99 protein-coding genes and 6 pseudogenes (1 of these 105 cut by a window edge) are annotated in these 107,214 nt (G+C 68.2%); 51 read left to right on the top strand and 54 right to left on the bottom strand.

The features are described 5' to 3' along the window. The 7 genes from ACFPMG_RS22255 to ACFPMG_RS22225 all read right to left on the bottom strand — a co-directional run. Positions 1-491 (bottom strand): calcium-binding protein (locus tag ACFPMG_RS22255; RefSeq protein ID WP_376997378.1); only part of this gene is annotated, 491 nt, incomplete at its 3' end. Positions 492-858: 367 nt separating this feature from the next. Further along, positions 859-1,206: a hypothetical protein gene (locus ACFPMG_RS35435; protein WP_465252034.1), complete on the bottom strand. Its 348-nt coding sequence runs from the start codon at positions 1,204-1,206 to the stop codon at positions 859-861. Beyond that, positions 1,203-2,174, bottom strand: coding sequence for an LLM class oxidoreductase (locus tag ACFPMG_RS22245; protein WP_376997377.1), 972 nt, complete (start codon positions 2,172-2,174; stop codon positions 1,203-1,205). Before ACFPMG_RS22245 ends, ACFPMG_RS35435 begins: the two co-directional genes overlap by 4 nt. A gap of 276 nt (positions 2,175-2,450) precedes the next feature. Further along, positions 2,451-3,989 (bottom strand): DegQ family serine endoprotease, encoded by a 1,539-nt coding sequence (locus ACFPMG_RS22240; protein ID WP_376997376.1) that lies wholly within the window; start codon positions 3,987-3,989, stop codon positions 2,451-2,453. Between the two features lie 39 nt (positions 3,990-4,028). After that, positions 4,029-4,163: a hypothetical protein gene (locus ACFPMG_RS22235; RefSeq protein ID WP_376997375.1), complete on the bottom strand. Its 135-nt coding sequence runs from the start codon at positions 4,161-4,163 to the stop codon at positions 4,029-4,031. Between the two features lie 143 nt (positions 4,164-4,306). Further along, positions 4,307-4,828: a DsbA family protein gene (locus ACFPMG_RS22230; protein WP_040133933.1), complete on the bottom strand. Its 522-nt coding sequence runs from the start codon at positions 4,826-4,828 to the stop codon at positions 4,307-4,309. A 66-nt stretch (positions 4,829-4,894) separates the two neighbouring features. Continuing rightward, complete coding sequence (locus ACFPMG_RS22225) at positions 4,895-5,362, bottom strand: redoxin domain-containing protein (protein ID WP_200476240.1); 468 nt, start codon at positions 5,360-5,362, stop codon at positions 4,895-4,897. A gap of 419 nt (positions 5,363-5,781) precedes the next feature. Between ACFPMG_RS22225 and ACFPMG_RS22220 the strand changes: the two genes are divergently transcribed. Then, complete coding sequence (locus tag ACFPMG_RS22220; RefSeq protein ID WP_417281712.1) at positions 5,782-6,729, top strand: DnaJ C-terminal domain-containing protein; 948 nt, start codon at positions 5,782-5,784, stop codon at positions 6,727-6,729. Beyond that, on the top strand, positions 6,729-7,094 hold the full coding sequence (locus tag ACFPMG_RS22215) for a hypothetical protein (RefSeq protein ID WP_376997374.1): 366 nt from the start codon (positions 6,729-6,731) through the stop codon (positions 7,092-7,094). The genes ACFPMG_RS22220 and ACFPMG_RS22215 overlap by 1 nt, the downstream gene beginning before the upstream one ends. Before the next feature lie 598 nt (positions 7,095-7,692). On the opposite strand, the gene trxC is transcribed toward ACFPMG_RS22215, so the two are convergent. Continuing rightward, on the bottom strand, positions 7,693-8,145 hold the full coding sequence (gene trxC / locus ACFPMG_RS22210) for a thioredoxin TrxC (protein ID WP_376997373.1): 453 nt from the start codon (positions 8,143-8,145) through the stop codon (positions 7,693-7,695). A 144-nt stretch (positions 8,146-8,289) separates the two neighbouring features. Between trxC and ACFPMG_RS22205 the strand changes: the two genes are divergently transcribed. Beyond that, complete coding sequence (locus ACFPMG_RS22205; protein ID WP_376997372.1) at positions 8,290-8,997, top strand: TMEM175 family protein; 708 nt, start codon at positions 8,290-8,292, stop codon at positions 8,995-8,997. A 50-nt stretch (positions 8,998-9,047) separates the two neighbouring features. Here the strand turns inward: ACFPMG_RS22205 and ACFPMG_RS22200 are convergent, their stop codons facing one another. Continuing rightward, positions 9,048-9,731: a helix-turn-helix domain-containing protein gene (locus tag ACFPMG_RS22200; RefSeq protein ID WP_376997371.1), complete on the bottom strand. Its 684-nt coding sequence runs from the start codon at positions 9,729-9,731 to the stop codon at positions 9,048-9,050. Positions 9,732-9,877: 146 nt separating this feature from the next. Then, a complete protein-coding gene (locus ACFPMG_RS22195; RefSeq protein ID WP_376997370.1) occupies positions 9,878-13,501 on the bottom strand; it encodes a response regulator in 3,624 nt (1,207 codons plus the stop codon). A 729-nt stretch (positions 13,502-14,230) separates the two neighbouring features. Here ACFPMG_RS22195 and ACFPMG_RS22190 point away from each other — a divergent pair. The 4 genes from ACFPMG_RS22190 to ACFPMG_RS22175 are packed head-to-tail and all read left to right on the top strand — an operon-like array spanning position 14,231 to position 15,920. Next, complete coding sequence (locus ACFPMG_RS22190; protein WP_376997368.1) at positions 14,231-14,875, top strand: YbhB/YbcL family Raf kinase inhibitor-like protein; 645 nt, start codon at positions 14,231-14,233, stop codon at positions 14,873-14,875. A gap of 54 nt (positions 14,876-14,929) precedes the next feature. After that, positions 14,930-15,475 (top strand): DUF2267 domain-containing protein, encoded by a 546-nt coding sequence (locus tag ACFPMG_RS22185; RefSeq protein WP_376997366.1) that lies wholly within the window; start codon positions 14,930-14,932, stop codon positions 15,473-15,475. A gap of 17 nt (positions 15,476-15,492) precedes the next feature. Continuing rightward, entirely contained in the window at positions 15,493-15,696 is a 204-nt protein-coding gene (locus ACFPMG_RS22180; protein WP_103041335.1) for a ComEA family DNA-binding protein, read from the top strand. A gap of 41 nt (positions 15,697-15,737) precedes the next feature. Further along, positions 15,738-15,920, top strand: a complete 183-nt coding sequence (locus ACFPMG_RS22175; RefSeq protein ID WP_014197791.1) for a hypothetical protein — start codon at positions 15,738-15,740, stop codon at positions 15,918-15,920. 225 nt (positions 15,921-16,145) lie between these two features. Here ACFPMG_RS22175 and ACFPMG_RS22170 read toward each other — a convergent pair. After that, positions 16,146-16,343, bottom strand: a pseudogene (locus tag ACFPMG_RS22170) (IS3 family transposase); the annotation flags it as partial. A 549-nt stretch (positions 16,344-16,892) separates the two neighbouring features. Between ACFPMG_RS22170 and ACFPMG_RS22165 the strand changes: the two are divergent. The 6 genes and pseudogenes from ACFPMG_RS22165 (at position 16,893) to ACFPMG_RS22140 (ending at position 23,288) form a co-directional block, all read left to right on the top strand. Continuing rightward, positions 16,893-19,208: a hybrid sensor histidine kinase/response regulator gene (locus ACFPMG_RS22165; RefSeq protein WP_376997365.1), complete on the top strand. Its 2,316-nt coding sequence runs from the start codon at positions 16,893-16,895 to the stop codon at positions 19,206-19,208. Positions 19,209-19,288: 80 nt separating this feature from the next. Continuing rightward, positions 19,289-19,363, top strand: coding sequence for a Mu transposase domain-containing protein (locus ACFPMG_RS22160; protein ID WP_376997481.1), 75 nt, complete (start codon positions 19,289-19,291; stop codon positions 19,361-19,363). Positions 19,364-19,520: 157 nt separating this feature from the next. After that, a pseudogene (locus ACFPMG_RS22155) lies at positions 19,521-19,691 on the top strand (transposase); the annotation flags it as partial. A 633-nt stretch (positions 19,692-20,324) separates the two neighbouring features. Continuing rightward, positions 20,325-20,516, top strand: coding sequence for a LysR family transcriptional regulator (locus ACFPMG_RS22150; RefSeq protein ID WP_376997364.1), 192 nt, complete (start codon positions 20,325-20,327; stop codon positions 20,514-20,516). Between the two features lie 482 nt (positions 20,517-20,998). Continuing rightward, entirely contained in the window at positions 20,999-22,225 is a 1,227-nt protein-coding gene (locus ACFPMG_RS22145) for a LysR family transcriptional regulator (RefSeq protein WP_376997362.1), read from the top strand. Positions 22,226-22,367: 142 nt separating this feature from the next. Next, complete coding sequence (locus ACFPMG_RS22140) at positions 22,368-23,288, top strand: NAD(P)-dependent oxidoreductase (protein WP_376997360.1); 921 nt, start codon at positions 22,368-22,370, stop codon at positions 23,286-23,288. A 13-nt stretch (positions 23,289-23,301) separates the two neighbouring features. On the opposite strand, the gene ACFPMG_RS22135 is transcribed toward ACFPMG_RS22140, so the two are convergent. Then, positions 23,302-24,219: a helix-turn-helix domain-containing protein gene (locus ACFPMG_RS22135; RefSeq protein ID WP_376997359.1), complete on the bottom strand. Its 918-nt coding sequence runs from the start codon at positions 24,217-24,219 to the stop codon at positions 23,302-23,304. A gap of 183 nt (positions 24,220-24,402) precedes the next feature. Here ACFPMG_RS22135 and ACFPMG_RS22130 point away from each other — a divergent pair, with 183 nt between their 5' ends. From ACFPMG_RS22130 to ACFPMG_RS22120, 3 genes are all read left to right on the top strand, one after another. Then, the gene (locus ACFPMG_RS22130) at positions 24,403-25,566 is read left to right on the top strand and encodes a cytochrome P450 (RefSeq protein WP_376997358.1); all 1,164 of its coding nucleotides are present in this window, start codon (positions 24,403-24,405) and stop codon (positions 25,564-25,566) included. A gap of 97 nt (positions 25,567-25,663) precedes the next feature. Next, positions 25,664-25,987: a 2Fe-2S iron-sulfur cluster-binding protein gene (locus ACFPMG_RS22125; protein WP_376997357.1), complete on the top strand. Its 324-nt coding sequence runs from the start codon at positions 25,664-25,666 to the stop codon at positions 25,985-25,987. A 29-nt stretch (positions 25,988-26,016) separates the two neighbouring features. After that, positions 26,017-27,237 carry an NAD(P)/FAD-dependent oxidoreductase gene (locus ACFPMG_RS22120; RefSeq protein WP_376997355.1) on the top strand — a complete coding sequence of 407 codons (1,221 nt, stop codon included), beginning with the start codon at positions 26,017-26,019 and terminating at the stop codon, positions 27,235-27,237. 118 nt (positions 27,238-27,355) lie between these two features. Here ACFPMG_RS22120 and ACFPMG_RS22115 read toward each other — a convergent pair whose 3' ends face one another. From ACFPMG_RS22115 to ACFPMG_RS22090, 6 genes are read right to left on the bottom strand one after another with little or no spacing between them, the layout of a single operon-like run. After that, positions 27,356-28,198, bottom strand: a complete 843-nt coding sequence (locus ACFPMG_RS22115; RefSeq protein ID WP_035681315.1) for a class III extradiol dioxygenase family protein — start codon at positions 28,196-28,198, stop codon at positions 27,356-27,358. 4 nt (positions 28,199-28,202) lie between these two features. After that, positions 28,203-28,550: a protocatechuate 4,5-dioxygenase subunit alpha gene (locus ACFPMG_RS22110; protein ID WP_376997354.1), complete on the bottom strand. Its 348-nt coding sequence runs from the start codon at positions 28,548-28,550 to the stop codon at positions 28,203-28,205. A gap of 41 nt (positions 28,551-28,591) precedes the next feature. Further along, positions 28,592-29,467: an amidohydrolase family protein gene (locus ACFPMG_RS22105; RefSeq protein WP_376997353.1), complete on the bottom strand. Its 876-nt coding sequence runs from the start codon at positions 29,465-29,467 to the stop codon at positions 28,592-28,594. Between the two features lie 25 nt (positions 29,468-29,492). Next, entirely contained in the window at positions 29,493-30,551 is a 1,059-nt protein-coding gene (locus ACFPMG_RS22100; RefSeq protein WP_376997352.1) for a 4-oxalomesaconate tautomerase, read from the bottom strand. Further along, positions 30,544-31,215, bottom strand: a complete 672-nt coding sequence (locus tag ACFPMG_RS22095) for a 4-carboxy-4-hydroxy-2-oxoadipate aldolase/oxaloacetate decarboxylase (protein WP_376997351.1) — start codon at positions 31,213-31,215, stop codon at positions 30,544-30,546. Before ACFPMG_RS22095 ends, ACFPMG_RS22100 begins: the two co-directional genes overlap by 8 nt. Next, positions 31,215-31,949, bottom strand: coding sequence for a PIG-L deacetylase family protein (locus ACFPMG_RS22090; RefSeq protein ID WP_114857167.1), 735 nt, complete (start codon positions 31,947-31,949; stop codon positions 31,215-31,217). Before ACFPMG_RS22090 ends, ACFPMG_RS22095 begins: the two co-directional genes overlap by 1 nt. 505 nt (positions 31,950-32,454) lie before the next feature. Here ACFPMG_RS22090 and ACFPMG_RS22085 point away from each other — a divergent pair. The 7 genes from ACFPMG_RS22085 (at position 32,455) to ACFPMG_RS22055 (ending at position 39,732) form a co-directional block, all read left to right on the top strand. Then, the gene (locus ACFPMG_RS22085) at positions 32,455-33,402 is read left to right on the top strand and encodes a Gfo/Idh/MocA family oxidoreductase (protein WP_376997349.1); all 948 of its coding nucleotides are present in this window, start codon (positions 32,455-32,457) and stop codon (positions 33,400-33,402) included. A 95-nt stretch (positions 33,403-33,497) separates the two neighbouring features. Further along, a complete protein-coding gene (locus ACFPMG_RS22080; protein WP_376997348.1) occupies positions 33,498-34,862 on the top strand; it encodes an MFS transporter in 1,365 nt (454 codons plus the stop codon). Between the two features lie 280 nt (positions 34,863-35,142). Continuing rightward, complete coding sequence (locus tag ACFPMG_RS22075; RefSeq protein ID WP_376997347.1) at positions 35,143-36,339, top strand: ABC transporter substrate-binding protein; 1,197 nt, start codon at positions 35,143-35,145, stop codon at positions 36,337-36,339. Positions 36,340-36,397: 58 nt separating this feature from the next. After that, positions 36,398-37,267, top strand: coding sequence for a branched-chain amino acid ABC transporter permease (locus ACFPMG_RS22070; protein WP_014198978.1), 870 nt, complete (start codon positions 36,398-36,400; stop codon positions 37,265-37,267). After that, entirely contained in the window at positions 37,267-38,280 is a 1,014-nt protein-coding gene (locus ACFPMG_RS22065) for a branched-chain amino acid ABC transporter permease (RefSeq protein ID WP_376997346.1), read from the top strand. Before ACFPMG_RS22070 ends, ACFPMG_RS22065 begins: the two co-directional genes overlap by 1 nt. Further along, complete coding sequence (locus tag ACFPMG_RS22060) at positions 38,277-39,035, top strand: ABC transporter ATP-binding protein (RefSeq protein ID WP_145704305.1); 759 nt, start codon at positions 38,277-38,279, stop codon at positions 39,033-39,035. The genes ACFPMG_RS22065 and ACFPMG_RS22060 overlap by 4 nt, the downstream gene beginning before the upstream one ends. Next, the gene (locus tag ACFPMG_RS22055) at positions 39,022-39,732 is read left to right on the top strand and encodes an ABC transporter ATP-binding protein (RefSeq protein ID WP_376997345.1); all 711 of its coding nucleotides are present in this window, start codon (positions 39,022-39,024) and stop codon (positions 39,730-39,732) included. Before ACFPMG_RS22060 ends, ACFPMG_RS22055 begins: the two co-directional genes overlap by 14 nt. Here ACFPMG_RS22055 and ACFPMG_RS22050 read toward each other — a convergent pair. Beyond that, a pseudogene (locus tag ACFPMG_RS22050) lies at positions 39,695-39,970 on the bottom strand (IS3 family transposase); the annotation flags it as partial. The gene ACFPMG_RS22055 and the pseudogene ACFPMG_RS22050 sit on opposite strands and share 38 nt — an antisense overlap. Positions 39,971-39,992: 22 nt before the next feature. On the opposite strand from ACFPMG_RS22050, the gene ACFPMG_RS22045 reads away from it, so the two are divergent. Further along, positions 39,993-40,397, top strand: coding sequence for a DDE-type integrase/transposase/recombinase (locus ACFPMG_RS22045; RefSeq protein ID WP_376997479.1), 405 nt, complete (start codon positions 39,993-39,995; stop codon positions 40,395-40,397). 174 nt (positions 40,398-40,571) lie between these two features. Here the strand turns inward: ACFPMG_RS22045 and ACFPMG_RS22040 are convergent, their stop codons facing one another. Genes ACFPMG_RS22040 through ACFPMG_RS22030 form a run of 3 tightly spaced genes read right to left on the bottom strand, consistent with a single transcriptional unit; the run spans position 40,572 to position 42,201 of the window. Next, entirely contained in the window at positions 40,572-41,081 is a 510-nt protein-coding gene (locus ACFPMG_RS22040; protein WP_376997344.1) for a periplasmic heavy metal sensor, read from the bottom strand. Continuing rightward, positions 41,078-41,506: a hypothetical protein gene (locus tag ACFPMG_RS22035; RefSeq protein WP_376997343.1), complete on the bottom strand. Its 429-nt coding sequence runs from the start codon at positions 41,504-41,506 to the stop codon at positions 41,078-41,080. The genes ACFPMG_RS22040 and ACFPMG_RS22035 overlap by 4 nt, the downstream gene beginning before the upstream one ends. Continuing rightward, positions 41,503-42,201: an RNA polymerase sigma factor gene (locus ACFPMG_RS22030; protein WP_376997478.1), complete on the bottom strand. Its 699-nt coding sequence runs from the start codon at positions 42,199-42,201 to the stop codon at positions 41,503-41,505. The genes ACFPMG_RS22035 and ACFPMG_RS22030 overlap by 4 nt, the downstream gene beginning before the upstream one ends. Before the next feature lie 104 nt (positions 42,202-42,305). Here ACFPMG_RS22030 and ACFPMG_RS22025 point away from each other — a divergent pair, with 104 nt between their 5' ends. Together ACFPMG_RS22025 and ACFPMG_RS22020 are read left to right on the top strand one after the other, a co-directional pair. Further along, positions 42,306-42,602, top strand: coding sequence for a hypothetical protein (locus ACFPMG_RS22025; protein ID WP_376997342.1), 297 nt, complete (start codon positions 42,306-42,308; stop codon positions 42,600-42,602). Positions 42,603-42,625: 23 nt separating this feature from the next. Further along, entirely contained in the window at positions 42,626-44,482 is a 1,857-nt protein-coding gene (locus ACFPMG_RS22020) for a tetratricopeptide repeat protein (RefSeq protein WP_376997341.1), read from the top strand. Between the two features lie 35 nt (positions 44,483-44,517). Here ACFPMG_RS22020 and ACFPMG_RS22015 read toward each other — a convergent pair whose 3' ends face one another. From ACFPMG_RS22015 to ACFPMG_RS21965, 11 genes are all read right to left on the bottom strand, one after another. Then, complete coding sequence (locus tag ACFPMG_RS22015; RefSeq protein WP_376997340.1) at positions 44,518-44,814, bottom strand: hypothetical protein; 297 nt, start codon at positions 44,812-44,814, stop codon at positions 44,518-44,520. Positions 44,815-44,818: 4 nt separating this feature from the next. Next, on the bottom strand, positions 44,819-45,397 hold the full coding sequence (locus tag ACFPMG_RS22010) for an RNA polymerase sigma factor (RefSeq protein WP_376997338.1): 579 nt from the start codon (positions 45,395-45,397) through the stop codon (positions 44,819-44,821). A 52-nt stretch (positions 45,398-45,449) separates the two neighbouring features. Continuing rightward, positions 45,450-45,932: a flagellar export chaperone FliS gene (locus ACFPMG_RS22005; protein WP_376997337.1), complete on the bottom strand. Its 483-nt coding sequence runs from the start codon at positions 45,930-45,932 to the stop codon at positions 45,450-45,452. A 52-nt stretch (positions 45,933-45,984) separates the two neighbouring features. Then, a complete protein-coding gene (fliD, locus tag ACFPMG_RS22000) occupies positions 45,985-47,682 on the bottom strand; it encodes a flagellar filament capping protein FliD (protein WP_376997336.1) in 1,698 nt (565 codons plus the stop codon). 122 nt (positions 47,683-47,804) lie between these two features. Then, on the bottom strand, positions 47,805-48,629 hold the full coding sequence (locus tag ACFPMG_RS21995) for a flagellin (RefSeq protein ID WP_014199335.1): 825 nt from the start codon (positions 48,627-48,629) through the stop codon (positions 47,805-47,807). Positions 48,630-48,735: 106 nt separating this feature from the next. Beyond that, positions 48,736-49,641: a flagellin gene (locus ACFPMG_RS21990; protein WP_376997335.1), complete on the bottom strand. Its 906-nt coding sequence runs from the start codon at positions 49,639-49,641 to the stop codon at positions 48,736-48,738. A 10-nt stretch (positions 49,642-49,651) separates the two neighbouring features. Then, positions 49,652-51,373: a flagellar hook-associated protein FlgK gene (flgK, locus tag ACFPMG_RS21985; RefSeq protein WP_376997334.1), complete on the bottom strand. Its 1,722-nt coding sequence runs from the start codon at positions 51,371-51,373 to the stop codon at positions 49,652-49,654. Between the two features lie 22 nt (positions 51,374-51,395). Beyond that, positions 51,396-51,845: a hypothetical protein gene (locus tag ACFPMG_RS21980; protein ID WP_376997333.1), complete on the bottom strand. Its 450-nt coding sequence runs from the start codon at positions 51,843-51,845 to the stop codon at positions 51,396-51,398. 27 nt (positions 51,846-51,872) lie between these two features. After that, a complete protein-coding gene (locus ACFPMG_RS21975; RefSeq protein ID WP_376997332.1) occupies positions 51,873-52,130 on the bottom strand; it encodes a hypothetical protein in 258 nt (85 codons plus the stop codon). A 17-nt stretch (positions 52,131-52,147) separates the two neighbouring features. Further along, positions 52,148-53,458 (bottom strand): flagellar hook protein FlgE, encoded by a 1,311-nt coding sequence (gene flgE, locus ACFPMG_RS21970; RefSeq protein WP_376997330.1) that lies wholly within the window; start codon positions 53,456-53,458, stop codon positions 52,148-52,150. A gap of 57 nt (positions 53,459-53,515) precedes the next feature. Then, a complete protein-coding gene (locus tag ACFPMG_RS21965) occupies positions 53,516-54,175 on the bottom strand; it encodes a flagellar hook assembly protein FlgD (protein WP_376997329.1) in 660 nt (219 codons plus the stop codon). A gap of 302 nt (positions 54,176-54,477) precedes the next feature. Between ACFPMG_RS21965 and ACFPMG_RS21960 the strand changes: the two are divergent. After that, positions 54,478-54,852, top strand: a pseudogene (locus ACFPMG_RS21960) (ISKra4-like element ISAzba1 family transposase); the annotation flags it as partial. A 166-nt stretch (positions 54,853-55,018) separates the two neighbouring features. Here ACFPMG_RS21960 and ACFPMG_RS21955 read toward each other — a convergent pair. Then, complete coding sequence (locus tag ACFPMG_RS21955) at positions 55,019-55,927, bottom strand: LysR family transcriptional regulator (RefSeq protein ID WP_376997327.1); 909 nt, start codon at positions 55,925-55,927, stop codon at positions 55,019-55,021. A gap of 137 nt (positions 55,928-56,064) precedes the next feature. On the opposite strand from ACFPMG_RS21955, the gene ACFPMG_RS21950 reads away from it, so the two are divergent. Together ACFPMG_RS21950 and ACFPMG_RS21945 are read left to right on the top strand one after the other, a co-directional pair. Further along, positions 56,065-58,116, top strand: coding sequence for a hydantoinase/oxoprolinase family protein (locus tag ACFPMG_RS21950; RefSeq protein ID WP_376997326.1), 2,052 nt, complete (start codon positions 56,065-56,067; stop codon positions 58,114-58,116). Positions 58,117-58,119: 3 nt separating this feature from the next. Beyond that, positions 58,120-59,832 carry a hydantoinase B/oxoprolinase family protein gene (locus tag ACFPMG_RS21945; RefSeq protein WP_376997324.1) on the top strand — a complete coding sequence of 571 codons (1,713 nt, stop codon included), beginning with the start codon at positions 58,120-58,122 and terminating at the stop codon, positions 59,830-59,832. 5 nt (positions 59,833-59,837) lie between these two features. Here the strand turns inward: ACFPMG_RS21945 and ACFPMG_RS21940 are convergent, their stop codons facing one another. Beyond that, a complete protein-coding gene (locus ACFPMG_RS21940) occupies positions 59,838-60,596 on the bottom strand; it encodes a GntR family transcriptional regulator (protein ID WP_376997323.1) in 759 nt (252 codons plus the stop codon). 109 nt (positions 60,597-60,705) lie between these two features. Here ACFPMG_RS21940 and ACFPMG_RS21935 point away from each other — a divergent pair, with 109 nt between their 5' ends. The 8 genes from ACFPMG_RS21935 to ACFPMG_RS21900 are packed head-to-tail and all read left to right on the top strand — an operon-like array spanning position 60,706 to position 70,478. After that, positions 60,706-61,521: an ABC transporter permease gene (locus tag ACFPMG_RS21935; protein WP_376997322.1), complete on the top strand. Its 816-nt coding sequence runs from the start codon at positions 60,706-60,708 to the stop codon at positions 61,519-61,521. After that, on the top strand, positions 61,518-62,276 hold the full coding sequence (locus ACFPMG_RS21930; protein WP_376997320.1) for an ABC transporter permease: 759 nt from the start codon (positions 61,518-61,520) through the stop codon (positions 62,274-62,276). The genes ACFPMG_RS21935 and ACFPMG_RS21930 overlap by 4 nt, the downstream gene beginning before the upstream one ends. A 41-nt stretch (positions 62,277-62,317) precedes the next feature. Next, positions 62,318-63,373, top strand: a complete 1,056-nt coding sequence (locus ACFPMG_RS21925) for an ABC transporter substrate-binding protein (RefSeq protein WP_376997319.1) — start codon at positions 62,318-62,320, stop codon at positions 63,371-63,373. 1 nt (position 63,374) lies between these two features. Further along, a complete protein-coding gene (locus ACFPMG_RS21920; protein ID WP_376997318.1) occupies positions 63,375-64,130 on the top strand; it encodes an ABC transporter ATP-binding protein in 756 nt (251 codons plus the stop codon). Positions 64,131-64,137: 7 nt separating this feature from the next. Further along, positions 64,138-65,559, top strand: coding sequence for an MmgE/PrpD family protein (locus ACFPMG_RS21915; RefSeq protein ID WP_376997317.1), 1,422 nt, complete (start codon positions 64,138-64,140; stop codon positions 65,557-65,559). Further along, the gene (locus ACFPMG_RS21910; RefSeq protein WP_376997316.1) at positions 65,556-66,659 is read left to right on the top strand and encodes a DSD1 family PLP-dependent enzyme; all 1,104 of its coding nucleotides are present in this window, start codon (positions 65,556-65,558) and stop codon (positions 66,657-66,659) included. The genes ACFPMG_RS21915 and ACFPMG_RS21910 overlap by 4 nt, the downstream gene beginning before the upstream one ends. A gap of 32 nt (positions 66,660-66,691) precedes the next feature. Continuing rightward, positions 66,692-68,782, top strand: a complete 2,091-nt coding sequence (locus ACFPMG_RS21905) for a hydantoinase/oxoprolinase family protein (protein ID WP_376997315.1) — start codon at positions 66,692-66,694, stop codon at positions 68,780-68,782. A gap of 25 nt (positions 68,783-68,807) precedes the next feature. Then, entirely contained in the window at positions 68,808-70,478 is a 1,671-nt protein-coding gene (locus tag ACFPMG_RS21900; RefSeq protein ID WP_376997314.1) for a hydantoinase B/oxoprolinase family protein, read from the top strand. Positions 70,479-70,701: 223 nt separating this feature from the next. On the opposite strand, the gene ACFPMG_RS21895 is transcribed toward ACFPMG_RS21900, so the two are convergent. The 3 genes from ACFPMG_RS21895 to ACFPMG_RS21885 form a co-directional block, all read right to left on the bottom strand. After that, a complete protein-coding gene (locus ACFPMG_RS21895; protein ID WP_376997313.1) occupies positions 70,702-71,664 on the bottom strand; it encodes an NAD(P)-dependent oxidoreductase in 963 nt (320 codons plus the stop codon). Next, positions 71,661-73,169 carry an aldehyde dehydrogenase gene (locus ACFPMG_RS21890; RefSeq protein ID WP_376997312.1) on the bottom strand — a complete coding sequence of 503 codons (1,509 nt, stop codon included), beginning with the start codon at positions 73,167-73,169 and terminating at the stop codon, positions 71,661-71,663. The genes ACFPMG_RS21895 and ACFPMG_RS21890 overlap by 4 nt, the downstream gene beginning before the upstream one ends. A gap of 107 nt (positions 73,170-73,276) precedes the next feature. Beyond that, positions 73,277-74,023, bottom strand: a complete 747-nt coding sequence (locus ACFPMG_RS21885) for a GntR family transcriptional regulator (protein WP_376997311.1) — start codon at positions 74,021-74,023, stop codon at positions 73,277-73,279. A 291-nt stretch (positions 74,024-74,314) separates the two neighbouring features. On the opposite strand from ACFPMG_RS21885, the gene ACFPMG_RS21880 reads away from it, so the two are divergent. Beyond that, on the top strand, positions 74,315-76,597 hold the full coding sequence (locus ACFPMG_RS21880) for a molybdopterin guanine dinucleotide-containing S/N-oxide reductase (protein WP_376997310.1): 2,283 nt from the start codon (positions 74,315-74,317) through the stop codon (positions 76,595-76,597). A gap of 59 nt (positions 76,598-76,656) precedes the next feature. On the opposite strand, the gene ACFPMG_RS21875 is transcribed toward ACFPMG_RS21880, so the two are convergent. The 4 genes from ACFPMG_RS21875 to ACFPMG_RS21860 all read right to left on the bottom strand — a co-directional run bounded on the left by ACFPMG_RS21875 (position 76,657) and on the right by ACFPMG_RS21860 (position 80,388). Then, positions 76,657-78,075 carry an MmgE/PrpD family protein gene (locus tag ACFPMG_RS21875; protein ID WP_376997309.1) on the bottom strand — a complete coding sequence of 473 codons (1,419 nt, stop codon included), beginning with the start codon at positions 78,073-78,075 and terminating at the stop codon, positions 76,657-76,659. Between the two features lie 33 nt (positions 78,076-78,108). Further along, complete coding sequence (locus ACFPMG_RS21870) at positions 78,109-78,777, bottom strand: amino acid ABC transporter permease (protein ID WP_376997308.1); 669 nt, start codon at positions 78,775-78,777, stop codon at positions 78,109-78,111. 26 nt (positions 78,778-78,803) lie between these two features. Further along, positions 78,804-79,472, bottom strand: a complete 669-nt coding sequence (locus tag ACFPMG_RS21865; RefSeq protein ID WP_376997306.1) for an amino acid ABC transporter permease — start codon at positions 79,470-79,472, stop codon at positions 78,804-78,806. A 76-nt stretch (positions 79,473-79,548) separates the two neighbouring features. Beyond that, positions 79,549-80,388 (bottom strand): substrate-binding periplasmic protein, encoded by an 840-nt coding sequence (locus ACFPMG_RS21860; RefSeq protein ID WP_376997305.1) that lies wholly within the window; start codon positions 80,386-80,388, stop codon positions 79,549-79,551. Between the two features lie 698 nt (positions 80,389-81,086). Between ACFPMG_RS21860 and ACFPMG_RS21855 the strand changes: the two genes are divergently transcribed. The 5 genes from ACFPMG_RS21855 to ACFPMG_RS21835 are packed head-to-tail and all read left to right on the top strand — an operon-like array spanning position 81,087 to position 88,231. Next, the gene (locus ACFPMG_RS21855; RefSeq protein ID WP_376997304.1) at positions 81,087-83,165 is read left to right on the top strand and encodes a hydantoinase/oxoprolinase family protein; all 2,079 of its coding nucleotides are present in this window, start codon (positions 81,087-81,089) and stop codon (positions 83,163-83,165) included. Further along, positions 83,162-84,832, top strand: coding sequence for a hydantoinase B/oxoprolinase family protein (locus ACFPMG_RS21850; RefSeq protein WP_376997303.1), 1,671 nt, complete (start codon positions 83,162-83,164; stop codon positions 84,830-84,832). The genes ACFPMG_RS21855 and ACFPMG_RS21850 overlap by 4 nt, the downstream gene beginning before the upstream one ends. Before the next feature lie 5 nt (positions 84,833-84,837). After that, the gene (locus tag ACFPMG_RS21845; RefSeq protein ID WP_376997302.1) at positions 84,838-86,208 is read left to right on the top strand and encodes an aminotransferase; all 1,371 of its coding nucleotides are present in this window, start codon (positions 84,838-84,840) and stop codon (positions 86,206-86,208) included. A gap of 10 nt (positions 86,209-86,218) precedes the next feature. Then, positions 86,219-86,992, top strand: coding sequence for a class II aldolase/adducin family protein (locus ACFPMG_RS21840; RefSeq protein ID WP_376997301.1), 774 nt, complete (start codon positions 86,219-86,221; stop codon positions 86,990-86,992). Positions 86,993-87,028: 36 nt separating this feature from the next. Then, positions 87,029-88,231, top strand: coding sequence for an AbrB family transcriptional regulator (locus ACFPMG_RS21835; RefSeq protein WP_376997300.1), 1,203 nt, complete (start codon positions 87,029-87,031; stop codon positions 88,229-88,231). Positions 88,232-88,943: 712 nt separating this feature from the next. Here ACFPMG_RS21835 and ACFPMG_RS21830 read toward each other — a convergent pair. Further along, the gene (locus ACFPMG_RS21830; RefSeq protein WP_376997299.1) at positions 88,944-89,678 is read right to left on the bottom strand and encodes an IclR family transcriptional regulator; all 735 of its coding nucleotides are present in this window, start codon (positions 89,676-89,678) and stop codon (positions 88,944-88,946) included. Positions 89,679-89,959: 281 nt separating this feature from the next. Here ACFPMG_RS21830 and ACFPMG_RS21825 point away from each other — a divergent pair, with 281 nt between their 5' ends. The 6 genes and pseudogenes from ACFPMG_RS21825 (at position 89,960) to ACFPMG_RS21800 (ending at position 96,835) form a co-directional block, all read left to right on the top strand. Continuing rightward, the gene (locus tag ACFPMG_RS21825) at positions 89,960-90,853 is read left to right on the top strand and encodes a substrate-binding periplasmic protein (RefSeq protein WP_376997298.1); all 894 of its coding nucleotides are present in this window, start codon (positions 89,960-89,962) and stop codon (positions 90,851-90,853) included. Continuing rightward, on the top strand, positions 90,850-91,683 hold the full coding sequence (locus tag ACFPMG_RS21820) for an amino acid ABC transporter ATP-binding protein (protein WP_465252032.1): 834 nt from the start codon (positions 90,850-90,852) through the stop codon (positions 91,681-91,683). The genes ACFPMG_RS21825 and ACFPMG_RS21820 overlap by 4 nt, the downstream gene beginning before the upstream one ends. 2 nt (positions 91,684-91,685) lie before the next feature. After that, entirely contained in the window at positions 91,686-92,357 is a 672-nt protein-coding gene (locus tag ACFPMG_RS21815; protein WP_376997297.1) for an amino acid ABC transporter permease, read from the top strand. A 27-nt stretch (positions 92,358-92,384) separates the two neighbouring features. Next, a complete protein-coding gene (locus tag ACFPMG_RS21810) occupies positions 92,385-93,053 on the top strand; it encodes an amino acid ABC transporter permease (RefSeq protein ID WP_376997296.1) in 669 nt (222 codons plus the stop codon). 50 nt (positions 93,054-93,103) lie between these two features. Then, a pseudogene (locus ACFPMG_RS21805) lies at positions 93,104-94,101 on the top strand (DDE-type integrase/transposase/recombinase); the annotation flags it as partial. A 925-nt stretch (positions 94,102-95,026) separates the two neighbouring features. Then, positions 95,027-96,835: an ABC transporter ATP-binding protein gene (locus ACFPMG_RS21800; protein ID WP_376997294.1), complete on the top strand. Its 1,809-nt coding sequence runs from the start codon at positions 95,027-95,029 to the stop codon at positions 96,833-96,835. A gap of 190 nt (positions 96,836-97,025) precedes the next feature. Here the strand turns inward: ACFPMG_RS21800 and ACFPMG_RS21795 are convergent, their stop codons facing one another. From ACFPMG_RS21795 to ACFPMG_RS21770, 6 genes are all read right to left on the bottom strand, one after another. Then, positions 97,026-97,190, bottom strand: coding sequence for a hypothetical protein (locus ACFPMG_RS21795; protein ID WP_376997293.1), 165 nt, complete (start codon positions 97,188-97,190; stop codon positions 97,026-97,028). Between the two features lie 172 nt (positions 97,191-97,362). After that, complete coding sequence (locus ACFPMG_RS21790) at positions 97,363-97,893, bottom strand: VOC family protein (protein WP_376997291.1); 531 nt, start codon at positions 97,891-97,893, stop codon at positions 97,363-97,365. Between the two features lie 117 nt (positions 97,894-98,010). Continuing rightward, a complete protein-coding gene (locus ACFPMG_RS21785; RefSeq protein WP_376997289.1) occupies positions 98,011-98,889 on the bottom strand; it encodes an alpha/beta fold hydrolase in 879 nt (292 codons plus the stop codon). 20 nt (positions 98,890-98,909) lie between these two features. After that, positions 98,910-99,734, bottom strand: coding sequence for an oxidoreductase (locus ACFPMG_RS21780; RefSeq protein WP_376997288.1), 825 nt, complete (start codon positions 99,732-99,734; stop codon positions 98,910-98,912). Further along, positions 99,731-100,630, bottom strand: a complete 900-nt coding sequence (locus tag ACFPMG_RS21775) for an NAD(P)-dependent oxidoreductase (RefSeq protein ID WP_376997287.1) — start codon at positions 100,628-100,630, stop codon at positions 99,731-99,733. The genes ACFPMG_RS21780 and ACFPMG_RS21775 overlap by 4 nt, the downstream gene beginning before the upstream one ends. A 261-nt stretch (positions 100,631-100,891) precedes the next feature. Next, on the bottom strand, positions 100,892-101,191 hold the full coding sequence (locus ACFPMG_RS21770; RefSeq protein WP_376997286.1) for an EthD family reductase: 300 nt from the start codon (positions 101,189-101,191) through the stop codon (positions 100,892-100,894). A 266-nt stretch (positions 101,192-101,457) separates the two neighbouring features. Between ACFPMG_RS21770 and ACFPMG_RS21765 the strand changes: the two genes are divergently transcribed. Further along, positions 101,458-102,318, top strand: coding sequence for a LysR family transcriptional regulator (locus ACFPMG_RS21765; RefSeq protein ID WP_376997285.1), 861 nt, complete (start codon positions 101,458-101,460; stop codon positions 102,316-102,318). Positions 102,319-102,459: 141 nt separating this feature from the next. On the opposite strand, the gene ACFPMG_RS21760 is transcribed toward ACFPMG_RS21765, so the two are convergent. Then, the gene (locus ACFPMG_RS21760) at positions 102,460-102,759 is read right to left on the bottom strand and encodes a hypothetical protein (protein WP_376997284.1); all 300 of its coding nucleotides are present in this window, start codon (positions 102,757-102,759) and stop codon (positions 102,460-102,462) included. Positions 102,760-103,084: 325 nt separating this feature from the next. Between ACFPMG_RS21760 and ACFPMG_RS21750 the strand changes: the two are divergent. Beyond that, positions 103,085-103,189 (top strand): annotated as a pseudogene (locus ACFPMG_RS21750) (IS6 family transposase); the annotation flags it as partial. Positions 103,190-103,197: 8 nt separating this feature from the next. Here the strand turns inward: ACFPMG_RS21750 and ACFPMG_RS21745 are convergent. The 4 genes from ACFPMG_RS21745 to ACFPMG_RS21730 form a co-directional block, all read right to left on the bottom strand. Continuing rightward, on the bottom strand, positions 103,198-103,551 hold the full coding sequence (locus ACFPMG_RS21745) for a cupin domain-containing protein (RefSeq protein ID WP_376997283.1): 354 nt from the start codon (positions 103,549-103,551) through the stop codon (positions 103,198-103,200). Between the two features lie 35 nt (positions 103,552-103,586). Further along, positions 103,587-105,041 (bottom strand): NAD-dependent succinate-semialdehyde dehydrogenase, encoded by a 1,455-nt coding sequence (locus ACFPMG_RS21740; protein ID WP_376997282.1) that lies wholly within the window; start codon positions 105,039-105,041, stop codon positions 103,587-103,589. 64 nt (positions 105,042-105,105) lie between these two features. Next, entirely contained in the window at positions 105,106-106,446 is a 1,341-nt protein-coding gene (locus ACFPMG_RS21735; RefSeq protein ID WP_376997281.1) for an aromatic ring-hydroxylating oxygenase subunit alpha, read from the bottom strand. Positions 106,447-106,786: 340 nt separating this feature from the next. Continuing rightward, positions 106,787-107,214 carry the 3' portion of an IclR family transcriptional regulator gene (locus ACFPMG_RS21730; RefSeq protein ID WP_376997280.1) on the bottom strand. 373 nt of this gene lie beyond the right edge of the window, so only the last 428 of its 801 coding nucleotides appear in the window; its start codon lies beyond the right edge, outside the window — the gene reads right to left on this strand; it ends in the stop codon at positions 106,787-106,789.

Here is a 107,214-nt window from a genome sequence, read left to right as displayed (position 1 = left end):
GCGACGCCCTGGAGCAGCACGGCGTTGCCGGCGCCGAAGTCGACCACCGTGCCGTCGGCGTTCTGGCTGAGCACCGGATCGCCGGCCCCGTTCATGTTCGACATGACGATGATCTGGTCGGTGCCCGGCGTGAAGTCGGTGATGGCGTCCACGCCGCTGCCCGGCTCGAACACGAACCAGTCCCAACCGGTCCCGCCGGTCAGCGTGTCGTTGCCGACCCCGCCCCACAGGTCGTCGAAACCGGCGCCGCTGACCAGCACGTCGTCCCCGGCATCGCCGAACAGCTTGTTCCAGGCGCCCTCGGTATCAGCCCCGGTGCCGCCGCCGTAGCTGTCCGCATAGATCATGTCGTCGCCAGCGTTGCCGTTGATGGTGTCCGCCCCGGCTCCGCCAAAGATCTGGTCGTTGCCGCCCAGTCCCTTGAAAGTATCGTCAATGGAAGTGCCCTGCAGCGTGTCGGCGCCTTCGGTCGCGTTCGCAGTGATGGTCATCGCAATCTCCGTGGTGTGACCGGGCATCGCCCGGTGACTGCGATTAAAAGGCACTGAGGGCTCGGCATCAGTTCACGCCATCACCGCCCTTTGTGAATTTTTGTTATTTTATTTCTTCTTCCGGTGATCGTGGAGCAGAAGGCACTACACGAAAGTGACCTTCAACAGAGCTCGAGGTTCTGATTGGGAACTGATCCGCGGCTCTTCATCAAGGCCCGCAGCTCTTGGGCTGCTCCCAAAGGCCGGATAGACGGCAGCAACCGACACCTTGAACCGTCACGTTGAAAAACGCTCCTGCAGGGCACGGGGCGTCCATAGATGTTGCAAAATTTGCTGGTTGGCGAGAAGGCTCGCGGGTTCAGCACGTTCAGGCAGCAATCCTGAACAGGGCGACCATGCAGGCGGCCTGAGTGGGCATGTTGTTGACGGGAATGGCGGCGACTTGCCCCTTGCGACCATCGTCCGCCGTCTGGTGCGGCGCCTGCTGTTCCGCACGATCCACGATCTCGCTCTCATGCTCGACCGCGAGATCGAAGGTCGGGCTGTCAGTCCGACCGCCGCGATCCTGGACAGCCAGTCGGTGAAAGCGCCCAATGCCACACCCTATCGGAAAGATCCTCAGGCCGAGGATTGGGAGCGCGCCTTCCGTCTTTTCGACTTTCTGATGAGGCACCGGATGGCGTCCATCGGCATAACCCTCTCGATCAATGCTCACGGGGCGTCATTGAGACGTGGGAGCACGTTCCGGCCGATCTCGTCGATCACCTCTGCCGCGTCGCGCGTGCCGTATTTCACATTGAGGATGACGTGGTTTACGCCCGCCCGGCGCAATGCGTCGAGGAATTGGAGCAGGACGTTCCGGCCGCCGCGGAATCCCAGGTGAATCGGCTGGGCAGGGTGGTCCGGCTCCGTGGTCAGGTCGATGTAGAGCGATTGCACGAAGGGTGTGAAGACGCCCGGCCTCACGGCCGCTACGGCGGCGTGCCAGTGCGCGGCGTGCTCCGCCTGTTGCGCGAGGGATCGCGGATAGGTGATCCAGCCGTCGGCATGCCCGGCGATCCATTCCAGGGTCTGCCGGCTGGTGCCGGTGATCAGGATCGGCAGCGCGCCGACCGGCTTCGGCACGAGGTCGGTGGTCCCCTGCATCACGCCATAGGAGGACTGGATGCGGGGGAAGTTCTGGGTGAGCACGGTGCGCAGAACGGCGAGGTTCTCGCGGAAGAGGGCACCCCGCTTGTCCACGTCGACGCCGAACGCCGGGAATTCGACCGGTCGGTCGCCGGACGCGACCCCGAGCACGAGGCGGCCGCCGGAAAGCCGATCCACCGAAGCGGCCGCCTTCGCCGTGTGCAACGGGTGACGCAGGGGCAGGATGACGGAACCGGTGGCGAGCGCGATGTCGCGCGTCTGCGCCGCGATCCATCCCAGATAGACCCACGGATCGTAGACCTGCCCGATGTCGCCGAACGACGGGTCGCGCAACGGCACGTCCCGCACCCAGAGCGCGGCGAAGCCCAAGTCCTCGGCCCGCTTGGCCAGGCGTTCCTGGTCGCGCATGGTCGGCTCGTCGCGCGGGAAGGCCTCGATGGGAAAGAAGACGCCGAGCGTCAACCGGCCCGGCGCGAACATCCGCCGAAAGCCCTTCGAATCGCCCGGCCGGGCCGAAGTGTTTGCCTCCAGCATGGCAGCTCCTTACCGAGGGGACGTCACGCCCGACCAGTGTGTCGGTCCGGGGAACCGCATGGAGATCATGCGATCCTTGACCGTCCTGGGGGCAAGGGCGGCGAACTGCTCCGGCGTCAGGTCGACGAGGCCGACCAACGCGGGTGTCGCGGGCGTGGGTTCGGCCGCGGCGTATCGAGGGTCTTCGTGCTGGGCGCAGGCGCTCGCGGTCATCGGGACGGTTGCGCACGGCAACGGCAGAATCGGTGTCCGCATGGTCTGGATCTCCCTTTTTGGTCAATTGCCGACCGGCAGCGACACGAACAGGGCGCCATCCTCTCGGCGGCGCAGGACGAGCACGTGGTCCTTGTTGGCGTTGCGCGCCTCCTCCATCGCCTTGGCCACATCGGCGGGACCGGTCACCGGTGCCGGACCGACGCGGGTGATGACGTCGCCGGGTTGCAGGCCGACACGGGCGGCCGGGCTGTTCGGTGCCACATCGACCACCACCGCGCCTTTGGCGTCGGGGTCGAGCCCGAACTCCTTGCGCCGCTCCGGGGTCACCGGCGCCAGCGCCAAACCCAACTTGCCCTCGCCCGGGTTCCGCGGCTGTGCCTCGGCCTGCCGGGTCGGTTGCAGTTCCAGGACATGGACGTTCAGCGGGATTGCACGGCCGTCGCGCAGCACCGCGATCGGGACGGTGTCGCCCGGTTTGGTCTGCGCCACCATCCCCGTCAGGGCGTGCGGCTCGGTCACGGGTTTGCCGGCGTATTCGGTGACGACGTCACCCGGTTGGATGCCGGCCTGGGCGGCGGGACTGTCCTTGGAGACGTCGGCGACCAGCGCGCCCGAGCGGTCCTTGAGTCCGAGAGCATCGGCGACATCCGGCTCCACGGGTTGGATCATGACGCCGAGGTAGCCGCGCGTCACCCGCCCTTTGTCGCGCAGCGCGGCGATGACGGGCTTTGCCAAGTCCGACGGAATGGCGAAGCCGATGCCGACGTTGCCGCCGCTTTGGCTGAAGATGGCTGTGTTCACGCCGATCACCTCGCCCTGAAGGCTGAACATCGGGCCGCCGGAGTTGCCCTGATTGATGGCGGCGTCGGTCTGCAGGAAGTCGTCGTAGGGACCCGCACCGATGTCGCGGCCGCGGGCCGAGATAATGCCGGCGGTCACGGTGCCGCCGAGACCGAAGGGGTTGCCGATGGCCAGCACCCAGTCGCCGATCCGCGATCGGTCGCTGTCGCCCCACTGCACGCTGGGCAGCGGCTGTTTGGGGTCGACCTTGAGCAGGGCGAGGTCGGTCTTCTGATCGGTGCCGACGATCTTGGCGGGCAAGGTCTGCTTGTCGGACAGCGTGACCTCCACCGTGTCGGCATTCTCGACGACGTGGTTGTTGGTGACGACGTAACCGTTCGGGTCGATGACGAAGCCGGAGCCCAGGGCCCTGGCAGGCCGGCCGCGCGGCGCGGCGTCCGGGCCTTCACCCCGCTGCGGTGTCTGCCGGCGCATCAGATCTTCCAGAAAGTCGCGCAGCGGCGAATCCGGCAGCGTGGAGAACGGTCCCATGCCGGGGCCGATGTCCGGCTGCTCGGACTGCGCCATCTGGCGTACCGGGGAAGCGCCGCTGGAGGCGATGATGGTGACGACGGCGGGCAGCTTGGCGGTGGCGAGTTCGGCGAAGGTGGGAGGCACCTCGCGCTGCTGCGCCGCAGCCGGGTGCGACAGCAGCAGACAGGCGGACAGTGCAAGGCCGACGGCGTGCACATGGGCGGGCGGTGCCAGCGCGGCGGCTCGGGCACTGGATCGGCTGGGCATGGTGTATGCGCTGGGCATGGCGGCCTCCGTGTTGCATCGGCCAGGCAGAGGTACGGGTCAGTGAGCCATCAGGACCGGCATGGTCACGTTCTCGAGGACATCTTGCGTCATCCCGCCGAGGATCATTTCGCGCAGGCGCGACCGGCCGTAGATGCCTCGCCACGCGCCCACCACCCCGGCGCTGCGCAGCATGGTCCGGAAACTGGCCTCGCCGGTGGGCGACTCCGGCGCGCCGGCACCGATCAGATAGGTGTCGTACCGGCGCGCGCGGGCGAAGAGCCGACATGCACGAGGACGTCTTTGATGGGCATGGTTCGTCCCCCGGGCCCGACAGCCTAAAGCTGCGTGTCGATGGCTGCGACGAGATGGGGGAAGTCGAACGGGCCGTCGTGTCGCCGATCGTTTATGAAGAAGGCCGGGGTGCCGTTCACCCCGCTGCGCACGCCGCCGAGGAAGTCGTCGCGGACCTTGGACATGTATGTCCCTTCGGCCAGTGCGTCGCGGAGCTCGGCTTCGGACAGCCCCAACGACCGCACCGCGGCGAACAGAAGCTGAATGCTCAAGCGCTCCTGGTTCTCGAAGAGGAGGTCGTGCATCTCCCAGAACCGCCCATGCACCCCTGCGAACTCCGCACTCTCCGCCGCGCTTTGGGCATTGGGGTGGACTTCCGTCAGCGGGAAGTGCCGGAACACGAACCGGAGCTGCCGGCCGTAGTGCTTCTGCACGAGCTGGACGTGAGTGTGCGCGGCCCCGCAGTACGGACACTCGTAATCGCCATATTCGACCAGGGTAACCGGGGCGTGAGCGTCTCCCTGGATGTGGTCACTCGAAGTGACCGGCACTTTCAACACCGCCATGGCTGCTCTCCCGGAGCGATGGTCCGTTCGGCATGAACGGCATATCGCCCCTAACGTGAATCCGAACTAACTGGGCAACCGCTCCAGAGCATTGAGGATGCCGTCGGCACCGGGGTTGACGGCGAGTGGCGAGCGGTAGCTCCAGACGATGGCTCCGTTCTTGTCGATTACAAACAGCGCGCGTTCGCTGACCCCGTCCCCTTCCCGATAGGCTCCGTAGGACTTCGAAACGGCGCCCTTGGGTTCGAAATCAGCAAGCAGCGGGAAGTGCAGGTTGCGAGCTTTTGCGAACGCCTGATGGCACCACGCGCCGTCGACGGAAACGCCCAGCACCTCGGCTCCATGCTTCAGGAACTCGGGGCGGACCTGGTTGTACAGCACCATCTGGTCGCCACAGACCGGGCTCCAATCGGCAGGGTAGAAGGCAAGGATCACCGGCCTGCCACGAAATTCAGAAAGCGACAAGCATTGATCGGGCGTGACATGGAGCGTGAAATCGGGAGCCGAAGTCCCCGGGGATAAAACTTGAGACATGTGTCACCTCGCTGGAGCAGACGGCAATGGTCTCCGCGGCGTTGCATGCATGGCATCGATTATGTTGCGGTGGCTGACGGCCGCGTTGACGAGCGTCAACATTTCCTGATTTTTGTAAGTCGGAACAGACGCCGCCAAGTTTCTCCCGGATCGTGTTGGGGTGGGCCATGAGGTCGATGTCCGCTCGGTCGGCTAAGGAGTCGTCGCGCTGAAAGAGAGGATGCATCAATCGGCGCGGCATGACGTTGACAGGTATCAAATTGACGGATGTCATTTTGTTGTTGGTGTGTGGGTGTTATGGTTCTGTGTATTTGAATGTGCATTAGAGTTCCGGCGGCATCAGGTGAGTATTCTTTTATCATTGAACATTGTTTGAACTAAGCGCTTGCCAATCCATTCCTGTCGCGGGAGGCATCGTCGTGGAAGACCCCTATGAGGTGCTCGGGGTGAAGCGGGACGCGAACGACGACGGCGTCCGCCGCGCCTACCGCAAGCTCGCCAAGAAGTTCCATCCTGACCTGAACCCTGGCAACAGCCAGGCAGAGGAGCGCTTCAAGGCGGTGTCATCGGCCTACGAGCTTCTCTCCGATCCGGACAAGCGCGGCCGTTATGACCGCGGCGAGATCGATGCCTCGGGGGCGGAGCGACGGCCCGATTACTCCTATTACCGTGACTTCGCCGAGGGGCGGAACGGCGGCAAATACTACGGCGGTGATGAGGAGCAAACCGACGATTTCAGCGATCTGTTCGCGAACCTCTTCGGTGACCGGTTTCGCACCCGGGCCAGCGATGGCGGTGCCGGGCCGGAGATCCGGCTGCGCGGTGCCGACCGCCGCTATGTGCTGACGGTGGACTTCCTCGACGCGATCAATGGGACGACGCAACGGCTGCAGCTGCCGGACGGAAAGACGCTCGACGTTGCGATCCCTCCCGGTATCGAGGATGGCAAGGTGCTGCGGCTCAAGGGGCAGGGTGATCCCGGTCTGGGCGGCGGCCCGCCGGGCGATGCGCTGATCGAGGTCCGCGTCACCCCCCATCCGTTCTTCAAACGCGTCGGCAACGACCTTCACATCGAGGTGCCCGTGACGCTTTCGGAGGCGGTGCTGGGCGGCTCCATCACCGCACCCACGCGGACCGGGCCGGTGACGGTGACGGTGCCCGCGGGCTCGGACACCGGTCGGGTTCTGCGCTTGCGCGGCAAGGGAGTGCCGGCGGAGCGCGGTGGCCGGCCGGCCGGCGATCAGTACGTCATGTTGAAGGTCGAGGTCGGGCCCGGTGCTGACGATGCTGAGCTCAAGGCCTTCCTGCGGAACTGGGCGCCCAGGCATCCGTTCGATCCTCGCCGCAAACTGGGGATGACACCGTGATGATGACGCTGAACGAGTTGCGACGGTCCTTCGCCGACCTCGACGCGGCGGAACTCGATCGATGGATCGACAACCGCTGGATCCGGCCGGAAGGGCGGCCGGGTGCCTATGTCTTTCATGAGATCGATGTCGCACGCGCGCATCTGGTTGCGGAGTTGCGTGAGCTGGCAATTGACGATGAGGCCCTGCCGCTGGTGCTCTCGCTGCTCGACCAGCTCTACGGCGTGCGGCGGCAGATGAAGCTTCTGCACAAGGCGATCAACGCTCAACCGGAGGAGGTCCGCCGGGCATTCCTGGTCGCAGTACGCGCAAGCGCAGCGCCGATGGATGGCGCCGATGCCGACCCGGAACGCGATGGTGCTTGAGCATGGCGCTCGATCCGCCCGGGCGTCGGCACCGCAATCGCCCGGCGCCTTGCTGCCGCGGAGTCCCAAGCCGTCTCGCGCCGCTCACCCCGTACGGTCGCGTGGGCACGCGCGACGATATCGCCACGATGTGTTCGTGGATGGCGAGATGATCCTTTATTGGACCTCGGTGAAGACGGATGGGTGGAGCGGAAAAGAAGACGGCCACTCGCGGGGGGGAGTGGCCGTAAGTATCCAGGAAGAAACGCAACGATGCGTTATGGCTCAAGTATGGCTGGGCAAACCTCCTGCGCCATGACGATCGTCAAATTATTCCCCATGTTTCCGAGCTGCGGTGCGTCCTCAGGAATGCCCCCTAGACGTGCAGTGCTGTTTGACCCTGAAGTCCAGCGCAATCGGGCTTCCGGTGTCGTCTTCGATCCAAGTGTCGGTGGGATGTCGGTACAGGACCGTGCAGGCGGAGTCCAGGGCGTCCGACAGCTTGGCGTATGATACCGGCTGGTCGAAAACCTCGTCTTGTCCGGCGAGAGTCCATCTCACGAGATACGGCATGGCCGCCTCTTGGCTGGAACTCTCTGCAGGGAAGGCCGGCGCAGGTCTAGTCCGCCGTTATTCCGGCGTGCTGCTGCGTCCACGCGATGAGTTGGGGCAGAGGCATGACACCGGCGGTCCGGGCGATTTCCCTGCCGCGCAGGACCAGCGCGAGCGTTGGAATGCTTTGCACCGCGAAACGCGCAGCGACATCCGGGGCGGCCTCGGTATCGACTTTTGCCAGCCGGACATGCGGCTCAAGCCGCTGCGCCGCCTGCTCGACGATCGGTGCCATCATGCGGCACGGACCGCACCAGGCGGCCCAGAAGTCGATCAGGAGCGGGATGTCGCTCCCCTCGGCGTGCTTGGCGAAGCGGCTCGGGTCGTTCAGGGGCAGGGGGTGCCCCTCGAACAGCGGCCGATGGCAGGCGCCGCATTTTCCGCCAGCACCCAGCCGCGCACGCGGTACCCGGTTGGTCGTGTCGCAGTGGGGGCAGACGACGTGCAGCGCTTCGGACATTTCACCCTCCTCATGGAGCGGCCGGCGTTTCGCCAGCGTTTCGTATGATGCGGCATGCGAAACCGTGGCGCCTTGACAGGCGTCAACGCCGTCGCCGCCCCGTTGTCTTACAGTGCCGGCTGCCGTTTCCAGGCGTAGCCCACCATGGATCAGCGTCGCACCGCAGCTTCCAGCTTCCATTCGGACGGGATCCCACCGTTCGAAGAAACGCCATCACCGGCGCGCCTGGAGGGATTCAGCGACGGCGTGTTCGCCATCATCATCACGCTGTTGGTGCTCGACATCCGCGTGCCGCGCGAGGCCACGCTGCATGGAGAACCTCTTGCTGCCGCGCTGCTGAAGCAATGGCCGGTCTATGTGGCGTACGTCCTGAGCTTTTTGCAGGTCGGGGTGGTCTGGGCCAACCATCACACGATGTTCCATCATATCCGCCGCAGCGATCACGTCCTGCTGGTCTGCAACCTCCTGCTCCTGCTCTGCGTGGCGGTGCTGCCATTCACCACGGCGCTGCTCGCGGAATACGCCCGCGCCGGTGAAGCGGAACTCCGGCTGGCCGCGCTCATCTACAGCGCCGCGCTCGCCGGTGCGGGGATCTTCTTCAGCGCGATCTGGCAGCACGCGCTGAGCGCGGGGTTGGTGGACGCGCGTGCCGATCCCCACCGGCTGCACGCGCTCGGGTGGCATTGGGAGTTGGTGCCGCTGTTCTACGGCGCTGCCTTCGGGCTTGCGTACGTGGCCCCGTACCTCAGCGTGGGCATGTACATGCTTCTGCTGATCTACTACGCGCTGCCCGGTCCTTTCGTCGTGCGATGGATGCGGGTGCGGCGGGCACGACGGGCGGCGAAGACCTGAGCTGCGGCGCGGCACCGTCGTCGCTCAGGGCGCGCGCAGGGTTCCCCCGTCTATTCGTCGCTGTCCTCGAGGGCGTCGTAATGGATGATCTTGACGCGGCGGGTGCCCACGAGCTTGATGGCGCCGCGTTGCTTGAGGCTGGTCAAGGCGCGGCTCACCGTCTCGACCGACAGGGTGAGATAATCGGCGATGTCGTAGCGCGACATTGGCAGGAGAATCCCTTCCCCGGTTTTGCTGGCCTGGGTCCTGCTGGACAGGCGCTCCGCCATCTCGAGGAGGAAGGCACTGACCTTTCCCAGCGAGCCGATACGCCCAAGGATGAGAATCCTCGTCTGCAGGCGGGCAATTTCCGCAGCCGTCACGGTACGGATTTCCCGTCCGAGGTGGGGGTTGGCGTCGGCAAGGGCCTCGGCGCGTTCGCGTGGGTAGGCGGCCACGACCGTGCCCTCCACGATCGCCTCGACGGCGAAGAGATGCACGTTCCGGGATGCAAGGCCGAAAAAATCGCCGGGCAGCAGGAAGTCCACGATTTGCCGCCGTCCGTTGACCTGAACGGTAAAGCGCCGCGCCGCGCCGGAAACCACGCGGTACCAGTGCTCGGCCGGGTGATCCTGGGTATAGATCTCCTGCCCGCGGCCGTAGCGCGTGGTCATCGCCAGCGAGCTCAGAACATCGCCAGGGTTATGGCGATGCCTCGTGGGCTGGTCGTGGCGAAGCTGGCTGGAAACATGCATGAAGGCGGTTCCTCGTGCCTGTTGAGACCGATCGAGCTGTCGGGACGTTGCAGTCGGAACGCGGCTGCGCCGCCAGTTGCAAGACGATGTGCAATATCACGATGGGATCGGGGCGCCGCAATCCGGCGTATTCCTAGGGCGTGTCCCTATTCCTTGTGCGCTTCGTCCTGTGTCCGGAGCGGGGGGCGCAGGCCTGCCGCTGCGGCCATGAGCACGGCCTCGGGCAAGGTGCGTGCGCCGAGCCGCTCCATCACGTGGGCCCGGTGGATCTCCACCGTGCGCGGGCTGATCCCGAGATCCCTGGCCATGGTTTTGTTCGTACCGCCGGCGAGCAGCCCCTCCAGCACCGCCCGCTCACGGGTGGACATGTCCGCAATGCGCGCCCGCGCGATTTCCGCAACGCTGCTGCGTTCCGCCGTGTCCCGGATGTCGGCCAAGGCAGACGCCACCGCGGCCAGCAGCGCCTCACGCTCGTACGGCACCTCCAGGAAATCCGCCGCGCCCGCTTTCATGGCCCGCACCGCCAGGCTGATGTCTCCATCACAGCTGCCCACGACGATCACGGGGAGGTGGATCCGTCGTGCCCGGAGCTCCCTCGGGACCGCCAGACCGCCCGCCTCCGGCGCCCTGATGTCGAGCAGCACGCAGCCGGGTATCAGCGCCGGAGCCATCTCGAGGAAGGCACGCGTGGACGTGAAGGTCTTCACCTCGTACCCAACGCCTCGCAGCAGGAGGGGCAGCTCTCGATGAGTCGCTTCCTCGGCATCGACCACGTAGATCAGCGAGCCGCTGTGGTTCGTGATGTCCTGGGCGATGCCGGCAATGCGCCGTATCCGGCCGCCCTCGCCGCGGATGGCGAAGAAGGTGTCGCGAATCCAGCGCACCGAGCCGTTGCCCCGGACGATGCGGTACTCCTGGTCGACAGTCTCGCCCTGCAGGACACGGTCCATTGCGCCGCTGGCAAGCTCCCGATCCTCCGGGTGCACGGTTCCGAGCCAGTGGGGACGCCAGTCCTGCAGCATCGCGTCCGGCGGCTCTCCCCAGACCTGCTCGTAGGCTGGGCTGAGGTATTCCATGCGCATGGTCCCGACATCGACGATCCAGAGCACGCTGGCGGAGTGTGCAGCGAATTGCCGGAAGCGCTCTTCGCTCTCGCGCAGGTCATTTTCCGCCCGTTTGCGCGCGGTGATGTCGAGCGCGGCCCCGATGAATCCGACGGGTCGCCCCGCGTCGAAGACGGTTTGGCCGTGCGTGGAGACCCACCGCTCGATCCCGTCCTCGATTCCGATGACGCGATAGGCGATGGCATAGACGCCGTCGCCCCGGGGATCGCGGCAGTGCGCGATGGCCGCTTCGACGCGCGGCCGGTCGTCCGGGTGAATCGCCCCCAGAAAGATGTCCACGTCCACGTGGGCCTCGGGAGGCAGGCCCCACATGGCCTTGAGGCGCGCATCCCAATCCAGGACATCGGTCGCCGGGTCCCAGGAATAAAGCGTCATGCCGACGAGATCGACGGCAGCCCTCAACCGCGCTTCGCTTCGGCGCACGCGGTCGGCCGCGTCGCGGCGCTGCCGTGACAGGGCAAGGGCGGAATTCACCCGGGCCAGCAGTTCGCGGGCGGCGAACGGCTTGATGACATAGTCGTCGGCTCCGGCGGCGAGCCCCTCCACCTGGGCCTCCGCGCCGGCGCGCGCGGACAGAAGAATGATCGGCACGTCCGCGAGCTTCGGTTCCCGCCGCAGAGCGGTCACCAGGTCGACCCCGCCCAGGCGGGGCATCATCACGTCCGACAAAACGAGGTCGGGCCTGCGCTGCCGCGCCGCCTCCAGCGCCTCCTGGCCATCCTGGACCGTTGCGACGTCCCAGTGCGCCGACAGCAAGCGGATCAGGTAGTTCCGCATGTCGGCGTTGTCGTCAGCCAGCAGGATCTTTGCGCGTTTCTTGGCGCGCGCTGCACCCGCCACTTCGCCGGGAAGGCGCGGCATCCCGTCTGCTGGGTCATCGCCGGGCAGCCATCGCAGCGCCTCCTCGACATAGGCGGCCGACCGCGTGGAGGTGAGCGACTGGGAGTGCGAAACCCCGACCCGCTCCGCCAGCGGAGGGCCTGTCCCGAACGGCAAGGCAACCGTGAACGTCGTGCCCCGGCCGACCTTGCTCTTGGCCGTGATTGTGCCGCAATGCAGATGGAGCAGTTCCCGCACGAGCGCCAGACCGATGCCGCTGCCCTCGAATGAGCGGCCTTTCTGGCCCTCGATGCGGTGGAAGCGCTTGAAGACCTGAGGCAGGTCCGCGGTCGGGATGCCGATTCCGGTGTCGCTGACCCGCAGCGCGACGCCGTCGGCCGTCGCGGTCATGCGCACGGTGATCCCGCCTTCGAAGGTATACTTGATGGCGTTGGAGAGCAGGTTGAGGACGATCTTCTCCCACATGTCCCGGTCCACATAGACCGGCTTCGGAAGCGGCGGGCAGGCGATGTCGAGCCGCAAGCCGGCGCGTTCGCAGATCGAGCAGAAGCTCGACGCCAGTTCCGCGGTGAAGCGCGAAAGGTCCGTCGGCTCGTAGGCCGCCTGTGCCCGGCCCGCTTCGATGCGGGAGAAGTCGAGCAGCACGTTCACGAGCTTGAGCAGGCGCAGGCTGTTGCGATGGGCCATCGCCGCCAGAACCCGGCCGTCCGCCGGCAACTCGTCCTCGGTCTTGGCGAGCAACTCCTCGAGGGGGCTTATCATCAGGGTGAGCGGCGTGCGGAACTCGTGGCTGACGTTGGAGAAGAATATCGTTTTGGCCCGATCGATGTCCGCAAGCGCCTCCGCGCGCCGGCGTTCGCTTTCGAAAGCCCGTGCATCCGCTACACCGCCCGCAATGTGCCCCGCCACCAGGGCGAGAAAGCTGCGATAATCCGCGTCCAGAACGCGCCGTGGGCTGATCCCGCCAATAAAGAACCCCGCCAAGGCCGATTGGCTCTGCATCTCCAGGGGAAGGACGAGGGCGGTTTGGACGAGGTCGGGCCATAGAGGGGCGGCGAACATGCTGCCGCGGCTCGGGAGGTTGCGCACCTCCACGGCCTTCTGCGTCCGTGCGACCGCGGCCAATGGCCAGGGCTGGTGCGCGGCATGTCCGGAGAGCGGAAAAACCGCAGGGAACGCCGATGGATCATCAGGCAGCCGCGCCCCCGCGACCCGGCGAGCGGTTGCGCCATCCTCATCCAGGAGATAGATGGCCGCGAACGGGATGTCCAAGGGATTGGCGTCCAGAACCTCGACGGCCTTCCGACAGGCGGCGTCGACCGCGCGTTGCTCGGACACCCGCAGGCCGAGGTCGCGCAGGGTCGAGAGCCGCCGCTCGCCGAGCACCCGCTCGGTGGTCTCCGTGCAGACACAGAAGACGCCTTCGACCGTGCGGGCATCCTCCGCCAGGATCGGGCTGTAGCTGAAGGTGACGAAGACCTCTTCGAGCGGCAGCCGCCGGGCGAAGAAGAACTGGAGGTCTTCGACCCAGGTTGCTCGCCCGGCCCGGACCTCGTCGTGCATCGGGCCGATGGCCGGCCAGATCTCGCTCCAAGCCTCGTGCCCGGGGGCGCCGAGCATGGCCGGATGCTTCGTCTCGCCGAGGAATGGGATGTAGGCGTTGTTGTAGACGATGCGGAGTTCGGGGCCGAGCCAGAGCAGGATCGGGAAGCGGGAGTTCAGGCAAAGGCTGACGGCGGTCTTGATGCTCTGGGTCCAGGTCTCGGGCGGTCCAAGCGGATGTGCCGACCAGTCCTTTGAACGCATCAGCGCGCCAAGCTCTCCCCCGCCGCGGAGAAACCCCAGGGGCTCCTGTGACGATGACGCTGAGAACATGGCGAATTCCCTCGTGTACGGTGGACGACCACGAGGCGAGAGATGGTCGTTTCATTAACTTTCCGCCGCTGAAACAGTTCCTACCCCAATAGCAAGAGGAGCCAAGACGTCCGAAGTGTCCTAAAAGAGTAGGCGCCGAGTGAATAGTTTCGATTCGCGACTGGTGGCGTGCCGGATGCGGCAGCGGCATTGCATGCCAAGATGCCGATCAGGAAGCGGATCTTTCGGATTTGCGCGCCCCTGCTCATCGATGCGCTGGCTGCCGGGCGGATCGACGTTGAGCCGCACGACGGCTGCCCGCTATCCGAACAGCGCGGATTGGCCGCTCTCGTGGAGGCGCCTGTCGTGCTGCATCACTGAGGCCTTCGGTAGGGGATCTCCCTTAGGCAGGCGCCGAATGGCCGACCGGCGATGCGACACGATACTTCGTGGCGTGAATGCGGGAGAGCGGGTGTGCAGCGACCTCGTCCAGCGGCGTCAATCTCGGCGTTCCTCGAACCCCCTGTCGCGCCGTCGAGGGTGACGATCGCCTCCGAAGCTTGATCCGCACACCACCGCTGAAGGCCCTCCACCGGCGGAAAGCTCGACCGCGGATCTCCGGCTCACCGCCCCACGGCGGGCCGGAGGATCTCAGTCCACAAGCACGTTCGGGAGCATCCGATGGGAGTTTGCGTGAAGCGAGAATGGTTGCGTGAGGCACCGGGTGCCTCCGCCGAGGTGAAGCCCTCCTCCGAGTTCCAGCAACGGCCGGCTGTCCGCAGCGAGGTTCCTGATCAGCCGAAGGAACGAGACGCATCGCGCGGCGAAAACACTGCGGCGAAAACACTGGGGACCGGTAGCATGCCTTTCACCTTGCACAGCCCGGCCTTCGCGAATGGCCAAACAATTCCGCCAAGGCACACGGCGGACGGCGACAACGTCTCGCCGCCGCTGGAATGGTCGGATGCCCCCACCGGCACCCGCAGCTATGCCCTGATCGTCGAAGATCCCGATGCGCCGGGCGCGACCTTCCTGCACTGGGCGGTCTACAACATCGCCGCCGAGCGCGACCGTCTGCCCGAAGGGACCACGCAGGGCGCCAAAACCGAAAGCCTGGGACACGGGATCAACGATTATGGCCACGCGCACTACGACGGCCCCAATCCCCCCCGCGGGCACGCCGCGCACCGTTACCGCTTCCGCCTGATGGCGTTGGATGTGGAGGCGCTCGGCCTCGGCCCCAAGGCGACGGTCGACGAGGTCCGCAAGGAGGCCGGCAAACACCGGCTGGGCGAAGCCGAACTGGTCGGCACCTACGCGCACTAGCGCTTCGGCCCGCCAAAGCCGCAAAGAACGCGACAGCCGATAAGGAGGACAAGAATGGACAGACCAGCCGCGATCAACCGGACGGTCCAGGAAGCGGACATCTGGCTCAACGAACTCCTCGAGGACATGCAGGCCACGAGCAAGGACACCGCCTATGCGGCCCTGCGGGCCGTTCTCCACGAACTGCGCGACCGGCTGACGGTCGATGAGGCGGCACAGCTCGCGGCACAGCTGCCGATGCTCGTCTGCGGCCTGTATTTCAACAGCTGGAAGCCCGCGGCCAACCCCACGCGGGTGCGGACCGTCCAGAAATTCCTGGACGGCGTGCGCGACCGGGCTCCCGGCCACGAGGAGATCGATCCGGACCTGGCGACGCGGTGCGTCTTCGCGCTGCTCGCCCGCCATGTCTCGCCGGGCGAAATCGACGATGTCATCCGGCAGCTTCCCACGGAACTGCGCGCCCTGTGGACCCCTCCGCGCGCGGAGCGCAGCGCCATTGTGGAAGCCGCGGTGACGCTGGTGGAAATCGACCGTGGGACGGTCCTTGACGAGGATGCCGGCCGGGCCTCGCCGACGCCGCCGACGGAGGTGTCGCGCTGACGCGTTGCGAGGGAACCATGAACAGGATGTTGAAAGTCGACCTCAACCGCGCGAGCAAGGAGCAGTTGCTGTCGATCCCGGGCATCGGCGAAGAGCAGGCCGCCGCCATCATCGACTACCGCAAGACGCACGGCCGCTTTCGCCGCGTCGAAGAGATCGCCCTTGCCACGACACTGCCGGGCGTCACCATTGGCGACCTGCTCGACCGGGTCGAGGTGTGAGACGCAGACGGATCTTGAACAGACTTTGAGAGGAGACAGCCATGACCGAAGACGACGACCATCTCCGTCGCAAGGCCGTCAGCGGCAGCAAGAGCCGGCCGAACGACCGGGACGGCGGTGATCACATCCGTCAGGCGCAGGAATGGAACGGCGGGTCGAAGGGCCGCAAGGGGCCGATCACGCCCGAGGACAAGCGGAACCCGAACACCAGCGTCAAGAGCTGATCGTCGACCGTTCGCCCGGCCCTTCAGATGCCGGGCCCTTCAGATAGCGGTGATGATCCGGAGGTTTCTGGTCCGCTTGAGTACGGAAACCGCAACCTGCGCGCCGTGCCGGCAGAACGACACGTCCGCGCAGGCCGGGCCGAGCGACACGCCACTCAACTCCACGGCATCGAGGAACAACGGCGGTGAACCGTCCCGGGTTTGCCGGAGGTCATTTGGCGTGAGTCACGCCGCGATGGCGACGTCCTCGATTTGAGCATGGTAGCGCGTCTCGGCCTCGGCGGGAGGAATGTTGCCGATGGGCTCGAGGAGGCGCCGGTGGTTGAACCAGTCGACCCATTCCAAGGTGGCGAATTCGACGGTCTCCAGGGCGCGCCATGGCTCGCGGCGGCGGATCACCTCGGTCTTGTGGAGACCGTTGATGGGGCGTCCAGGAAACCCGGTGCGGTTCAGTCACCACAGCCCCTTATTACCACTCCGGCCCCTATTACCACTCCGGCTATGTGTTCGTCGCGAAGGCGCAAGGGGGGCCGGTCATAACCTCTTTCGAGGACCCGCGCCTGCGGAGCCTGCGCATCGGCGTGCAGATGATCGGCGACTTCGCCAACACGCCGCCGGCGCACGCGCTGACCGGGCATTCCATGGCCTTATCGATGGCGGGCTGGATCGGAACCGCGCGGCCATCGACGCCATCCTCGCCGATTATGGCGTACCCCGCTTGGAGCGGCCTCGGGGCGGAGATTGAAGGCCTCCGCTCGGCAAGGCTGCGCACCGCAACGCTCCGGCGACGTCACGCTGATCAAAGGCCATGGTGAAAGGCGCATCGATCAACTGTTAAAGCCAGGAACCATGCGGAACAGCAACGTGCCGACGCACCGGCCTGCCATCGGACCCTTCATTCTTGGGGCATATCGGGCAGAGGGCAGCCTAAGCGTTCGGATCGGGGGCCAGGAAAACCGGGGGCCAGGAAACATGAGTCGAAATCCGCACGCCGGGGGAAGCGCGCAGGGGAACATACGGCCGTCCACCCGCCCGTCCACCCGGTATGACGATGAGCTGGAACAGGCGCTCACCGCGGCCGAGGATGCCCGCGATGAGGCCATGCGCTGGGCCCGGGAGAGCGACCGTCTCCAGGCGCTCCTGATCGACCGCGACCGCGAAGTGGCCCGTTTGCGGGCGGAGGCCGAGCAACGCGAGGCAATCTCCCGGACGCTCCTGAGTCAGGTCGAGACGACGGTGCGCGACCGGCACTTCCGGGACGCCAGCACGGCCGAGGAGTTGCAGGTCGCCTTGGAGGAGCTGGAGGTCACCAACGCCGCTCTTGCCCATGCCAACGAAGAGCTTGAGAGGAAGATCGTCGAGAGGACCGCGGCCATCCGCGCGAGCGAGACCAAATACCGCCTGCTGTTCGAGGCAATGGACGAGGGCTTTCTGCTCGGCGATGTCCTCTTTGACGAAGCCGGCCGGCCGGTCGACTTCCGATTCCTGGAGGCGAATCCCTCCGCGACCCGCTTGATGAGGCAGGATGTCGTCGGACGGCGGCTTCGGGAGATCGATCCGTCCTTCGAGCCCCATTGGTACGAGGTCTTCGGCCGCGCCGCGCGCGTCGGCAAGGCCACCCGTGCGGAGCTGTACGCGAAGCCGTTGCGCGCCTGGTTCGACTTCTACGTCTTCAAGGTCGGCGGTGCCGCCGACCGGCGTGTCGCCATCGTGTTCAAGGATGTCACCGAGCGCAAGCGGATCGAAGACGCGCTGAAGCGGTTCAACGCCACACTGGAAGAGCGGATCGCCGAGCGCACCCGCGAGCGTGACCACTTGTGGGAACTCAGCGAAGACCTTCTCGTCTATGCCGATTACGACGGCCGCCTGCTGCGGATCAGCCCGTCCTGGTCCCGCCTGCTGGGCCATGAGCATGCGGCGTTGCTCGCTCGGCCCTACAGCGAGATCATTCACCCGGATGATGCCGGGCTGGTGCGGGCGGCGCTGGACGAGATTCGCGACCGCCGCCGCCCCATGCGACTCAAGTACCGGATTCTTGCGGCGGACGGCTCCTGGCGCTGGATCGCCTGGGTCCTCTCGCCCGATCCGGACGGCCGCCACCTGCACGGCGTCGGCCGCGACATCACGGCCGAGGAAGCGGCCACGGCGGCGCTTCACTCCGCCGAGGAGCAGCTCCATCAGGCGCAGAAGATGGAGGCGGTGGGCCAGTTGACCGGCGGTGTCGCCCACGACTTCAACAACCTGCTGATGGCGGTGCTCGGCAACCTCGATCTGCTGCGCAAGCACTTGGCCACCGACCCCAAGGCCAAACGGCTGATCAGCGGCGCCATGCAGGGGGCGCAGCGCGGGGCGACGCTGACCCAGCGGCTTCTCGCCTTCGCCCGACGGCAGGATCTGCAGACGCAGCCGGTTGCCTTGGGTGCCCTTCTGGACGACATGAGGAGTTTGCTGGAACGCTCGGTGGGCCCGCGCGTCGTGGTTCGCCTGAAGGTGCCCGCCGCACTGCCGCCGGCCCTGGTCGATCCCAACCAACTCGAACTGGCGGTCCTCAATCTGGCGGTCAACGCCCGCGACGCCATGCCGGAGGGCGGCACGCTCACCGTCGACGTCACCGAAGCGGCCGGAACCGAAGCGGGCGGGCTTTCAGCCGGTTCCTTCCTGCGCCTGAGCGTTCAGGACAGCGGCATGGGCATGGACGCGGACACGCTCGCGCGGGCCGTCGAGCCGTTCTTCTCGACCAAGGGCGTGGGCAAGGGCACAGGGCTCGGGCTTTCGATGGTGCACGGATTGGCGGTGCAGTCCGGCGGTGCGTTTCGGCTGTCCAGCGCGCCCGGTCGGGGGACCCTCGCGGAGCTGTGGCTGCCGGTGGCCGCCACGCCGGCCGAAGCCACGGAGCCGACCATGGAACCTACTGTGGAACCGGTCGTGGAAGCAGCCTCGGCCACGATCCTCGTTGTCGATGACGACGCGTTGATCGCCATGAGCACCGTCGACATGCTCACCGATCTCGGCCACACCGTTCTCGAGGCGAACGCCGGCCCGCTGGCGCTCGATGTGCTGAGAGGGAACCAGGACATCGACTTGCTCGTCACCGACTACGCGATGCCCGACATGACGGGGGCTGAACTCGCGTGCGAGGCGCACAGGATCCGCCCCGACCTGCCGGTGCTGCTGGTGACCGGCTACGCGGATCTCCCCGACGGGACCGTCATCGATGTGCCGCGGCTCGCCAAGCCGTACACGCAACAGCAACTCGCCATGGCCGTGGCCAAGCTGCTGGCGGGGTAGTGAGGGCTATCCGAACGTGGAACAAGTGGGCGCGGGAGGCACGGGATGCGTGAGCCGCCGGATGCCTTCCGTTCCGGCAAATCCGTGAGCTGACCCGGCAAGTCCACACCGATGGCTTTGTGGACGTGGATACCAACCGCTACAGCGTGCCGTGACGCCTGATCGGCACGGCGGTGCCCTTCGAGCCCAATGCCGCACACCTGTTCGTCCAACTGTGTCGCGCCGCTATGAGCGCGGTTCGATGCTGGTGACCAGCAACCGTTCGGCCGGTGAGTGGGGGACGATGTCCGGAGATCCGGTGGCGGCGCGGGTCGGCGGACCGACATCGAACCGGGGTTCAAGGTCGCGTCGCGGCGGTGGGTCGTCGAGCGGACGTTCGGATGCAAGACACGCTGGAGACGTCTGGTTCGCGACTGGGCAGCCAGGATTGACGTCTCCGGCGGCATGATACAGCTCGCCGTGGCAAGCCTGCTGCTCCGGCGGGTCTCCCTCCGAGCAGGTTGTCAAATGGACTTTGAGTGGCGGTGTTTGTGGGAAATTCCTGGAGATTTCCAATAATGCATTGTGCCAACAAATTCTTTTAATGCCGACCGAATTTTGTTCTGATACAGAAAGTCACTCCTGGGTTGTGGGTCTTGGCAAAACAAGTCCCTTGAATACAAGATTATGAATCGACATGTGCCAAAAACGATGCGGTAAATAAAAAACACCCACTTCGGCCGTGAGGGCGGCCTTGTCGCGATGACCGCTTCTACCTGCTCTCTCACACGACCAACCGGACGGACGTTGCGCTGGGCGATTAGCTTTTTGATCACCTTACCGCGCGGCCGGCGTCGTGTTTCGAATGCTGGCCCGGTCGGGGCTCTGGCCGCGCGCGGGCCAAGGAGCTGGAGATGATCCGCGGCTCTCTCACCGGGCCGGCGCTGACGATCAGGCTCGACGTGATCTTCGCCATGCCGGGGACGAGGAGACCGGGAACCGGCTGGGGATGACATGCGCTCGACGAGGAGATCCGGAAAGCCCTGGCAGGCCGGGCATGGCCGGAATGAATCGCACCGGGTTCGCCGCCCGATGCGGTTTGCGGGGAGCAGACGGGGCAGCGATGGAGAAGGAACGGTGGAGAAAGGCGATTGGGACGATTTACGGTTCATACTGGCGGTCTCGCGCTCGGATTCCGTCAGCCAGGCGGCCCGTCAGCTCGGCGTCAACGAGAGCACGGTGGTCCGGCGCCTCGCGAACGCGGAAAAGATCCGCGACGCGCCGGTTCATTGCCGCAAGGCGATGACGCGGGGCGACGCTTCGTCTTGAAAGGACGGGATGGCGCCCGGTCATGACGGATGTCGCGCGCTGGTTTGCCCAATGTGGCATTGCGGATCGGATGGACGGTTCCCGCTTTCCTAAAGACCGCCCGCCCGCGACTCAAACCGCCCCATCCCGTTCGCCCATGCATGCCGAAACCCCATTGGACCGCCAGTTGCGTCTCTGGCAAAGCCACCGCCGCCTGCTTCCGCCCGACGAACGGATGCGCCTCCTGACGGCCTCACCTCGCCGCTCTGGGAGCACTGATGCTGGAACTGCGCCATGGCGTCGACCGGGATCGGGATGAGGGCCGGCGGACCTTCCCGAAACGCCGCTACGCTTACCCTCCGGACAAAGCGCGGGGAGGGCGTAGAACCCGGCGGGCTGCCAACGTCCGGCGCTTTACCGGGCGTCCCCCCGACGATAAGCTGGAGCCATTGAGTTTTGCTATGGCCGCTCCGGCAGCGATCCTGTGGAGCAGGAAGGTCCGAATGAATGGCATTCCCAACATCCGGCATTTGCGGGCGTTCCGCGAGGTGGCGCGGCGCGGCAGCATCAGTCAGGCGGCGGAGCATGTGCATCTGTCCCAGCCCGCCATCACCCAGGCCATCGCCAAGCTGGAGGAGGAGGTCGGCACCCCCCTGTTCGAGCGGCGGCCGGATGGCATGGCGGTGTCCGCCATGGGCGTGCTGTTCCTCGACCGCGTGGAGCGCGCGCTGGACCGCCTGCGCACCGGCACGCGCGAGGCCGTCCGCATCGGCGGGCGCAAGGGCGGCCTGCGCGGTGTGGCGGATTTCGACCAGCTGCTGACCGCGGCGCAGATCCGGGCGCTGGCCGCGGTTGCCGACGCCGGCAATTTCAGCCTCGCCGCGCGCACCGTCGGCATTTCGCAACCGACATTGCACCGCGCCGCCCGCGATCTGGAACGGCTGGCGGGCATGCCGCTGTTCGCGCGGACCGCCGCCGGCATCGCGTTGACCCCCGCCGCCAAGGCGCTGGTCCAGCATGTGAAACTGGCGATCACGGAGCTGGAGCAGGGATTCGCGGAGGTCGGCGAGGGGCTGGGCGGCGACACCGCCCGCATCGTCGTCGGCAGCATGCCGCTGTCGCGGCCCTTCATCCTGCCGACCGCCGTCAACGCGCTGGTGCGCGAGCGTCCGGACGTCCAGTTCGACGTTCTCGACGGCCCCTACGACGACCTGCTGCATGGGTTGCGCCACGGCGAGATCGACGTGCTGATCGGCGCGCTGCGCGACCCGCTGCCCATCGACGACGTCGTTCAGGAACCCTTGTTCGAGGACCCGCTGGTCGTGGTCGCGCGCGCCTTCCACCCGCTGTCCCGCCGGCCCAAGCTGACGCTGGAGGAGCTGGCGGGGTGCCAATGGGTGGTCCCGCGCCGCGGCACGCCGACGCGCGACCGGTTCGAGACGCTGTTCGCCGACGCCCCGCCGCGCGGGCTGGTCGAGACCAGTTCCCAGATTCTGGTGCGCGGCCTGCTGCTGGGCAGCGACCGGTTGACCCTGATCTCGGCGCACCAGATCCGGCATGAGCATGAGTTGGGCCTGCTGGTCATCCTGCCCGTGGAGCTGGCCAACACCGAGCGGACCATCGGCCTCACCGTGCGCCGGGGGTGGCGCCCGACCGCGACGCAGGCGCATTTCCTCGACCTGCTGCGCACGGCCGGGACGCAGGCCGTCTCACCGGTTCCCCGTCCATGAGCGGCCATTCAAAACACCGTCGAGACGCTATTCAAAAATTGGATAGGATGGTCCGTCATTGAATGAGGTCGGTGGTGTGTCGGCGTGTTAGCCATGCCCAGTCGAGGGGAGGTGGACTCCCGGCGCACGGACGGAGGCGGCGATGACGGTGCAGGATCGGCGGACGGCCAAGGTGGCCTTCATCGGATTCGGGGAGGCGGCGTCGGCCTTCTGCTCCGGCTGGCGAGGCGCCTGGCTGGCCGACATGGTCGCCGCCTTCGACGTCAAGACCGGGTCCGCCGACGGGGTGGTGCGCGCCCGCAAATGGGCCGACTACGTGACGGCCGGGGTGACCGGCGCCGAGCGGGTGGAGGATGCCCTGGCCGGGGCCGCGCTGGTCTTCTCGCTGGTCACCGCCGATCAGGCGCAGGCCGCCGCCCGCAACGCCGCCGCTCATCTCGCGCCCGGCGCGCTGTTCTTCGACGGCAACTCCTGCGCGCCCGGCACCAAGCGGGAGTCGGCGCAGGCGGTCGAGGCGGCGGGCGGGCGCTACGTCGATCTGGCGGTGATGGCGCCGGTCCATCCGAAGCTCCACAAGACGCCGCTGCTGGTCGCCGGCCCGCACGCCGCCGAGGCCCTGGCCGCCCTGTCGGCCCTGGAGATGAACGCCAAAGAGGCGGCGGGACCGGTCGGCACCGCCTCCTCGATCAAGATGATCCGCAGCGTCATGATGAAGGGGCTGGAGGCGCTGTTCCTCGAATGCGTTCTGGCCGGGCGCAAGGCGGGGGTGGACGAGGTGGTGCTGGAGTCCCTGGACGTCACCTATCCCGGTTTCGGCTTCAAGGAGCGCGCCGCCTACATGCAGGAGCGCGTCATGACCCACGGCGTCCGCCGCGCCGCCGAGATGCGCGAGGTCGCGCGCACCGTCGATGAGCTGGGTTTGGCCGGCGGCATGGCCCGCGCCGCCGTCGACTGGCAGCAGCGCGTCGGCGACCTCAAACTGGACGCCCGCGCCATCGGCGAGAGCGATTACCGGGCGCTCGCCGACGCCATTCTGACGCGGCTCGACCCGGTCGAGCGGTGAGAAACAGCCTGTACTACCCGGCCCGCGCATCGCGCCGGAAGGCGGCCGGCGTCTTCCCGGTCAGCTTCTTGAAGACGCGGTTGAAGTAACCGGGGTCCTGGAAGCCCAACTCATAGGCGATCATCGCCACCGGTGCGGCGATGTAGACCAGACGGCGCTTCGCTTCGAGCAGCAGACGGTCCTGCACCACCTCGAAGGCGGAGCGGCCGGCGAGATGCCGGCACAGGCGGTTCAGCCGCGATTCCGTGATCCCCAGCGCGTCCGCGTAGCGCGGGATCGTCCAATGCTCGGTGAAATGGTCCTCGACCAGCGCGCGGAAGCGGGCGAACAGCTCGGTACGGACGCGCTCCGCCGGGTCGGCGCCGGCCGCCGCCGCGCGCTGGCGTTCCAGCAGCAGCAGGACGCCGCGCAGCAGCCACTCGCACATCGCCGACCGGCCGAGCTGCGGCCAGCGGAACTCCGTCATCAATTGATCGAGCAGCGCGGCGACGCGCTCCGCCGCCGCCGGGGCGTCGGTGAAATCGATCAGGCAGGGACGCAGGAACAGCGCCTCGAACAGGGGGCGGCTCTGCGCGCTGGCCCCGTCGAACAGCATCACTTCGGCCACCGTCAGCACATAGCCGTGGCTGCCCGGCCGGAACTGGAAGGAATGCACCACCGCCGGGGGAACGACGATCACGCAGGGCGCCGCCACCTCCGCCACCCGGTCGTCGATCTGCACGCGCGCCCCGCCGTCGAGCACGGCCACCAGTTGGAACAGCCCGCGGTGGGTGTGGGAGCCGATGCCCCAATCATAGAGGCGGCTGCGGCTCTCGATGTCCTCGATGTGGATGAATTCGGCGTCGGTAAGCCGGGCCTCCTCGCCGTAGAGGGCGAACAGCGGCACCGCGCCGGACTGTGTCGGCGCCGTCCCTTCCGCAGGCTGCTCCATACCGTCCTCCCCCGCGCCTTCGTTTGTCGGAAAAGTACAATTTTCCTTCCGCTTCGTCCATTCCGCCACGAAGGCAAATCCGTCTAGGATGCAATTGTTCGCGACCAGAACGGTTCGCGTCAATCCAAACCAAAAACCGCCAATTGACCGCCCGCCGCCGCGGGTGTCGGAGGACTGCGCCCGATGTTTCGTTTCGATCCCTACTCCCCGGCCGTCGATGCCGACCCGTTTCCTTTCTACAAGACCTTGCGCGACGAGCATCCCTGCTTCTGGAGCGAGGAAGCCAACATGTGGGTGCTATCGCGTTACGACGACATCGTCACCGCGCTGAACGACTGGGAAACCTATTCTTCGGCCAAGGGCAACCTGATGGACGAGATGCCCAACCGCGCCGGCAACACACTGGGCACCACCGATCCGCCCCGCCACGACCGCCTGCGCAGCATCGTCCAGTTCGCCTTCACCAAGAAGGCGGTGGAGGGGCTGACCGAGCCGGTGCGCGCCTCGGCCAACCGGGCGCTCGACGCCGTGCAGGGGGAAAAGACCTTCGACTTCGTCGGCGACGTCTCCAGCAAGGTCACGGTGGACGTGCTGTTCGGCCTGTTCAACCTGCCGCGCGAGAACGAGCGGATGGTGCGCGACAAGGCCGTGCTGATGGTGCAGTCCGATCCCCGCACCCGGCAGAAGGGGCCGGAGCATCTCGCCGCCTTCCAGTGGATGAGCGAATACGCCAAGGAGCTGGTGGAGCTGCGCAAGCGCGAGCCCGGCGACGACCTGATCACCGCCCTGATCCAGGCCGAGGTCGCCAGCGAGAAGCTGGCCGACCGCGAGGTGCAGATGACCATCACCACGCTGATCATGGCCGGCATCGAATCCCTGTCGGGCTTCCTCGCGATGTTCGCCCTGAACCTCGCCGACCACGCCGACGCGCGCCGCCGGCTCGCCGCCAACCCGGCGCTGATCCCCGATGCCATCGAGGAATCGCTGCGCTTCAACACCTCGGCCCAGCGCTTCCGCCGCTGCCTGCAGAAGGACGTCGCGCTGCACGGCCAGACGATGCGCGCCGGCGATTTCGTCTGCCTCGCCTACGGATCGGGGAACCGCGACGAGCGGCGCTTCGCCAACGCCCACCTCTACGACATCGACCGCAAGCCGAAGGGCCATCTGGGCTTCGGCGGCGGCGTCCACGCCTGCCTCGGCACCGCCTTCGCCCGTCTGGCCGCCCGCGTCGCCTGCGAGGAGTTCCTGAAGCGCGTGCCGGAGTTCGTCCGGGTGCAGGACCAGCTTCCCTGGATGCCCTCCACCACCTTCCGCAGCCCGACCCGCCTCGAACTGGCGGTCGGCTAATCGCGGGGGCGACGGCGCGGCCGGGGGAGGCTCCGGCCGCGCCAGGACGCAGAACACAGTTTTCGCAGAACACGGTTTTCCAAAGGAAGTTTCGGTCATGGCGAAGGTCACCTTCATCGAGCACGACGGCCTGGAGCAGGTCGTGGACATCCCGACGGGCTGGACCCTGATGCAGGGCGCGGTGCAAAGCGGCGTCGCCGGCATCGAGGGCGAGTGCGGAGGCTCCTGCGCCTGCGCGACCTGCCACTGCTACGTGGACGAGGCGCTCATCGACTCCCTGCCGCCACCCAGCGAGACGGAGGAGGAGATGCTCGGCTGCACGGCGTCGGAGCGGCAGGGCAACAGCCGCTTGGCCTGCCAGATCCGGGTGAGCGACGCGCTGGACGGCCTCGTGGTGCGCCTGCCGGAGGCCCAGAGCTGATGGGCGGCACGGCGCAAGCGGAAGCGGGAATGGTCGAAGTGGGAATGGTCATCGTCGGGGCGGGGCAGGGCGGCTTGCAGGTCGCCGAATCCCTGCGCGCCGAGGGCTATGACGGCCCGATCACGCTGATCGGCGAGGAGGCCGCGACCCCCTATCACCGGCCGCCGCTGTCCAAGGCGATTCTCGCCGGCACGATGGAGGAGGCGCAGCTTGCCATCCGCGGCGCCGAGTTCTTCGAGCGGCAGAGCATCGCCCTGCTCACCGGAACGCGCGTCGCCGCCATCAACCGCTCCGCCCGCCAAGTCCGCCTGGAGGACGGGCGCCGCCTGGGCTATTGCGGGCTGGCGCTCGCCACCGGCGCGCGGGTGCGCCGCCTGCCGATCCCCGGCGATGACCTGGACGGTGTGCTCGGCCTGCGGTCGCTGGACGACGCGCGGCGGATACGCGCGGCGCTCGACCGGGCGGCGCGGGTGGTGGTGATCGGCGGCGGCTACATCGGGCTGGAGGTCGCGGCGGCGGCGCGCAAGCGCGGCCTTGAGGTGACCATCCTGGAGGCAGCCGACCGGCTGCTCGCCCGCTCGGCGACGCCGTTCCTGGCGGCCTTCTACGCCGACCTGCACCGCGGGCAGGGCGTGATGGTCGAGCTGGGGGCCAAGGTCGTCGGGCTGGACGGGCAGGGCGGTCGCGTCACCGCCGTGCGCACCGCCGACGGGCGCTCCCACCCGGCGGATCTGGTGGTGGTCGGCGTCGGAATCGTCCCCGACACGGCGCTGGCCGAAGCCTGCGGATTGGCGTGCGACGGTGGCATCCTGGTGGACGACGGCGCCCGCACCGACGATCCGGCCATCGTCGCCGTCGGCGACTGCACGATCCGGCGCACCGGCGCGGGGACGCTGCTGCGGCTGGAGTCGGTGCAGAACGCCGTCGAGCAGGGCAAGTCGGCCGCCGCCGCGCTGCTGGGGCGGGAGCGGCCCTTCACGGCGGCGCCCTGGTTCTGGTCCGATCAGTATGACGTGAAGCTGCAGATCGTCGGCCTGTCCGCCGATCACGACCGGATGGTGCTGCGCGGCGCGCCGGAGGATCGCCGCTTCTCGGCCTTCTATTTCCGTGAGGGCGCCCTGGTCGCCATCGACTCCGTCAACCGCCCGGCGGACCACATGGCCGGCCGCAAGCTGCTGGACCGCAAGGCCGCTCTGACGCCCGAACAGGCCGCCGACGAAACCTTCCCGTTGGCGTCGCTGACGCGGTGATCGTTGGATCGTGACGCAAAGAAACAGGCCGATGCAGCGCCCGCTGCACCGGCCTGTTCTGCATGATCCCCGTCCGCCGGGGAACGCATCGGCGGACGGGGACCAACGGGAGGCCCGATCAGGCCGCGCTTTCCAGGACCAGCAGGCCGGCCCCGGTGTTGGAGATCGGGATGTGGTAGTTGCTGTGGACCTTCGAGACCTTCCGGCCCAGCGCGCCGCGCATGATCAGCCAGAGGATCAGCTCCGCCCCCTGGGCGCCGGCCAGCCGGACCAGATCGTGGATGGAGTATTTCGCCAGCGCCTCCGGCTCGTCGACGATCTTCTCAAGGCACATCAGGTCGAAGTCCTTGTTGATGAAGCCCGCCCGCTCGCCGTCGAGCTGGTGCGACAGGCCGCCGGTGCCCAGCACGACCACCTTCAGGTCCTTGGGGTAGGACGCCACCGCACGGCCGATGGCCTCGCCCAGCTTCAGGCAGCGCGCCGGGGTCGGCAGCGGGTGCTGCACCGTGTTGACGGCCACCGGGATGGTGCGGACGGGACGCTGGGTCTGGTCGGGCCACAGCAGGGCCATCGGCACGGTGAAGCCGTGGTCCACCGCCATCTCCTGGCAGGAGCAGATGTCGAACTCATCGTTCACCAGCGATTCGATGATGTGCCAGGACAGCTCCGGGTCGCCGGGGTAGGGCGGCAGCGGCTTCAGGCCCCAGCCCTCGTCCTTGTTCTGGTACTCGGGGGCCGCGCCGATGGAGAAGGTCGGCATCTTGTCGAGGAAGAAGTTCAGGCCGTGGTCGTTGTAGACCACGATCGCCACGTCCGGCTTGACCTCGGCCAGCCAGTCGCGCGCCTTAGGATAGCCGTCGAAGAACGGCTTCCAGTAGGGGTCCTCGAAGAGTTCGTTGGCGATGGCGTTGCCGATCGCGGGAATGTGGGAGGTGGTGACGCCACCGACGATCTTGGCCATGGTCTCAGTTCCCCGCCGCCTTGAGCTTCGCCTTGAATTCCTCGACCGTCATGCCGGTCTGCTGCGCGCCGATGTCCTGGACGTTCAGGCCGAGCATGCCGATGAACTTGGCGAGGTAGTAGATGTTGCCGCCGGCCGCGAGCAGGGCCAGCGCGTTGCGCTCCCGGACGGCCGTCTTCTGCTCGTCGGTCAGGCCGAACTTGGCGCAGTAGGCGTCCTCATCGGCCAGGAACTCCTGCCGGGCCGCCGCCTCGTTGAACGAGTAGCACATCTTGTTCAGCGGATAGCCCTTCATGGCCATCCGGCCGTCGAAGATGGTGGTGCCGGGGATCGGCTCGTGGGATGCGGTCACGGGTGTTTCCTCCTTTTCGTTTCTGTCGCTCGTTTTTGGGCTTATTCGGACCAGTAAAGCCGCATCGGGTTGTCGACGAGAAGCGCCTTTTGCTTGGCCTCGTCGGTGGCGATGCGGGGGATGACGTCGACCAGATGCCCGTCGTCGGGCATGTGCGAGGTCATGTTCGGGTGCGGCCAGTCGGTGCCCCACAGCACGCGGTCGGTGAAGCGGTCGACCAGCAGGCGGGCGAAGGGCACCACGTCGTCGTAGGCCGGCGGACCCTGGACGCTCAGCCGCTCGGGGCAGCTCACCTTGCTCCAGACCTTCGGGTTCTCGGCCATCAGGGCGACGAATTTCTGGAATTGCGGGTGGTCCACGCCCTTGGCGATGTCCGGGCGGCCCATATGGTCCACGACGATGGTGGTCGGCAGCTCGCGCAGGAAGGGCGTCAGGTCGTCCAGGTCCGGAGCCTCGAAATAGACCACGATGTGCCAGCCGAATTTTGCGATCTTGTCGGCGATGCCGAGGAAGACCGCCTTGGGCGTGGCGTCCACCAGACGCTTGACGAAGTTGAAGCGCACGCCGCGTACCCCGGCCTCGTGCAGCTCGGCCAGCTCGTCCTCGGTGATCGCGGGGCCGACCGAGGCGACGCCGCGCGCCAGACCGTTGGAGGCCCTCAGCGCGTCGACCAGCGCCCGGTTGTCCTTGCCGTGGCAGGTCGCCTGGACGATGACGTTGCGCGCGAAGCCCAGATCGTCGCGCAGGGCGAACAGCTTTTCCTTCGGCGCGTCGCAGGGGGTGTATTTGCGCTCCGGCGCGTAGGGGAAGCGGTCGGCCGGACCGAAGACGTGGCAGTGGGCGTCCACCGCGCCGGGCGGCGGCGTGTAGGCCGGCTTGCTCGGGTTCGGGTGGAAGGGACGGTAGTCGGCGTCCATGGAAGGCTCCCTTCGGGGAAAAAGATCAGTCGGCGTAGACGGTGCCGTCGAACAGCTTGCGGGCGGTGCGCAGCAGGGCGGCGCGGGTCACCGTTCCGGACCCGTCGAGGTCGAGGACCACGGTCATCTCGCCGGTCGGGTGCTCGACGCTCAGCGTCCGGGTGGCGCCGTCGGGGACCACGGCGAGCGACGCGGCGGGGGAGCACTCCAGCGCGCAGGCGGTGGCGACGCTGACCGCGCCGAGCACGCCGATGGAGGCGTGGCAGCGGTGCGGGATGAAGGTCCGGGTGGACACCGCCCCGCCGTTGGCCGGCGCGCTGACCAGGGTCATCTTCGGCACCGACTTGTCCGTCACGTCGCCCAGGTTCATCCGCGGCCCGGCCTGCAGCCGGATCGATTCCAGCCGCGCCTTCAGCGCCGCGTCGGCGTCCAATTCCTCCCGCGTCTCGTCACCGCGCACCCCGAGGTCGGCGGCGCGCAGCACCACCACCGGCATGCCGTTGTCGATGCAGGTGACCGGAACCCCGTCGATGACGTCCACGACGTTGCCCGTCGGCAGCAGCGCCCCGCAGGAGGAACCGGCGGTGTCGCGGAACTCGATGGGGATCGCCGCCGCCGTGCCGGGCACGCCGTCGATGCGCGCCTCGCCCCGGTAGGTGACCGCCCCGCCCGGCGTCGGCACGCTCGCCACCGCCACCTGCCCGGTGTTCTCCATGTGGATGGTCACCGGCGTCACGCCATCGCGGGCGGGGACGAGGCCGCGCTCGATGGCGAAGGGGCCAACGCCGGCCAGGATGTTGCCGCAGTTCTGGGCGTCGGTGACGATGGCCTTGTCCACGAACACCTGGAGGAACAGATAGTCGACGTCGACGCCCGGCCGTTCCGACCGGCGCACCACCGCCACCTTGGAGGTCAGCGGGTCGGCGCCGCCCATCCCGTCGATCTGGCGCGGGTCGGGCGAGCCCATCACCCGCAGCAGGAAGGCGTCGCGCGCCGCCGTGCCGGGCGGCAGGTCGTCGGCCAGGAAATACCCGCCCTTGGAGGTCCCGCCGCGCATCCACAGGCAGCGCACGCCGTCAGACATAGCGCAGCCCCTTCGCCGCGAGCGGCCCGCGCATGCCGTAGAGGTCGAGGCCGAGTTCACCGGCGGCGAGCCGCGCCCGCTTCTCCTCCTCCTTGGCCAGCCGGTCCTGCGCCTTCGCCAGCACGTCGGCGGCCTCCTCGCGGCGGACCACGCAGACGCCGTCGTCGTCGGCGACGATCACGTCGCCGGGATTGACCAGCGCGCCCGCGCAGACCACCGGCACGTTGACCGAGCCCAGCGTCTCCTTCACCGTGCCCTGGGCGCAGACCGCGCGGGACCAGACCGGGAAGCCCATGTCGGTCAGCGTCCGGACGTCGCGCACCCCGGCGTCGATGACCAAGCCGGCGCAGCCCCGCGCCTGGGCCGAGGTCGCCAGCAGGTCGCCGAAATAGCCGGCGTCGGACGGCGAGGTGGTGGCGAGCACCAGGATGTCGCCGGGCGTCACCTGCTCGATGGCGACGTGAAGCATCCAGTTGTCGGCCGGCGGGGCCAGCACGGTCACCGCCGAGGCGGCGAGCTGGGCGCCCGGATAGATCGGGCGCAGGGCGGAGGCCAGCAGGCCCTTGCGGCCCTGCGCCTCGTGCACGGTGGCGACGCCGCAGTCGGCCAGTCCGGCGATCACCGCCGGGTCGGCCCGCTCGATGGTTTGGACGACGACGTTCATCACAGCTCATCCACGGTGCGGGGATAGACCGACTGGAAACCCTCGGCGTAGCGGGCGTTGCGCCCGCCGGCCTGCCCGCCGGAGTTGCGGCGGAAGTGGTTGCCGCGGTTCTGCGCCAGGTTGGTGTAATAATCCCAGAGATGCTCCTGCCCGGCCATGCATTCGATGGCGGCGCGCTTGTTGTCCCACACCTCGGTGATGTCGAGGAAGACGTCCGGCTTCCAGCCCATCTGCTCGGTCTGGTGCGGCTCGAACAGGTAGAGCTGCGGCGCGCCGAGCACCTTCTGACCCGGATTGTGGCCCCAGGCCTGGGCGATCATCCGGCATTCCATCAGGACCTTGGTCGCGTAGGAATGGTCGGTGTTGTAGGGGTCGTAGTGCGAGTGGCTCATCAGGAAGGCCGGCTGCACCTTGCGGATCACGTCGACCAGACGGAACTTGGCCTCGCGGTCGATCTCCAGCGGGTAGTCGCCGAGGTCGAAGAACTGGATGTCGTGGGCGTTCAGCGCCTTGGCGGCGGCCTCGGCCTCCTTGCGGCGCTCCGTCTTCACATGCTCCAGCGTGCAGCCGTCCTGCTTCCACAGCTTGGCGGACTCGCCGCGCTCGCCGTAGGACAGGCAGACGATGGTGACCTCGTAACCCTTCTTCTGATGCAGCGCGATGGCGCCGCCGGCGCGCCACACGAAGTCCGCCGAGTGGGCGCTGAGAACCAGCGCTCTTTTGTTCTGTGCCATGAATGTCCGCTCCCCCGCATGGGCAGTCTGGTGGTGGGCAACCTTGTTGTGGGCAGTCCCATTCCGATGGCCCATCATCCGCCGGTCCGGTGGCAAATCCTATTTCGAACTCCCGTCAGGATCATTTGGTTTTGCTATAGGCCCGTCTTTTTGTTGGGCCTCGCCAGGGAAGGGGCGGCGGAAGGAAGCCTCCGGCGTCGATGCGAAGATGTCGCGCCAAGCGTAATCTCATGTCGAATCATGGGGATGCAACATACGGGGCTGTGCTGAAAGGCGCGCTGCCGGGTAAGGAAAGGGCTGTCTTGCAGCCGCCTCGATGGGGCTTCCTCTACGCTGGTCGGCCTCTCCGCTATTCAAAAAACAAATGGGCTCTTCGACGAACGAATTTCCTCGGCGCCGGGCGGGATGATACCCATTCGATCATGAGGGATTAAGGGGCGAGGAGCCGGACCCGCCGTTGCGGGAGGCTCCCCGGCCCGGACAAGGGATTTCGGGAGAGGACGCGATGAGGATTTGTGTGGCGGGGGCCGCGGGCGCCTTCGGCGTGAAGCATCTGGAGGCGGTCGCCGCCATCGACGGCATCGAGGTGGTGTCGGTGGTTGGCGGCGAGCCGGACGACATCGAAGGCTTCGCCAAGGCGCGCGGCATTCCGCATTGGACCAAGGATCTGGCCGAGAGCCTGGAGCGGAGCGACGTGGAGGCGGTGATCCTCGCCACCCCGACGCCGGTGCACGCCGCGCAGGCGATCCAGTGCCTGGAGGCCGGCAAGCATGTGCTGGTGGAAATCCCCATGGCCGACAGTCTGGCCGACGCGGAGCGGCTGGTCGCGGCGCAGCGGGCCAGCGGGCTGGTCGCCATGGCCGGGCACACGCGGCGCTTCAACCCCAGCCACCAGTGGATCCGCAACCGGGTCCAGGCCGGCGAGCTGACGATCCAGCAGATGGACGTGCAGACCTACTTCTTCCGCCGCTCCAACATGAACGCGCTGGGCAAGCCGCGCACCTGGACCGACCATCTGCTGTGGCACCACGCCTGCCACACGGTGGACCTGTTCCAGTACCAGACCGGCGAGGTCGCCAGCCAGGTGCACGCCTTGCAGGGGCCGACTCACCCGCAGCTGGGCATCGCCATGGACATGAGCATCGGCATGAAGGTGCCGTCCGGGGCGATCTGCACCCTGTCGCTGTCCTTCAACAACGACGGGCCGCTGGGCACCTTCTTCCGCTACATCTGCGACAACGGCACCTACATCGCCCGCTACGACGATCTGTACGACGGCAAGGACAACAAGATCGACCTCAGCGGCCTCACCGTGTCGACCAACGGCATCGAGCTGATCGACCGCGAGTTCTTCGCCGCCATCCGCGACGGGCGCGAGCCCAACGCCAGCGTGGCCCAGTGCCTGCCGGCCATGCGGACGCTCGACCGTCTGGAGAAATCGCTGAACGCCTGATCGGGGAACGCGCGAGGCCGCAATTCCCAAAACCAAGACGACGGGACGCAAAACAAGAAACGCCCCGTGACGAGTCCCCCCCGAGGAGGAAACCCATGCCAACCGCGCGCAGCGTCGACGTCCAAGCCTTTCTCAACGAGCACCCCTTTTCGCGATACCAATGGCTGGTGTTCGCGCTGTGCTTCTTCATCGTCCTTCTGGACGGTTTCGACACGGCGGCCATCGGCTACATCGCCCCGTCGCTGACGACGGAATGGGGCATCGCGCGGCCGGCGCTGGCGCCGGTGCTGAGCGCGGCGCTGTTCGGGCTGGCCTTCGGCGCCCTGTCCGCAGGCCCCCTGGCCGACCGCTTCGGCCGCAAGGCGATCCTGATCGGCTCGGTGCTGGTCATCGGCGCCGCCTGCCTGACTTCCGCCTTCTCGGCCAACCTGGACCAGCTCGTCATTCTGCGCTTCGTCACCGGCCTCGGGCTGGGGGCGGCGATGCCCAACGCCGTCACGCTGATGAGCGAATATTGCCCCGAGGGGCGGCGCGCCATGGTCACCAACGCCATGTTCTGCGGCTTTCCGCTCGGCGCGGCCTTCGGCGGCTTCCTCGCCGCCTGGATGATCCCGCTGTGGGGCTGGCGCAGCGTGCTGGTGCTGGGCGGGATCGCGCCGCTGGTCCTGGCCGCGGCGCTGCTGGTCCTGCTGCCGGAATCGGTCCGCTACATGGTCGCCCACAACCACCCGGTGGAGCGCATCCGCGCCGTGCTGCGCCGCATTTCCGAAACGGCGGCCGGGGCGGCCAACTTCGTGATGACCGAGAAGGCCCCGGCCACCAAGACGCGGAACGGCATCGCGGTCGTGCTGTCCCGCGGCTATCTGGTCGGCTCGGTGATGCTGTGGGTCGCCTATTTCATGGGGCTGGTGATCTTCTACGCGCTCATCAACTGGATGCCGATCCTGTTCAAGGATGCCGGGTTGGCGCCGCGCGACGCCGCGCTGATCGCCGCGCTGTTCCCGCTGGGCGGCATCGGGGCCATCCTGTCGGGCTGGCTGATGGACCGCTTCAACGCCAACAAAATCATCGCCTTCGGCTTCGTGCTGACCTACGGCGCCGTCTACGCCATCGGGCAGGTGGCCGGGAACGTCGGGCTGCTGGTGGTCACGGTCTTCGCGGCGGGCACCATCATGAACACCGCCCAGACCTCGCTGCCGGCGCTGGCCGCCAGCTTCTACCCGACCCACGGCCGGGCTACCGGCGTGGCCTGGATGCTGGGGCTGGGCCGCTTCGGCGGGATCGGCGGCTCGTTCCTGGTGGCCGAACTGGCGCGCCAGCAGCTCGACTTCACCAGCATCTTCGCCATCGTCGCCGTTCCGGGTCTGGTCGCCGCCCTGGCCCTGCTGGTCAAGCAGTTCATCCATCCCGAGGACCGGTCGAGCGGCACGGGCCGGGCCGTCGAGGCCCTGGGGCATTGAGTTTTACTATAGCCTGACCATAGGATTTGCGGTCTGGCACCGCCAATCTTCGGTTCAGATGCCCATGCTGCATTGCAATAGCGCCCCGGACGTTATTCAAAAAACGAATGGGGCTTTCGCCCAACGAATGAGCGCAGCGCTGCGATCACTGATATCCCTGCTGTGGTGACGGTATCGGCGGCCTGCGAGTCCGGCCCCGGCGAACGCCAAGACGCCCCCAAAGCAACGCCCCCCAATCAACGACGAAAAAGCACGGGGGCTTTCAAAACGAGGAGGAAACATGTCCGGAACATTTCGCAAGGCCCTGCTGGGCACGGTTTTCGTCTGCGCCCTCGCGGTTAGTGGCGGCGCTGGTTCGGCCTGGGCCGACACGATCAAGGTCGGGGTGATCGCGCCGTTCTCCGGCCCCTTCGCCACGGTCGGCCAGACCTTCAAGCAGGCCATCGAGGTCTATCAGGCCCAGCATGGCAAGACGGTCGCCGGCAACAGGGTGGAGTTCGTCTACAAGGACCTCGATCAGGCCAACCCGGCGCAGAGCAAGGCGCTGGCCCAGGAACTGGTGGTCAAGGAGAAGGTCGGCTACCTCGCCGGCTTCTTCTTCACGCCGGACGCTCTGGCGGTCGCCCCGCTGATCGACGAGGCGAACATCCCCTGCGTGATCTTCAACGCCGCGACCTCGGCCATCACCGAGAAATCGCCGCGCTACGTCCGCACCTCCTTCACCCTGTGGCAGAACACCGTGCCGCTGGCCGAGCATGTCGCCAAGCAGGGCATCCGCAAGGTGGCCACCGCGGTCAGCGATTACGGCCCCGGCATCGACGGCGAGACCGCCTTCAAGCAGACATTCGAGAAGTCCGGCGGCAAGGTGGTCGACAGCATCCGCATGCCGCTGAAGTCCACCGACTTCGCCCCCTTCATGCAGCGCATCAAGGATTCCGGGGCGGAGGCGATCTACGCCTTCCTGCCCGCCGGCCCGACGACGCTGGGCTTCGCCCGGGCCTTCAGCGACACCGGCCTGAAGGCCGCGGGAATCAGGTTCTTCGGCCCCGGCGACATTACGCAGGAGCCGGACCTGCCGGTGCTCGGCGACGCGGCGGTCGGCATCACCACGACCTTCAACTACAGCCAGGCCCACGATTCCGACCTGAACCGCCAGTTCCTCGCCAAGCACAAGGAGCTGTTCGGCTCGTCCGACATCGTCACCTTCACCTCGGTCGGCGCCTATGACGGCGCGCACGTCATCTACCGCATGGTCGAGGCGACGGGCGGCAAGAGCGACGGGGCGAAGGCGGTGGAGGCGGTCAAGGGCATGGCCTGGGACAGCCCGCGCGGGCCGGTGCGGATCGACCCCGAGTCCCGCCACGTCACCCAGACCATCTACCTGCGCGTGACCGAGCGCAAGGACGGCAAATTGCAGAACACCGAGGTCGCCGGGTTCCCCGACCAGCCCGATTACGGCTTCAAGGCCGGCAAGTAGGACCATCGACGGCCCCCGCCCCCGACGGGAGGGGGGCCTGTCCGCGCTGGAGTTCCTGATGGAAACGCTTTTCGGCATCGTGGTGGACGGGGTCGCCTACGGGATGATCCTGTTCATCATCTCCGTCGGCCTGTCGGTCACGCTCGGCCTGATGCGCGTGGTCAACCTCGCGCACGGCGCCTTCGCCATGGTCGCCGGCTACGTCGCCTCCTACGCCGCGCAGGGGCTGGGCCTGCCCTACGCCGTGGGGCTGGTGGCGGCGATCCTGTTCACCGTGCTCGCCACGCTGCCGCTGGAGAAGCTGCTGTACCGGCGCATCTACGGCTCGGCCAACGAGCTGGCCCAGGTGCTGCTGACCATCGGCCTGACCTTCGTCATCGTCGCCGGGATCAACTACCTGTTCGGCCCGACGCTGAAGCGCATCCCGCTGCCGGACGCGCTGCTCGGCACCGTGGCGATCGGGCCGAAGTCGATCCCGGTGCACCGCGCCTTCGTCATCGCCATGGGGGCGGCGACCGTGCTGGGCCTGTGGTGGCTGCTGGAGCGCACCGATTTCGGCATCAAGCTGCGCGCCGCCGTGGACGACCCGAACATGGCCGCGGCGCTGGGCATCCGGACGGAGCGCCTCTACACCGCGACCTTCGCGCTGGGCACCGGGCTGGCGGCGCTGGGCGGCGTGCTGGGGGCGGAGCTGCTGCCGCTGGAGCCCTATTACGCCATCCGCTACATCGTCCTGTTCCTGGCGGTGGTCGCCGTCGGCGGGGCGGGCAACATCCTCGGCTCGGCCGCCGCCGCCCTGGCGCTGGGCATCGTGGACACCGCGGGCAAGTACCTGATCCCGAGCTTCGGCGAGTTCTTCTTCTACGCCGCGCTGATCCTGATCCTGTTCCGCTGGCCGCACGGCTTCTTCCAGGGGAGGGCGGCCTGATGAGCGGACGTCACATGGGCGCGGTCGCCGCCGACCAGCCTCCGCAGGTCGCGGCGCGCGGCCCCCGGCTGCGCCGGGCGCTCGGCGGGGTCGCGGTTCCGCTGCTCGCCGCCGCCGGTCTGGCCGCCTTCTGGCTGTTTCCCAACGACCTCGGCCTGATGACGCGGATCGCCGCGACGGCGCTCTACGTCCTGTCGCTCGACCTCGTGCTCGGCTTCGGCGGCATCGCCACGCTGGGGCAGGCGGCGATGTTCGGCAGCGGGGCCTACGCCGCCGGCATCGCCGCGGTGCATCTGGTGAGCGACCCGCTCGCCCTGCTCGCCGTCGGCGGTCTGGCCGGCGGTCTGGTCGCCCTGGTCACCGGCGCGTTGATCCTGCACGCGCGCGGACTGACGCTGCTGATGCTGACCATCGCCGTGGTGCAGATCGTCCAGGAGGTGGTCAACAAGGCGCGCGACCTCACCGGCGGCAGCGACGGCCTGTCGGGCATCGAGCCCAGCCCGCTGTTCGGCCTGTTCCGCTTCGACATGTTCGGGCGCACCTCCTACCTGTTCGCGCTGGCGGTGCTTCTGGTCGGTTTCCTGGTGGCGCGGCGCATCGTCCGCTCGCCCTTCGGGCTGGCCTGCCGGGGGGTGAAGGAGGACCCGCTGCGCGTCGCCGCCCTGGGTGGTTCGCCGCGCCGTTATCTGGTCACGCTCTACGCCGTCGCCGGGGTGTTCGCCGGTGTGGCCGGGGCGCTGACCGCGGTGACCAGCGGCATCGTCGGGCTGGACAGCGTCAGCTTCTCCTGGTCGGCGGAGGCCCTGGTCATGTTGGTGCTCGGCGGTGCCGGGCGGCTCGTCGGCGCCATCATCGGCACGGTGGCCTTCATGACCATCCATCACGTGATGGCCGCGATCGATCCCTTCCACTGGATGCTGTTCATCGGCCTGTTCCTGATGGGCACCGTTCTGTTCCTGCCGGGGGGCATCGCCTCGCTCGCCGACCGTCTCATCAAGGGGAACCGGGCATGACCGCGCTTCTCGACGTCCAGGGGCTGAGCAAGAACTTCGACGGGTTGCAGGTGTCGGCCGACATCACGTTGGCGCTCCATCCGGGCGAGCGCTGCGCGCTGATCGGGCCGAACGGGGCGGGCAAGACGACCTTCGTCAATCTGGTGACCGGCGTGCTGGCGCCCAGCGCCGGCACCATCCGGCTGGCTGGGCAGGACGTCACCCGCCTGTCGGCCCAGGCGCGGGTGCGCCTCGGGCTGATCCGCTCCTTCCAGGTGGCCCGGCTGTTCCGCTCGATGACGGTGCGCGAGCATCTGGAGCTGGCCGTTCTGGAGCGCGAGCGCAAGACCTTCCGCCTCTTCGCCTCGGTCCGGCGCACGCCGGGGCTGGCCGACGAGGTGGCCGGCCTGCTCGACGGCATGGGGCTGGTCCCGGTGGCGGACACCGCCGTCGGGGCGCTGGCCTACGGGCAGCAGCGTCTTCTGGAGATCGCGCTGGCGCTCGCCCTGAAGCCCAAGCTCCTGATCCTCGACGAGCCGGCGGCCGGCGTGCCGCATTCGGAAAGCCACCGCATCCTCGACGCGCTGGACCGTCTGCCGGCCGACCTGGCCGTGCTGATGATCGAGCATGACATGGATCTGGTGTTCCGCTTCGCCAAGCGCATCGTCGTGCTGGCGCAGGGCCGCCTGCTGTGCAGCGGCACGGCACAGGAGATCACCACCGATCCGCGCGTCCGCGAGGTCTATCTGGGGAGCCGGGCCAATGCGCCGCACTGAGGGGACGCTGGAGATCACCGGCCTGACCGCCGGTTACGGTGAGACCCGCATCGTCGAAGGGCTGTCCTTCACCGTACCGGCCGGCGGGCGGCTGGCCCTGCTGGGCCGCAACGGCATGGGCAAGACCACGACGCTGGCCACCCTGGTCGGGCAGACGACGCGTCACTCCGGCAGCATCCGGCTGGACGGCGTCGAGCTGAGCGGCCTCAACTCCTCCGCAAGGGCGGCGGCCGGGCTGGGCTATGTGCCGCAGACGCGCGACATCTTCCGCTCGCTGACGGTGGAGGAGAATCTGGTCACCGGGCTGAAGGGCCGGCCGCGCTCCGCCCTGGAGGAGGCCTACGCGCTGTTTCCCCGCTTGAAGGAGCGGCGGGGCAACGGCGGGGGCGCGCTCTCGGGTGGCGAGCAGCAGATGCTGTCGGTCGCCCGCGCCCTGCTCGGCCGGCCGACGGTGCTGCTGCTGGACGAGCCGCTGGAGGGCTTGGCTCCGGTGATCTGCGATCAGCTGATGCAGGCGCTGGCGCAACTGACCGTCACCCTGATCCTGGTGGAGCAGCAGGTGGACCGCGCCCTGGACTTCGCGCAGAGCGCGGTGATCCTCGAACGCGGGCAGGTGGTGCATGAAGGGGCGGCCGCCGATCTGCGGGACGACCACGCCCTCATGGAGCGGCATCTCGGCGTCGCGCTCGCGGTGTGATGTACCCGATGGCCGAGTGGGCGCGCTGGCGATTGTAGTAGGTCTCGATGTAGGCGAACAACTCCCGGCGGGCCTGTTCGCGGGTCTCGAACCGGGTCCGGTGGACCAGCTCCACCTTGAGGGTGTGGAAGAAGCTCTCCATGGGCGCGTTGTCATAGCAGCAGCCCTTGCGCGACATCGACCGCCGCATGCCGGCCGCCTGCAGCAGGTCGCGGTAGTCCCGGGAGGCGTACCGGGCCATCGACAGTGATGGCAACTTGGTGGACGTCTTCCTCAGCCCAACGCGCGACCAAGTCGCGGCCAAAGCATTTTTCCGCTCAGCGATCGAGGTGACCAGGATCATCCCCGAGACCATCACCTCCGACAAGCACTCCGGCTACCCGCCGGCTCTCGAGGAGGTGTTCGGTGAGGATGTCGAGCACCGCACCTCGAAGTACAAGAACAACCATTTGGAGCAAGATCACCGCGGAGTGAAAGGCCGCACCCGGCCGATGCGCGGCTTCAAGTCCCCGGTCAGCGCCGCCCGCTTCTGCCGTGTTCACGACGAGGTGCGCAACTGCCTGCGCCCGGCGACCCGGCGCAAGCAGCACGTCCCAGCAGCGCGCCGGCTGGCGATCCATGTCCAGCGCGTCGCTGCTCTGCGCGACATGCTCGCCATCGCGTAATTCACGCTGTCCGCCTCCGGGGGCCCTGCATCGTCAGCTCAGGCGTGGCGCGACACCTGACGGAACCAAACCTGCCGGAACCGTAGCCGGCATATATCGGGGCGGGGCACGTCGTCGGGTCGGCCCTATGCCGTCACCTCAGCGACGCGACCAGCCCCAACGTGACGGTGCCATTCAGCGGGGCGGCCCCAACTCCACCAGCTTGCGGCGCCCCTCTGGCGAAAGCTGGACGAGCGCCTCGATCACGCGGCTGTCCACACGGCGGCGCAGGTCGGCTTCGGTCGCGTGGGCCTCCTCAAGGGAGCGGCGCAGGGCCTCCGGATCGAAGGCGGGGGCCTGCATGCTGGCCCAGAGCTGGTCGCGCATGGCCTCCATATTCTCATGCATGCGGGTGAGCGTGGCGCGCTCCGCCTCGTAGCTGTGGCGCAGGACCTCCGCGTCGGCGGGGGAGAGTTCACGCGCGGCCCGTTCGATGAAGCCTTTCATTCCCTGACCGGGTTCCGGTGGTGGGGGAGGGGGCAGGAGGTGCAGCGCCTGCGCGGCCAGGATGCCGCCCAGCAGCATGTTCACGGCGAGCGAACCGACCAGCAGATACCAGGGCCAGCGGCGTGGGGCGGCGGTTCCCGCCCGCGGATGGCGTCTGGAATGAGGGAGGGAGGCGGGGTCTGTGACGGGCCGGTTCATTGGATAGCCCCCAGATAACTGCTGGTCACCACCACCTCCGCGTAATTGCGCGTCTGGGCGCTCTGCACTGGCAGGACGCCCTGGACGGCCGCGAAGAACCCCACCATACCCATGGCCGCGAGGAATCCGGCGGTCGGCCAGAAGCGCATGGGCGGGGCCGCCAGGGACCAGGGGGCGGGGAGGCGCTCCACCGGCGCGTCCAGCTTTGTGGCGATGCCGTCCAGCACCCGCTGCACGCTGTCCTCCGCCACCACCGGCGCGGCGCGGTCCAGCAGGGCGTCCAGCGCCACGGCGTCGACCAGGATGGCCCGCGCCTCGGCGCAGTTTTCAAGAAGGGTCAGGGCATCGACGCCGTCCGTCGCGGGCCAGCGGTCGATATCGCCGCCGTAAAGGTCGGCGAAGCGCTTGAACTCTTTGAGTGTCATTTCTCGTCGCCGTCCTTCTGACGGATCAGGGGGGTGAGGCGGGTGCGGACCATACGCCGCGCCCGGACAAGCAGGCTTTCCATGGCCGAAACCGATACGTCCATAACCTCCGATGCTTCCGCGCAGCTCATCTCCTGGTAGTAGCACAGACTGAGGGCCGCCCGCTGCCGCTCCGGCAGTGCAGCGATCGCCGCATCCACCGCAGCACCAAGCTGACGCTCCTCCAGCAACCCGTCGGCGCCGATGGCCGGGTCGGCCATCTCCACGGCGTCGTCCAGGGGCTGGAAACTCTTGCGGCGGCGGTAATCGATCGAACGATTGATGACGATGCGGTAGAGCCAGGTGGAAAACCGGGTCCCGTCGCCCCGCCAGCGGTCGGCGTGCATCCAAATCTGCAGAAAGGCGTCCTGCATGACCTCTTCCGCATCGCTCGCGTTTCCGACCACCCTGTGGGCGAGCGCGAGGCTTCGGCGGAGGTGCCGGCGGGTCAGCCGGTCGAAGGCCGCCCGGTTCCCTGCGGCCGTTTCGGCCATCAGCGTTTCGTCGTCATCCTCGTCGATCACCGTCACGCGGCCATCCTCTGCTCCTTCCTGCGTCCGGCGCCGTTCGGTCGGCTCCGGCGGGCCTAGTTGCCGGTGATACGTGGGCCGGACGGAACTCCTGCGCCGCTTCCGCTGATTTTTTGCCCGACCGATTGTTTCGCCGCGGGATGCAAAAAAATCCCGAGACCGCGCAGGAGTCCGGCAGGACGCCCCGTATCAACGCCGGGAACAATTTTCGGGCAAATGGGGGACAGGACATGTCGGACACGCTGGCCGGTGTCAACTCCATGGCGTCGGGCCTGACCGGCTCCATCAACAACGCCATCTCCGCGCTCCCGACGCTGAAGGACCAGGAGGCCGCCGCGGCGAATGTCCAGGAGTTCCGACAGCGGGTCAAGAAGTCTTCGTCCAACCTGAAAGGTCAGGTTCCTGGCATCGGCATCCTGGCGAGGAACGTCACCCGCCTGAACGACGCCATCACCAGCCTGTCCGCCATCTCCCACGGGCAGAGCGGCACGGACAGGTTGCTGGGCAGCCTCCGCCTGTTCGTCTGACGCACGTTTCACCGGTAACGACCATGACGGATCATCCTGACAGCGCGGCGGCGGAAGGCTGGCGCGGCGGCCAACACTCGCCCTGGGACGCGGTTCTCTTCGACCCGGCGCGGGCGGAGGGCACCTTCCTGCTCGGGCTGGCGGCGGCTCGGCTGGGACGTTCGGAGGCGGCGATGCGCTGGTTCCGCCGCACCGTCCGGCTGCAACCCGGCTGGATGGACGGCTGGGCCGCGCTGGCCGACGCCGGCCGCCGCGCCGGACGCTGGCGGGAGGCCGCCGCGGCCAACGCGGCACTGCTCGTCCTTGCCCCCGCCCACGGCGCGGCCCTCGCCAACCTTGCGATGCTGGAGCGGGGCGCGGGAAATCCGCGGGCGGCGGTGCGCCGGTTCATCCGTGCCCTGGCGCTCGACTCCGGACAGGCCGGGACCTGGAACAATCTGGGCAACGCGCTGCGCGACCTGGGAGCCACCGCACAGGCCGCGGCGGCGTGGAGGAGGGCGCTGGCGCTCGACCCGGGCCAGGCGGACGCTCTCGGCAACCTCGGCGGCGCGCTGCGCGACCAGGACCGTTACGCCGAGGCGCGGGTCCTGCTGCGCCGCGCACTGGCTCTGGCGCCGCAGCACGCGGCGCTTCACGGCGTGCTGGCCTATGCGCTGAGCGGTGAAGGGCGGCTGGAGGAAGCGGAGCGGGCCTGCCGCCGCGCGCTGGCGCTGACGCCCGCCCTTGCCGACCCGCTGTGCACGCTGGGTCTGGTGAAGCAGCGGCAGGGCGGCGGCGATGCCCTGCGCTGGTTCGATCGCGCCGTGGCGGCGACGCCGGGCCACCCGCTCGCCCGTTTCAACCGTGGTCTGGCGGAGCTGGAGAGCGGCGCGCTCGCCGACGGCTGGAGCAACTACGCCTGCCGCTTCGCCGCCGGCCGTGCCGGGCGGGAGCGGCGCTTCGCCATTCCCGAATGGCGGGGGGAACCGCTGGCCGGCAAGCGGCTGTTCATCTGGCGGGAGCAGGGGGTGGGGGACGAGTTCCTGTTCGCCTCCTGCTACGCCGACGCCATCCGGCAGGCCGACCACGTGGTGATCGAATGCGAGCCGCGCCTGCTGCCGCTGTTCGCCCGCTCCTTCCCCAAGGCCATCGTCCGGGCCGAGCAGCCGCTGCGCGGGCGGGCGCTGGTGGAGATGGTGGACTGCGATGTGCACGTTCCCGCCGGCTCGCTGGCGCGTTACCTGCGCGGCCGGCTGGGGGACTTCCCGCCGCGGTCCTCCTGGCTGATTCCCGACCCGGCGCGGGTGCTGGAACGGCGGCAACAACTGGACGGCATCGGCGGCGACCTGCGCGTGGGCATCGCGTGGCGCAGCCAACTGATGACCATGGAACGGCAATGGGCCTATCTGCCGCTGGACGACTGGGGGCCGGTGCTGGGCGTGCCGGGGGTGACCTTCGTGAACCTCCAGTACGACGACTGCGAGGCCGAGATCCAGCGGGCGGAGGCGCGCTTCGGCGTGCCCATCTACGAGTTGGAGCGGCTCGATCGGAAGAACGACTTCGAGGGAACGGCGGCGCTCACCGCCAACCTCGATCTGGTCATCGCGCCGGCCAATTCGGTGGCGGAGCTGGCCGGCGCTCTGGGCGTGCCGGTCTGGCGCTTCGGCGCGCGGGACTGGACCCATCTCGGCAGCGGCGTGCGTCCCTGGTACCCGTCCATGCGGGTCTTCCATCCCCATGCGGGCGAGCCGCTGTCCGCGGCGCTGGGGCGCATCGCGGCGGATCTTCGCCGCGCCGCCGTCCTGGCGCGCCGGGCGGGTGCGGAGGCGCCGGGGCCGCGTCTTCCCGCCCGCCCGGCGCGTCGCGATCACCCCCAGGCCCCCTCGCTGCGGCGGCATTGAGCCGCCGCGCATCCTCGCTTTTTGAAGGGCAGGGATCAGACCGGACGATTCAGGCCCGGGAAGGGGACGGCGTCGGGTGTCAGGGCGTCGGAGGACGCCGTCCCGGCGCCGAAGGCGCGTTCGAAGATTCGGTCGGCCAGGTCGGCGGGGGGCGTGGCCTCACCGTCCGTTTCCGCCAGGGCAAGGTCGATGGCCACCATTTCGTCCAGCATGGCCTGGGCCGCAACGGACTGGGCGAGAAGGCGGCGCGCCTCCCGCAGCGTCGCGCGGGGCCAGCGCTCCAGATCGCCGCCGTGACGGTCCAGCAGCTCGCGAAACTCGTCTTCGGTCATCGCGTCATCCGTCTTCGAACGAATCCCTGGCGGCCTGCGCGCTGGCGCGCAACAGCGTGCGAAGCTGCTGGCGGGCGCGTTTCAGCAGCGATTCCACAGCAGTTACGCTGATTTGCATAATGGTCGCAACCTCGGCGCCGCTCAAGCCCTCGTTATAATAAAGGGCGAGGGCGGCGCGCTGCTGCGCCGGCAGCCGGTCCTGGGCGTCGCGCAGGCGGGCGGCCACCTGCCGGCGCTGGATGCGGGTGATGGCGTCGGGGGCGTGGTCCGGCGGCTCGGGCACCGAGTCCAGATCCTCCCCCGCCGGGCGGCGCCGGTGGTCGATGCAGCGGTTCAGCACCACCCGGTAGAGCCATGTGGTGAATTTGGCCCCCTCGTCGGTCCAGTGGTCGCGCCGCTGCCAGACCTGGAGGAAGGTGTCCTGGGCAATGTCCTCCGCCTCGGCGTCGCTGCCGCACATGCGGCGGGCGAGCGCGTAGGCGCGCTTCAGGTGGCGGTGGACAAGCGTGCGGTAGGCCGCCTGGTCCCCGGCACGGATGCGCGCCATCAGGACCTCGTCGGTCTCCGCCGCGAGGCCGGCCATGCTCCTGCCGGACACGGAATTATGAAGGGGGCCGGACGGACGGGTGCCGTCCTCAGCCGTACAGGCCGCCGCGCGCATGATCCATGGATCTCCCGATCACGGATGCGTGCGACCCTTTGGCCGAAGCACCGGTTGGACTGGGGACCACGCCGCGTTCTGCGGCGATGGTCTGCCACGCCTTCGTCATGAAGGACAGCTGGCGGATGATGGCCTCGGTCGCGGCCACGGGGTCCCGGCGCGCAGCGGCCAGACCGGCCTGCCGGACCAGGGACCGGTAGAAGCGCCGCAGCGTCGCCGCGACATCCCCACCTTTATCCAATTTCAGAATGGAATCAAGCCCCAGGAGGATGGTGATGGCGCGGTCCATGGCTTGGAAATGGGCGTCGAACCGGCCGTCCCGCGCGGCGTCGCGCGCCTGGTGCAGATGCGCCGCCGCCGTCTCGTAGAGGCGGACGACGGCAACCACGGGCGGCAGCGCCGCGCTGTTGGCGGAAGCGTAGGCGGACAGGGCCTTGGTCAGGGTCGGGTTGCGCATGGCGCGGCTTCTCCAGATGGGGATGCGGGGACGTTGGCGGGGCGCGGCGCCGTCAATCGTCGCTGCTTTCCTTGTATTTGAGCTGCTGGAGCAGGAGGTTCGCGGCCTCCGCCTTGGCCTCCAGCCGGGCGTAGTAGGCGGTCAGGCGGGTGCGGTAGTCCTCGGCCTTGGTCTTGATGTCGTCGGACCGCCGGGTCATCTCGGTGTTGTCGGCGTCGAGCTGCGAGACGATGCGGGCGATGTCGCCGCTGTCCTTTGCCGCGATGCCGTTCAGCGTGGTGTAGAGCCGGTCGGCCAGCCCTTGCGAGAAGCCGACGTCCACCGATCCGGTCTGGCCGGTGTAGACCAGCACCAGCCCGGCGAAGGCGGTGCCGTCGTTGCCGATGATGCGGTTGCCGCTGACCCGGAACAGCGTGTCGTCGCCGTCCACCGACGCGCCGGACAGGGTGCCGTCCTCGGCCACCGTGATGTCCAGCGTGAAGTCCGTTCGGCCGAGGCTGCGGTCGTAGCGCAGCAGCTTCAGGTCGGTGGAGGAGCTGGTCATCTCCAGCCCCAGCAGCGTGCGCACCGCGTCGATGTCGCCGGTCAGGGCGGCGTTCAGCGCCGTCTCGTCCACCTTGAGCGTGTTGTCGCTGGCGAAGGTGATTCCCAGGCTGGCCAGCGACAGGGTGCCGCCGTTGTCCGTGGTCACCTTCGCGTTCAGGGCGTCGTAGACCGTCTTCGTGACCTGCCGCAGCAGGCTGTCCGCGAACAGGGTGGCGTCGCTGCTCGCGGTGCCGCTGCTGCCGAGGGTCTGATGGCTTTGGGCGAAGGCGCGGAAGGCGTTGTAGGCGTCCACGAAGCCGGTGATCGCGCTCTTGATCGACGCCAGGTCGGTGCCGATCTCCACGCCGATCGTCTGGCCGGGCAGAGCGGCGTACAGGTCGAAGGTCAGCCCGTCGACGGCGTCGGCGATGGTGTTGCTGCTGCGCTCCACCCGCACCCCGTCCACGGTGACGACGGCGTTCCGTGCTGCCACCAGCTCGTTGGCGTAGCCGCCGTCCGCGTCGGTCAGGCCGAGGCCGGTCAAAAGGCCACCGCCGCTGTCATCGAGCGTGATCGCCTTGCCGGTGTCGTTGGCGGTGAGGATGAGCTGGTACTGGTCGTCCGTGACCTTCACGATGCTGGCGGTCACGCCGCTGGTGGATTTCCGCGCGTTGATGGCGTCGCGGATGTCGGTCAGGGAATCCCCGGCCTCCACGTCGATGGACACCGCGGTGCCGCCCGCGACGCCCAGCGTGAGGGTGCCGGACTGGCCGAGCGCGGCGCTCTGGCTGGCGGTGGTCGCCGCGCCGATCTTGTGACGGGTGGCGAGCTGCTCCACCACGATGGAATAGGTGCCGGTCTCCGCCCCGTCCGCCGCGGTTACCGACAGCACGTCGCCCGCCGCGGTGGAGCCGCCGCCCGACAGATAGGCGGTGCGTTCCTCGAACAGGTTGCTGCCGGCGCCGGTCGAGACGCTGCGGTTGCGCAGCCCGTCCAGCGACGTGTTCACCTCCAGCAGCAGCGACTGCATGTCCTCATAGGCGGCGATCCTGGCCTCGTTGGCGGTGATCGTCGTGTCGATGCGGTCGGCGCGGGACAGGCGCTTCTGCACCGACGCCTCGATCAACGCCGAATAGTCGATGCCCGTGCCCGACCCGCTGGCGATCAGCGACGAGCTGCCGGTCGATGCGGCGGTCGAGGATGAGGTTGAGGACACCGTCGTCATGGGCGTTGGTCCCACAGGGGAAGGGGCGGGCGAGGGGGGTGTGCGTGGCGGTGCGTTCGGCGCCGGCCCATCCCCCTCGCCCTAACCCTCTCCTTGGCGAAGGGAGAGGGGTGGTGGGGGCCTTACCGCAGCAGCTGCAGCAGGTTCTGCGGCATCTCGTTGGCCTGGGACAGCACGGCGATGGCCGCCTGGGTCAGCACCTTGGTCGAGGCCAGCTCCGCCTGCTCCGCGGCGACGTCCACGTCCATGATCGCCGACTGCGCCGCCTCGGTGTTCTCGATGGAGGTGTCGAGCACCTGGCCGCGGAACTCGAAGCGGGAGATCAGGGCGCCCACGTCCGCCCGCGCGCTCGACAGGGTTTCCACCGCCGTGTCCAGCGCGGTCAGCGCGGCGCTCGCGGTGGCGGAGGTGCCGACGTCCAGCGTGCCGATGGACAGGCCGGTGGTGTTCACGTTGGCGATGGTGACGGTGATCTTGTCCGTGCTTTCCGTGCCGACGCGGAAATCCACGCCGCTGGCCCAGGCGCCGTTGCCGTCCAGCAGCGGGTCGTCGTTGAAGCGGGTGCCCGACGCGATGCCGTCGATCTCTTCGATGAGCTGCTGGAACTCGGCATCCAGATAGCCGCGCTCGGTGTCGGTGACGGCGCCGGACAGCGACTGGGTGGCCAGCGAGCGCATGCGCTGCACGATGTCGGAGACGCGGGACATGCCGCCGTCCGCCGCCTGGAGGATCGAGGAGCCGTGCGAGGCGTTGGTCGCCGCCTGCTTCAGCACCGTGATGTCGGAGGTCAGCGAGGTGCCGACGGCCAGCCCCGCCGCGTCGTCCGACGCCTTGGTGATGCGCGAGCCGCTGGCGATCTTGGAGACGGAACTCGACTGGTTCTCGGAGTTGATGTTCAGGTAGCGCAGCGCGGAGTTCGCCGCCGTGTTGGTGGAGATGACGGGCATGATGTGCCTCCTGGTCGGAGCCTGATCGGATGGTGGGGCCGCCTGTGCATCAGCCCTCAGTGCGTCTCACGTCCGGTGCCGCGAAAGCTGGCGCGGAATTTTTGGCTCAGAGGAAATCGTTCAGGTTGGTCTGCTGGAGGATCTTCATCAGGCTCATGGTCGACTCCAGGTTGGCCTGAAGCTGCGACAGCCGCGTCGTCGCCTCCGCGAGGTCGATGTTGCGGATGTCCTCGACGTGGGTCTGGAGGATGAGCTGTTCCTCGAGATGGCGGTCGATGGTCCGCTCCAGCGTGGCGGAGGCGGAGCCGAGCTTCGTCTGCACCACGGTCAGCCCGTCCGCCGCCGCGTCGGCGAGGTCGGACGCCTCGTCCACCAGGGCGGTGTCCACCGGGTTGGTCGGCATGTTGGCGATCAGGCTGATGGAGCGCAGCGCCTTCTCGATGGACGGGTCGGCGGCGGTGACGCCGTACTGGACGATGAGGTCGTCGGCGGCCTGAAAGTAGGAGACGCTGCCGTCGCCCTTGTAATAGGTCGTGTCGGCGGCGGAGGGGCTGGTCGCCGCCGGCAGGCCGTCCAGCGACACCGCCGCGCGGTCGGTGCGCCCCCCGGCGAACAGATAGCGGCCCTCCTGCTGGGTGTTCAGCAGCCCGGCGAACTCCGTCATCAGGGCCTGAGCCTCGCTTTTGATGCCATCCGCGGCGCCGCTGCCGGCTCCCTGGAGGCTGGCGACGAGGCTGCGCACCCGGTTGGCGAGGTCGATCATCCCGCCCACGGCGTCGTGCATGGTCTGGATGCGCCCGCTGACCACCTCCCCCTCGTCGACGTAGCGCTCGGAGCGGCGGTAGTGGCTCTCCAGATTGACGAGGCGCCCGCTGTCGCCGGCGATGCCCTTGTAATCGACCGACGCCTCGCCGGTCGCCGCCTGCACCTGGGCGGTGGCCACCCGGGACTCCGCCGCCAGCATGTAGCGGACGAGCTGGTTCTGGTGGTTGAAGGTCGCGATCCGTTCCATGCCGGCTCTCCTAGCGAACCAAATTCAGCGCCGTGTCGAACATCTCCTGCACCGCCTTCATGACCGCGGCGGCGGCCTGATAGGCGGATTGCAGGTTGCTGATCGCGGCGGTTTCCTCGTTGACGTTTACGCCGCTCTGCGAGGCCATCGTCGACTCCAGCCCGCTGGCGTAGGAGTCCTGGTCCTCGTAGGCGGTGGCGGCGCGGGAGGCGGCGGTCGCCGCCCCCTGGATGATGGCGCCCGCATACTGGGAGAAGGTGCCCGTCCTCCCGGACAGGCCACCCGCCGTGTCGAAGGACTGCGCCCCGGAGAAGGCCGTCTTCAGCGCCTGCGCCACCGAGCCTTCCCCCGCGGACAGCGCCGATCCGCCGGCGGCCAGCGTGGCGGAGGTGGAGAGCGCGCCGGTCGCCAGACGCCCGCTGTCCTGCGCGATCGCGTCGCTCACCCTGAGGTCGGCGGCGCCGCTGCCGGTCAGCAGGTCGTTCAGCCCGAAGCGGGCGGAGAAGCCCTGGCCGTCCGCCCCCGCCGTGCCGTCGCCGCCCAACGCCACGCCGTTGGCGGAATCGTTGGCCCGGATGACCAGCCGTCCTTGGGCGTCGATGTGGGCCGAGAGGGAGTCCATGGCGTCGATGGCGTCCACCGCGTCCTGCACGGTGGCGTAGGCGGACAGGTGGAGGTCCAGAACCTCCACCGCCGTTCCGTCTGCCGACGCAACGGCGACGCGCAGCGTGCCGCCGCCGTTCAGGGCGTCGGTTCCGGCGACCGTGGCCGTGCCGGTCAGTGCGTTGGGCGGGGGGAAGGCGGTGCCCTGGTTGTGGAGGGCGTTCAGCGTGTCCTTCAGCGTCAGCGCCAGCTCGTCCAGCCGGGCCTGCTGCGCCGGCAGATCCTTGTCCCGGACCTGGATCAGCCCGCCCAGCGTGCCCGAGGAGACGGAGCCGGTGACGTCCTTCCCGTCGATGGTGATCGGGTTGAAGCTCGTCCCGGCGCCGACCGTGGTGGCGGGCGTATAGGACAGCCGGTGCACCGCGGAGTCCAGCAGCGACGTGCCGGAGGATGTGGAGACCCGGACCATGCCGTTGGCGTCGGTCTGGTAGCGGATGTCGATGTCCCCGGCGAGGCTCTTCAGGGCGGTGTTGCGCTGGTCCTCCAGATCGCCGGTGTCCTGGCCGAGCGCCTTGCCGGTCTGGATGCGGTCGTTGAGGTCCTTCAGCGTGTCGAGCGTGCCGTTGATCCGGGTCACCGTGTCGGCGACGGCGTGGTCGGCCTCGCCGCGCAGCTCCTGCACCGCCTTGGCGGTGGAGCGCAGCGTCTCGGCCACCGCGGTCAGGTCGTCCACCGCCGCCGCCTTGGCGCTGCCGCTCTCCGGGGAGGTTGCCAGCGTGGCCAGCGTCTCGCCCAGCGTGTCGATGACCGAGCCCAGCGACGACGCGGAGGTGGTGGCGCCCAGCCGCTCCTGGAAACGGTCCAGATAGTCGCTGACCGTCCGGCTGAGGCCCAGCCCGGACTGGGCCGACACCAGCGACGTCATCAGGTAACGGTCGACCGTGCTGCCGATGCCGGCGACCTCCACCCCGGTGAAGCCGACGGCGGTGTCGCTCGCGGTCGCCTTGGCGGTCTTGCGGGTGTAGCCCTCCGTGCCGGCGTTCGCGACGTTGGCCGAGGCGACCGCCATGCCCACCTCGTTGGTGCGCAGCGCGGAGGTGGCGATGCTGCCGGCGACGCGCAGGGACATGATGGCTCTCCTGTGCGGCGGGTCAGGCGGTGACGGCGAGGTGCTTCGCCCCCGCCGCGCGACCGAGCGCCGCGTAGGAGCGCGCCGGGCCGGACACGGAGGCGGCGGCGCGCAGCGCCGCGCCGATGGCCGCCTGCCGGGCCTGCCGGGCTCTGGCCTGCGCTTCCAGCGCGCGCACCGACCGCCCGAGCGGGGCCAGCGCGCCGTCCAGCGCCTTGCGCACCGCCAGCCGGGTTTCCAGCGGCACACGCTTGCTCTGCGCCGCGGCCAGCGCGTCGCGCAGCGTTCCGGCCTGGGCGTGCAGGAGCATTTGCATGGCGCCCGCCGCCCGCAGGGCGTCCACCGCGCGCCCCTCCCGCGCGGCGCTGGCGGCGCGTTCCGCGTGCCCTTCCAACTCCGCGACGAAGCGGGCGATGACCGCCACCGGGTCCGGGCGGGCGGCGGCGGGCAAGACGTGTGGGGTGGGGAGCATGGGGGTCTCCTTGGAAAAGGGAGAGGATCAGCCGCGCAGGGCGCCGGTGCGGCGGTAGGCGGTGGCGGCGCGCTGGGCGCTGCCGGTCTGGCGGATCGCCGCCTGCACCGCGGCCTGCGCCGCGGCGATGCGCGCCCGCAGACCCAGCAGGTCGTCGATCAGCGCGAGGCGCTCCGCCGCTCCCGGGACCGGCTGGGACCGGTGACGGTCCACCCGCCGGGCGAGGCGGCGCAGCTCGGCGTCCAGAGCGGCTTCGCCGTCGAGAAGCGGTTGCGGCGGGTGCATGACCGTCCCCGCCGCCGTCAGCGCTTCATGGCGATCAACGTGTCCATCATGTCCTGCGAGGTCGTGATGACCTTGGAGGCGGCGGAATAGGCCTGCTGGGCGACGATCATGCGGCTGAACTCGTCGGTCAGCTCGACCGTGGAGCTTTCCAGCGCGCCCGCCGTCACCGTCCCGGCCTTGGCGTCGCCCGCCGTGCGGAGCTGGTACTGACCGGCCTCCGCCGTCTGGGTGAAGGTGGTGCCGGTGACGCTTTCCAGCCCGTCGGCGTTGGCGAAGGTGGCGATGGGGATCTGGTAGATCGCCCGCGTCTCGCCGTTGTCGAAGACGGCGCGGACGATGCCGTCCTTGCCGATGGTCGTCCCCGTCAGGGAGCCGGGCTTGTAGCCGTTCTGCGTCGTGGTCTCGACGCTGACCGAGGGCGTGCTGTCGCCCGACGCGTGCTGCGTCAGGCCGTTGTTGCTGTTGGCGGTGCCGAGGTTCAGCGCGACCGCGCTGCCCCCGGCCCCGGTGGTCCATCCGTCGACGGTGAAGGACAGGGCGGACAGGTCGGCGGCGGTCGTCGTGCCATCCGCGGCCACCGTGGCGGCGGACGCCAGCGTGCCGTCCGTGTTGAAGGAGAGCTGGATGGGAAAACCGCCGATGGTCCCGGTGGTCCGGGTGGCGTCGGAGGACAGGACGGGGTCGGAAGCGTCCAGCTCCCACATGTTCTCGCCGGTCTTGGTCCAGCTCAGGGTGATGGAGTGGCTGACGCCCAGGCTGTCGAACATCTCCATGTCGGTGGTGAAGCTGTCGCCGGTGTCCGTGTCCGAGGGCAGGTTGGCATCGATGCCCATGGTTGAGGTCGCCTTGGGCGTGCCCTTGATGTTGGCGACGTTGACCGGGACGAGGCTGTCCACCGATCCCTTGTTGCCGGCGGCGACGGTGCCGTTGGCGTTCAGCGCCCAGCCGTAGAGGTAGTAGCCCTCGCTGTTCGACAGGTAGCCCTGGGCGTCGGTGGAGAAGGAGCCGTTGCGGGTGAAGGCGACGGTGCCGTCCGCCGTCTCCTCCGACACCACGAAGAAGCCCTCGCCGTTGATCGCCATGTTGGTGGAGACCGACGACGATTGAATTTCGCCCTGCCCGCTGATGTTGCGGTAGGTGGTGGCGAGCACGCCGCCGGTCTGCTCGTCGATGGTCGAGGTTTTGTTGATGTAGGAGTTGAAGTTCGTCCCGGTGCTCTTGAAGCCGGTCGTGCTGGAGTTGGCGATGTTGCTGGAGATGGAGGCGAGCGCCTTGCTCTGCGCCATCAGGCCGGACGTGGCGCTGTACATCGCGCTGGTGATGCTCATCGTCGCACCTGTTGCAAGGAAGGGGAGAGGTCTGGGAGGAGGCCGGGAGGGGGCGGCTCAGCTCAGCGACAGCACGTCGTCGGCGGGCACGCTCACGCCGCCGATGCCCAGCGCCGCGCTGGTGCCGGAGGTGTCCACGGAGGTGACCGTGCCCTTGATCCGCGTCTCGGTGGCGATGGCGGCCTTGCTGGAGTCCAGCGCGGTGACGGTCAGGCTGTAGGTGCCCGATGTGTGGAGCGCGCCGTCGCGCCCCGTGCCGTCCCAGGTGAAGGAATGGCTGCCCTCGCCGGTGGCGCCGCTGTCCTGGTAGACGATGGCCCCGTCCTCGTCGCGCACCGTCAGGGTGACCGACGCGGCTTCGCTGTTCAGCGAGTATTCCCAGTTGGCGGCGCCGTTCTGCAGGGCGGTCGTGTCGCCCTCCGCCGTCACCGTCCGCCCGAGATAGCCCAGCGCCGAACTCCCGGTTCCCAGCGCCTGCACCGCGGAGGTCAGCTCGTCCAGCTTGTCGCTCATGGACATCTGCTGCTCCAGCGAGGAGAGCTGCACGAGCTGGCTGGTGTACTGGGCGGTGTCCACCGGGTTGGTGGGGTCCTGCACCTCCAGCTGTTTCAGCAGCAGCGTCAGGAAGGACTGGTAGCTGCTGGCCAGCGAGGCCGAGGAGCTTTTGGCGGACGAGGTGGTCGTGACGGTCGAGGAGCTGGGCGAGTCAACCTGCATGGCGGCCTCCAGGATGCAGCCTCTCCGTCGCGGGAATCGGGGATTCCGCGCCCGTTTCGGCATGATGGTTCCGGCGTATGGTCCGGGAGGAGGCGCCGCAGGGCGGAGCGTTGTCCCGTTCTGTGGCTATCCACGGACGGGATCGGTAAAGCTGGCGGACTTTTTTCGGAGATGCTGGAGAGAGGTGGGAGAGCCCACACGGCGCCGCCGGGATGTCCAGCCTATGGCGGTGAAACCGTCTCAAACCTGGGGGGCCTTCACGTCGCACGACGGAAGGGTCGACGGGCGAGGACGGCGCGGTGATGCAGCACGTGATCTCTGAGGGTGAGCGCCCTGGATCCGGTCAGGCGGCAACCCTCGGGCTGAGTCTGAGCGAGGGCAAGGCGACACTGGCCAGCCTGCAGCGTGTCCTGGTCACGGCCCAGGCCGACGCGCATTGTCGCCTTCGGCGTCGGTGCGGCCACTGCGGAGCGTCGCGTCCGCTCAAGGACCACCGCTCCCGCCGGCTGGTGTCGCTGTTCGGCACGGTGGAAGTGCGCGCACCTCGCTTCAACGCCTGCCGCAGCGGCGTGGCGTGCCGGCGCAGCCTGACCCCGGTCGCCGAGATCATGCCAGACCGCTTCACCCCGGAGTACGAACGCATTCTATCCGGGATGGACAGCGCGCTGCCGTATCGGTGGCACCGCGGTGATGAACGGCACGCTCGTCTCGGAGCACACCGCCGCCGAACCATACGCCCGTCGACCCTTTCGTCGTGCGACGTGAAGGCCCCCCAGGTTTGAGACGGTTTCAGCGTATATTCTCGCCCTTTCCATGGCGTGACCCCTACACAGCCTGCGATCGTCACGAACGATCCTCGGCGGCCTTCAGGCTTGCCCGAAGCAGACGCTCGAACCGCAGCGTCGCGTTGGAAAGGTGACGCCCCTCCGCGGCCAGCATCTCCACGCTTCCGGTGGTCAGCAGGTCGTCCCGCAGGGGCCGCATGCACAGGCCGCCCGACGCGCTGGACTTGCGCGCGGACAGCCGCGCCAGGATGGCGACGGCGTCCGTCCGTTGCGCGAGCGCCAGCCGCAACGCCACGGAGTCGCTTTCCAGCAGCGCCGTTGGCAACACCACGCCGGACCGCCGCGCCGCCTCCTCAATCAGCACACGGGTCGGAGAGCCCGCGGGCGGCAGGATCACGGGCCAGTCCCCGACCTCGGCGAGTGCCACCGTTTCCGACGCCGTCAGCCTGTGCCGCGGGTTCACCAGCGCGACCAGAGGCTGGCTCGCCGAGGCGCGCTGGACAATGCCATCCTCGCGCGGCGGGTTGTAGGCGAGGCCGAGTTCCGCGATGCCCTCCCGGACCAGGGCCACCACTTGGCGCGTGCTGCCGACGCGTACGTCGAAGGACACGCCGGGATGGCTGTGGTGGAAGCGCGCGATGCAGTCCGGCAGGAACCCGTCGGCGATCGGCTCGATCACGGCGATGCGCACGATCCCGGTCTTCAGCCCCTCCATGGCCGCGATTTCGTCCCGCGCGTTGCGCAGCTGGTCCACCGTAACGCGGGCGTGACGCAGGACGATGCGCCCGGCCTCGGTCGGCTCGACCCCGCGCGGCAGGCGCGACAGCAGCCGCGCGCCGAACAGTTGCTCCAGATGCTGGACCTGCCGGCTGAGCGCCGACTGCGCGATGTGCAGGTTGTCGGCCGCGTCGCGGATCGAACCCGCCTCGACGATGGAGATGAAATGGCGCAGCGCGTCGACGTTCATGCCAGTCCCCGGTCTTCTGAGTGATGCCGATTCAGCATCGCAAATGATGCGCCGGCTGTCTTGCTGGATCGCTGGCCGCTGCGCTTTGATGCGGGAGCCGCGCTTGTCGGACGAGCGCGCCGGAACGGAGGCGGTGAATGGTGACCGGGGGCATGCTGATCGGGGTGGACGTCGGTGGAACCTTCACCGACCTGGTGCTGGCGGACGGCACCGGCGGGGTGAGCTTCGTCAAGTCGCCCTCGACGCCGGACGACCCGTCGCGCGGCGTGGTGAACGCCCTGGAGCACATGGCGGCGGAGCGCGGCGAAAGCCTGGAACAGCTCCTCGGCCGGACCCGCGTCTTCATCCACGGCACCACCGTCGCGACCAACGTGCTCGTCCAGCGCAACGGGGCCCGGCTGGGCCTGATCACAACGCGCGGGTTCCGCGACGTTCTGGAGCTGCGGGAAGGGGCGCGATCGAACCGCTACGAGCTCCGCACCCCGGCGCCCGACCCGCTCATCACCCGCCCGCTGCGCCTGGAGGTGACGGAACGGGTGGGGGCGGATGGCACGGTGCTGGCGCCGCTTGACCAGGTGGAACTGGAGGAGGCCATTGCCGCCTTGCGCGCCGCCGAGGTCGACGCCGTGGTCGTCAGTTTCCTGCACGCCCACAAGCGCCCGGATCATGAAGCCGCCGTGCGCGCCGCCATCGAAGGATCGGGCTGGCGCCCGTTCGTCTCTCTCGGCCATGAGGTGCTGGAACGGGAAGGGGAGTACGACCGGCTGTCCACCGCTGCGGTGAACGCCTATGTCGGCCCGGCCCTGCAGGACTATCTGAAGCGCCTCGTCGGGCAATTGAAGGCCGCCGGGATCGGCGTGCCCCTCTTCGTCATGCAATCCAACGGCGGCGTGCTGCCAATCGAGGAGGCGGGACGGCGCGCCTACGGCGCGGTGACCAGCGGCCCGGCGGGCGGCGCCATGGCCGGCGCGCTGTTCGCGCGGGCGCTGGACCTGCCCAACCTGGTGACCTACGACACGGGCGGGACCAGCACCGATGTCTGCGTCGTCAAGGACGGCGTTCCGATCGAGCGCAACCGCACCGATCTCGCGGATTTCCGGATCACGGCGCCGGCGATCGAGATCAACCCCATCGGGATCGGCGGCGGCAGCGTCGCGCGGATCGACGCGAGCGGCATCCTCGCCGTCGGCCCGCAGAGCGCCGGGGCGGTGCCGGGTCCGGCCGGATTCGGCAAGGGCGGGACCCGCGCGACCCTGACCGACGCCAACCTGGTGCTCGGTCTGATCTCCGCGGAAACGTTCCTGGGCGGGCGCATGAGCCTGTCCGTCGAGGCGGCGCGGGATGCGGTCCAGGCCGATGTCGCCAGCCCGCTGGGGGTGAGCGTGGAGGAGGCCGCCTGGGCGGTCCACGTCCTCGCGACATCGGGCATCACGGAGGGAATCCGGCTTGCGACGATCCGGCAGGGGTTGGACCCGCGCGACTTCGCTCTGATGTCCTTCGGCGGGGCAGGCGGGCTGCACGCCGACGCGGTGGCGCAGGATCTGCAAATCCCGACGGTGGTCGTGCCGCGCATGGCGTCGGTGCTGTCGGCCCTTGGCTTTCTCGCCGCCGACATCCGGCAGGACCTGCAGCGCTTCGTCTGCCGTCCGATCCAGTCGATGACCGCGGCGGAACTGGCGACCATCTTCGACGCGCTGGAGGAGGAAGGGCGGGCGCGCCTGCGCGCCTCGGGCATGGCGACCGACGGCATCCGCGTGGAGCGCAGCCTGGAATGCCGTTATGGCCGGCAGGTGCACGGGATTCCCGTGCGCGTCGGCGACAGCCTGGACCCCGCGGCCCTGGAGCGCGCCTTCACCGAAACCTACCGCAGCCTCTACCAGCACGCCCACGAGGGCGAGGCGGGTATCCTCGACGTCTGCCGCCTGTCCGTATACGGCGCCCTGCCGAAGATCGACCTGCCCGCGCAACCGGTCGGTCCCGCCGACCCCGCACCGGCGTGGCGGGGACGGCGCAGCGCCTTCCTCGGCACTTTCCGCGACCTGGACGTCTACTGGTTCGACGACCTGCGCCACGGCATGCGCGTCGCCGGGCCGGCCATCGTCGAGTCCGCCTCCACGACCATCCTCGTCGGTCCCGGCCGGATCGCCGACGTGGACGGCATCGGCAACCTCCTCCTCAGAAACGGGTGAGTCATGAGCCCCAGCAACACCCCGACGGCCGCCCCGCTCACCCTCGCCCCTCTCACGTTGGCGGTCGTCCGGCATCGCATGAGGGCGGTGACCGAAGAGATGGTCGAAACGATGACCCGCACCTGCTTCTCGCCCATCCTGAACCAGAGCCAGGACTTCTCCGCGGTCATCCTCGACTCCGCCTTCCAGACGGTGTCCCAGGCGGAGCGCGTGCCCATCCACATGGGGGCGATGCCGCTGGCCGTGCGGATGATGGCGGAGGCGTTCGACGGGGACCTCGCCGATGGCGACGTGCTGATGGCGAACGATCCCTACTGGGGTGGCAGTCACCTGCCCGACGTGACGCTCGCCATGCCCTTCTTCGCCGACGGCGGCATCCGGCTGTGGGTCGCGCTGCGCGCCCACCAGGGCGACATCGGCGGCCTGTCGGCCGGTGGCTACAGCGCGGCGGCGCGGGAGATCTGGCACGAGGGCCTGCGCATCCCGCCGCTCAAGCTCGTGGCCGGCGGCACGCTGCGCGGCGACCTCCTGCGGCTTGTGGCGGAGAACTCGCGCAAGCCGGACGACCTGCGCGGCGATCTGCTCGCCCAGCTCTCCGCCGTGCGCATCGGCGCCACCCGCTTGGCGGAGCTGTTCGCGCGCTACGGACGGGCGGAGATCGCGGGCGCGGTCGACGCCATCCTCGACGGCGGGGAGGCGGTGATGCGGACCCTGCTGGCCGGCTGCCGCGCGGGCGTGCATCACGGGCTGTCACACATGGAGTTCGCCGACGCGCCCGGGGGCCTTCTGCCCATACCGGTCAGCCTGACCATCGAGGGCGGCCGGGCGGTGGTGGACCTGACCGGCTGCCCGGACCAGGTGCGCGCCTTCATCAACAGCCCCTGCGCCAACAGCCGCGCGGCGGTTATGGTCGCCTTCCTCTATTTCAGCGGAGACGAGGAGGGGCTGAGCGGCGGCAGCGCGCGCGCGCTCGACATCCGCACGCGGCCCGGAAGCCTCGTCGATCCAGTGATGCCGGCGCCGGTGGGCGCCTGCACCTCCTCCACCGCCTGCGCCCTGATCGAGGCCGTGCTGAACGCGCTGGAGGGGGCCGACCCGCAGCGCGCCATCGGCGGCTTCGCCCGGCGCTTCCGCTTCGCGCTCGCCGGCGCCACCGACGATGGTGCGCCCTTCATCTGGCATTATTTCCTCAACAAGGGCGGCACCGGCGGGAGCCGCGACCACGATGGCTGGCCGAACATCGGCGGCCTGCACAACCCCGGCGGAACGGCTGCCCCCAGCGTGGAGCGCACGGAGGCCAGCCACCCGCTCGTCGTCGAGGAATACGCGCTGCTCCCCGACAGCGGCGGGGCGGGGGAGCGGCGGGGCGGCCTCGGCGGTCGGTTGGTGCTGCGCTACGACGGGCAAGAGCCGGCGGTGCTCAACGCGTCGGGCGAGGGGGTTCTCGTGCCGCCCACTGGAACGCAGGGCGGCGAGGCCGGTCCCGGCCACCGCTACGCGCTGTTGCCGCAGGATGGAGCGGCGCGGCCGATCGCCGTCCACGACAGCGGGGTGCGGGTCGAGCCCGGCGCGCGCATCCTGTGCCTGTCGGCCGGCGGCGGCGGCTTCGGCGACCCGCGACGGCGGCCCCGCGCCCTGGTGGAGCGGGACGTCGCCTGCGGCTACGTCAGCACCGAGGCGGCCCGCGACGTCTACGGGCTGGAGACGGACGCGTGAGCGGCCTAGTCCGTCTCCGACTGCTGCACGATGTAGTCGATGTGGAAATCGTCGCGGTAGAAGGACTCGCCAGTGACCAGCGGGCGGCGGTCGATGCTGTAGAGCACATAGTCGCGGATGATCAGGGCCGACCCCGCCTCGATGCCCAGCGTCCGGGCCATGTCCTCGCGCGCCACGCCGGCGCGGATGCGCCCTTCGACCCGCCAGACGCGCAGGCCGAAGGCCTCGTCCAGGATCTGGTGGATGGACTGCGTGCGCAGCATCTCCAGCGTGATCCGGCGGCCGAGTTCCTCGGGGATGATGCGGTGCTCCAGGCTGATCCGCTTGCCGTCCACGATGCGCAGGCGGTCGAGCGCGTAGACGCGCCCGTCCGGATCGAGGTGCAGCTTGTGGGCCTCGTCCCCCGTTACGGCGCGGTGGTCGAATCCCAGCAGTTCATAGTCGATCCGCGCGCCGAGCGAGGTGACCTGCTCCTCGAAGGAGCGGACGCGCGTCAGGTCGATGGGTGCGCTGATGGAGCGGGGGGCGACGAAGGTGCCGCTGCCCGACCGGCGCACGATGCTCCCCTCGTACACAAGCTCCTGGAGCGCGCGCGCCACCGTCGCCCGCGTGGTGCCGAAGCGTTCCGCCAGCGCCGGTTCCGACGGCACGCGGTCGCCCTCCTTCAGGCGCCCCGACGCGATCTCGTCCCGGATGAAGCGCTGGACGCGCGCGTAGATCGGCGTGAAGTCGGCTGGTGTGAAGTTGGGCGGCGGCACCGTCATCTTTTGTCTCCGAAAGCTGCATAGGCAGCTAGACAGCTAGGCAACTATATGTGTACTGTAGGTTATCGAGAACGACGGTGCAATTCCCAAACCGGAAGGCCGACGGACCGTGACCGCTGATGCGAACAGCACCCCCCTCCTGAAGGAGCCGCGGCCGCCCTGGCTTGCCGGCCATCGGTCCTTCGGCTTCCTCTACACCGCGTCGATCGTCGTCGGGCTGCTCGTCTGGCAGGTGATCGCCCAAGGCTATTCCAGCTTCGTGCTGGCGCCGCCGACGGGGGTCGCCGTCCGGCTGTTGGAGATGGTGGCAAGCGGCGAGCTGCCGGTCGCGGTGGCCGGCGCGCTTCGGCACATGGCGCTGGGCTACGCGATCGCCTGCGGGATCGCCATACCGCTCGGGCTGCTGATGGGGCGGCTGCGCTTCGTCCACGATCTGCTCGACCCCGTCGTCAATTTCGTCTACGCGGTGCCCAGCGTCGCCTGGGTGCCCTTCATCATGATCTGGTTCGGCCTGTATTTCGAGGCCCGCGTCGCGCTGGTCGTGATCATGTGCGTGTTCGACATGATCATCGTCGTCAGCACCGGCGCGCGCAACGCCGACCAGAAGCTGCTCAACGTCGGGCGGTCCTTCGGGGCCAGCGCATGGCAGCGCACGCGGCTGATCCTGCTGCCGGAATGCCTGCCCTTCCTGTTCACCGCGCTGCGGCTCGGCGTCGTCCGGGCGGTCAACGCGATGATCACGGCGGAGCTGTTCCTGGCCGCCGCCAACCTGGGGTCGATCATGAAGCAGGCGGCGGTCCGCCTGGACAGCGCGGCGGTGTTGGGCGTCCTCGCCGTTCTCTGCCTGCTCGGGCTCGCGTTGCAGGAAATCCTGCTGCTGATCGAGAAACGGGTCTGCGTCTGGCGGCCGAAGGGGGCGTCATGAGGGTCGGATCACGCATCGTCAACCTGCTCGGCATCCTGCTGGTGCTGGCGCTGTGGCAGGCCGTGGGCGCGCAGCTCGGCGACGCCCTGCTGGCCACCCCCGTCCAGGTCGCCCGCGCGCTGGTCGAAACCGTGCAGACCGGGGCCTTCTGGGCGGCGCTGTGGCAGATGCTGTGGAAGATGATGCTGGGCTACGCGCTGGCCCTCCTCATCGGCATTCCGCTCGGCGTCGCCATGGGCCGCGTGCCGGTGGTGAACGCCGTCGTGAAGCCCTGGGCGTCGATGTTCATCGTCATCTCGGCGGCGGCGATCGTGCCGCTGTTCATCATCCTGATGGGCCGCGGTCTGGTCTTCAGCACGGCCATCGTCTTCGTCGTCACGGTCTGGTACGTGGTCGTGACGATGACGGAGGCGGCGCGGTCGGTGTCGCCGAAGCTTCTGAACGTCGCCCGGTCCTTTGCGGCGAACGATTTTCAGCGCTTCCGCTACGTCATCCTGCCGTCGCTCCACCCCTTCATCATGATCGCGGCGCGCGTCGGGCTGGTCCACGCGCTGCGGGCGATGATCACGGCGGAGATGTTCATCAGCGCCGGCTTCGGCGGGCTGCTCAACGACGCCGGGCTCGACCTGTCCACCGCACCGCTCTTCGCGCTGATCGTGGCGCTGATGATCATCAGCGTGTCGATGACCAGCGCACTCCGCTGGATCGCCCACCGCAGCGCCCCCTGGTACGCCAGCCGCACCGGCGACCGGTAACCCCCCATTCATTCCACCCCAAGCGATAAGGGCCGAGAGTCATGTTCGATGATGTCAATCGCCGCACCGTCCTGCGCGCCGGACTCGGCGGGTTGAGCGTCCTGGCGCTCGGCCCTCTGCCGGGGTCCTTGCAGGGGGCCTTCGCCCAGACCGGCCGGGTGCTGAAGATCAACACGCTGGCCTCGGCCGCGGCTGTCAACGTGCCGATGCAGGTGGCCCTGCGCTCCGGCCTGGCGACGATGGCCGGCTTCGCAGTGCCCGAGGTGCGGCCGACCAAGAAGATCCCGCAGATCGCCCAGGAGGTGATCGCCGGGGCCGCGGACCTCGGCGATGCCGACGTCGCCTCCACCTTGGCGGCGGCCGAGGCCGGCGCCGACCTGAAGATCATCGGCCTGTCCTACAGCAACACTTCTCAGGTCATTGTCGCCAACACCGACAAGATCAAGAGCCTGGAGGAGATCGCCGCGAAGGGCGGCACCATCGCCGTCAACAGCATCGGCGACTTCATGTACGTGATGCTGGCCGGCGCCCTGCTGAAGCGCAACATCAACCCGAAGAAGGTGAACTTCATCGAGATGGGCAGCTCCGGCGACCGGGCCCGCGCGCTGGTCGCCGGCCGCGTGGACGCCGTGCCGATGCACATCGAGCAGGCGCTGGAGCTGGCCCAGCTCGGCAACTACGAGATGCTGGTCCGGCCCTGGGAGGAATACGACAACTGGTTCAGCGCCATCGTCATGACGACGGGCGCGTGGCTGAAGGCGGACGAGAACAAGCAGGCCGCCGTGGCGGTGCTGAAGTCGGTGTTGACCTCCTTCCGCAACACCAACAAGGATTATGGCTGGTTCAAGACACAGGTCGGCCAGTACGCGTCCTCCAAGGATCTGAAGACGGCCGACGACAGCATGCTGAGGCCGGTGTGGGAGACGCTGACCACCCGCATCAAGGCCTTCCCCAACAACATGGAAACGCTGACCCCGGACGAGTTCGCCAAGGTCATCCCGGCCTACAAGGCGGTCGGCGCGCTGAAGGGCACGGTGGACCTGACCAAGGTCATCGACCGCACCTACCTGGAACAGGCCGTAAAAGAGCTTGCCTGATATGGCCCATCTCTCCGTCTCCCACGTCTCCAAGTCCTTCGGCGGCGTAAAGGTCCTGGTCGACCAGTGCCTCGACGTCCGGGAAGGCGAGTTCGTCGCCCTGCTGGGGCCGTCGGGCTGCGGGAAGTCGACGCTTCTCCAGATCATCAACGGCCTCATCCCGGCGGACGGCGGCAAGATTGTGCTGGGCGGCAAGGACATCACCGGCAAGACCGGGACCGGCCGCGGCATGGTGTTCCAGGGGGCGGACCTGTTCCCCTGGCGGACTGCGCTGGACAACATCGCCTTCGGCCTGGAGGTCGTCGGCGTCGGCAAGGCGGAACGGCTGGAGCGGGCGCGCCACTACCTGAACCTCGTCGGGCTTCGGGGGTTCGAGGACGCTTGGCCGCACCAGCTCTCCGGCGGCATGCAGCAGCGGGTCGGCATCGCGCGGGCCTTCTGCATCCAGCCGACCCTGCTGATGATGGACGAGCCCTTCGGCGCGCTCGACGTGCAGACGCGCGACGTCCTCCAGGACGAGCTGGTGCGCATCTGGGAGGCGGAGCCGAAGACCGTACTGTTCGTCACGCATGGCATCGAGGAGGCGCTGTACCTCGCCGACCGCATCCTGGTCTACAGCAAGCGGCCGGCCCGCGTGCTGCGCGAGATCACCGTGCCCTTCGCCCGGCCCCGGCGCGAGGACATCAAGCTCGACCCGCAATTCCTGGAGTTGCGGCGGGACATCTCCGACCTGCTGCGCCACGATCTCTACGCCTGAGGCGATCATGACCAACCATACGGCGTCGCCCGCGATCGGCGAGGCGATTGCTTCGGCCCTTGCGGGGCTGGCCTACGACCGGCTGCCGCCCGACGTGGTGCGGACCGTCAAGCTCTTCACCCTCGACACGCTGGGCGTCATCGCCGGGGCGGCCAAGGCGCCGGGCATGGCGGAGCTGCTGTCCGCCCTGACCGCCTGGGAAGGGGAGGGGACGGCGACGCTCCTCCTCGACGGGCGCCGGGCCAACCCGGCGACGGCGGCGCTGGCCAACGGCGCCGCCGCCCACAGCCTGGACTTCGACGACCAGCACGACCCCGCCCGCGTCCACGTCTTCTGCGTCGTGCTGCCGGCCGTGCTGGCCGCGGTGGAAGCGGAGGCAAGCGCCGGGCGCCGTCCCACGGGGCGGGAGATGATCACCGCCGTCGCGGTGGGGGTGGAGCTGTTCTGCCGCCTGGGCCTCGCCTGCTACAACTCGCTCGGCAAGGGCTGGCACCCGACCACGGCGCTGGGGACCATCGCGGCGGCGGCGGCGGCGTCCAAGATCTTCGGGCTCAACGCCGGGAAGACGCTGCACGCCATGGGGCTGGCCTTCGTGCAGCTCAGCGGCACGACGCAGTTCATCGCCGACGGGGCGCTCGCCAAGCGCGTCGGGCCGGGCTTCGCCGCGCGCTCCGGCGTGCTGGCGGCCCACCTGGCGCGGCACGGGCTGACCGGGCCGCACCGCTTCCTGGAGGGCGACGCCGGCCTGTTCAAACTCTACGAGCGCGGCGAGGTGACGCCGGAGATCCTGAGCGAGGGGCTGGGCCGCAGCTGGCGCGTGCGCGACCTCAGCATGAAGCCCTACCCCTGCTGCCGCTGCGTCCACACGACCATCCAGCTGGCGCTCGACGCGAGGGCGCAGGGCATCGCCGGCACGGACATCCGGCGCGCGACCATCGAGCTTGGCGAGGTCAACCGCAAGATCGTCGGCGTGCGCTTCGACGGGGCGCACCCGAACCCGGTCGTCCACGCGCAGTTCAACGCCGCCTACGGCTTTGCCGCCGCGCTGACCGACGGGACGGTGGACATTGCGACCTACACGCCGGCCCGCATCCGTTCCGGCGATCTGGCCTTCGCCTCGCGCCTGGAGACGATCGCCGCCCCCGACATCGAACCGACGGCCATCGCGCCGGCCCGCGTTCGGCTGGAGCTGGTCGACGGGCGCGCCGTGACACTGGAGCGCTGGGCCATGAAGGGTGCCCCCGACGACCCGATGACCGACGAGGAGGTGTTCGCCAAGTTCCGCGCCTGCGTGGACTGGGGCTTCGCCGCCGATCCGGAGGCGGTGGACGGGCTGCTGCGGTCGGTGATGCATCTGGACGAGGTCGCTGATGCCGGCGACGTGGTGCGCCGCTTCCTCGCCTGCCGGGCCGGAGCCCCCGTGGCATGAACACGCCGTCCAACCTGGTCGGCGAACCGGTTGCGGCGCTCGACACGCCGGCGCTGGTCGTCGACCTCGACATCCTGGAGCGCAACCTGGCCTGGATCGCCGGGACCTGCGCGGAGCACGGCGTGGGGTGGCGGCCGCACTGCAAGAGCCACAAGTCCCCCGACATCGCCCGGCTGCAAATGGCCGCCGGCGCCATCGGCATCACCTGCGCCAAGCTGTCGGAAGCGGAAATGCTGGTCGAGGCCGGCATCACCGACATCCTCGTCGCCAACCAGATCGTCGGGCCGATCAAGATCGCGCGGCTGATGCGGCTCTGCCGGCGGGCCGACGTCATGGTCGCGGTGGACGGGCCGGACAACGTTCATGCCCTGGCCGAGGCGGCGACGGCCGAGGGGCTGAGGCTGCGCGTCCTGATCGAGGTTGACACCGGCACCCGGCGCGCCGGCGTCCTGCCGGGCGCGCCGGTGCTCGACCTCGCGCGGATGATCACAGGCCATCCGTCCCTCCGCCTCGCCGGCGTCATGACCTGGGAGGGGCACACCACCCGCATCCCCGATCCCGAGGAGAAGCGCCGCGCCATCGCGGAGGCGGTCGGGGCTCTGGCCGCCAGCGCGGATCTCTGCCGTGCCGACGGCATCCCGATCGGGATCGTCAGCTGCGGCGGGACGGGAACCTTCGAGACGACGGCGCGCATCACGGGCGTCACGGAAATCCAGGCCGGCGGCGGCATCTTCGGTGACGTGCGCTACCGCACCATCTACAACGTGCCGGTCGGCTACGGCCTGACGGTCCATTCCATTGTGACCAGCCGGCCGACCGGCCGGCGCGTGATCACCGACGCCGGCAAGAAGGCGATGAGCACGGACTCCGGCCTGCCGGCCCCGCTCGACCTGCCGGAGGTCGACAGCGTCGGCTTCTCTGCCGAGCACGCCAAGATCGAGCTGCGGCAACCGAGCGCCACGCCCGCCGTCGGCGACCGCATCCGCTTCGTCGTCGGGTACGCCGACACGACCATCCACCTCCACCAGGAGATCGTCGCGACGCGCGGCGGCCGGATCGAACAGGTCTGGGCCATCCCGCCGGACGCGCGGCTGCGCTGAGGCGCGGCGCTCCAACGAACCTCGGGGTCACCATGACACGGACATCCTACCGGCTTGGCGTCGACATCGGCGGCACCTTCACCGACGTCGTGCTGATGCGAAGCGACGGCCGGATCTTCAGCAAGAAGGTTCTTTCGACCCCGCAGGACTACAGCCAGGGGATCGAAACCGGCGTTTCGGCCCTGCTGGCCGAGTTGAACGTTGACGCGGGCGACATCGCCGAGTTCGTCCACGCCACGACCGTCGCCACCAACACGATCATCGAGCGCAAGGGCTCCACGGTCAGGCTGGTCACGACCAAGGGCTTCCGCGACGTGCTGGAGATCGGGCGCTTCCGCACGCCGCGCCTCTACGACATCCATTACAAGAAGCCCGCCCCGCTGGTGGAACGGCGGCTGCGGCTGGAGGTGGATGAGCGCGTCGGCTCCGACGGCGGCGTGCTCGTTCCCCTCGACGCCGCGGAACTGGCGCGCGTGGCCGACCAGTTCGAGGCGGAGGGGGTGGAGGCCATCGCCGTCACCTTCATCAACTCCTACGCCAACGCGGTGCACGAGCGGCAGGCGGCCTCCTATTTGCGGGAACGCTTCCCCGGCATTCCCGTGACCGCGTCGGTCGACCTGCTGCCGCAGCTCGGCGAGTACGAGCGCACCAGCACCACGGTGGTGAACTCTTACATCCGGCCGGTGGTGGAGCGCTACGTCTCCTCGCTGAAGACCCGGCTCGACCGGCTGGGCATCAAGGCTCCCCTGATGATCATGCAGTCGAGCGGCGGCATCTCCCCCGGCGAAGTGGTGGCCCGCCAGCCCATCGACATCATCGAAAGCGGCCCGGCGGCCGGCGTGCTCGGCGGCCAACGCCTCGGCACCAAGGTCGGCGTGGCTGACATGATCGTCTTCGACATGGGCGGCACCACCGCCAAGGCGACTGTCATCGAGGACCACGCCTTCGCCTTGTGCCCGGAGACGGAGGTCGGCGGCGGGGCGGCACTCGGCACCCGCATGATCAAGGGTGCGGGCTACCCGGTCCAGGTGCCGACCATCGACATCGCAGAGGTCGGGGCCGGCGGCGGTAGCATCGCGGCGAGCGACGCGGCCGGCGGCCTGCTGGTCGGCCCGCGCAGCGCGGGGGCGGAACCCGGCCCGGTGGCCTACGCCCGCGGCGGTACCAACCCGACGGTAACCGACGCCAACCTGATCCTCGGTTACCTCAACCCCAACGCGCTGGTCAGTGGCGAGCTGAGCCTGGACATCGAGGGCGCGCGGGCGGCGCTGGCGGAACTGGGCGCGCGGATCGGGCTGTCGACGACCGACACGGCCCACGGCATCCACGCCATCGCCGACGCCACCATGCTGCGCGCGTTGCGCGGCGTGTCGTCGGAAAAGGGGCGCGACCCGTCGCAATACACCATGGTGGCGATCGGCGGGAACGGACCGGTGCACGCTTGCTCGCTGGCCGAGGCCGCGGGCATGACGCGCATCCTGATCCCGCCGGTGGCCGGCCTGTTCAGCGCCCTCGGCATGCTGTTCGCGGACGTCGAGCACCAGCTGGTCACCGCCTTCTACCGGCGTGTGGACACCGTCGACCGCGCGACATTGGACGCCGCGGTCGCTCCCTTGATGACGCGCGGCATCGACATGCTGCGGGCGGAGGGCTACCACGACCCGGCGCAGCAGCGCACGGCGCTCTACGCCGACCTGCGCTACATGGGCCAGACCTCCCCCCTGACGCTGCCGGTCCCGGACGGGGAGGGCGCGATGCAGGCCCTCCAGGCGGCCTTCCACGCGGAGCACCGCAACGTCTTCGGCTACGCGTCGGAGAAGGAGCCGATCCAGTTCGTCGCACTGAAGCTGGTGTGCCGCGGCGTGGCGGAGACCCCGCGCATGCCCGACCGGATCGAGCGCGGGGCGGAGAAGACGGCGACGCGCCACACGCGCAAAGCCTTCTTCGGCGAGGCCGGCTGGGTCGAGACGCCAGTGGTGCCGCGCTCCGCCCTGGGTGCGGAGCCGATGGCCGGTCCCCTGATCGTCGAGGAGTACGACACCACCATCGTCGTGCTGCCGGGCTGGGACGCCGCCGTCGACGGCTGGAACAACGTCGTGCTGGCTCGCAAGGCCGCCCGGTAACCAGCGTCTTTCGAGGAGGATAGACATGATCACCATCGATCCGGTCCGGCGCGAGCTTTTGAAGAACGCCCTGGTGACGACGGCCGACAACGCGCTCGTCATGGTCACGCGCACCGCGCGCACGTCCAACGTCAAGAACAGCATGGATTTCTCCGCGGCGGTCTGCGACGGCCGTGGACGGCTGGTCGCCCAAGGGTTGGCCGTGCCAGTCCATCTCGGCGTCGTCATGCCGGCGCTGGACGCCTGCCTGGAGCATTTCGGCGACGACATCCAGGACGGCGACGTGCTGGCCAGCAACGATCCCTATTCCGGCTGCAGCCACCTGAACGACATCTTCACCTTCAAGCCGGTCTATGTGGACGGCAAGCGCGTCGCCATCGTCAGCCTGATCCTCCACCACTCCGACCTCGGCGGGCGCGTGCCGGGCGGCAACGCCGCCGACAGCATGGAGATCTTCGAGGAGGGGCTGCGCATCCCGCCGGTGAAGATCGTCGAGAAGGGCCAGGTCAACAGCACCCTGATGCGCATCATCGAGTTCAACACCCGCGTGCCCGAACGCGTGATGGGCGACGTGCACGCCCAGCTCGCCGCCCTCGACCAGGCCGCCGCGGAGGTCGCCAAGCTGGCCCGTGCCTGGGAACCGGCGGTGCTGGAAGCCTATCTCGACGACCTCATCGACTACGCCGAGACGTTGACCCGCGCCGACCTGGAGGCGCTGCCCGACGGCACCGTCGAGTTCGAGGAATGGAACGACGACGACGGCGTCGGCAACGGGCCGATCCGCATCCACCTGACGCTGACCAAGACGGGCAGCACCATCGAGGCGGACTTCAGTGCCACCGACGACGACAAGGGCGGTGCGGTCCATTGCAACCGCGCCTTCACGGTCTCCTGCACCTATGCGGCGATCCGCACCGTGCTCGGCGCCGCGATCCCGAACAACGCCGGGCTCTACCGCCCGATCACCGTGAAGACCCGCCCCGGCACCTTTGTGGACGTGCGCTACCCGGCGGCCGTGGGTTCGCGCGGGCAGGTCGGCTTCCGCCTGCGCTCCATCGTGCTGGGGGCGCTGGCGCTGCTGCTTCCCGGACGACTGCCGGCCTGCGCGGGCGGGTCGGAGTTCGCCATCGCCGCGTCCGGCCAGGACGAGGCCGGGCGGCGCTTCCTGCATCTGGAATTCCACAACAACACCGGCCTCGGTGGCGGCCCGGACTCCGATGGGCAGGACGCCGGGCCCTACTGCATCGGCAACCTCGCTAACGTCCCGGTCGAGCTGATCGAGGCGGAGCATCCGATCCGCATCGAGGAATACGGCTTCCTGCCGGACACCGGCGGCCCCGGCCGTTACCGCGGTGCGCTCGGTCTCGTGCGGCAGTACAGGCTGTTGGTTGACGACGTTCAGGTCCAGGTGCGCTCCGACCGCTTCAAATCGCAGCCCTGGGGCCTGTTCGGCGGCGGCGGGGGGGCCGGGGCCGCGTCGATCCTCAACCCCGGCAGCGCCGGCGAGGAGATGCTGCCGTCCAAGTTCACGCGCCGCTTCCGCAAGGGTGATGTTCTGCGCTTCGAGATGGCCGGGGCCGGCGGCTATGGCGATCCCGAGGAGCGAGACCGCGCGGCCATCGAGGAGGATCGGCGGCAGGGCAAGGTCACCGACGCCCACATCAGAGCGTGCTACGCGGACCTTGAGGTGCGGTAACGCGAGGGAATGACCATCATGTTCGGGGAAAGCCGGGATTCGGGAGTTTCCGCCGTTTCGCGGTGGATGCGCCCTGTATCCCGCTTTCGCCGGCACGCGGTCGAATGGCCGAGCGGGCGGCGCACGCGTCGCCCAGGGGACAGGGATGATCCTCGACGTTCGCTTCCCGCTTCGGTCAACCTGGACGCTGCCCTGCCCGATGCGCCACGCTGCGTCTCCTCGATCAATAGCCTCGCGCCGGTTCGACTCTGTTCCGCAGCGGTGCGCCGGACAGAAATCGGTCGTAGGCGTCCAGGGCGAAGGTGGCCATGGACTCTTCGACCGCCGGGCTGGTCCAGGAGATGTGTGGGGTGATCAACACTCGCTCGTGCTGGTACAGGCGGTGTCCGGGGGGCAGGGGTTCAGGGTCGGTCGTGTCCAGCGTGGCACCGGCCAGAATGCCACGGTCGAGCGCGTCGGCCAGCGCGTCGTGGTCGATCAGCCCGCCACGGGCAATATTGATCAGGTGCAGACCCGGCTTTGCGCCCATCAGCCGCGCACGGTCGAGAAGTCGATGGCTGGCCGGGGTGTGGGGCAGGGCGAGGACCAGATGGTCAGCCTTGTCCAACAAATCCTCGATGGAGACCGCCGGCACCACGCCGGCCGGCGGTGGTTCGGCCCACGGGCCGCGCCGCAGGGCCAGGACCCGCATGCCAAACGGAACCGCCCGGCAGGCGACCGCCTGACCGATGGCACCGAAACCGACGATCCCCAGCGTCCTCCCCACGACGCTGCCAAGCGTGTGGTGACTCCAAGAATTGCCGTCGCGCACGGCAACCCGGTGCAGGCCCTTGTCGAAGCCGAGAACGGCGGCCATCACATATTCGGCGATGGCGTCGGCCGTAACGCCCCGGCTGCAGGTCAGCGGCAGCGTGGAGGCCAGCCAGTCTGGCATGGCGTCGACGCCGACGGACATGGTGTGGACCCAGGTCAGCCCATAGGGCCATCCCGGCGGCGGGTTCGCCGGCGCTCGTCCCCAGCCGGCGCCCGGCTGGGTGATCAGGATCGTGGCGTTCTCCGGCACGACCCAGGGCTCCCCCGGCGTCGGATCATCGATGACCCTCGGCCGGGAGGGATGGCCCGCAAGGCGCCGCGCGATGGTCGTCCCGGCGTGGCAGACGACGACCGGGCGCTGCCCTCCGGTCATTGCGCCCGCCCGGCGGCCTGAACCCCGGCGGCCTGAACCGGCCCGAAGGGCGAAGCGAAATGGTCGTTCAGGTTCACCCACACGCTTTTCGTCTGCAGATAGGCTTTGATCATGTCGGCACCTCCCTCGCGCCCGATGCCGGAGGCCTTGTAGCCGCCGAAGGGCACGATCTGGGACGTCATGCGGTAGGTGTTCACCCATACGCTTCCCGCCTGCAGGCCCGCGGCCATCCGGTGCGCCCGCCCGATGTTGCCGGTCCACACGCCGGCCCCCAGGCCGAAGGCGCTGTCGTTGGCAAGCCGTAGGGCATCCTCTTCGTCGGAGAAGGGAATGACGCACAGGACCGGACCGAACACCTCTTCCTGCGCGATCCGCATGCCGTTCGACACGTTGGTGAACACCGTCGGCTCGATGAACAGGCCGGGGCCGGCGGCGTCCAGCGGCTTGCCGCCGTGGGCCAGATGGGCGCCCTCGTCCAGCGCCATGGCGATGCAGGCGAGGATCCGTTCGTACTGCGGGCGCGTGGCGACCGGGCCGACGTGGGTGTCCGGGTGCATGGGATCGCCCATGCGCAGCCCCCGGGCGATGGCGACGACGCGCTCCACCATGGCGTCGTGGACCTCCCGCTGGACCAGCAGGCGGGACCCGGCAACGCAGCTCTGCCCCCCCGACGCGAAAATGCCCGCGGCCACGCCGGTCGCGGCGCTGTCGAGGTTGGCGTCGGCAAACACGATGTTGGGCGACTTGCCGCCAAGCTCCAGCGTCACCGGCGCCAAGCGGCGCGCCGCGGAGACGTAGACGGCCGTCCCGCTGCCGACGCCGCCGGTGAAGGCGATCTTCGCGACGTCGCGGTGATCGGCGAGCGGTTGCCCGACCTCCTGCCCCAGGCCGCAGACCACGTTGATGACGCCGGCCGGAATGCCGGCCTCATGGGCGATGGCGGCGAAGCGGAGCGTGGCGGTCGAGGTGAACTCCGACGGCTTGATCACCGCGGTGTTTCCGGCTGCGAGCGCCGGGGCGAGCTTCCACGCCAACAGCCGCAGAGGGGAGTTCCAGGGTGTGATCATGCCGATGACGCCCAGCGGTTCGGCGCGCGTGTAGGTCAGGTGGTCCTTGGCGTCGACCGGCAGCACCTCCCCGGTGATCTTGTCGGCCAGCCCGCCGAAGAAATGGTACCACTCCGCCGTGTTCTGGAGCTGCTTCAGCATCTCCTTGTAGGTCTTGCCGTTGTCGCGGACCTCGGCCTCCGCCAGTTCCGCGGCGTGGTCGGCGACGGCTTCGCCCAGCCGGCGGAGGTGGCGGGCACGATCGGTGGCGCTGATGCCCGCCCAGGCCGGGCTGCGGAAGGCGCGTGCCGCGGCGGCCACGGCCTCGTCGACATCGGCCGCGGACGAGCGGGGGATCAGCGCCCAGGCTTTGCCGGTGAACGGATTCTCCGTCTCCAGATACGCCCCCCCGACCGGAGGAACGAAACGGCCGTCGATGAAATTGTCAAACCGGTCCATGGGAGAATCCTCAGGGATCTGAAAAACTCCCGAGAACCGTAATACAATCATTCGGCATTAACAACGCCATTCCGATCGCGGTGCGGGCGGTCGTGCGCGGCGCGCCGTCAGGGCCGCTTGCGCGGGCGCCCCACCTTGCGCGGCTTGGCGGTTTCGGCCTCCCGCTCGCGCGCTTGCCGTTCGCGGACCTCCAGCGCGCCGACGATCGCGTGGCTGGCGTTGGCCAGATGCTGCTCGCACAGGCAGCGGGCGGCGTCGCCGTCGCGCGCGACCAACGCGGCCAGCAGCTTGCGCTTCTCGTCGACGCTGACCGACGCGCGCTCCGGCGAGGTCAGGGAGGTCTGGCGCAGCCAGGTCAGCCGCGCGTCCTGCTCCCGCAGGAAGTCCGTCAGCGTGTCGTTGCGGACGACCTTCAGGATCACGTCGTAGAACCGGCGGACCGCGTCGGCCTGTGCCGCATGGTCCCGCGCTTCCTGGGCCTGCGCCATCGTCGCGACCAACGCGGCCAGTTCCGCCAACTCGACGTCCGTGGTCAGGGCGCAGAAACGGCGGACGGCCCAGCCCTCCAGCGCCGCGCGGACATCGTAGAACTGCCGGACGGCGTCGGCCGTCAGCACCGCCACGGCGGGGCCGCGGTAGGGCAGGATGTTCACCCACCCCTCCGCCTCCAATTGGCGCAGGGCCTCGCGGACCAGGGTCCGGCTGACGTCGAGGAATTCGCACAGCTGGCGTTCGATCAGCCGTTCCCCGGGCGCGAACCGGCCGGCGACGATGGCGTCCCGCAAGGTGGCCGCGGCGCGATCGCGCAGGGTTCCGGGGGGGCGGGAAACGGCAAGCGGAGTCGTATCGTCCATCGGGGTGTCATCTCGAAACAGGCCACAGTCTTGTCGGACAATCCACGACGGATTGGCGCGAACCCGGGCATAATGCCGTCAAACGGGGCGGTGATCGCAAGCTCCATGTCGCCGCAGGGGCGCATCGACCGTGGATATGGCGGTCCCGGCGCGTGTTGTTCGGCCAAAGCCGCTTGTTTTTCGCCATGATTGTATTACGATACTCGCTAATTTCTGATTTCCAACCCGGGTCCACGGTGACAGCAGGGTCCCGCCGACACCGCCGGCGAGACCGCCGAAAAAGGGATCATCATGCGTTACACCACCGCGCATTGGGGCATTTATGAAGTCGGGCAGGGCGCGAAGGGGCCGCGCCTGACGCCATTCCGGGACGACCCGGACCCGTCGCCGATCGGCCTCCACCAACTGGCGCCGGAACTGATGGCCACCCGTGTCCGCCGTCCCGCAATCCGCAGGAGTTGGCTGGAGGATGGCCCCGGCGCGCACCCCGAACGGCGCGGGCGGGAGGGCTTCGCGGAAGTCTCGTGGGACGAGGCGACCCGTCTCGTCGCGGCCGAGATCGACCGGGTGCGCAAGGCGCACGGGAACGAGGCGATCTTTGGCGGCTCCTACGGCTGGGCCAGCGCCGGACGCTTCCATCACGCGCAAAGCCAGATCCACCGTTTCCTGAACACGGTGGGCGGCTATGTCGCGCACCGCGACAGCTATTCGCTGGGGGCCGCGCGCGTTCTGATGCCGCACATCGTCGCGTCCATGGACGAGCTGATGAAGGACCACACCAGCTGGCCGGTGCTGGCGGACCATTGCGAGCTGTTCGTCGCCTTCGGCGGCGTGCCGGCGAAGAACGCGCAGATCGCGGCGGGCGGGGTCGGGCGGCATCAGGTGCGCGCCGGGTTGCGGGCCATGGCGCAGGCGGGGGTGGAGTTCGTCAACATCTCCCCCGTCGCCGACAATCTGGACACCAGCGGGCCGGTCGAGTGGATCCCGATGCGCCCCGGCGGCGACACGGCCATGATGCTGGGCCTCGCCTTCGCCATCCACGAGGCGGGCGCTCACGACGTCGCGTTCCTGGAGCGCTGCTGTGTCGGCTGGCCCCTCTTCGAAGCCTACCTGACCGGCCGGTCGGACGGAACGCCCAAGACACCGGAATGGGCCGCGGCCCTGTGCGGCGTGCCGGCGGAGCGCACACGGGCGCTGGCCGCCCGCATGGCGTCCAAGCGCACCATGATCAACGTCGCGTGGGCTTTGCAGCGGGCCGACCACGGCGAACAGCCGTTCTGGATGACGGTGACGCTCGCCGCCATGCTGGGTCAGATCGGGTTGCCGGGCGGTGGCTTCGGCGTCTGCTACGGGGCGGAGAACACCATGGGCACGCCGCACGCGAAGCTGCGCGGCCCGTCTTTGCCGCAAGGGCGGAACGCGGTCCGGGCCTTCATCCCGGTCGCGCGCATCGCCGACATGCTGCTGAACCCCGGCGCTCCCTTCCGTTACAACGGCGGCGACCACGTCTACCCGGACATCCGGCTGATCTACTGGGCGGGCGGCAACCCGTTCCACCACCACCAGGATTTGGCGCGCCTGGACAAAGCGTGGCAAAAGCCGGAGACCATCGTCGTCCACGAGCAGTTCTGGACCGCCGCCGCACACCGCGCCGACATCGTCCTGCCCGCGACGACGGCGATGGAGCGCACGGACATCAGCTACGCCACGCTGGAAGGAATGCTGGTCGCCTCCACGCCGGTGATCGAGCCGGTTGGCGAAGCGCTCGACGACCACGAGATCTTCCGCCGGATCGCCGCGCATTCGGGCTGCGAAGAGGCCTTCACCGAAGGGCGAAGCGCGGACGACTGGCTGCGCCATCTCTACGACGTCATGCGCCGGAGCTGGAGCGCGGAGGGCGTCGAGCTGCCGGACTTCGACGCGTTCCTGGAGGCCGGGGCGATCGACCTGTCCGCCCACGACACGCCGCGCGTGATGCTGTCGGCCTTCCGGGCGGACCCGGACGCCGCGCCGCTGCCGACTCCGTCTGGGAAGATCGAGATCGCCTCGGACACCATCGCCGGCTTCGGAATTCCCGATTGCCCCGGCCACCCGGTCTGGCTGGAGCCGGTCGAATGGGCCGGGGCGGAGGCGGCCAGCCGCTATCCGCTGCACATGCTGTCGGACCAGCCGGCGCGCCGCCTGCACAGCCAGCTCGACCCGTCGCCCTACAGCCTCGCCGGCAAGGTGGACGGGCGCGAGCCAATCTGCATGCACCCACAAGACGCCGCCGACCGCGGGCTGTCCGACGGCGCGACGGTGGAGGTCTTCAACGACCGGGGCCGTTGCCTGGCGGGCCTGCGCGTCAGCGGCGACGTGATGCCGGGTGTGGTGCGGCTGTCCACCGGCGCCTGGTACGACTATGACGCCGAGACGGGGGTGGAGCGCCACGGCAACCCGAACGCGTTGACCGCCGACCGCCCGTCCTCCGGCCTCAGCCAGGGCTGCACGGCGCAGAGCTGCCTCGTGGAGGTCCGCGCGCCGGTCGATCCGGTCAAGGCGCACCGGGCTTTCGTTCCGCCGGCCTTCGCCTGATGCGAAGAGGGCGTCCTTTCCGGCCCGGAAGGGACGCCCCTTTGCGGTGACCCGGTGGGTCAGACGAGCCGCAGCCGCTCAAGCGGCGCGAACAGCGCATCCAGCGTCGGGCTGTCGTCCAGCGTCGCGACGGCCTGCTTGAGGCGCGCCTGGTCCGTGGGCGAGAGTATCCCCTCGCACAGGGCGGCGAACTTCTCCTCGATGTCCGCCGGGGTGACGGGAACGCGCGGGTCGCCCTTCGGCGTGGCGACCGTTCGCGTCAGACGGCGGCCGTCCGCCAACTCCACCTCCACGCGGGAGCGCGTTTCCTCGGGATAGGCGCGGGTCATCTCCGGGTCGGACACCACCCGGACCCGTTGGCCGAGCGCGTGCAGGCCGGGGTCGCGGAGCCGTTCCGGCGCCAGCTGCGCCACGCCCATGGCGCGGTCGCTCAGCGTCGCGGCGACGATGTAGGGCAGGCTGAACTGCGCAGCGATCCGGTTTGCGGACGCGTCGATGGTGCGGGTCAGCATGCGCGCCGACAGGTCCCAGGTGTGGACCGTCACCGCCTGGATGTCCGCGGGGCTGTAGGCCTCCTCCCGCGCGATGGTCAGCGCCGCCTCCGCGGCCGATTGGGCCTGCCGGCAGATGGGGTAGAATTTGAAGTAGGTGTCCCTCAACGTGAACAGCGTTCCCAGACCTTCCGTCAGGCGGTCGGGCCGCGCCGAGTTGGCGGCCAGCTGAAGGAATCCACGCCCTTGCGCGGGGGAACCCTCCAGCGGGCAGCCCCAGAACCCCCGCCGGGCCAGCAGGGCCGTCTCGATGCCCGTCCTGGCGGCCCAGCCCGTGTGGAGCGGCTTGGCCGAATGGCCGGCCCACAGCGTCTCCGCCGTGGAGAAGGGCAGAAGGAAGGCCGCGGTGCCGAGGGCGCCGGCGAACGCGGCGGCGTCGGCCCCCAGGAGACGGGCGGCGGCGGCGGCGCTGCCCACCGTGCCGGCGGTGCCGTTCGGCATGTGGCCGCGGCCCATGTGCTCCGGGTGCACGGCCCAGGCGACCCGGTGCGCCACCTCATAGCCCGCCACGATGGCGGTGATCAGGTCCCGGCCGCCGGCCTTGCGCCACTGGGCCACCGGCAGCGCCGCGGCCATCACGAGGCAGGCGTGGATGCCGCCGAAGCGCCAGCCGTCCTGGAGTTCGTAAATGTCCGACAGCGTGCCCCAGACCAGGGCCGCGGGGGCCGGGGCGGTCTTGCGGCCGCTGCCCGGGACGCTGCACGGGCCGTCCGCCGCGAATTCCAGCGCGCCGTCCAGCAGGGGGGCGGCGTCCGGGCTGCGCAGGGCCGCCACGCAGACCCCCAGCGTGTCGAGCAGGGTCATCTTGACGCGGTCGACGACGTCCCGGGGCAGATCCTCGAAGCGCAGGTCGGCCGCGTAGGCGGCCAGTTGCCGGGTCTGTCCGGCCGCTGCGGGCGGGTCGGAGGCAGGGTGAACGGAGTCCATGGGAATCTCCCGGACAAGCGCCAGGGCCGGCGGTCAGGCCGTGCGCTTGCGGTTTTCGATGTGGTTGAGGAGTTGGACCAGCGGAAAAAGGATGACGAAGTAGATCGCCGCAGCCATCACCAGCGGCGTCGGGCTGTAGGTCCTGCCCTGCGCGAGGCGCGCCATCATCAGCAGTTCCGGCAGCGTCACGATGCTGGCCAGCGACGTCATCTTGATCGTCTCGACCACGTTGGTGACGATGTCCGGCATCATGTTGCGCGTGGCCTGCGGCAGCAGCACGTAACGCAGCACCTGGCCGCGGCGCAGGCCCGTGGCGCGGGCCGCCTCCGCCTGCCCCTTCGGCACGCTTTCGATGCCCGCCCGAAAGATCTCGGCGAAGTAGGCCGAGGTGTTCAGCGTCATCGCCAGAATCACCGAGCCCATCGTGTCGATGTTCAGCTGGAAGAAGGGCAATCCGTAGTAGATCAGAATCAGCAGGACGAGCGAGGGGAAGGCCCGGAAAAAGTCGACATAGGCGTCCAGCACGCGGTTGACCGGGCGGTTGCCGGCGGCGTGCATCACCGCGAGCAGCAGCCCGGACAGCACGCCCGCCGGCACCACGGCCAACGACAGATAGACGGTGACCCACAGCCCTTTCATCAGGAAGGGGAAGGCCGCCGTCATGATCTCGACGTTCAGGAAGGTGTGGATGAACTGTTCCATGGCGTCGTCCTTCGGATCGGTGGGCCTCAGGCCCAGCCCCGGCGGCGCTCAAGGCGCCGGCTGAGCATCACCAGCGGGTAGATCATCAGCAGATAGGCGACCGCCGCCATCAGCAGCGGCGTGGTGTTGGCGAGCTTGCCCTGCACCGTCAGCGCCATGCCCAGCAGGTCCGGCGTCGCCACCGTCGCCGCCAGCGCGGTGTTCTTCATCGTCGCGATGATTCGGCTGGTCAGCGGCGGCACCGTCATCCGGATGGCTTGGGGCAGGATCACGTAAGACATCGCGCCCATGAAGCCGAGCCCGGTGGACCGCGCCGCCTCCATCTGCCCCTTCGGGATGCTCTTGATGCCGGACCAGAAGATTTCCTCCGCGAAGGCGCCCAGGATGAGGCCGAGCACCAGCGAGGAGACGGTGAAGCCGCTCAGCCGGACGCCGAGGTAGGGCAGGCCGAAGAAGCACAGGATGATGATCACCAGCGGGGGCAGCGCCCGGATCACGTCGGCATAGGCGCGGACGAAAAAGCTCAACGCCGGAACGCGCATCGCCCGCACCACCGAGAGGGCAAGGCCGACGGAGACGCCCACCAGAGTCACGACGGCGCTGAGCAGCAGGGTGCGCAGAAACCCCCCGGCCAGGTCGGGCAGGGCTTGCCGCATGATCGCCAGGTTGAAGAATTGATCGAGGAAGTCCTGCATCGCGATCGTTCCCGGACTGGATGGGGCGCGGATCGGGGCACGGCCGCGTTGCCGGCCGCAACCGGTGCCGGAAGGATCAGCCGCAGGTCGGCTCGTGCGGGGTGTCCTCGTAATGCGTGGCGCCCGGTTCGCCATAGCCCGGCGCCGGCGTGTTGGTGACGCCGTTCGGCTCCGGCGTGATGCCGGTCCAGCGCTTGAAGATCGCGTCCAGCTCACCGGACGTCTTCATGCACTCCAACGCGGCGTCCAGCTTGTTGCGCAACGCGATGTTGTCCGGATTCACGGCGTAGCCGTAGGACACGCCCTTCTTGACGACGAAGTCCGACACCTGGAGCAGCGGGTTCTTCAACGACGCGAAGCCGGCCGCCGTCTGATACATCATGTAGCCGTCGACTTGGCCGCTCAGCACCGCCTGCACGGCGTCGGGCGAGGTCTCGAAGCGGGAAATGGTGATCTTGTGCTTATCCTGGCGCTCGGTCAGCCACGCGTCGGCGCTGCTGCCCTTGTTGATCGCGATCGTCTTGCCCTGCAGGTCGTCGATGGTCTTGATCTTCTTGTCGGAGGCGCGCTGCAGCACCGCGTCGATCGCCTCACCATAGCCCTCCAGGAAGGCCATGCTCTTCGCGCGCTCCGGCGTGATGGCGGCGGCCGACCACATGGCATCGAACTTCTTCGCCTTCAGCCCGGCGAAGGTGGTCGACCAGGGCTGCTGGATCACTTTGATGTCGATGCCGGAATATTTCGACATGCCTTTCGCGATGTCGATGTCGATGCCTTCGAAGCTGCCATCCATGGTCGCCATGGAGTAGGGCGCGAAGCCCACATCGGAAGCGGCCTGGATCGACGTCTGCGCCGCAGCGGGAACGGCCGACCCCAACAGGGCCGCACAGGCAAGACCGAGAATTTTGCGGGTCATGACGTGAATCTCCTCTGCTGTATCCGGGGATGCGCGGGTCGATGCCGAGCCATCGTTGGTATCGGCCTTCGAGCGGATGGAGGGTCTCACACCCGCATATCGTTCCATACAGTAGAACAATACGCCATACAGCAGAACGATTATTGAGCGCGGCGTCAAGATGGTTTGTTGCGCGCCGGAACTTTTTCGCTGCGCCGCAGCAAGAACAAAACCATGAAGACAATGAGGTTTCTCAAGGTTCCTTCGCAACGCGGAATGGCTCGAACCTTGCAAGGGGTGCTTTGGATGCCCGCTGCGAAGAAAGCTCTTGACCATCAAAATGAACGAGTGTTCCATTGTAAGAGACATCGTTCCATACTGTGGAACACAGAGGCGCGCCGCGGCTTTTGGCCCGCAGGCCAGCTCTGCACGGCTTCAGAAAGGATGTTCCTTGCCGACGAACCAGGGGCAATCCCCCGACCACTCGGAAAATCGTTTGGAACCCATGCGTCTCCGGCGGACGCCGCCATGCCTTTCAAACGTGCGATTCTTTTGGACATCGTGCCTGTAAGCATCGCCGGATCAGCCGCAATCGCGGGTCCGGCGCTGCGATGACCATCGATCGGTCGAACAACGTCCTGCGAATTCCGAGTTTCCGTCGAGCCTGAACGGACACCGACGCCTCGTGTCCCCTCCCTACCCACGCGAGCAGACCGACCATGTTGAACAAGCTGCGCCTTTCCTTCGACATCGGGGGCACCTTCACGGATTTCGTCCTTCAAGATCCGGCAACGGGGCAAACCCGTTTTTGGAAGACCCTGTCCACCCCCTCGGCGCCGGAAAAGGCGGTGGTCCGGGGCGTGATCGATCTGCTTGCCGCTGAAAAGGTGGCGCCGGAGCGGATCGACATGCTGCTGCACGCCACCACCGTGGCGACCAACGCCATCCTCGAACGCAAGGGGTCGAAAACGGCGCTGATCACCACGCAGGGGTTCCGCGACGTCCTGCTGCTGGGCCGGCAGAAGCGGTACGCGACCTACAACATGCACATGGCGAAGCCGGAGCCGCTGATCCGCCGCCGCGATATCTTCGAAATGTCCGAGCGGGTCTATCTGAAGGAACGCGAGGCCCAAGCGCCGGCGGAAGCGGAGGTGGACGGGCTGCTCGACCGCATCGCTGCGGCCGGCTACGAGTCCATCGCGGTCTGCCTGCTGCATTCCTATGCAAACCCGACGCACGAGCGGCTCATCGCCGCCCGGGCGGAAGCCAAGGGACTGAAGGTCGCCCTGTCGCTGTCTTCCGACGTCTCGCCCCGCTACCGCGAGTATGAGCGCACCTCCACGGCCGTGGCGAACGCCTATGTGAAGCCGATCGTCGCGCGCTACGTCAGCCGGTTGCAGACCGCGCTGAAGGAGCAGGGCATCCACTCCGACCTTTACATCATGCAGTCCAACGGCGGGCTCGTGTCGCCGGACCTCGCCAGCGACGTGCCGGTGCGCATCGTCGAGAGCGGCCCGGCGGCCGGCGTGCTGATGTGCAAGGCCGTGGGGGCGGAGGAAGGCATCAAGGATTTGCTGACCTTCGACATGGGCGGCACCACCGCGAAGCTCGGCGCCATCGACAACGGGGAGCCGGCGATCCTGCCGACCTTCGAGGTCGATCAGGTGCAATACACCAAGGGCTCCGGCCTGCCGCTCAACATCTCCGCCATCGAGCTGCTGGAAATCGGCGCGGGCGGTGGCTCCATCGCGCGGGCGGAGCTGGGCGGCATCCGCATCGGCCCGGAAAGCGCGGGGTCGGAGCCGGGGCCCGTCTGCTACGGCAACGGCGGCACGCGGCCAACGGTGACAGACGCCAACCTCGTTCTGGGTTACCTCAACCCGGGGACCTTCAACGGCGGCAACATGACGCTCGACCTCGCCGGCGCGCGGGCGGCGGTGAAGACGCATGTGGCCGAACCGCTGGGCCTGTCGGTGGAGGAGGCCGCCTGGGGCATCCACCTGATGGCCACCGCCAACATGGAACGCGCGCTGCGCATCGTCTCGGTCGAACGCGGCCGCGACCCGCGCAACTACGCGCTGGTCGGCTTCGGCGGGGCCGGACCGGTCCACGCGGCGCGGCTGGCGCGCAGCCTGAGCATTCCGAAACTGATCCTGCCGCGCGGCGCCGGCGTCGGTTCCGCCGTCGGGCTGCTGGCCGCCGATCCGAAGGTGGACCACGCGCTGACCCGGCTGGTGCCCATCGCACCCGGTGCGCTCGCCACCATCGTCGCGCTGCGCGACGAGCTGAGGGCGCGGGCCGTCGCCGACCTGACGCGTCTGTCCGCCGCCGGGGCGCAGAGCCACCGTCTGAGCGTCACCGCCCGCTACGCCGGCCAGGGTTACGAGATCAGCGTCGACGTGCCCGACCCCGACCAGCCGGAGGATCGTTTCCTCGACGCGTTCCGCGCGGCCTTCGGCACCGCCTATCGCCGCACCTACGGCTATCACGACGACGCCCGCCCGATCGAGGCCGTCGACTGGACCTTCCACGCCGCGCTGCCCATCGGCGCCGGGTTGACCGCGTCCCAGCCGACCGGCGACGGCGACAGCCGGATCGGAACGCGCCGCGCCTGGTTCGGCACGGGCGAGGGCACCGAGATCGCCATCCACGACCGCTACCGCATGGCGCCCGGCATCCCGGTCCAGGGGCCCTGCGTGATCGAGGAAGCGGAAACCACCATCGTGCTCCTGCCCGGCGATGTCGCCGAGCTGAGCGCGACCGGCAACCTCATCGTGACCGTCGGAGCCGCGGCATGAAGATCGATCCCATCACCCAGTCCATCGTCTGGAACACGCTCGTCTCCATCGCCGAGGAGATGGGGTCCACGCTGCGCCGCACGGCCTTCTCCGAAGCGGTGCGGGAGGCGGACGACTTCTCCACCGGTGTGTTCGACCGGCGCGGCCGTCTGCTGGCGCAGGGCAATTTCACGCCGGGGCACCTTGGCTCCATGCCGGCGGTGGTCGGCACCGTATCCGCCATGTACCCGCCGGAGACGCTGAGTCCCGGTGACGCGGTGATCCTGAACGACAGCGCGCTGGGGTCCGGCCATTTCCCGGACTTCTACATGGTGACGCCGGCCTTCGTGGACGGCGCCTTTTCCGGCTGGATCGTCAACATCGCGCACCATGTGGACGTCGGCGGCGCCGCGCCGGGCTCGCAGAAGGTGATGGGCGTCACGGAAGCCTTCCAGGAGGGCATCCGCATCCTGCCCGTGAAGCTGGTGCGCCAGGGCGCGTTCGACCCGGAGATCCTGCGCCTCATCACCGGCAACGTCCGCATCCCCGCGGCGGTGGAAGGCGATCTGGCGGCGCAGCGCAACGCCAACGAGGTGGGCGTGGCGCGCTTCGCCGACCTGATCCGGCAGGTGGGGACGGAGACGCTGGATGCCGCGATCGATGCCATCCTCGACGCGTCGGAAGCGCGCATGCGCGCCCGCATCGCCGAGGTGCCGGACGGAACCTACAGCTTCGACGATTTCCTGGACGGGCTGGGCGAGGGCGAGGAGGGGCTGATCCCCGTGGCGGTGGACGTCGCCGTGGCCGGCGACCGCATCAGGATCGACTTCTCGCGCTCCGGCGACCAGGTGGCGGCGGCCATCAACGCCTATTTCAACTACACGCGGGCGCACGGCTTCTTCGCCATCAAGGTCTTCACCGACCCGTCCCTGCCGCAGAACGAGGGCGGCCTGCGCGCCATCGAGGTCACCGCCCGCGAGGGCTGCTTCTTCAACCCGACCTTCCCGGCGCCGTCGGGCGGGCGCGCGGCGATCCAGATCCGCATCTTCGAGCTGATCAACGGCGCCATGGCGAAGGCCCTGCCCGACAAGGTGATGGCGGCCTTCTCGCACTGGTCCAACCCGATCCTGTCGGGCATTGACGAGGAGACGGGCGAGCGGTTCATCTATTACGACCTGATCTTCGGCGGCTACGGCGCCCGCGCGGCGGCCGACGGGCTGGAGGGCACCGCCCCGGTCATCAACTGCGCCAACATTCCGGTCGAGGTGCACGAGACCCACAACCCGGTGATCATCCACCAGCTCGCCTTGCGCCCCGACACGGGCGGTGCGGGGCGGACGCGCGGCGGCTGCGGCATCGCCAAGGACATCGAGCTGCTGGCGGGGAAGGGCACGCTGACCCTGCTGGGCGACCGGCACGTCAAGGCCCCCTACGGCCTGTTCGACGGCAAGCCCGGCGCGCTCGCCAGTTCCACCCTCGTCCGCGACGGGGAGGAGATCGCGCTCCAGTCCAAGCAGCTCGTGGACATGCGGCGCGGCGACATCCTGCGCCTGCGGCTGGCGGGGGCGGGCGGCTACGGCCCGGCCTGGGAGCGCGACCCGGAGGCGATCCGCGCCGATCTGGCGGACGGCTACATCACCGCCGACGGCGCACTGCGCGACTACGAACACCGTGACACGAAGGCCTGACCGCAATGCTGACCAGGGAACTCAACAGCGCCTCCGCCCTCGACGCGGCGCACTCCGTCCACCCGCACACCAATCTGCGCGCCCATCTGGAGCAGGGGCCGCTGATGATCGTGAAGGGTGACGGCATCCACGTGATCGACGAGGACGGCAACCGCTACATCGAAGGGGCGGCGGGCCTGTGGTGCGCCTCGCTCGGCTTCGGCAACGCGCGGCTGGGCGAGGTTGCCAAAACGGTGATGACCGACATCGGCTATTACCACAACTTCCGCGGCGCCTCGACCCCGGCCGCGGCGGAGCTGTCGGCCCGACTGGCCGCGGTTGCGCCGGACGGCATGGACCGCGTCCTGCTGCAATCCTCCGGCACGGAGGCGAACGACACGGCGCTGAAGTTGGTCTGGTACTATTGGAACGCCAAGGGCGCGCCGGAACGCCGCAAGATCATCTCGCGCTCCGGCGCTTACCACGGCACGGGCACGCTGACCTCCTGCCTGACGGCCAAGGCCAACTTCCACGCCGGCTTCGGGCTGCCCTTCTCCGGCTTCCTCTACACCGGCATGCCGTACCATTACCGCATGGCGCGACCCGGGGAGAGCGAGCAGGAGTTTTCCACCCGCCTCGCCGAGGAACTCGAAGCGATGATCCTGGCCGAAGGGCCGGAGACCATCGCCGCCTTCTGGGCGGAGCCGGTGATGGGCTCCGGCGGCGCGATCACGCCGCCCGAGGGCTATTTCGAGAAGGTCCAGGCCGTCGTGAGGAAGCACGGCATCCTCTTCGTCGCCGACGAGGTCATCTGCGGCTTCGGCCGCACCGGGGAGATGTGGGGCAGCCAGACCTACGGGATCGAGCCGGACCTGATCTGCTGCGCCAAGGCGCTGTCCGCGGCGATGCAGCCGATTTCGGCGGTGATCATCCGCGAGCACGTCTTCCAGGCGATGCTGGAGCAGAGCGACCGCTACGGCACCTTCGTCCACGGCTACACCTACGGAGGGCATCCCGTGGCCTCGGCCGTGGCGCTGGAGGTGCTGAAGATTTACGAGGAAATGGACCTGATCGGCCACGTCAAGTCCATCGCCCCCGGCTTCCTGGCCGGCTTCGAGGCGCTGCGCGACCACCCGCTCGTCGGCGACGCGCGCGGCGTCGGGCTGATCGGCGCCATCGAGATGGTGGCCGACAAGACGACCAAGGCCATGCACGACCCGTCGCTGAAGGTGATGGCGCGCATCGACGCCGCCACACGCCGCAACGGCCTGATCACCCGCCTGATCGGCAACCGGCTCGCGCTGTCGCCGCCGCAGATCATCACATCCGGCGAGATCGAGGAGATGTTCGCGCGCCTGAAGGCGTCGCTGGACACGGTCGCCGCCGAGCTGAACTAGGAACCCGACCATGGACCGCCAAAAGAACCGCCCCGATCATATCAGCCCAGAGGAATGGGACATCCGCTGCGATCTGGCCGCCCTGTACCGGCTGGTGGCGCATTACCGGATGACCGACCTGATCTACACCCACATCTCCGCCCGCTTGCCGGGCAAGGAGCACCATTTCCTGATCAACGACTACCGCCGCATGTTCCACGAGATGCGGGCGTCGGATCTGGTGAAGATCGACCTGGACGGCAACCGCCTGGACAACCACGACCCCGGCCAGGTGGTGAACAAGGCCGGCTTCGTCATCCACTCGGCCCTGCACAACGCGCGCGAGGACCTGATCTGCATCGTCCACACGCACACCCGTGCGGGCATCGCGGTGGCCTCCCAGTCCTGCGGCCTGCTGCCGATGAGCCAGCACGCGCTGAAGTTCTACGGGCATCTGGCCTATCACGATTACGAGGGCATCGCGCTGGACACGGAGGAGCGCGAACGCCTCGTCCGTGACCTGGGGCCGAGCCACCGGGCGATGATCCTGCGCAATCATGGCCTGCTGGTGGGTGGGCGGACGGTGCCCGAGGCCTTCGACCACATCTACTTCCTGGAAAAGGCCTGCGACGCGCAGATCGCCGCGCAGGCCGGCGGGCAGGATCTGGTGACGTTGCCCGACGAGAAGGTCCGCCGGCACACCGCCGACCAGTACCGCCACGACGAGATTCCGTTCTACGTCGACATGGCCTGGACCGCCGCCCTGCGCCTGATCGACCCGGAACGCTCCGACGTGTGGACGTAACCGGCCCGGCCCGCCTCCCCTGACAAAAGCGCAAAGATGAGACATACGCAAAGCCTGCGGTCCCCGGCCGCCGAGGCCTCGGCCGCCGACGGGCCGGCCCACGGCTCCGATGCGCCCGACGGCATGGACAGGACGCCGCCGCCGTTGCCCAAACTGGAAGGCCCCACGGCGCCGGGGTGGCGGGAACGCTGCGGCGGCTGGGTCCGCGCGGCGGCGTGGCAGGCGCTGGGCTTCGCGCTCAGCGTCCTGGGTGGGTGGGTGGCCCACCGGGCCGGCATGCCGCTGCCATGGCTGCTCGGCGCGCTCGCCGTCACGGCGGTGCTGGCGGCGTTCGGGCGCACGGTGAACGTCGTCGCGCTGCGGTCCTACGCGCTGGTGCTGCTCGGGCTCGGGCTGGGGCAGAGCTTCTCCCCGACGATCCTGCTGTCGATCGCACAGGCGCTGCCGCTGATCGCCGGCTCATCCGTCCTGACCATCGTCACGGGGCTGGCCGCCGCGCGGATCTACATCCGCATGGTCGGGCTCGATCCGAAGACGGCCTTCTTCTGCGGCGTGCCCGGCGGCGTCGTCCTGATGGCGATCCACGCGCAGCGCGCCGGGGTTTCCGAAAGCCACGTCACGCTCGCCCAGACGATCCGGCTGATGATGGTGGTCGTGATCTATCCGCTGCTGATCGCGACGGTCCTGCCGCACGAACTGGCGGCGGACGGCTGGTCGGAGACCGCAACGGCGACCTCCCTGCCGATCCTGGTGATGTGGTGCCTCGCCGGGCTGGGGGCGGCGCATGTCGGGCGGACGCTGGGGCTGCCCAATCCCTGGATGCTGGCGCCCTGCGTGCTGGCCATCGCGCTGGCCTCGTCGGGCTCGCTGCCCGCGCATCTGCCGCCGCTGCTGATCATCATGGCGCAGGTCGTCCTGGGCGCGTCGCTCGGCGCGCGCATGACGCCGGATTTCATCAGGAGCGCCGGACCGTTGCTGCTGGCCTCCGTCCTGTCGACGCTGCTGCTGTGCGCGCTGCTGCTGTCGCTGGGGGCGCTGGTGTCGCTGTGGGGCGGGCTGCCGATGACCGCGACGCTGCTGGGGATGGCTCCAGGCGGCATGCCCGAGATGGCCGTGACCGCGCACGACATGGGCGCCTCCGTCCCGCTGGTGCTGGGCTTCCACCTCGTCCGCGTCGTGTTGAGCAACCTGCTGATGGAACCGATCTGGCGGGCGGCGCGGGCGCTCCGGCTGATCTGACGCTTTGAAAGGCGCCGCATTTTAAGGATGCGCGGCGATGACCGATATGCCCCATTTTTAAAATGATTCGTCCGGCATGGCCCAATCGCTGTGCAGGATGAACAGAAAACAGCCTTCATGGCAGGAGGCCGAACAGAATTCCGGCTGAAGAAAGGCACTGTCCGGGGATGACTCAAGGCCGGTCGTTCGGATTCATCCACTGGAGGTGGAGGCGGGCTTTCCATGCCACGATTATAGATCACCAATCCGAAGCCGTGACCAATGATTGATGTTTATTAAGTTATATTCAACCCGGACTTCGCAAGAGGGCGTGGCGGGCAGCGGTCCGGAGCCGAAGGGGCGTGCCGAACGCGCCAAGCTTGTACGGCGGGGGGAAGGCGGTCGGGTGCCTTGTCCCGGTCCTTTGGGCGCCGATCGGCCGCCCCCCGGCTCTGGCACGAAATCTGCGTTGATCCGGCCATGTTGACGCGTGTTTGCCAGGCGCTGAACGCCTTCGTCTCCACCCATCCCGCGGATCTTCGGGATGTGGGGAGCATCGTCGTGCTGGACGGCTATGTGCTGATGCCGCAGAACCGGGGCGGCGCCCTCACGCCGGGTGCCGGCGCCGCGCCCGGCCTTCCGGACCTCCCCGTCCGGCGGCCGGCTCGCGCTGGCGCCATGACCGGGAACTGGATGACCGGGAACTGGATGACCGGGGGTTGGGCCGCCTGCGCTAACGGATTGCGCCGACGGCGCTTTCCTGGCGCCACGCCTCGTAGAAGGTGGAGCCGAGAGCCGCCGAAATGCGGCTTCCGCCCGCGATCACGATGGGCGCCATCGCGGCGATGCGTTCCGGCGTCATGCGGAAGGCCGGTCCCGACAGGGTTAGGGCGCCTGCCAGCCCGCTGGTGGCCGACAGGATCGGAACGGCGACGCCGGCGATGTCCGGATCGCGCTCCCCCAGAGAAATCACGGGCAGCCGCGCCACCATCTCCGGCGTGGCCGGGCGCAGGGGGTTGGTGTCGGAGAATTCCAGCAGGACGCGGCCGGCCGCGCCGCGGTCCAGGGCGACCACGTCGCCTTCGGCCACATGCTCGCGCAGCGCCTGGGCGCTGTCCTCCCGGAACAGGCAGATGCGCTGGTTTCCCTCGCGACGGAAGAAGGAGGCGCTTTCCCCCGTGCCGTTGACCATGTCCCGCATCACCGGGCGGATCACCGCCTCCAGGCGGAAGGTCTTTTGGTACAGGCTTCCGATGCGGAAGGCCTCCGACCCGACCGAATAGGTCTTGTCCGCGTTGGCCGTGATGAACCCGGACTCCTCCAGGGAAATCAACATGCGCAACGCGGTGCTTTTAACATAGCCCGTCTTCTTGCTGATCTCGCTGAGGGACAGTGTGGGCTGCTCCTGGGAAAATGCCCGCAGGATGTCTAACGCCTTCTTTACAGCATCCACACCTTGGGTCTTCACGGGCATGCGCCTCCTGCTTGATGTTTCTTTATCGGCACCGCAGTCGCGGCGGCGATCGGGCCAATCAACGACTCAGATCAGGGGTGTGGCCGCCAGCACCGTAAGAATCTTGTCGCTGCGATGCAATAATAACCTTGACGGCCGGAAAAGACGATGGAATTCTATCTTTCGATACGCCGTTCCACACGATGGAACGTTTGAAGCGTCCATCCGATCCCAATCCGTCGCGCCCCGTTCCGCAAACGCCCACAGGAGCTTTGCGGACAGAGAGGAGAAGAGGCATGGCCGAATTCCGCCATAAGGTCACCCGTGTGCGTTCCCGGCGTTCTCTGGCAGGTTCTCTGGCAGGGGCCTGCGTCGCGCTGGCCGCGCTTCCGGGGCTGGTCGGCGCCGGCCCGGCGCTGGCCGACATCACCGCGGCGGCCGACGTCGGCTATCCTCCCTTCGCCATGACGAAGTCGGATGGCAGCTTCGAAGGGATCGACATCGACATCGCCAAGGCGCTGTCGGAGGAGATGGGCGCCACCATCAAAGTCATCGACCAGCCCTGGTCGGCCACCATTCCGGGCCTGAAGGCCGGCAAGTTCGACATGATCCTGGCCCCGGCGACGATCACCGAGGAACGCGCCCAGAGCCTGCTGTTCGCCGAGGGCTACGGCGACGCCACCTTCAGCTTCCTGCTGCCGGCCGGCGGCCCGGACGTGAAGACGCTGGACGACCTGCGCGGCAAGGTGGTCGCGACGAACAAGGGCAACCTGTTCGACCGCTGGCTCAGCGAGCGCGAGAAGCAGTATGGCTGGAAGATCACCCGTTTCGACAAGCACAGCGACGCCGCCGCCGCCGTCGCCGCCGGGCAGGCCGACGCGGCCATCATGTACACGGCCTCTGTCGGCTGGCTGGCGAAGACCAAGCCGGTGTTCAAGCCGTCGGCCTACATCGTCGACAACAAGGAATATTTCGGCTACGCCTTCCGCCTCGATCAGGCGGAGACGCGCAACAAGGTCGACGCGGCGCTGGAGTGTCTGAAGAAGTCCGGCAAGATCGGCGCGATCTTCAAGAAATGGACCGGGATCGAGCCGCTGCCGAACGGCATGACGGCCACGGTCGTCGCCGGTTACGGGCCGGAAGGCTTCCCCAACCACGACAAGACCGAGCACGCCGGGGCCTGCAAATGAGCCTGCTGCCGCAATTCGTCCGACGCGACAAGTCGCAGGAAAACACGTCCGCCATGACCGCCGCCGCGCCGCCGTTGACCCCCGCCGGACGCCCACGGCCCATCCTGGAGGTCCGCGGCGTCTTCAAGTCCTTCGGCCAGCAGGAGATCCTGAAGGGGATCTTCATGTCCGTGCAGAAGGGAGAGCTGGTGTTCATCATCGGTCCCTCGGGATCGGGCAAGAGCACGCTGCTGCGCTGCTGCAACCGGCTGGAGGAGCCTTCGACCGGTGAGATCTGGGTCGACGGCATCGACATACTCGACCGCAAGGTGGACATCAACAAGGTGCGCCAGCGCATCGGCATGGTCTTCCAGTCCTTCAACCTCTACTCCCACATGACCGCCCTGCAGAACGTCACGCTGGCGCTGCGCAAGGTGGCGGGGAAATCGCGCAAGGAGGCCGACGAGATCGCGCACGCGATGCTCAATCACGTCGGCCTGTCGGCGCGCGCCGACTTCTATCCGTCGCAGCTCTCCGGCGGGCAGCAGCAGCGCGTCGCCATCGCCCGCACGCTGGCGCTGGACCCCAAGGTCGTGCTGTTCGACGAGCCGACGAGCGCGCTCGACCCGGAACTGGTCGGCGGCATCCTGAACGTCATGCGGATGCTGCGCGAGGAGGGGATGACCATGGTCGTGGTCAGCCACGAAATGCGCTTCGCCCGCGAGGCGGCCGACCGCGTGATCTTCATGGCCGACGGCAAGATCGTCGAGGAAGGCCCGCCGGAGCAGATCTTCGGCGCGCCCAAGCAGCCGCGCACGCAGGAGTTCCTCAGCCGCCTCCATGGGGAGTGACGATGGAGGCGATCCTCAGCAACTTCTTCGAGCTTTCGGTGATCGCCCGCTACCTGCCGGACCTGCTGCACGGCCTGATGGTGACGGCGGAGCTGGCGGCGGCCGTGGTGGTCACCGGCCTGCTGGCCGGGACCGCGCTGGCCGTGCTGCGCAGCTTCCACGTCAAGCCGGTGAACGCGGCGATCATCGTGCTGGTCGACGTGCTGCGCGCCCTGCCGCCGCTGATGATCATCGTGGTCGTCTTCTTCGGGCTGCCCTATCTGGGCGTCCGGCTGTCGGGCTTCTTCACCTCCTGGCTGGTGCTCTCGCTGGTGCTGGCCGCCTTTACCGAGGAACTCGTGTGGGCGGGCATGTCCAGCCTCGTGAAGGGGCAGTGGGAGGCGGCCCGCTCCTCCGGCCTGACGCATCTCCAGGCGATGGTTTACGTGATCGTTCCGCAGGCGCTGCGCCGGGTCATCGCGCCGCTGACCAGCCGCGTGATCGCCACCGTGAAGAACACCTCGCTGGCTTCCGTCGTCGGCGTGTCCGACCTGCTGGCGCAGGCCAGCGCGGCGCTCGGCTACTCGGCGAACGCCTCTCCGATGATGGCGGCCGCCATCGGCTACGTCCTGTTCCTGCTCCCTCTCGTCGGCTTCAGCCGATATCTCGAAGTCCGCTACGGCTGGAAGCATTGAACCCCGCATCCTGAGGGCCGGTGATCCATGGACACCTTCATCAGCAATTTCTTCGACATCGACATCGTCGTCGAGGTTCTGCCCCAGCTTCTTCTGGGCTTGAAGAACACGCTCATCCTGTCGCTGATCGCGGTGCCCGGCGGCGTGTTCGCCGGGCTGGTCATCGCCGTGCTGTTCTCGCTGCGGAAAAAGGCGCTGACCGTCCCGCTGATCGTCTACATCGATTTCCTGCGGGCCTTTCCGCCGCTGGTCCTGCTGATTTTCGTCTATTACGGCCTGCCGTTTCTCGGCCTTGAGCTGAGCGCCATGAGCGCGGTGATCCTGGCGCTGCTGCTGAACACCTCGGCCTATTTCGCCGAAGTGATCCGGGCCGGCATCGAAAGCGTACCGCGCGGCCAGATCGAGGCTGCCCGCGCGACGGGGTTGACGGGATGGACGACGCTGGTGCAGGTCGTCCTGCCGCAGGCGGTGCGCAACATCCTGCCGGACCTGATCAGCAACATCCTGGAAACGATCAAGCTGACCTCGCTGGCCAGCGTCGTGACCCTGCCCGAACTGCTGCGGGCGGCCCGGCTGGCGCAGGGCAACCTGTTCAACTCCACGCCGCTGATCGCCGCGGCGCTGATCTATCTGGCGCTGCTCTGGCCGCTGGTCCGGCTGATCACGCGGCTGGAGCGCCGCAGCCTGTCGGCGTGATGTCCCGCGCCGTTCCAGAGCCCTTCGGTGCCAGCCGGAAGGGGGCCGCCATGTTCCAGATCCACCCCAACGCCCGCACCACGCCGGCCGTGCGCGCCGCCATCGCCGCCTCCGCGGAGCCCTCGGGGGTGCTGGCCAAGCCTACGGCGTCAGCACCGAAACCATCCGCAAATGGCGCAAGCGCGGTCTGGACGACGTCCAAGACCATCCCTCGCGGCCCCAACATCTGCGCTGGAGAGCCTCCGACGAAGAACGGGCCATCGTCTGCGAGTTGCGCCGGAGCACCGGCTTTGCTCTGGACGACCTCACCTTTACGCTCCGCCACTTCCTGCCGCACCTCAACCGCGACTCCATCTACCGCATCCTGAAAGCTGAAGGTCTGGGCCGGCTGCCGGCCCCATCGGTCACGGCGCCCAAGAAGGGCACCAAACGGTTCAAGGAGTACGACCTCGGCTTCCTGCACATCGACATCAAGCACCTGCCCAAACTCCATGTAATCGGCTCCGGGCCCCGCAAGCGCTACCTCTACGTCGCCATCGACCGCGCTTCGCGGATGGTCCACCTGGCGGTCAAGGACGAGGAGACGGAAGCCGCCGCCTCCGCCTTCCTCAAAGAGGCCGTCGCCGCCTTTCCCTTCCAGGTCACCTACGTCCTGACCGACCGCGGCAGCTGCTTCACCGCCGCCGGCTTCGAGGCCGCCTGCCGGGCGCCGGGCGTGCAGCACCGCAAGACCAAGCCCTACACGCCGCAAACCAACGCCATGGTCGAACGCTTCAACGTCCGCATCGGGCGGGAGGTGCTGGTCATGTGCATCGGCACCCACGACGCCCTGGAGCGTCTGCTGAACGGCTACCGGCTCGCCTACAACGCCCGCCGACAGCGGCTCCTCACCGGCCGCTCCCCCAACGACGTCGTCCGTGAGCGCCTCGTCGACAAACCCGAACTGGCCAACCCGGCCTATCGGCCGCCCAGTCCGTGCGACCTCACGAAAACCAAACTGGCCGCCCAGCTCACGGTGTATGCCGCCAAGGACGTGTCACCACCGGACAATTTGATGCCGCGGATCTTCTTGCCGCCATCGACGCCGCGCACAAAACAGCTCGGAGCCGACGGGCAGGTGCGGCTGTCGATCACGATGGCACTCGGTTCCGCCGTATCGCCGCAGGCCAGCCGCCAAGTGCGGTGCAGCCGGTCGAGCAAGCGCCGCCACAGCCCGAGCCGGGTCCAGCGGGCGAACAGGGTGTACAGCGTGCCGAAGGACATGCCGGAGAACTGGCCGATGGCGCGCCATTGCATGCCGCAAAGGCACACGCACCAAATCGCCATGATCGCCTTGCGCAACGCGGCTCCGGTGAGCGCCGGCTTCGGCCCGGACCGGGTTGGGCGATTGCCGTCGGCCGCCATCGCTGTCAGCTCGGTCAGCACCTCATCGACGAAGGCATCGACGTCCGAGAACGGGTCCCAGGATGCCGGAGTGGTGCTTGCGGGACGAACGGCGGTGCCCATAGAATGCGGGTCAAAGCGGTGAGAGACCCGGGGCACCTCGTCTTCGGATACCGGCCGCATGATCATCGCAGCCGACATCGACCACACTGCGACACCAACCGTCCGCTGTGGAACGGGGTCCTTCTGGCCGCTTGCGAAGCGGTCCGCTGGCTCCATTCCGACGGCGCAGCCAGACTATAACAAAAGGCGTATTGGCGCGTCCTGTAAAGCCTGTTATCCAAACCGACCGGTTTTGTTTCTGAAAGTTGGGAGGCTGCATGCGTACGATCTGCTTGCTGACATCTCCCGCATCGGTCAACCGTTAGGTCGCCCGACCGCAAGGGACGACCGCGGGCTCTTTAGGCCCGGCAACGGTCATCGATATTCCCATTCATTGGACGGCGCCGCCCGGCCCTGATCGCGCCATAGCCATGGCCGCATCTCGGCCCCCGCCGTGGAGACGGCGCGTCCCCGCGCCGAACGGAGTCATGGCTGTTTTGAAACGCACCGGCCGAACGGGCGCGATCCACGCCGTTCTCGCCTTTACCTTCCGTCACTGGAGCCGCCGGAAGCCGTTGGTGGCTTGGATCGCCGGCACCATCGCACTCGCGACGCTGGCCGACGTCTTCATGCCGCTGTTCGCCGGCCGTCTGGTCGACGCGCTGGCTTTGCTGCCAGACGACCGCGAGGCGGCGCGCGACGCCGCCGTCGGCGCCTTCGCCACCATGGTCGGTCTCGGCGCCGGAATGGTCGTGCTGCGCCACATCGCCTGGAGCGGCGTCATCCCGTTGACGCTGCACATCATGGCCGACGTCGGCCAGGACAGCTTCCATCGCGTCCAGCGATTCTCGACCGACTGGCACGCCAACAGCTTCGCCGGTTCCATCGTCCGCAAGATCACGCGCGGCATGTGGGCACTCGACACGCTGAACGACACGCTGCTGCTGGCGCTGTGGCCGTCGCTGGTCGTGCTGGCCGGAACGATGCTGCTGCTCGGCCTGCAATGGCCGGTGATGGGGCTCGTCATCGCGCTGGGAACGGCGGTCTACATCGTGCTGACCGTGCTCTTCGCGACGCTTTACATCGCCCCGGCGGCGCGGCTGTCCAACGCCTGGGACACGCGGCTCGGCGGCACGCTGGCCGACGCCATCGGCTGCAACGCGGTGGTGAAGGCGTTCGGCGCCGAGCCGCGCGAGGACGAGCGGCTGGCCCAGGTCGTCGGGAAATGGAGCCGCCGGACCGGCCGCACCTGGACCCGCCACACCCGCCACAGCACGGCCCAGCTTGCCGTCCTGCTGCTGATCCGCAGCGCCGTGGTGGCGACCGCCCTGTGGCTGTGGTGGCGGGGGCAGGCGACGCCCGGCGACGTCGCCTATGTGCTGACGACCTATTTCGTGGTCCATGGCTATCTGCGCGACATCGGCATGCACATCAACCACCTCCAGCGCTCGATCAACGAGATGGAGGAGTTGGTGGACATCCACGCCGAACCGCTGGGGGTGGAGGACCGGCTGGACGCCGTGCCCCTGCGCATCACGGCCGGCGAGGTGCGCTTCGACCGCGTCACCTTCCAGTATGGCGGCCATACGACGCCGCTCTACCGCGACCTGTCGGTGACGATCCGGGCCGGCGAGCGGATCGGGCTGGTCGGGCCATCGGGCTCGGGCAAGAGCACCTTCGTGAAGCTGATCCAGCGGCTGTACGACGTGACCGGGGGGAGTGTCCGGATCGACGGGCAGGACGTGGCCGGGGCGACACAGACCTCGCTGCGCTCGCAGATCGCCATCGTCCCGCAGGAGCCGATCCTGTTCCACCGCTCGCTTGCGGAGAACATCGCCTACGGCCGCCCCGGCGCGACCCTGGCGGAGATCGAACGGGCGGCGCGGCTGGCCAACGCGCATGACTTCATCGCGCGCCTGCCCAAGGGCTACGCGACGCTGGTCGGCGAGCGCGGCGTCAAGCTGTCCGGCGGCGAGCGCCAGCGGGTAGCGCTGGCCCGCGCCTTCCTGGCCGACGCGCCGGTCCTGATCCTCGACGAGGCGACCTCCAGCCTGGATTCGGAATCGGAGGCGCTGATCCAGGAGGCGATGGAACGCCTGATGCAGGGCCGCACGGCCCTCGTCATCGCCCACCGCCTGTCCACCGTGCGCAGCCTGGACCGCATCCTGGTCTTCCACCAGGGGCGTGTCGTGGAGGAGGGAACGCACGCAGCCCTGCTGCACCGCCCGTCTGGTCTCTACCGCCGCCTGTTCGAGCAGCAGTCGGCACCGGAGTCCAACCGTCGGGTTCGCGGCTGAAAGAGGAGCGCTTGTTCGTGACGCACCCTCGATGCGAGCATTTCAGCCTATGACAGATGGTACTGTCGTGGTGCGCAGTTTTATCACTGACCGGATCGCCGGCCGCCGATGAGGGGCAGTTCGCCTGTACCTTTCATCGGCGGTGAGATGACGGGGCGGGCGGCGAGACGTCATCCGGATGTCTGTTCGGTCAGGGCAGCGCGCTGCCCTCTGCCTCGCGCAGCCAGCCATCGAATGGGTCGGGCAACTTGCCCTTCACCATCTCGCAGAAGCGGGTGATGAGATCGGCGGCCGTCGCGATCGACGGCGAGCGCTCCCGCAACGCCTGGACAAAGCGGCGGTCCTCGTCGGTCAACTCGTCGGGATCGCCAGCCAGGAGCCGAACCGCAAGCCGGGGCGTCGGAGGTTCGGACTGCTTCGCCGACACCGGCTTATCGGAGGTCCCCCTTGCTTCGGCGGGCGCATCCTGTCGCCGGCGCCGGATTCCCTGATCCCGCACGACGCTGTTCTGTCCGATCGTGCCCTGCTCAGTCCTCGTCCTGCCACCTGCGCAGATCCGTCTGGTCATGATAGGGCATACGGTCCGGCGTGGTGATGAATTCCATCGTCGTGCCCCAGGGCATGCGGCAGTAGCAGACCTTGTTTCCAGGACCTTTCTCGGTAGCATAGGGAATGGCGCGCGGCGCGGTGAGGGGGGTGCCTCCAGCCTTCTCGAAGCGCTCGACCGATGCGTCGATGTCGTCGGTGTAGAGAGCGAAGTGCGTGATGCCGAAGTCGCTCGCCCGGATCGGCTGGGCTTGCTCGGGGCCGTGCATTTCGAAGAGCTCGATATCGGGTCCGGTTCCGATCTTGACCATCGCCTGCGCACGCACGACCGTTCCGGGGAAAGCGCCGACGGCCCGCTCGAATTCGGGTCCCTGCCGCGGTGGATCCTGCGGTCCGAAGGATTGGTAGATCACCTGGCCGCCAAAGGCTTCCGCCAGGAACGATTTTGCCGCTTCGATGTCGGGCACCGTGATGCCGATATGATTGACGCCGCGAATGAGGGGTGCGGTCATGACAGTCTCCTTGATTGTGTCGATCCATCGCGACCGCTTCGGGGGCAATTCGCCCGCCGCGTCGCGATCCGCCCGGCCCGCGACGGCGCGGGCGCAGAGTTTCAGCTGGTCTTAGTTTCAGTTGGCCTTGAGGAAATCGATCAGGGCGGCCGCAACTTCCTTGGGCCGCTCATCCGCGACATAGTGGCTGCACCGCGCGATCGAGCCACCTGTCACGTTCCTGGCAAACTCTTTGAGCATCGGCACCATCTGCGCACCGAACCGCTGGTCCCCACCCAGACCGAGCACCGGTATCCCGAGGGGGTGCTTCTTGTACTCGAGAGCCGCCGCATGATCGGCGGCGAGGGTGCGATACCATTCCATGCCGCCGCGCGTGCGGCCAGGAAGAGCCATCGCCTTCGCGTAGATCTCGATGTCCGCCGGATTGAAGGTGCTGTGATCGTAGAAACGCTCTGCCATGAAGGTCGAAACATAGTCATATTCACGGCCGTGGATCAGGCGCTCGGGTAGATCCCGGTTCATATGGAAGCTGAAGTGCCAGAGCCCCGCGGTCGTCGCCTCCCATCCGGTCCAGCCGGGAAGCGGAACGTCGAGGACGGCCAGGTGGGTGACAGCCTCCCGGTGGATGGCGGCTTGCGGCAAGGCGACCATTCCGCCGATGTCATGTCCGCACACGGCGTAGCGTTCATGCCCAAGGGCAATCATGACCTCGTGCGCGTCGCGCGCCATCGTTGCCTTGTCATAGCCGTCGAGCGGGCAGTCGGAAAAGCCCGCGCCGCGCAGATCGATGGCCACCACGCTGACATGCTCGGCCAGAAGCGGCATCACATTGTGCCATTCCCACCATGTTTCCGGCCAGCCGTGAAGCAGAAGGATCGGCGGGCCCGAGCCTCCCGTGACGGCGTTGATCTTGATGCCATTCACCGGCACCAGCTGCTGGGAAAACCCCTTCAAGGTTGCGATCATGATCGCTTTCCGGTCGATGTTGACGTTCAAACAAAGCTCGCGGCCAGCGCTCAGGGCCGATCGAAATCGGTGGCGATCGAGATGTCGCGCCAAGCGTCGATATCGCTGCGGAACGCAGCCAGCTTTCGTTCGGCGATCGCGTGCGCGATGGGGCCGAGTGGCAGATGAAGCGGGGCGTCATCGGCGTCGACTGCCTGCAGGATCACCGTGATCGCCTTGTCGGGATCGCCCGCCTGATTGCCGTTGTTGGTTTCGCGATAGTGCTTGCGCGAGCTCGCGGCGTACTCCGGCATCTCGTTGGCCGCCATCCTGATCGAACGGCCAAGGAAATCGGTGCGAAACGGCCCAGGCTCGACGATCAGCACGCGGATGCCGAACGGCTCCAGCTCGCTGGCGAGCGCTTCGGAAATCCCTTCCACGGCGAACTTGGCGGCGTTGTAATAACCTCCGCCGCCGCTGCCCGCGATGCCGGCGCCGGACGACATGGTGACGATCGTTCCGCCAGAACGCCGCAGGACGGGCAGGGCGGCTCTGGTGGTTTCGATCAGACCGAAGACGTTCACCTCGAACATCGGCCGATAGTCTTCGGGCGTGCCTTCCTCGATCGCGCCGAACAGTCCATAGCCGGCGTTGTTCACGAGCACGTCAAACCCGCCGAAGGTCTCGACCGCCTTTGCGACCGCTGCCTCGGCGGCCGCCGCATCCGTCACGTCCAGCGGCAAGGTGATCATGCGGCCGCCGAAAGGCTCGGCCATGTCCTCGATCGTCTTGACGTCGCGGGCCGTCGCGACGACCTGATCGCCGCGTTGTGCCGCGGCGAGCGCGAGGCGCTGTCCGAAGCCGCTCGAGCAGCCGGTGATGAGCCAAGTCTTCATTGTTTCGTCTCCGAGTTGGTTTCAGACGACGCCAGGCTGTCGCCGCCGCGAACCGTCATGTCGGCCATGATCGACCAATCCTTCTTTCCGAAACCCGCCGAGACAGCTTTGCCGAGCCCCTCGCGGACCGCTTCGAGCATCGGGAGCGTGCGTCCGATCTCGTTGACGGCCTCGGTCGCGAGACGCATGTCCTTGAGCGCGAGCTCGGCTTTGAAACCCGGCTCGAACGACCGTTCCGTGATCTGCGCGCTGTAGCTCTCATAGGCGCGACCGGAGAACAGGGTGCCCAGGATGAGTTCGAAGAATTCCGCACGGTCGAGGCCGACGCTCTCGGTCAGCACGACACCCTCAGCCATCGCCTCGATGGCCATGGCGATCATCATATTGCAGGCGAGCTTCGCCGTATTCGCCCGAGCGGGGTTCTTCCCCAACCTCCAGACCTTTTTGCCGAGTGAAGCGAGCAGCGGCTCGACCGCGGCAACGGCATCGGCCTTCCCGGCCGCCAGGATGTTGAGCTGGCCACGCGCCGCTACGTTCGGTCGCCCGAGGACCGGTGCGGACACATAGCCAAGGCCTGCCTCTTCGTGCAGCAACTCCAGTTCCCGCGCGAAGGCGACCGAGATCGTCGAGGTGACGACATGGGTCAGCCCTGGTCGCGCGCTTGCCAGAAGGCCGGCATCGAGGATCACCTCCCGGATGGCAGGGTCGTCGGATAGCATCGTGAAGACGGCGTCAGCCTGGAATGCACCCGCCGCGCGCTTGACCAGCGTTACCCCGGGAACGCTTTCCTGAGCGACCTTGCTGCGGTTCCAGGCCCGCACGTCATGGCCTGCCTTCACGAGGTTCAGGGCCATTGCCGAGCCCATATTGCCGAGACCGACAAACCCGATCTGCATGTTCCATCTCCTGTTGTTCGGATGAGAGCTGTGCGCGGGATCGGACGGAGGCTGCCAAGCGGTCGTGAGGCCGAGACCTGCGCCGACGGGTTGGCGGGTGGCGATGCAGAGGAGAGCCACAATGAAGACGTGAGCAAGTTGGCCAGCATCGGCGCACGCCCCGCTGAGCGCACAGAGGGCACCGCCGATCGCTGCGGCGCGCCGGGGCGCAGACCTGGAGAGATCAGGAGCCCTGGCAATCGACAGGCACTGCCGTGCCGCTCAGAGCGGCTTCACGATGCTGCGTTGCGGTTTGACGGCGGTGACGATGTCGACGTCAGCCATGACCTGGGCGGTCTCCGGCGAATTGAGCGCCGCTTCCATGGCGGCCTCGTCGCGGAAGTTGACGACTCCGACCGCGGTTAGCCCGGCACCATCACCTTGCGGGAAGAACCCACCGGCGCTGACCAGCCCATAACGTCCCCAGCTTTCCCGCACGAGCGGGAAGTGCACGTTGATCCAATGGTCGCGGTCGAACGGCGTTTCCTCATCGCCCGCATAGGTCACCAGCATCGTGATCATCGTCGAGGTCCTCATTTGCGAGTATCGAGGCGGGCCGCCGCGTTCCGCGACCCCTCAGGAAAATCCTCTCTGTTCCGTCCGGACAAGCTTTCCTTGGGCCCCACAGCCAGGGTCACGATTCCTTCACCCAAGCGGCGGCCCGCATGGGTCTGGCGGATCCGCAGAAGGACGCATCTCCAGACGATGATGGCAATCTAGGCATTTAGATTTGTTCGATAAGTGACATAACCGTACTCTCGGCGTTCAGTTTTGTGTGGGTGGTTGTGATGGAATGGAGTGACGTCAGAGTCTTTCTCGCGATTGCGCGATTCGGCACGCTCGGCGCCGCTGCGCGTTCTCTTCAGACAAGCCACCCGACCGTCGGCCGGCGCCTCCGCGCACTTGAGCAGGCGATCGGTCACACGCTCTTCCAGCGCACCGCGGACGGTCTTGTTCTGACCGAAGAGGGCCACGGGATCATCGCGCTGGCGGAGCAGATGGAGGAAAGCGCGCTGGCGATGGAGCGCCGGCTTGCGGGGCAGGAGCAGAACCTCAAAGGCAGTCTGCGCATTTCATCCGCGGACTGGTTCGGGGCCTATGTCTTGCCTCCCATCCTGGCGGATTTCTCGAAAGCCTACCCCAATGTCGACGTCGAGATCCTGACCGGCACGCGCCTGTTCAATCTCGCCCAGCGGGAGGCCGACGTCGCTTTCCGTATCGTTCCATTCGACACCGCTGACGTTGTTCAGCGACGGCTCTTCCGCCTTGAGTACGGCGTTTACATCGCGGAAGAGGCGCAGGAGCCGAAATATGGCGATGGGACCGGTTTCCGGCTGATCACCCACGACACGTCCACCGGCCATTTCCCTGACATCGCGTGGCTCATCGAGAGTTTCCCCAACGCGAGGCCGGTCCTGCGATCGAACAACCGGAACGTCCAGGGGCGCATGTGCAGGCAAGGCGTTGGAATCGCCGTCCTGCCTCGCGTGGTCGGCAATCAGATCCCGGGTATCCGCAGACTGGACCTGCCGACGCCGCCGCCGGCGCGAGACATCTGGATGGGATATCACCGGGACCTACGGCGTCTTCAGCGTCTTCGTGCGTTCATCTCGACCGTATCGGGCCATCTCGTGAATGCGACCGCATGATGTGCGGCCCGGAGATGATAAAAGGTTGCCCGAGAAACTCCCAGATCGCTGCAGTCGTCCCGGTTCCGTCAGGTGTCGCGCCATACCTGGTGTTGGTGCATGGAGATGGGCGGCCGGTCTGTTCGTCCATTCTGCCGCCGGTTACGCGGTGCGCACCGGCACGGGGCGTCCTGCGTCGAGCATGCGGTTGAGGGCGGATACGCCGATCATGGCTTCCGCCTGCTGAGCGGGCGGAGTTCGGGCGTGGAAGTGCCCGACAAGAATGCCCTTGTAGCGCGCCATGGCCGTTTCCTCTTTGGAGCGGCGGCCGTACTTGGTTTCGCGCTGCCAGCCCATCCGGCCGGTTTCGGCGATCCGCTGGATGTGGCGGTCGCGCTGCGTCGGGGCGGTCACGGCCTGATCGCTGGGCACCGCGGTGGCGCGCGGCGGGATGATTGCCACGGTTCCAGGATCGTGCTGCGCGATGGTTTGGTAGATCGGCTCAGGGCCGAGGTCGCCGGCGCGCCGCTGGCCGCGTAATCTCCAAAACGTCGTTGGCCTCCGGGCCAAACCCTACCTTCGCTCAGCCTGCCTATCAGCAAGTTGACGGTGCCGCGACACCCTCTGCCCGTAGGGCGGTATGCACGCGCGGGCTGCCATAGCGGCCCTCCTGGTGGCGTCCATGGACGCGCCGGACCTCGGTCAGAAGTTGCCGGTTGGCAGTGACCCGGCCGGCATTGTCACGCCAAGCTTGGCGGCGACCGGACGGTGAGGTTACGTTGATCCCATGACGCCGCTCTCGTATGCCCGCCACCAGTTCCCGCCCGCCGTCATCCAGCACGCGACCTGGCTGTATCTGCGGTTCACCTTGAGCTACCGGGATGTCGAGGAGAGGCGTCGTCACGGGAAGGTGGCATACACCTTGCGCACCGTTTCGACGACCTCACCGGTGCCTTTCCACCCTTTCCGCAGGAAGGCCGTATCGCCGGCCCGCAGCGTGGTCACCGTGCCGTCGTCGGCGGTGAGGACCCAGACGCCGGACAGCAGCACGAACACCTCGTCGACGGTGCGTTCCAGGCGGCACTTGCCGACGGTCAGTTCCCAGACGCCGGCGGTGTGGCCCGTGTCCTCGCTGCGGTGGACGACATGGACGCGCACCTCCGGCGTCGTCGGCGCGATGGCCGTCGGATAGATTTTGGACGTGGTGAAAACAGCCGCAGCGACCGTGTTCTCGATGACGGTCAGTCTGTTCATACCCATTCTTCCCTTTGATGGATGGTGCAGGGCGATCAGAGGCCGACGCACAGGTATTTGACCTCAAGAAAGTCATCCATGCCGTACTTGGAGCCTTCCCGGCCGATGCCGCTTTCCTTGATGCCGCCGAACGGGGCGACTTCGGTGGCGAGCAGGCTTTCGTTGATGCCGACCATGCCGTATTCCAGGCGCTCAGCGACGCGCCAAGCCCGGCCGACGTCGCGGCTGTAGAAGTAGGCGGCGAGGCCGTACTCCGTGTCGTTCGCCAGGCGCACCGCCTCGTCCTCCGTATCGAAGCGGAAGAGGGGGGCGACCGGGCCGAAGATTTCCTCGCGCGCCACCCGCATGTCGGTCGTGACGCCGGTCAGCACGGTCGGTTCGAAATAGTTCGGCCCGAACCCGTGGCGCTTGCCGCCGGTGGTCAGCGTGGCCCCCTTGGCGAGGGCGTCGTCCACCAGCTCCTGCACCTTGGAGATGGCCTGGGCGTTGATGAGCGGCCCCTGCTGCACGCCGGGATCCGCGCCGTTGCCGACGACCAGCGCCGATGCCGCGGCGGTCAGCTTGGCGGCGAAGGCGTCGTAGACAGTCGACTGCACCAGGATGCGGTTGGCGCAGACGCAGGTCTGCCCGACGTTGCGGTATTTGGAGGCGATGGCGCCGGCCACCGCGACGTCGAGGTCGGCGTCGTCGAAGACGATCAGGGGCGCGTTGCCGCCCAGCTCCAGCGACACCTTCTTCACCGTGTCGGCGCACTGCCGCATGAGGATCTTGCCGACCTCGGTCGAGCCGGTGAATGACAACTTGCGCACCAGCCGGCTGGCGGTCAGCTCGCCGGCGATGGCAACGGGATCGGACCCGGTGACGACGTTGAAGATGCCCTTGGGAACGCCAGCCTGCTCGGCCAGCGAGGCGAGCGCCAGCGCCGACAGCGGCGTGTCCTCCGCCGGCTTCACCACCACCGGGCAGCCGGCGGCAAGCGCCGGGGCGCATTTGCGGGTGATCATCGAAAAGGGGAAGTTCCAGGGCGTGATCGCGGCGGCGACGCCGATGGGCTCCTTCACCACGACGATCCGCGCGCCCGGCTTGTGGGTCGGGATCACGTCGCCGTAGGCGCGCTTGGCCTCCTCCGCGAACCATTCCAGGAAGGTGGCGCCGGCGCCGACCTCGCCGCGCGCCTCGGCCAGCGGCTTGCCCTGCTCCGCGGTCATGATCGCCGCCAAGTCCTCCTGGTTCTCCGTCACCAGCTCGTACCAGCGGCGCAGGACGGCGGCGCGCTCCTTGGCGGTCCGCGACCGCCAGCCGTCCCAGGCGTCGTTGGCGGCGAGGATGGCGGCGCGCGTCTCTTCCGCGCCGAGGTCGGCAACCTGGGCCAGGACGGCGCCGGTCGCCGGGTTGGTGACCGGGAAGCGGCGGCCCTGCGGGCCGTCGCGCCATTCGCCGTTCACATAGGCCTGGGTCTTCAAAAGGCTGGGGTTCTTCAGGTCCATCATCGAAATGGCCGCCGTCTTTTCCTGAATGATCGTGGGAATTCGCAAGTGGAAGGCGTTGTGTAGCTTAACCCGGGATCAGGTCGGCCCAGCTTTTTCCGGTCATGAAGTCGGCCCAGCGGCTATAGAAGATGCGCTGGTTTTCCTCCGACACGTCGCCGCTCTGCACCGCGCCGCGCAGGTCCTTGATGGGCTGTGCGTGGCCGAGGCCCATCTGGTAGTTGTAGGCGTGCTGACGCGCCAGTGGCGCCTTGCTGGCCTCCGTCGCGTAGGACCAGTTCTCCAGGTCGTCGGATTCCGTCATGCCCGCCGGGCCAGAATAGCGCAGGTAGTAATGGCGGGTGGCGTCCTTGACCGCCTGCGGGGCGTCCTTGTCCACCAGATAGAAGCGCCACATCTCCATCTCCGTCGGGCCGATCGGGTGGAAGACGGCGATGGTGCGCGGCTGCCGGCCATGGAAGGACATATTCGGGAAGATCGTGCCGACGCTGGTCTGCACCCGCATCCGGTCGCCCAGGTTGCGCACGCGGGCCGCGTGGACCTCGCGGAAATAGGCTTCCACCTCCGGGTGCTTGGTATAGAGCGGCACGTAATCGTCCTCAGCGGTGTGCGGCAGCTGGCCGAGTAGGCCGTGGCCGAGGCCGGGAAAGCCGATGGTCATGCGCCGACGCGACGCGTCGCGACGCCCTTTGCCGGCGCTGGGACCGATGCCGACGAGATCCACGGAGCGGTGGCTGATGTCGTGGTACATGTCGCCGATGAAGTTCTCCGGCGCGAACTTCCAATTGCACTTGACGCGCCATTTCTGCACGCCGCCGAAGACTTCCGACCCGCCCTCGCGCCCGTCACGGTGATCGAGCGCGGCGTCGAGGTAGAATTTCATGTCGCCGAGATAGTCGAGGAAGGGCGGGGCCTCCTTGTCCCAGCTGGCCCAGATGGTGCCCTTGTAGTTCACCACGTTCGGGCAACGCACGAGGCCCCAGGCCTTCTTGTCGAGCTGCCCGTGGTAATGCGTCGCCAAGCCCGGGACGCCGACGAGTTCGCCCGGCGTTTCCACCAGCTGGCCGTCGGTGGAATAGCTCCAGCCGTGATAGGGGCAGGTGAGGGCGCGCGCGTTGCCCTGGTCGTGGCGGCAGAGCTTCATGCCCCGATGCATGCAGCTGTTCAGCAGCACGTGGATGTTGCCCTGGCGGTCGCGCGTCAGGATGACGGAGTCCATGCCCATGCGCGAGACGAAGTAGTCGTCCGGGTTGGGGATCAGGCTTTCATGGCCGACGAACAGCCAGGCGCGGGCGAAGATGCGCGCGATCTCCTGCTCGAAGACCTCCTGGTTCACGAAGACTTCCCGGCTGACGATTCCCTGGTCGGCGTCCACCAGCGACGCGTAGGATTCCGGCTGCGCTTTCACCCGCATTCTCCTTGGGAGGGCACTGTGACGGCTTCGCTTGCACCATGCGCCGGGCGGTGGCGCTGGCCTGTATGATGAATACGGTTATCATACAAGCGTACGGGAGTCAAAGCGATCTCCCCGGTCGCCGGTGTGATCGCCTGAACACGACGCGCGGGAAGCGTAGGCAACAATCGACACGGATTGCACGGATCGACATCGGATTTCACGGAACCGCCCGGTTCAGTGCGTTCCATACCGATGCAATGGCTCCTCGGGCACGGCCTGTTCCGTACAATCCCTTTCCAGATCCGTGCAATCCCTGTCGATTGTTGCCCTCTGTGACGCGACCCGGCGTCGGTCAGGCGGAGCGACGCTGTTCCCGTTCGGCCGGGGCGGGAACCGGCGCGCCCTTCGCGTCGGGGGCGATCAGCCGGGTCAGCTTGCCGGCCGCTTCGGCGACGACGGGGCCGAGCCGCTGCACCATTTCCGGCGTGATGCGGAAGACGGGACCGGTAAGGGTCAGGGCGGCGATGGCGCGGCCGGCCGAGCCGAACACCGGGGCGGCGATGGAAATCACGCCGAACAGATATTCGTTTTCCGCCACCGCGTAGCCGCGCTTGCGGATACGGTCGAGTTCGGCGGCAAGGAGGTCCGGATCGGTGATGGTGTAGGAGGTGATCCGCTCCCGCGGCATCGACTGCAGGACCCGTTCCCGCTCGACCATGTCGGAATAGGCGAGCATCGCCTTGCCGGCCCCGCCCAGATAGAGCGGGCGCACCTCGCCGA

This window comes from Azospirillum himalayense, from assembly GCF_042657465.1.
GTDB lineage: Bacteria > Pseudomonadota > Alphaproteobacteria > Azospirillales > Azospirillaceae > Azospirillum > Azospirillum himalayense.
This window is presented reverse-complemented; position numbering and strand designations above follow the sequence as displayed.

What these genes read in the sequence shown, in the direction of transcription:
- ACFPMG_RS22245 (WP_376997377.1), bottom strand. Translation starts at nt 2,174, where the DNA reads ATGCTGGAGGCAAACACTTCGGCCCGGCCGGGCGATTCGAAGGGCTTT.
- ACFPMG_RS22240 (WP_376997376.1), bottom strand. Translation starts at nt 3,989, where the DNA reads ATGCCCAGCGCATACACCATGCCCAGCCGATCCAGTGCCCGAGCCGCC.
- ACFPMG_RS22235 (WP_376997375.1), bottom strand. Translation starts at nt 4,163, where the DNA reads ATGCTGCGCAGCGCCGGGGTGGTGGGCGCGTGGCGAGGCATCTACGGC.
- ACFPMG_RS22230 (WP_040133933.1), bottom strand. Translation starts at nt 4,828, where the DNA reads ATGGCGGTGTTGAAAGTGCCGGTCACTTCGAGTGACCACATCCAGGGA.
- ACFPMG_RS22225 (WP_200476240.1), bottom strand. Translation starts at nt 5,362, where the DNA reads ATGTCTCAAGTTTTATCCCCGGGGACTTCGGCTCCCGATTTCACGCTC.
- ACFPMG_RS22215 (WP_376997374.1), top strand. Translation starts at nt 6,729, where the DNA reads ATGATGACGCTGAACGAGTTGCGACGGTCCTTCGCCGACCTCGACGCG.
- trxC (WP_376997373.1), bottom strand. Translation starts at nt 8,145, where the DNA reads ATGTCCGAAGCGCTGCACGTCGTCTGCCCCCACTGCGACACGACCAAC.
- ACFPMG_RS22205 (WP_376997372.1), top strand. Translation starts at nt 8,290, where the DNA reads ATGGATCAGCGTCGCACCGCAGCTTCCAGCTTCCATTCGGACGGGATC.
- ACFPMG_RS22200 (WP_376997371.1), bottom strand. Translation starts at nt 9,731, where the DNA reads ATGCATGTTTCCAGCCAGCTTCGCCACGACCAGCCCACGAGGCATCGC.
- ACFPMG_RS22195 (WP_376997370.1), bottom strand. Translation starts at nt 13,501, where the DNA reads ATGCGTTCAAAGGACTGGTCGGCACATCCGCTTGGACCGCCCGAGACC.
- ACFPMG_RS22190 (WP_376997368.1), top strand. Translation starts at nt 14,231, where the DNA reads ATGGGAGTTTGCGTGAAGCGAGAATGGTTGCGTGAGGCACCGGGTGCC.
- ACFPMG_RS22185 (WP_376997366.1), top strand. Translation starts at nt 14,930, where the DNA reads ATGGACAGACCAGCCGCGATCAACCGGACGGTCCAGGAAGCGGACATC.
- ACFPMG_RS22180 (WP_103041335.1), top strand. Translation starts at nt 15,493, where the DNA reads ATGAACAGGATGTTGAAAGTCGACCTCAACCGCGCGAGCAAGGAGCAG.
- ACFPMG_RS22175 (WP_014197791.1), top strand. Translation starts at nt 15,738, where the DNA reads ATGACCGAAGACGACGACCATCTCCGTCGCAAGGCCGTCAGCGGCAGC.
- ACFPMG_RS22165 (WP_376997365.1), top strand. Translation starts at nt 16,893, where the DNA reads ATGAGTCGAAATCCGCACGCCGGGGGAAGCGCGCAGGGGAACATACGG.
- ACFPMG_RS22145 (WP_376997362.1), top strand. Translation starts at nt 20,999, where the DNA reads ATGAATGGCATTCCCAACATCCGGCATTTGCGGGCGTTCCGCGAGGTG.
- ACFPMG_RS22140 (WP_376997360.1), top strand. Translation starts at nt 22,368, where the DNA reads ATGACGGTGCAGGATCGGCGGACGGCCAAGGTGGCCTTCATCGGATTC.
- ACFPMG_RS22135 (WP_376997359.1), bottom strand. Translation starts at nt 24,219, where the DNA reads ATGGAGCAGCCTGCGGAAGGGACGGCGCCGACACAGTCCGGCGCGGTG.
- ACFPMG_RS22130 (WP_376997358.1), top strand. Translation starts at nt 24,403, where the DNA reads ATGTTTCGTTTCGATCCCTACTCCCCGGCCGTCGATGCCGACCCGTTT.
- ACFPMG_RS22125 (WP_376997357.1), top strand. Translation starts at nt 25,664, where the DNA reads ATGGCGAAGGTCACCTTCATCGAGCACGACGGCCTGGAGCAGGTCGTG.
- ACFPMG_RS22120 (WP_376997355.1), top strand. Translation starts at nt 26,017, where the DNA reads ATGGTCGAAGTGGGAATGGTCATCGTCGGGGCGGGGCAGGGCGGCTTG.
- ACFPMG_RS22115 (WP_035681315.1), bottom strand. Translation starts at nt 28,198, where the DNA reads ATGGCCAAGATCGTCGGTGGCGTCACCACCTCCCACATTCCCGCGATC.
- ACFPMG_RS22105 (WP_376997353.1), bottom strand. Translation starts at nt 29,467, where the DNA reads ATGGACGCCGACTACCGTCCCTTCCACCCGAACCCGAGCAAGCCGGCC.
- ACFPMG_RS22100 (WP_376997352.1), bottom strand. Translation starts at nt 30,551, where the DNA reads ATGTCTGACGGCGTGCGCTGCCTGTGGATGCGCGGCGGGACCTCCAAG.
- ACFPMG_RS22095 (WP_376997351.1), bottom strand. Translation starts at nt 31,215, where the DNA reads ATGAACGTCGTCGTCCAAACCATCGAGCGGGCCGACCCGGCGGTGATC.
- ACFPMG_RS22090 (WP_114857167.1), bottom strand. Translation starts at nt 31,949, where the DNA reads ATGGCACAGAACAAAAGAGCGCTGGTTCTCAGCGCCCACTCGGCGGAC.
- ACFPMG_RS22085 (WP_376997349.1), top strand. Translation starts at nt 32,455, where the DNA reads ATGAGGATTTGTGTGGCGGGGGCCGCGGGCGCCTTCGGCGTGAAGCAT.
- ACFPMG_RS22080 (WP_376997348.1), top strand. Translation starts at nt 33,498, where the DNA reads ATGCCAACCGCGCGCAGCGTCGACGTCCAAGCCTTTCTCAACGAGCAC.
- ACFPMG_RS22075 (WP_376997347.1), top strand. Translation starts at nt 35,143, where the DNA reads ATGTCCGGAACATTTCGCAAGGCCCTGCTGGGCACGGTTTTCGTCTGC.
- ACFPMG_RS22070 (WP_014198978.1), top strand. Translation starts at nt 36,398, where the DNA reads ATGGAAACGCTTTTCGGCATCGTGGTGGACGGGGTCGCCTACGGGATG.
- ACFPMG_RS22065 (WP_376997346.1), top strand. Translation starts at nt 37,267, where the DNA reads ATGAGCGGACGTCACATGGGCGCGGTCGCCGCCGACCAGCCTCCGCAG.
- ACFPMG_RS22060 (WP_145704305.1), top strand. Translation starts at nt 38,277, where the DNA reads ATGACCGCGCTTCTCGACGTCCAGGGGCTGAGCAAGAACTTCGACGGG.
- ACFPMG_RS22055 (WP_376997345.1), top strand. Translation starts at nt 39,022, where the DNA reads ATGCGCCGCACTGAGGGGACGCTGGAGATCACCGGCCTGACCGCCGGT.
- ACFPMG_RS22040 (WP_376997344.1), bottom strand. Translation starts at nt 41,081, where the DNA reads ATGAACCGGCCCGTCACAGACCCCGCCTCCCTCCCTCATTCCAGACGC.
- ACFPMG_RS22035 (WP_376997343.1), bottom strand. Translation starts at nt 41,506, where the DNA reads ATGACACTCAAAGAGTTCAAGCGCTTCGCCGACCTTTACGGCGGCGAT.
- ACFPMG_RS22025 (WP_376997342.1), top strand. Translation starts at nt 42,306, where the DNA reads ATGTCGGACACGCTGGCCGGTGTCAACTCCATGGCGTCGGGCCTGACC.
- ACFPMG_RS22020 (WP_376997341.1), top strand. Translation starts at nt 42,626, where the DNA reads ATGACGGATCATCCTGACAGCGCGGCGGCGGAAGGCTGGCGCGGCGGC.
- ACFPMG_RS22015 (WP_376997340.1), bottom strand. Translation starts at nt 44,814, where the DNA reads ATGACCGAAGACGAGTTTCGCGAGCTGCTGGACCGTCACGGCGGCGAT.
- ACFPMG_RS22010 (WP_376997338.1), bottom strand. Translation starts at nt 45,397, where the DNA reads ATGGCCGGCCTCGCGGCGGAGACCGACGAGGTCCTGATGGCGCGCATC.
- ACFPMG_RS22005 (WP_376997337.1), bottom strand. Translation starts at nt 45,932, where the DNA reads ATGCGCAACCCGACCCTGACCAAGGCCCTGTCCGCCTACGCTTCCGCC.
- fliD (WP_376997336.1), bottom strand. Translation starts at nt 47,682, where the DNA reads ATGACGACGGTGTCCTCAACCTCATCCTCGACCGCCGCATCGACCGGC.
- ACFPMG_RS21995 (WP_014199335.1), bottom strand. Translation starts at nt 48,629, where the DNA reads ATGCCCGTCATCTCCACCAACACGGCGGCGAACTCCGCGCTGCGCTAC.
- ACFPMG_RS21990 (WP_376997335.1), bottom strand. Translation starts at nt 49,641, where the DNA reads ATGGAACGGATCGCGACCTTCAACCACCAGAACCAGCTCGTCCGCTAC.
- flgK (WP_376997334.1), bottom strand. Translation starts at nt 51,373, where the DNA reads ATGTCCCTGCGCGTCGCCGGCAGCATCGCCACCTCCGCGCTGCGCACC.
- ACFPMG_RS21980 (WP_376997333.1), bottom strand. Translation starts at nt 51,845, where the DNA reads ATGCTCCCCACCCCACACGTCTTGCCCGCCGCCGCCCGCCCGGACCCG.
- ACFPMG_RS21975 (WP_376997332.1), bottom strand. Translation starts at nt 52,130, where the DNA reads ATGCACCCGCCGCAACCGCTTCTCGACGGCGAAGCCGCTCTGGACGCC.
- flgE (WP_376997330.1), bottom strand. Translation starts at nt 53,458, where the DNA reads ATGAGCATCACCAGCGCGATGTACAGCGCCACGTCCGGCCTGATGGCG.
- ACFPMG_RS21965 (WP_376997329.1), bottom strand. Translation starts at nt 54,175, where the DNA reads ATGCAGGTTGACTCGCCCAGCTCCTCGACCGTCACGACCACCTCGTCC.
- ACFPMG_RS21955 (WP_376997327.1), bottom strand. Translation starts at nt 55,927, where the DNA reads ATGAACGTCGACGCGCTGCGCCATTTCATCTCCATCGTCGAGGCGGGT.
- ACFPMG_RS21950 (WP_376997326.1), top strand. Translation starts at nt 56,065, where the DNA reads ATGGTGACCGGGGGCATGCTGATCGGGGTGGACGTCGGTGGAACCTTC.
- ACFPMG_RS21945 (WP_376997324.1), top strand. Translation starts at nt 58,120, where the DNA reads ATGAGCCCCAGCAACACCCCGACGGCCGCCCCGCTCACCCTCGCCCCT.
- ACFPMG_RS21940 (WP_376997323.1), bottom strand. Translation starts at nt 60,596, where the DNA reads ATGACGGTGCCGCCGCCCAACTTCACACCAGCCGACTTCACGCCGATC.
- ACFPMG_RS21930 (WP_376997320.1), top strand. Translation starts at nt 61,518, where the DNA reads ATGAGGGTCGGATCACGCATCGTCAACCTGCTCGGCATCCTGCTGGTG.
- ACFPMG_RS21925 (WP_376997319.1), top strand. Translation starts at nt 62,318, where the DNA reads ATGTTCGATGATGTCAATCGCCGCACCGTCCTGCGCGCCGGACTCGGC.
- ACFPMG_RS21920 (WP_376997318.1), top strand. Translation starts at nt 63,375, where the DNA reads ATGGCCCATCTCTCCGTCTCCCACGTCTCCAAGTCCTTCGGCGGCGTA.
- ACFPMG_RS21915 (WP_376997317.1), top strand. Translation starts at nt 64,138, where the DNA reads ATGACCAACCATACGGCGTCGCCCGCGATCGGCGAGGCGATTGCTTCG.
- ACFPMG_RS21910 (WP_376997316.1), top strand. Translation starts at nt 65,556, where the DNA reads ATGAACACGCCGTCCAACCTGGTCGGCGAACCGGTTGCGGCGCTCGAC.
- ACFPMG_RS21905 (WP_376997315.1), top strand. Translation starts at nt 66,692, where the DNA reads ATGACACGGACATCCTACCGGCTTGGCGTCGACATCGGCGGCACCTTC.
- ACFPMG_RS21900 (WP_376997314.1), top strand. Translation starts at nt 68,808, where the DNA reads ATGATCACCATCGATCCGGTCCGGCGCGAGCTTTTGAAGAACGCCCTG.
- ACFPMG_RS21895 (WP_376997313.1), bottom strand. Translation starts at nt 71,664, where the DNA reads ATGACCGGAGGGCAGCGCCCGGTCGTCGTCTGCCACGCCGGGACGACC.
- ACFPMG_RS21890 (WP_376997312.1), bottom strand. Translation starts at nt 73,169, where the DNA reads ATGGACCGGTTTGACAATTTCATCGACGGCCGTTTCGTTCCTCCGGTC.
- ACFPMG_RS21885 (WP_376997311.1), bottom strand. Translation starts at nt 74,023, where the DNA reads ATGGACGATACGACTCCGCTTGCCGTTTCCCGCCCCCCCGGAACCCTG.
- ACFPMG_RS21880 (WP_376997310.1), top strand. Translation starts at nt 74,315, where the DNA reads ATGCGTTACACCACCGCGCATTGGGGCATTTATGAAGTCGGGCAGGGC.
- ACFPMG_RS21875 (WP_376997309.1), bottom strand. Translation starts at nt 78,075, where the DNA reads ATGGACTCCGTTCACCCTGCCTCCGACCCGCCCGCAGCGGCCGGACAG.
- ACFPMG_RS21870 (WP_376997308.1), bottom strand. Translation starts at nt 78,777, where the DNA reads ATGGAACAGTTCATCCACACCTTCCTGAACGTCGAGATCATGACGGCG.
- ACFPMG_RS21865 (WP_376997306.1), bottom strand. Translation starts at nt 79,472, where the DNA reads ATGCAGGACTTCCTCGATCAATTCTTCAACCTGGCGATCATGCGGCAA.
- ACFPMG_RS21860 (WP_376997305.1), bottom strand. Translation starts at nt 80,388, where the DNA reads ATGACCCGCAAAATTCTCGGTCTTGCCTGTGCGGCCCTGTTGGGGTCG.
- ACFPMG_RS21855 (WP_376997304.1), top strand. Translation starts at nt 81,087, where the DNA reads ATGTTGAACAAGCTGCGCCTTTCCTTCGACATCGGGGGCACCTTCACG.
- ACFPMG_RS21850 (WP_376997303.1), top strand. Translation starts at nt 83,162, where the DNA reads ATGAAGATCGATCCCATCACCCAGTCCATCGTCTGGAACACGCTCGTC.
- ACFPMG_RS21845 (WP_376997302.1), top strand. Translation starts at nt 84,838, where the DNA reads ATGCTGACCAGGGAACTCAACAGCGCCTCCGCCCTCGACGCGGCGCAC.
- ACFPMG_RS21840 (WP_376997301.1), top strand. Translation starts at nt 86,219, where the DNA reads ATGGACCGCCAAAAGAACCGCCCCGATCATATCAGCCCAGAGGAATGG.
- ACFPMG_RS21835 (WP_376997300.1), top strand. Translation starts at nt 87,029, where the DNA reads ATGAGACATACGCAAAGCCTGCGGTCCCCGGCCGCCGAGGCCTCGGCC.
- ACFPMG_RS21825 (WP_376997298.1), top strand. Translation starts at nt 89,960, where the DNA reads ATGGCCGAATTCCGCCATAAGGTCACCCGTGTGCGTTCCCGGCGTTCT.
- ACFPMG_RS21820 (WP_465252032.1), top strand. Translation starts at nt 90,850, where the DNA reads ATGAGCCTGCTGCCGCAATTCGTCCGACGCGACAAGTCGCAGGAAAAC.
- ACFPMG_RS21815 (WP_376997297.1), top strand. Translation starts at nt 91,686, where the DNA reads ATGGAGGCGATCCTCAGCAACTTCTTCGAGCTTTCGGTGATCGCCCGC.
- ACFPMG_RS21810 (WP_376997296.1), top strand. Translation starts at nt 92,385, where the DNA reads ATGGACACCTTCATCAGCAATTTCTTCGACATCGACATCGTCGTCGAG.
- ACFPMG_RS21800 (WP_376997294.1), top strand. Translation starts at nt 95,027, where the DNA reads ATGGCTGTTTTGAAACGCACCGGCCGAACGGGCGCGATCCACGCCGTT.
- ACFPMG_RS21790 (WP_376997291.1), bottom strand. Translation starts at nt 97,893, where the DNA reads ATGACCGCACCCCTCATTCGCGGCGTCAATCATATCGGCATCACGGTG.
- ACFPMG_RS21780 (WP_376997288.1), bottom strand. Translation starts at nt 99,734, where the DNA reads ATGAAGACTTGGCTCATCACCGGCTGCTCGAGCGGCTTCGGACAGCGC.
- ACFPMG_RS21775 (WP_376997287.1), bottom strand. Translation starts at nt 100,630, where the DNA reads ATGCAGATCGGGTTTGTCGGTCTCGGCAATATGGGCTCGGCAATGGCC.
- ACFPMG_RS21770 (WP_376997286.1), bottom strand. Translation starts at nt 101,191, where the DNA reads ATGATCACGATGCTGGTGACCTATGCGGGCGATGAGGAAACGCCGTTC.
- ACFPMG_RS21765 (WP_376997285.1), top strand. Translation starts at nt 101,458, where the DNA reads ATGGAATGGAGTGACGTCAGAGTCTTTCTCGCGATTGCGCGATTCGGC.
- ACFPMG_RS21745 (WP_376997283.1), bottom strand. Translation starts at nt 103,551, where the DNA reads ATGAACAGACTGACCGTCATCGAGAACACGGTCGCTGCGGCTGTTTTC.
- ACFPMG_RS21740 (WP_376997282.1), bottom strand. Translation starts at nt 105,041, where the DNA reads ATGATGGACCTGAAGAACCCCAGCCTTTTGAAGACCCAGGCCTATGTG.